The 113,159-nt window shown below is 63.2% G+C and carries 108 protein-coding genes, 1 tRNA gene and 3 pseudogenes (1 of these 112 only partly in view); 55 read left to right on the top strand and 57 right to left on the bottom strand.

What is annotated here, in order from left to right; genetic code table 11:
• Positions 1–2: 2 nt before the first annotated feature.
• Both MSIL_RS21305 and MSIL_RS10700 read right to left on the bottom strand, forming a co-directional pair.
• A complete protein-coding gene (locus tag MSIL_RS21305; RefSeq protein ID WP_148213071.1) occupies positions 3–527 on the bottom strand; it encodes a hypothetical protein in 525 nt (174 codons plus the stop codon).
• 961 nt (positions 528–1,488) lie between these two features.
• On the bottom strand, positions 1,489–2,691 hold the full coding sequence (locus MSIL_RS10700; protein WP_012591102.1) for a tyrosine-type recombinase/integrase: 1,203 nt from the start codon (positions 2,689–2,691) through the stop codon (positions 1,489–1,491).
• 355 nt (positions 2,692–3,046) lie between these two features.
• On the opposite strand from MSIL_RS10700, the gene MSIL_RS10695 reads away from it, so the two are divergent.
• On the top strand, positions 3,047–3,535 hold the full coding sequence (locus MSIL_RS10695; RefSeq protein ID WP_012591101.1) for an acyl-CoA thioesterase: 489 nt from the start codon (positions 3,047–3,049) through the stop codon (positions 3,533–3,535).
• Positions 3,536–3,707: 172 nt separating this feature from the next.
• Here the strand turns inward: MSIL_RS10695 and MSIL_RS10690 are convergent, their stop codons facing one another.
• Together MSIL_RS10690 and MSIL_RS21685 are read right to left on the bottom strand one after the other, a co-directional pair.
• Positions 3,708–4,706 (bottom strand): catalase family peroxidase, encoded by a 999-nt coding sequence (locus tag MSIL_RS10690; protein ID WP_012591100.1) that lies wholly within the window; start codon positions 4,704–4,706, stop codon positions 3,708–3,710.
• Positions 4,707–4,952: 246 nt separating this feature from the next.
• Positions 4,953–5,108: a hypothetical protein gene (locus tag MSIL_RS21685; protein ID WP_012591099.1), complete on the bottom strand. Its 156-nt coding sequence runs from the start codon at positions 5,106–5,108 to the stop codon at positions 4,953–4,955.
• Positions 5,109–5,402: 294 nt separating this feature from the next.
• Here MSIL_RS21685 and MSIL_RS10680 point away from each other — a divergent pair, with 294 nt between their 5' ends.
• Positions 5,403–6,323 (top strand): 50S ribosomal protein L11 methyltransferase, encoded by a 921-nt coding sequence (locus MSIL_RS10680; RefSeq protein ID WP_012591098.1) that lies wholly within the window; start codon positions 5,403–5,405, stop codon positions 6,321–6,323.
• Between the two features lie 2 nt (positions 6,324–6,325).
• Here MSIL_RS10680 and MSIL_RS10675 read toward each other — a convergent pair whose 3' ends face one another.
• Positions 6,326–7,765, bottom strand: a complete 1,440-nt coding sequence (locus MSIL_RS10675) for a lipopolysaccharide biosynthesis protein (RefSeq protein ID WP_012591097.1) — start codon at positions 7,763–7,765, stop codon at positions 6,326–6,328.
• 314 nt (positions 7,766–8,079) lie between these two features.
• On the opposite strand from MSIL_RS10675, the gene MSIL_RS10665 reads away from it, so the two are divergent.
• Positions 8,080–8,808 carry a cytochrome c biogenesis CcdA family protein gene (locus tag MSIL_RS10665; RefSeq protein ID WP_012591096.1) on the top strand — a complete coding sequence of 243 codons (729 nt, stop codon included), beginning with the start codon at positions 8,080–8,082 and terminating at the stop codon, positions 8,806–8,808.
• Positions 8,809–8,813: 5 nt separating this feature from the next.
• On the opposite strand, the gene MSIL_RS10660 is transcribed toward MSIL_RS10665, so the two are convergent.
• From MSIL_RS10660 to MSIL_RS10635, 6 genes are read right to left on the bottom strand one after another with little or no spacing between them, the layout of a single operon-like run.
• Positions 8,814–9,932, bottom strand: a complete 1,119-nt coding sequence (locus MSIL_RS10660; protein WP_012591095.1) for a branched-chain amino acid ABC transporter substrate-binding protein — start codon at positions 9,930–9,932, stop codon at positions 8,814–8,816.
• Positions 9,933–9,951: 19 nt separating this feature from the next.
• On the bottom strand, positions 9,952–10,275 hold the full coding sequence (locus MSIL_RS10655; RefSeq protein WP_012591094.1) for a DUF6867 family protein: 324 nt from the start codon (positions 10,273–10,275) through the stop codon (positions 9,952–9,954).
• The gene (locus MSIL_RS10650) at positions 10,275–11,024 is read right to left on the bottom strand and encodes an ABC transporter ATP-binding protein (RefSeq protein WP_049768148.1); all 750 of its coding nucleotides are present in this window, start codon (positions 11,022–11,024) and stop codon (positions 10,275–10,277) included. Before MSIL_RS10650 ends, MSIL_RS10655 begins: the two co-directional genes overlap by 1 nt.
• A complete protein-coding gene (locus MSIL_RS10645) occupies positions 11,021–11,941 on the bottom strand; it encodes an ABC transporter ATP-binding protein (protein ID WP_012591092.1) in 921 nt (306 codons plus the stop codon). Before MSIL_RS10645 ends, MSIL_RS10650 begins: the two co-directional genes overlap by 4 nt.
• On the bottom strand, positions 11,941–13,311 hold the full coding sequence (gene livM / locus MSIL_RS10640; RefSeq protein WP_012591091.1) for a high-affinity branched-chain amino acid ABC transporter permease LivM: 1,371 nt from the start codon (positions 13,309–13,311) through the stop codon (positions 11,941–11,943). The genes MSIL_RS10645 and livM overlap by 1 nt, the downstream gene beginning before the upstream one ends.
• 6 nt (positions 13,312–13,317) lie before the next feature.
• Positions 13,318–14,235: a branched-chain amino acid ABC transporter permease gene (locus MSIL_RS10635; RefSeq protein WP_012591090.1), complete on the bottom strand. Its 918-nt coding sequence runs from the start codon at positions 14,233–14,235 to the stop codon at positions 13,318–13,320.
• Between the two features lie 252 nt (positions 14,236–14,487).
• Here MSIL_RS10635 and MSIL_RS10630 point away from each other — a divergent pair, with 252 nt between their 5' ends.
• A complete protein-coding gene (locus MSIL_RS10630; protein WP_012591089.1) occupies positions 14,488–15,015 on the top strand; it encodes a flavin reductase family protein in 528 nt (175 codons plus the stop codon).
• Between the two features lie 44 nt (positions 15,016–15,059).
• Here the strand turns inward: MSIL_RS10630 and MSIL_RS10620 are convergent, their stop codons facing one another.
• Positions 15,060–16,142: an alpha/beta fold hydrolase gene (locus MSIL_RS10620; RefSeq protein WP_012591088.1), complete on the bottom strand. Its 1,083-nt coding sequence runs from the start codon at positions 16,140–16,142 to the stop codon at positions 15,060–15,062.
• Positions 16,143–16,516: 374 nt separating this feature from the next.
• Here MSIL_RS10620 and MSIL_RS10615 point away from each other — a divergent pair, with 374 nt between their 5' ends.
• The gene (locus MSIL_RS10615) at positions 16,517–16,813 is read left to right on the top strand and encodes an usg protein (RefSeq protein WP_012591087.1); all 297 of its coding nucleotides are present in this window, start codon (positions 16,517–16,519) and stop codon (positions 16,811–16,813) included.
• A gap of 30 nt (positions 16,814–16,843) precedes the next feature.
• Here the strand turns inward: MSIL_RS10615 and radC are convergent, their stop codons facing one another.
• The 3 genes from radC to MSIL_RS10600 are packed head-to-tail and all read right to left on the bottom strand — an operon-like array spanning position 16,844 to position 18,682.
• Positions 16,844–17,560, bottom strand: coding sequence for a RadC family protein (gene radC, locus MSIL_RS10610; RefSeq protein WP_012591086.1), 717 nt, complete (start codon positions 17,558–17,560; stop codon positions 16,844–16,846).
• On the bottom strand, positions 17,557–18,390 hold the full coding sequence (gene map, locus MSIL_RS10605; protein WP_012591085.1) for a type I methionyl aminopeptidase: 834 nt from the start codon (positions 18,388–18,390) through the stop codon (positions 17,557–17,559). The genes radC and map overlap by 4 nt, the downstream gene beginning before the upstream one ends.
• Before the next feature lie 55 nt (positions 18,391–18,445).
• The gene (locus MSIL_RS10600) at positions 18,446–18,682 is read right to left on the bottom strand and encodes a hypothetical protein (protein WP_148213069.1); all 237 of its coding nucleotides are present in this window, start codon (positions 18,680–18,682) and stop codon (positions 18,446–18,448) included.
• 287 nt (positions 18,683–18,969) lie between these two features.
• Here MSIL_RS10600 and MSIL_RS10595 point away from each other — a divergent pair, with 287 nt between their 5' ends.
• The 3 genes from MSIL_RS10595 to MSIL_RS10585 all read left to right on the top strand — a co-directional run bounded on the left by MSIL_RS10595 (position 18,970) and on the right by MSIL_RS10585 (position 20,986).
• Positions 18,970–20,277: a homoserine dehydrogenase gene (locus MSIL_RS10595; protein ID WP_012591083.1), complete on the top strand. Its 1,308-nt coding sequence runs from the start codon at positions 18,970–18,972 to the stop codon at positions 20,275–20,277.
• Positions 20,278–20,319: 42 nt separating this feature from the next.
• Positions 20,320–20,817: a hypothetical protein gene (locus MSIL_RS10590; protein ID WP_012591082.1), complete on the top strand. Its 498-nt coding sequence runs from the start codon at positions 20,320–20,322 to the stop codon at positions 20,815–20,817.
• Positions 20,818–20,911: 94 nt separating this feature from the next.
• A tRNA-Gln gene (locus MSIL_RS10585) sits at positions 20,912–20,986 on the top strand.
• 494 nt (positions 20,987–21,480) lie between these two features.
• Here the strand turns inward: MSIL_RS10585 and MSIL_RS20750 are convergent.
• The 7 genes and pseudogenes from MSIL_RS20750 to MSIL_RS10560 form a co-directional block, all read right to left on the bottom strand.
• The gene (locus tag MSIL_RS20750; protein WP_041367890.1) at positions 21,481–21,927 is read right to left on the bottom strand and encodes a hypothetical protein; all 447 of its coding nucleotides are present in this window, start codon (positions 21,925–21,927) and stop codon (positions 21,481–21,483) included.
• 137 nt (positions 21,928–22,064) lie between these two features.
• A complete protein-coding gene (locus MSIL_RS21960) occupies positions 22,065–22,352 on the bottom strand; it encodes a hypothetical protein (protein WP_244406110.1) in 288 nt (95 codons plus the stop codon).
• 78 nt (positions 22,353–22,430) lie between these two features.
• Positions 22,431–22,565, bottom strand: a pseudogene (locus MSIL_RS21955) (hypothetical protein); the annotation flags it as partial.
• Between the two features lie 11 nt (positions 22,566–22,576).
• The gene (locus MSIL_RS21950) at positions 22,577–23,218 is read right to left on the bottom strand and encodes a recombinase family protein (protein WP_244406109.1); all 642 of its coding nucleotides are present in this window, start codon (positions 23,216–23,218) and stop codon (positions 22,577–22,579) included.
• Positions 23,211–23,681, bottom strand: coding sequence for a DUF2924 domain-containing protein (locus MSIL_RS10570; protein WP_083772304.1), 471 nt, complete (start codon positions 23,679–23,681; stop codon positions 23,211–23,213). The genes MSIL_RS21950 and MSIL_RS10570 overlap by 8 nt, the downstream gene beginning before the upstream one ends.
• A gap of 5 nt (positions 23,682–23,686) precedes the next feature.
• A complete protein-coding gene (locus MSIL_RS20745) occupies positions 23,687–24,070 on the bottom strand; it encodes a DUF3489 domain-containing protein (protein WP_012591080.1) in 384 nt (127 codons plus the stop codon).
• A gap of 273 nt (positions 24,071–24,343) precedes the next feature.
• A complete protein-coding gene (locus MSIL_RS10560) occupies positions 24,344–25,411 on the bottom strand; it encodes a phytoene/squalene synthase family protein (protein WP_012591079.1) in 1,068 nt (355 codons plus the stop codon).
• Positions 25,412–25,540: 129 nt separating this feature from the next.
• On the opposite strand from MSIL_RS10560, the gene bchI reads away from it, so the two are divergent.
• Positions 25,541–26,566: a magnesium chelatase ATPase subunit I gene (bchI, locus tag MSIL_RS10555; protein WP_012591078.1), complete on the top strand. Its 1,026-nt coding sequence runs from the start codon at positions 25,541–25,543 to the stop codon at positions 26,564–26,566.
• Entirely contained in the window at positions 26,563–28,326 is a 1,764-nt protein-coding gene (locus MSIL_RS10550) for a magnesium chelatase subunit D (protein WP_012591077.1), read from the top strand. The genes bchI and MSIL_RS10550 overlap by 4 nt, the downstream gene beginning before the upstream one ends.
• Here the strand turns inward: MSIL_RS10550 and MSIL_RS10545 are convergent.
• Positions 28,316–29,836 carry an alpha/beta hydrolase gene (locus MSIL_RS10545; RefSeq protein ID WP_012591076.1) on the bottom strand — a complete coding sequence of 507 codons (1,521 nt, stop codon included), beginning with the start codon at positions 29,834–29,836 and terminating at the stop codon, positions 28,316–28,318. The two genes, MSIL_RS10550 and MSIL_RS10545, sit on opposite strands and share 11 nt — an antisense overlap.
• 83 nt (positions 29,837–29,919) lie before the next feature.
• On the opposite strand from MSIL_RS10545, the gene bchO reads away from it, so the two are divergent.
• Complete coding sequence (gene bchO / locus MSIL_RS10540) at positions 29,920–31,074, top strand: alpha/beta fold hydrolase BchO (RefSeq protein ID WP_012591075.1); 1,155 nt, start codon at positions 29,920–29,922, stop codon at positions 31,072–31,074.
• Between the two features lie 17 nt (positions 31,075–31,091).
• On the opposite strand, the gene MSIL_RS10535 is transcribed toward bchO, so the two are convergent.
• The 16 genes from MSIL_RS10535 to MSIL_RS10460 form a co-directional block, all read right to left on the bottom strand.
• Complete coding sequence (locus tag MSIL_RS10535) at positions 31,092–31,613, bottom strand: TspO/MBR family protein (protein WP_012591074.1); 522 nt, start codon at positions 31,611–31,613, stop codon at positions 31,092–31,094.
• A 32-nt stretch (positions 31,614–31,645) separates the two neighbouring features.
• Positions 31,646–32,848: a geranylgeranyl diphosphate reductase gene (locus tag MSIL_RS10530; protein ID WP_244406108.1), complete on the bottom strand. Its 1,203-nt coding sequence runs from the start codon at positions 32,846–32,848 to the stop codon at positions 31,646–31,648.
• A 2-nt stretch (positions 32,849–32,850) separates the two neighbouring features.
• Positions 32,851–34,218, bottom strand: a complete 1,368-nt coding sequence (locus tag MSIL_RS10525) for a BCD family MFS transporter (protein WP_012591072.1) — start codon at positions 34,216–34,218, stop codon at positions 32,851–32,853.
• On the bottom strand, positions 34,218–35,147 hold the full coding sequence (gene chlG, locus MSIL_RS10520; RefSeq protein WP_012591071.1) for a chlorophyll synthase ChlG: 930 nt from the start codon (positions 35,145–35,147) through the stop codon (positions 34,218–34,220). The genes MSIL_RS10525 and chlG overlap by 1 nt, the downstream gene beginning before the upstream one ends.
• Before the next feature lie 99 nt (positions 35,148–35,246).
• Positions 35,247–36,263, bottom strand: coding sequence for a photosynthetic reaction center cytochrome PufC (pufC, locus tag MSIL_RS10515; RefSeq protein WP_012591070.1), 1,017 nt, complete (start codon positions 36,261–36,263; stop codon positions 35,247–35,249).
• Between the two features lie 8 nt (positions 36,264–36,271).
• Positions 36,272–37,237: a photosynthetic reaction center subunit M gene (gene pufM / locus MSIL_RS10510; RefSeq protein ID WP_012591069.1), complete on the bottom strand. Its 966-nt coding sequence runs from the start codon at positions 37,235–37,237 to the stop codon at positions 36,272–36,274.
• 126 nt (positions 37,238–37,363) lie between these two features.
• On the bottom strand, positions 37,364–38,188 hold the full coding sequence (gene pufL / locus MSIL_RS10505; protein WP_012591068.1) for a photosynthetic reaction center subunit L: 825 nt from the start codon (positions 38,186–38,188) through the stop codon (positions 37,364–37,366).
• Positions 38,189–38,303: 115 nt separating this feature from the next.
• Positions 38,304–38,510 (bottom strand): light-harvesting antenna LH1, alpha subunit, encoded by a 207-nt coding sequence (pufA, locus tag MSIL_RS10500; protein WP_041368944.1) that lies wholly within the window; start codon positions 38,508–38,510, stop codon positions 38,304–38,306.
• 15 nt (positions 38,511–38,525) lie between these two features.
• Positions 38,526–38,756: a light-harvesting antenna LH1, beta subunit gene (pufB, locus tag MSIL_RS10495; RefSeq protein WP_012591066.1), complete on the bottom strand. Its 231-nt coding sequence runs from the start codon at positions 38,754–38,756 to the stop codon at positions 38,526–38,528.
• Between the two features lie 99 nt (positions 38,757–38,855).
• Positions 38,856–39,089 carry a hypothetical protein gene (locus tag MSIL_RS10490; protein ID WP_012591065.1) on the bottom strand — a complete coding sequence of 78 codons (234 nt, stop codon included), beginning with the start codon at positions 39,087–39,089 and terminating at the stop codon, positions 38,856–38,858.
• A gap of 72 nt (positions 39,090–39,161) precedes the next feature.
• Positions 39,162–40,619, bottom strand: coding sequence for a chlorophyllide a reductase subunit Z (gene bchZ / locus MSIL_RS10485; protein ID WP_012591064.1), 1,458 nt, complete (start codon positions 40,617–40,619; stop codon positions 39,162–39,164).
• Positions 40,619–42,160, bottom strand: coding sequence for a chlorophyllide a reductase subunit Y (gene bchY, locus MSIL_RS10480; RefSeq protein ID WP_012591063.1), 1,542 nt, complete (start codon positions 42,158–42,160; stop codon positions 40,619–40,621). The genes bchZ and bchY overlap by 1 nt, the downstream gene beginning before the upstream one ends.
• 45 nt (positions 42,161–42,205) lie before the next feature.
• Positions 42,206–43,195: a chlorophyllide a reductase iron protein subunit X gene (locus MSIL_RS10475; RefSeq protein ID WP_012591062.1), complete on the bottom strand. Its 990-nt coding sequence runs from the start codon at positions 43,193–43,195 to the stop codon at positions 42,206–42,208.
• Positions 43,196–43,254: 59 nt separating this feature from the next.
• Positions 43,255–44,202 (bottom strand): chlorophyll synthesis pathway protein BchC, encoded by a 948-nt coding sequence (gene bchC / locus MSIL_RS10470; RefSeq protein WP_012591061.1) that lies wholly within the window; start codon positions 44,200–44,202, stop codon positions 43,255–43,257.
• Positions 44,203–44,291: 89 nt separating this feature from the next.
• Positions 44,292–45,425 (bottom strand): methyltransferase, encoded by a 1,134-nt coding sequence (locus MSIL_RS10465; protein ID WP_012591060.1) that lies wholly within the window; start codon positions 45,423–45,425, stop codon positions 44,292–44,294.
• Between the two features lie 92 nt (positions 45,426–45,517).
• Complete coding sequence (locus tag MSIL_RS10460) at positions 45,518–46,387, bottom strand: polyprenyl synthetase family protein (protein WP_012591059.1); 870 nt, start codon at positions 46,385–46,387, stop codon at positions 45,518–45,520.
• A gap of 116 nt (positions 46,388–46,503) precedes the next feature.
• On the opposite strand from MSIL_RS10460, the gene crtD reads away from it, so the two are divergent.
• On the top strand, positions 46,504–48,051 hold the full coding sequence (gene crtD / locus MSIL_RS10455) for a 1-hydroxycarotenoid 3,4-desaturase CrtD (protein ID WP_012591058.1): 1,548 nt from the start codon (positions 46,504–46,506) through the stop codon (positions 48,049–48,051).
• 35 nt (positions 48,052–48,086) lie between these two features.
• Positions 48,087–48,938, top strand: coding sequence for a carotenoid 1,2-hydratase (locus MSIL_RS10450; protein WP_012591057.1), 852 nt, complete (start codon positions 48,087–48,089; stop codon positions 48,936–48,938).
• Between the two features lie 185 nt (positions 48,939–49,123).
• On the opposite strand, the gene ppsR is transcribed toward MSIL_RS10450, so the two are convergent.
• Both ppsR and MSIL_RS10440 read right to left on the bottom strand, forming a co-directional pair.
• Positions 49,124–50,500, bottom strand: a complete 1,377-nt coding sequence (gene ppsR / locus MSIL_RS10445) for a transcriptional regulator PpsR (RefSeq protein ID WP_244406106.1) — start codon at positions 50,498–50,500, stop codon at positions 49,124–49,126.
• A gap of 96 nt (positions 50,501–50,596) precedes the next feature.
• A complete protein-coding gene (locus tag MSIL_RS10440; RefSeq protein WP_187148647.1) occupies positions 50,597–51,271 on the bottom strand; it encodes a cobalamin B12-binding domain-containing protein in 675 nt (224 codons plus the stop codon).
• Between the two features lie 611 nt (positions 51,272–51,882).
• Here MSIL_RS10440 and bchF point away from each other — a divergent pair.
• The 14 genes from bchF to hemA all read left to right on the top strand — a co-directional run bounded on the left by bchF (position 51,883) and on the right by hemA (position 67,670).
• A complete protein-coding gene (bchF, locus tag MSIL_RS10435; protein WP_012591053.1) occupies positions 51,883–52,416 on the top strand; it encodes a 2-vinyl bacteriochlorophyllide hydratase in 534 nt (177 codons plus the stop codon).
• Positions 52,413–53,693 carry a ferredoxin:protochlorophyllide reductase (ATP-dependent) subunit N gene (locus tag MSIL_RS10430; protein ID WP_012591052.1) on the top strand — a complete coding sequence of 427 codons (1,281 nt, stop codon included), beginning with the start codon at positions 52,413–52,415 and terminating at the stop codon, positions 53,691–53,693. Before bchF ends, MSIL_RS10430 begins: the two co-directional genes overlap by 4 nt.
• Positions 53,694–53,696: 3 nt before the next feature.
• Positions 53,697–55,223, top strand: a complete 1,527-nt coding sequence (gene bchB, locus MSIL_RS10425) for a ferredoxin:protochlorophyllide reductase (ATP-dependent) subunit B (RefSeq protein ID WP_012591051.1) — start codon at positions 53,697–53,699, stop codon at positions 55,221–55,223.
• Entirely contained in the window at positions 55,198–58,944 is a 3,747-nt protein-coding gene (locus tag MSIL_RS10420; protein ID WP_041368937.1) for a magnesium chelatase subunit H, read from the top strand. Before bchB ends, MSIL_RS10420 begins: the two co-directional genes overlap by 26 nt.
• Positions 58,941–59,849: a ferredoxin:protochlorophyllide reductase (ATP-dependent) iron-sulfur ATP-binding protein gene (gene bchL, locus MSIL_RS10415; RefSeq protein WP_012591049.1), complete on the top strand. Its 909-nt coding sequence runs from the start codon at positions 58,941–58,943 to the stop codon at positions 59,847–59,849. The genes MSIL_RS10420 and bchL overlap by 4 nt, the downstream gene beginning before the upstream one ends.
• On the top strand, positions 59,849–60,550 hold the full coding sequence (gene bchM, locus MSIL_RS10410; RefSeq protein ID WP_012591048.1) for a magnesium protoporphyrin IX methyltransferase: 702 nt from the start codon (positions 59,849–59,851) through the stop codon (positions 60,548–60,550). The genes bchL and bchM overlap by 1 nt, the downstream gene beginning before the upstream one ends.
• A complete protein-coding gene (locus tag MSIL_RS10405) occupies positions 60,547–61,977 on the top strand; it encodes an MFS transporter (RefSeq protein ID WP_012591047.1) in 1,431 nt (476 codons plus the stop codon). The genes bchM and MSIL_RS10405 overlap by 4 nt, the downstream gene beginning before the upstream one ends.
• Positions 61,978–62,001: 24 nt before the next feature.
• Positions 62,002–62,763, top strand: a complete 762-nt coding sequence (puhA, locus tag MSIL_RS10400) for a photosynthetic reaction center subunit H (protein WP_012591046.1) — start codon at positions 62,002–62,004, stop codon at positions 62,761–62,763.
• Positions 62,760–63,458, top strand: a complete 699-nt coding sequence (puhB, locus tag MSIL_RS10395; RefSeq protein WP_012591045.1) for a photosynthetic complex putative assembly protein PuhB — start codon at positions 62,760–62,762, stop codon at positions 63,456–63,458. The genes puhA and puhB overlap by 4 nt, the downstream gene beginning before the upstream one ends.
• Positions 63,455–63,928: a photosynthetic complex assembly protein PuhC gene (puhC, locus tag MSIL_RS10390; RefSeq protein WP_012591044.1), complete on the top strand. Its 474-nt coding sequence runs from the start codon at positions 63,455–63,457 to the stop codon at positions 63,926–63,928. Before puhB ends, puhC begins: the two co-directional genes overlap by 4 nt.
• Positions 63,925–64,230 (top strand): hypothetical protein, encoded by a 306-nt coding sequence (locus MSIL_RS10385; RefSeq protein WP_012591043.1) that lies wholly within the window; start codon positions 63,925–63,927, stop codon positions 64,228–64,230. The genes puhC and MSIL_RS10385 overlap by 4 nt, the downstream gene beginning before the upstream one ends.
• Complete coding sequence (acsF, locus tag MSIL_RS10380; RefSeq protein WP_012591042.1) at positions 64,227–65,288, top strand: magnesium-protoporphyrin IX monomethyl ester (oxidative) cyclase; 1,062 nt, start codon at positions 64,227–64,229, stop codon at positions 65,286–65,288. The genes MSIL_RS10385 and acsF overlap by 4 nt, the downstream gene beginning before the upstream one ends.
• Before the next feature lie 13 nt (positions 65,289–65,301).
• Positions 65,302–66,147 carry a putative photosynthetic complex assembly protein PuhE gene (gene puhE, locus MSIL_RS10375; protein WP_012591041.1) on the top strand — a complete coding sequence of 282 codons (846 nt, stop codon included), beginning with the start codon at positions 65,302–65,304 and terminating at the stop codon, positions 66,145–66,147.
• A gap of 296 nt (positions 66,148–66,443) precedes the next feature.
• Positions 66,444–67,670: a 5-aminolevulinate synthase gene (hemA, locus tag MSIL_RS10370; protein ID WP_012591040.1), complete on the top strand. Its 1,227-nt coding sequence runs from the start codon at positions 66,444–66,446 to the stop codon at positions 67,668–67,670.
• 12 nt (positions 67,671–67,682) lie between these two features.
• Here the strand turns inward: hemA and crtI are convergent, their stop codons facing one another.
• On the bottom strand, positions 67,683–69,173 hold the full coding sequence (gene crtI / locus MSIL_RS10365) for a phytoene desaturase family protein (protein WP_012591039.1): 1,491 nt from the start codon (positions 69,171–69,173) through the stop codon (positions 67,683–67,685).
• A gap of 131 nt (positions 69,174–69,304) precedes the next feature.
• Between crtI and MSIL_RS10360 the strand changes: the two genes are divergently transcribed.
• Complete coding sequence (locus MSIL_RS10360) at positions 69,305–69,706, top strand: DUF2177 family protein (protein WP_012591038.1); 402 nt, start codon at positions 69,305–69,307, stop codon at positions 69,704–69,706.
• On the opposite strand, the gene MSIL_RS10355 is transcribed toward MSIL_RS10360, so the two are convergent.
• A complete protein-coding gene (locus tag MSIL_RS10355) occupies positions 69,703–70,512 on the bottom strand; it encodes a DUF1295 domain-containing protein (RefSeq protein ID WP_012591037.1) in 810 nt (269 codons plus the stop codon). The two genes, MSIL_RS10360 and MSIL_RS10355, sit on opposite strands and share 4 nt — an antisense overlap.
• Positions 70,509–71,345, bottom strand: coding sequence for an alpha/beta hydrolase (locus MSIL_RS10350; RefSeq protein WP_012591036.1), 837 nt, complete (start codon positions 71,343–71,345; stop codon positions 70,509–70,511). The genes MSIL_RS10355 and MSIL_RS10350 overlap by 4 nt, the downstream gene beginning before the upstream one ends.
• A 147-nt stretch (positions 71,346–71,492) precedes the next feature.
• Between MSIL_RS10350 and MSIL_RS10345 the strand changes: the two genes are divergently transcribed.
• The 23 genes and pseudogenes from MSIL_RS10345 to urtE all read left to right on the top strand — a co-directional run bounded on the left by MSIL_RS10345 (position 71,493) and on the right by urtE (position 93,242).
• Positions 71,493–72,836: an NAD(P)/FAD-dependent oxidoreductase gene (locus MSIL_RS10345; protein ID WP_012591035.1), complete on the top strand. Its 1,344-nt coding sequence runs from the start codon at positions 71,493–71,495 to the stop codon at positions 72,834–72,836.
• Positions 72,833–73,630, top strand: coding sequence for a DUF1365 domain-containing protein (locus MSIL_RS10340; protein ID WP_012591034.1), 798 nt, complete (start codon positions 72,833–72,835; stop codon positions 73,628–73,630). Before MSIL_RS10345 ends, MSIL_RS10340 begins: the two co-directional genes overlap by 4 nt.
• Positions 73,627–74,880: an SAM-dependent methyltransferase gene (locus tag MSIL_RS10335; protein WP_012591033.1), complete on the top strand. Its 1,254-nt coding sequence runs from the start codon at positions 73,627–73,629 to the stop codon at positions 74,878–74,880. The genes MSIL_RS10340 and MSIL_RS10335 overlap by 4 nt, the downstream gene beginning before the upstream one ends.
• A 241-nt stretch (positions 74,881–75,121) precedes the next feature.
• Positions 75,122–75,619 carry a hypothetical protein gene (locus tag MSIL_RS10325; RefSeq protein ID WP_148213068.1) on the top strand — a complete coding sequence of 166 codons (498 nt, stop codon included), beginning with the start codon at positions 75,122–75,124 and terminating at the stop codon, positions 75,617–75,619.
• 168 nt (positions 75,620–75,787) lie between these two features.
• Positions 75,788–76,417 carry a biliverdin-producing heme oxygenase gene (locus MSIL_RS10320; RefSeq protein WP_187148646.1) on the top strand — a complete coding sequence of 210 codons (630 nt, stop codon included), beginning with the start codon at positions 75,788–75,790 and terminating at the stop codon, positions 76,415–76,417.
• Positions 76,410–78,725, top strand: coding sequence for a GAF domain-containing protein (locus MSIL_RS10315; protein ID WP_012591030.1), 2,316 nt, complete (start codon positions 76,410–76,412; stop codon positions 78,723–78,725). Before MSIL_RS10320 ends, MSIL_RS10315 begins: the two co-directional genes overlap by 8 nt.
• Entirely contained in the window at positions 78,725–79,396 is a 672-nt protein-coding gene (locus tag MSIL_RS10310; RefSeq protein ID WP_012591029.1) for a response regulator transcription factor, read from the top strand. The genes MSIL_RS10315 and MSIL_RS10310 overlap by 1 nt, the downstream gene beginning before the upstream one ends.
• A 238-nt stretch (positions 79,397–79,634) precedes the next feature.
• Positions 79,635–79,925, top strand: coding sequence for a hypothetical protein (locus MSIL_RS10305; RefSeq protein WP_012591028.1), 291 nt, complete (start codon positions 79,635–79,637; stop codon positions 79,923–79,925).
• A gap of 487 nt (positions 79,926–80,412) precedes the next feature.
• Positions 80,413–81,218, top strand: a pseudogene (locus MSIL_RS21290) (IS3 family transposase); the annotation flags it as partial.
• Positions 81,219–81,284: 66 nt separating this feature from the next.
• A pseudogene (locus tag MSIL_RS20725) lies at positions 81,285–82,515 on the top strand (IS3-like element ISMsi4 family transposase).
• Positions 82,440–82,793: a hypothetical protein gene (locus MSIL_RS21680; RefSeq protein ID WP_187148731.1), complete on the top strand. Its 354-nt coding sequence runs from the start codon at positions 82,440–82,442 to the stop codon at positions 82,791–82,793. Before MSIL_RS20725 ends, MSIL_RS21680 begins: the two are co-directional and overlap by 76 nt.
• 549 nt (positions 82,794–83,342) lie before the next feature.
• Positions 83,343–84,191 carry an urease accessory protein UreD gene (locus tag MSIL_RS10280; protein WP_012591026.1) on the top strand — a complete coding sequence of 283 codons (849 nt, stop codon included), beginning with the start codon at positions 83,343–83,345 and terminating at the stop codon, positions 84,189–84,191.
• On the top strand, positions 84,188–84,490 hold the full coding sequence (locus MSIL_RS10275) for an urease subunit gamma (protein WP_012591025.1): 303 nt from the start codon (positions 84,188–84,190) through the stop codon (positions 84,488–84,490). Before MSIL_RS10280 ends, MSIL_RS10275 begins: the two co-directional genes overlap by 4 nt.
• Complete coding sequence (locus tag MSIL_RS10270; protein ID WP_012591024.1) at positions 84,487–84,801, top strand: urease subunit beta; 315 nt, start codon at positions 84,487–84,489, stop codon at positions 84,799–84,801. The genes MSIL_RS10275 and MSIL_RS10270 overlap by 4 nt, the downstream gene beginning before the upstream one ends.
• 3 nt (positions 84,802–84,804) lie before the next feature.
• Entirely contained in the window at positions 84,805–86,517 is a 1,713-nt protein-coding gene (gene ureC, locus MSIL_RS10265; protein WP_012591023.1) for an urease subunit alpha, read from the top strand.
• Positions 86,468–87,037: an urease accessory protein UreE gene (locus MSIL_RS10260; protein ID WP_244406104.1), complete on the top strand. Its 570-nt coding sequence runs from the start codon at positions 86,468–86,470 to the stop codon at positions 87,035–87,037. Before ureC ends, MSIL_RS10260 begins: the two co-directional genes overlap by 50 nt.
• Positions 86,949–87,710, top strand: a complete 762-nt coding sequence (locus tag MSIL_RS10255) for an urease accessory protein UreF (RefSeq protein ID WP_244406103.1) — start codon at positions 86,949–86,951, stop codon at positions 87,708–87,710. Before MSIL_RS10260 ends, MSIL_RS10255 begins: the two co-directional genes overlap by 89 nt.
• Complete coding sequence (ureG, locus tag MSIL_RS10250) at positions 87,707–88,327, top strand: urease accessory protein UreG (RefSeq protein WP_012591020.1); 621 nt, start codon at positions 87,707–87,709, stop codon at positions 88,325–88,327. Before MSIL_RS10255 ends, ureG begins: the two co-directional genes overlap by 4 nt.
• A gap of 161 nt (positions 88,328–88,488) precedes the next feature.
• Positions 88,489–89,673, top strand: coding sequence for an urea ABC transporter substrate-binding protein (urtA, locus tag MSIL_RS10245; RefSeq protein ID WP_041367877.1), 1,185 nt, complete (start codon positions 88,489–88,491; stop codon positions 89,671–89,673).
• 58 nt (positions 89,674–89,731) lie between these two features.
• Positions 89,732–90,637 (top strand): urea ABC transporter permease subunit UrtB, encoded by a 906-nt coding sequence (gene urtB / locus MSIL_RS10240; RefSeq protein WP_012591018.1) that lies wholly within the window; start codon positions 89,732–89,734, stop codon positions 90,635–90,637.
• Positions 90,638–90,666: 29 nt separating this feature from the next.
• A complete protein-coding gene (gene urtC, locus MSIL_RS10235; RefSeq protein ID WP_012591017.1) occupies positions 90,667–91,752 on the top strand; it encodes an urea ABC transporter permease subunit UrtC in 1,086 nt (361 codons plus the stop codon).
• 3 nt (positions 91,753–91,755) lie between these two features.
• The gene (gene urtD / locus MSIL_RS10230) at positions 91,756–92,532 is read left to right on the top strand and encodes an urea ABC transporter ATP-binding protein UrtD (protein WP_012591016.1); all 777 of its coding nucleotides are present in this window, start codon (positions 91,756–91,758) and stop codon (positions 92,530–92,532) included.
• Entirely contained in the window at positions 92,529–93,242 is a 714-nt protein-coding gene (urtE, locus tag MSIL_RS10225; RefSeq protein ID WP_012591015.1) for an urea ABC transporter ATP-binding subunit UrtE, read from the top strand. The genes urtD and urtE overlap by 4 nt, the downstream gene beginning before the upstream one ends.
• 15 nt (positions 93,243–93,257) lie before the next feature.
• Here the strand turns inward: urtE and MSIL_RS10220 are convergent, their stop codons facing one another.
• Positions 93,258–94,178: a response regulator gene (locus tag MSIL_RS10220; protein WP_012591014.1), complete on the bottom strand. Its 921-nt coding sequence runs from the start codon at positions 94,176–94,178 to the stop codon at positions 93,258–93,260.
• Entirely contained in the window at positions 94,171–97,536 is a 3,366-nt protein-coding gene (locus tag MSIL_RS10215; protein WP_012591013.1) for a hybrid sensor histidine kinase/response regulator, read from the bottom strand. The genes MSIL_RS10220 and MSIL_RS10215 overlap by 8 nt, the downstream gene beginning before the upstream one ends.
• 369 nt (positions 97,537–97,905) lie before the next feature.
• On the opposite strand from MSIL_RS10215, the gene MSIL_RS10210 reads away from it, so the two are divergent.
• The gene (locus MSIL_RS10210) at positions 97,906–99,162 is read left to right on the top strand and encodes a porin family protein (protein ID WP_012591012.1); all 1,257 of its coding nucleotides are present in this window, start codon (positions 97,906–97,908) and stop codon (positions 99,160–99,162) included.
• 151 nt (positions 99,163–99,313) lie between these two features.
• Here the strand turns inward: MSIL_RS10210 and MSIL_RS10205 are convergent, their stop codons facing one another.
• The 9 genes from MSIL_RS10205 to MSIL_RS10165 are packed head-to-tail and all read right to left on the bottom strand — an operon-like array spanning position 99,314 to position 107,037.
• On the bottom strand, positions 99,314–100,177 hold the full coding sequence (locus MSIL_RS10205) for a Pnap_2097 family protein (protein WP_049768145.1): 864 nt from the start codon (positions 100,175–100,177) through the stop codon (positions 99,314–99,316).
• Between the two features lie 2 nt (positions 100,178–100,179).
• Positions 100,180–101,463 carry an MSMEG_0569 family flavin-dependent oxidoreductase gene (locus tag MSIL_RS10200; RefSeq protein ID WP_041368916.1) on the bottom strand — a complete coding sequence of 428 codons (1,284 nt, stop codon included), beginning with the start codon at positions 101,461–101,463 and terminating at the stop codon, positions 100,180–100,182.
• Between the two features lie 17 nt (positions 101,464–101,480).
• On the bottom strand, positions 101,481–101,768 hold the full coding sequence (locus MSIL_RS10195; RefSeq protein WP_012591009.1) for an MSMEG_0570 family nitrogen starvation response protein: 288 nt from the start codon (positions 101,766–101,768) through the stop codon (positions 101,481–101,483).
• The gene (locus MSIL_RS10190) at positions 101,761–102,906 is read right to left on the bottom strand and encodes an MSMEG_0565 family glycosyltransferase (protein WP_012591008.1); all 1,146 of its coding nucleotides are present in this window, start codon (positions 102,904–102,906) and stop codon (positions 101,761–101,763) included. Before MSIL_RS10190 ends, MSIL_RS10195 begins: the two co-directional genes overlap by 8 nt.
• A complete protein-coding gene (locus MSIL_RS10185; protein WP_012591007.1) occupies positions 102,903–103,874 on the bottom strand; it encodes a sll0787 family AIR synthase-like protein in 972 nt (323 codons plus the stop codon). The genes MSIL_RS10190 and MSIL_RS10185 overlap by 4 nt, the downstream gene beginning before the upstream one ends.
• Positions 103,871–104,410 (bottom strand): MSMEG_0567/Sll0786 family nitrogen starvation N-acetyltransferase, encoded by a 540-nt coding sequence (locus tag MSIL_RS10180; RefSeq protein ID WP_012591006.1) that lies wholly within the window; start codon positions 104,408–104,410, stop codon positions 103,871–103,873. Before MSIL_RS10180 ends, MSIL_RS10185 begins: the two co-directional genes overlap by 4 nt.
• On the bottom strand, positions 104,407–105,555 hold the full coding sequence (locus tag MSIL_RS10175; protein ID WP_049768144.1) for an MSMEG_0568 family radical SAM protein: 1,149 nt from the start codon (positions 105,553–105,555) through the stop codon (positions 104,407–104,409). Before MSIL_RS10175 ends, MSIL_RS10180 begins: the two co-directional genes overlap by 4 nt.
• A complete protein-coding gene (locus MSIL_RS10170; protein WP_012591004.1) occupies positions 105,494–106,522 on the bottom strand; it encodes a Nit6803 family nitrilase in 1,029 nt (342 codons plus the stop codon). Before MSIL_RS10170 ends, MSIL_RS10175 begins: the two co-directional genes overlap by 62 nt.
• Positions 106,523–106,554: 32 nt before the next feature.
• Positions 106,555–107,037, bottom strand: coding sequence for an MSMEG_0572/Sll0783 family nitrogen starvation response protein (locus MSIL_RS10165; protein WP_012591003.1), 483 nt, complete (start codon positions 107,035–107,037; stop codon positions 106,555–106,557).
• Positions 107,038–107,414: 377 nt separating this feature from the next.
• Here MSIL_RS10165 and MSIL_RS10160 point away from each other — a divergent pair, with 377 nt between their 5' ends.
• The 3 genes from MSIL_RS10160 to MSIL_RS10145 all read left to right on the top strand — a co-directional run bounded on the left by MSIL_RS10160 (position 107,415) and on the right by MSIL_RS10145 (position 111,301).
• Entirely contained in the window at positions 107,415–108,800 is a 1,386-nt protein-coding gene (locus tag MSIL_RS10160; RefSeq protein WP_012591002.1) for an aminotransferase-like domain-containing protein, read from the top strand.
• A 239-nt stretch (positions 108,801–109,039) separates the two neighbouring features.
• A complete protein-coding gene (locus MSIL_RS10155) occupies positions 109,040–109,546 on the top strand; it encodes a DUF1543 domain-containing protein (protein WP_012591001.1) in 507 nt (168 codons plus the stop codon).
• Between the two features lie 444 nt (positions 109,547–109,990).
• Positions 109,991–111,301 carry an alpha/beta hydrolase gene (locus tag MSIL_RS10145; protein WP_244406102.1) on the top strand — a complete coding sequence of 437 codons (1,311 nt, stop codon included), beginning with the start codon at positions 109,991–109,993 and terminating at the stop codon, positions 111,299–111,301.
• Positions 111,302–111,393: 92 nt separating this feature from the next.
• Here MSIL_RS10145 and MSIL_RS10140 read toward each other — a convergent pair whose 3' ends face one another.
• Positions 111,394–112,038 (bottom strand): zinc-binding dehydrogenase, encoded by a 645-nt coding sequence (locus MSIL_RS10140; protein WP_012590999.1) that lies wholly within the window; start codon positions 112,036–112,038, stop codon positions 111,394–111,396.
• Positions 112,039–112,679: 641 nt separating this feature from the next.
• Positions 112,680–113,159, bottom strand: partial view of a TetR/AcrR family transcriptional regulator gene (locus tag MSIL_RS10135; protein WP_012590998.1) — the 3' portion only. Its footprint extends 141 nt past the window's final position; only the last 480 of its 621 coding nucleotides appear in the window; its start codon lies beyond the right edge, outside the window; its stop codon occupies positions 112,680–112,682.

The raw sequence follows: 113,159 nt of genomic DNA, 5'->3' as shown, positions 1-113,159 counted from the left end.
GCTCAAAAGCGGTCGAAACGATTCTTTCCGCTAGGAGGAAGAATCGTAAAAAGATCGCAATCAGGACGGTCAAATCGCGTTTGAAGCTTGCCCGAATAACCAATCCATCCTTTTAGTTTCGACTCGATTTCATCTTCATTGCCTGCGTAGTTCTCAATAAGTCGATTATAGTACAACATTTCCGATACGCTTATCTTAATGGTGCCATGTCGGGGATTCATATCCTGCCATAACTCCTCCAACTCGCGGTATCGCTCCAAAAATTTTCTTTTAATTGAAGGATGGATAATCATAACTGAATGAACATGTGGAGCAACGGAGGGATGAGTTCCAAACAATTTTGGCTTGTCACTTTTGTATCTCGTTGAAGGATTATCGACGAAAGCAATTGCTAATGGATATAGATGTTGCTTGTTCCGCCTGTCTATATTGTTTACAAGTTTACGACACATTAAATGATAGAAGTGTTCAAATTGTCCAAGGCACTGCGATGTCTGAATTGATCCGACCTTGAATGTTACGGTCAATGGAACTATCAAAGGAACATCATTGTGTTTACGAATTCTCTTAACATCAGTAAGTAACCATCGCGTTATGTCTGAAATTGACCGATCATATAATGTTGAGTTAAACTTATTGTGACTAGTGTGCACGATAACGTGTCCTTTATCTATATTATGTAAGTATATATAATTTAATTATAGTATGTAGTAGGCATGGCTTAACATTATTGATACACGTAAGTGTCCAATAAATTATCTTTGCATAGCATCTTTATCACTCGCTGAATATCATCGAGTACAGTGAAATACTAAATATTTGATACGAGCGTACTTATGTAAATGGCGTTTGAGATATTACGTCATGTACGCTGTCGGCTTACTAAATCGTCGGCAGAATGTGGTATACCAAGTGATTATCGTGGAATATCATTATTACTCTTGGCAATGGGGCGTGCATACACCCATTGCTCAATTTCCGAACTAATATAGTATAATCTATTGTTTATCTTCCTTGCCTGCGGGAAGTTCTCTGCTTTATTCTCGGAAAGGCGTGATATCGTTCTCGTGCAGACTCCGAGCTTAGTTGCAACAATGCGTTTTGTAATTAAATAAACCTCGTTCAAGACCTAAATCCCTTTTCTATTTAGAGTAATGTAGCGACGTTGCCACGTTAATATTCTTATTTTCCATTTTCAGCTCAATAACAAGCCACAAAACCTGTAAAAAAACGAAATGTGTCAAATAAATAAAAGATATTATAAAATATAGTGTGATTGTTTTCCATTGTCTTGGGCGCTGCATTGGACATTGGGACCAATTAAATTTTTTAAAAATAGGGCGAAACTGGCAGTCAAATCGAATGCTGTTGTTTAAGCGACGCCATGTAAAAACAAATATAATGTAATGTAATGTAAGTAAGAAGTATAATGTAAATTATTGTATGTATATACTGTAATTAGACTAAGATTAAAAATACACAATAAGGTTATTTAATTGTATCTAACTTGTTGGTTATTTTATTAACATACGATGCCCAAAGATTCATTGCCTCCCTTTTTTCTGATTGAAAGTCATATTGCTGATAAACGCCCTGAACTCCGCCAAAAGTGCCGCTTGAATGATTAAGCAGTTTTTCGACGACGGGAAGCTCTACCTTTAATCGGGCCATGCCCGTCGCGAAGGTGCGTCGTAGGTCATGAAGCGTCCAGTTATTCTCGGATTGACAACTCATCATCAACGCTTTCTTGCGTCTCGCAAAATTCCTTATCGGGGAAAATCCGTTAGTGGTGAAGACAAAGCCACTTTCGCTTCCTATCCGTGGAAGGGTCAGTAAGACATCAATAATCGTTGGGCTTAACGGAATGATGTGTCCCTTGCCGTTTTTCGTCCGAACCGCTGGCAGGGTCCAAGAACGTTCTTCGAAATCGATCTCCGACCAGGTCATGTCCGAGACCTCCGAGCGCCTTTGACCGGACAAGATCAGCACTTTGATCATGGAGCCGTACGGCCACCCCGCTCGCTCACTCGCTTGCCAAACATCCGTCAATTCCTTCTCTGACAAAATTCGATCTCGTCGTTTGGCGGGAGACGGTTTTCTAAGTCCCGCGATTGGGGAGGCGGAAAGCATCTCCATACTGATGGACCAGTTGATCAGGCTGGAAATCACTTCGAAAACTCGATTAGCCATAATTGGAGCTCGGTCAGCAATCGCTTCAAGCAAATCGCGGATGTCACTGCGGGTGATTTCCGTAAGGCGCCTCCCGCTCCAGCGCGATAAAATTTCACGCTTAAGGATGCGCTTCATCTCTTTAGCGGATTGAGGGCGAGTTTTCGGTTCGACGTGTTTGACGACAAACTGAGCAACTACAACGTCGACCAAATCGAGGTCGCTGGGCTTTCGCGCCTTCTCTCTCTCCACTTTCTTTTCGGCTGCAGGGTTACGTCCATTCGCCACCTTCGTGGCAGAGGCCAAGGCAATGGAGCGGGCCCGCGAGAGATCGATTGCAGGATAAGAACCAATCGTAAGCTTTTTTGGCTTTCCCTCGAAGCTGAAGCGATATGCCCACGATTTCGCGCCACTTGGCTGAACAACGAAATAAAGGCCACGCGTATGGCCATCCGGCACCTCGCATCTCTTCGCCTGGGGCTTTAGCGCTGCAATTCCCTTTATGGTCAAATTCTTCGCCATACGCGACCTCACTAGGCGATCAGGGTATATTTGGGGTAATGAAAAGTATGTGTCTAAAGCAGTAAATGAACGTCATTGACCGTCGTGGACAAAACTCAAATTAGCGATATAATTCAATTGAATGAACGTAAAGTCCGTCCAGGTGTTTCTTAGATTGTCTCGCTAAAACGCCTGGCTGTCGACCAGGGTGCCGTCAATGTCGAAGATGATGAGTTTCAAGGCGCCATCCCGCAAAACAAAACTAAGCAGCCGCTAAATTTTTCCATTGTTTTGAAGGCCTTGAGCGGGATGACGCGCGCGCCCGGTCTGTGTCATCCTCCGCCGGCGCTTTTCGCGCGGACGGCGGCCACAGATCATGAGCAAGCAAGAAAAGTCCCTTTACATGACGGTTCTGATGACGCCCGACATGGCCAATTTTTCCGGCCATGTCCATGGCGGCGCCATTTTAAAGCTGCTCGATCAGGTCGCCTACGCCTGCGCCGCCCGATACAGCAAGTCCTATGTCGTGACCGTTTCGCTCGACCAGGTGATTTTCAAAGTGCCGATCAAGGTCGGCGAGCTGGTGACCTTCAGCGCCAATGTTAATTACGTCGGTAGGACCTCGATGGAGGTCGGCATCAAGGTGACCGCCGAGAGCCTCACGACAAAGGACAAGCGTCATAACATCTCTTGCTATTTTACGATGGTCGCCCTCGGCGCGGACGGAAAACCCGGGATCGCCCCGCCGCTGGAGCTCGAATCCGAGACCGAGCGCCGCCTGTTCGAAGCCGGCAAGATGCGCAAGGAAATGCGCCAGGAAATCGCCGCCCGCAACCGCGCGCTGCATGTCGGTATGCCGGATTAGTTGAGCGGTCTGCGGCCAGCGCAAAAGCCCTCATGGCGAGGAGGGCTCGAAGAGCCCGTCCCGAACCACGAGCGTCGTTGTCGCCTCCTGTTGCGCCCGAACCGATCCTTCGCGATAGGCGCCGTACGCCTCGCTCAGGCTGAGGCGCGCAGCGTTTTCAAACGGTCGCCTCCTATGGATTGCGGCGCGAGAAGGAGACCGCATAGGCGCCGTCGCGGGTGTCGACCAGGGGGTCGCTCGACTGTTCGATGCCGTCGATCAGGGCGCCGGGCAGGAAGAGAAGCTGCTTTTGCGCTTCGAGCGAATTTGCGCTGGCCTTGTCGATCGTCAGCACGCCGAGTTCGACCAGTTTGCGGTCATCTGGCCACGGCTTCGACCCGTCTTTCACGTCATCGCCGGCGGCGGCGATCTGCGCCTTCAGATGAAAAGTCACGGGGGCCGCCTTTAGGCGCGCGGCAATATCGTCGACAAGAAAATCCGCTGGCTTGCCGGCCGCGTCTTCCGGGCTGAGATGCACCGTTTTGTCCGGGATGAACTGATACCGCACCGCCTGCTTGGCGCCGCTTTTGTTCACCAACAGGAATGCGTTGATTCCATAATATTCTTCATGAGCGAAACTGTCCGGCGTGTGGATCGTCGCAAAGGCCGCCGGCACGGTCGGATGGGCCGCGACGAATTTTTCGAACGGCGACGGATGCGGCCCATCCTTCGGGCTCTGCGAGATCGCCGTCAGAAGCTGTAGAAACTCCTCTCCGGTCGCCACAGGGAAAAAATGCAGCGAATTCGTCACCATGTCGGTTTCGCCGCCATCCGGCAGATGGAATTTGACGGAGAGGCCGTGTGGATTGGCGTTCGGATCGCCATCCGGGATCGTGGGAACGCCCGTGGCGTCGGAAAAGCGCACGACGACGGGGATCTTCTCGCCTGAAAAAATCGCCGCCCGGCTCAACTGGGCGGCTTCCGGAGAGGCGGTGAAGCTTCCCTCTGCGACGGCGCCCTTGGCGTGATTGGCGCGAAATCCCGGATGAACGCCGAATAATTTGTTCATCACATCGACGATGGCGGTCGGGACGTCCGCATCATCCGCCCGCGCCGGAGCCGAGGCTGCGATCGCAGACGCGGCGAGAAGGAGCTTGGCGGCGAAAAGGATCTTGTGCTTTGAATCTGGCATGTTTTCTTCCCGGAACTGTCGAGGCGCCGGCCCCCGCGAGGCGGCTGGCAAGCATGATGATATCGACGCGTCCGGATCAAGCCTGTTTTATAACTCGTCCAGGATGTCCGGGCGCGCGGCGCGATCGTATGACGCCGAAAGGCGCAGACCATTCCCACCGTCATCACCTCTAGAGGATTGAAATCGATCACTTTTATGTTTCTGATCAATTTGGCCCAAAATCATCTGCGGCGGGGTTCCAAAGGCTCATCCGCCCGCTTGCGCGAGCAGGTCGTCGCGCCCGGCAGACAGGCGATTCCCGGCGTCGAACACGCGAGTTTGAAGCCCGCGCGGCGCGACCAGGGACGATCCGGCCTGGGCGCGCGCGACGTCCTGCTGCAAATGGCGCAGCCGTCCGTCCATTCGAGGCAGGCCTCGTGCGTGCGCCCGAACTGATAGAGAGACGGTTCGATCGCCGGCGCCGGCGCGGGTTCGGCGCGCGCAAGACAGCAGACGGCGCAAAGCATAAGCGCCGCGTAACTCGTGATATGGCGTGACCAGCGGAACATGGCGGGCGCAAGAGAGGGCTGTTCGATGGGAAAGTGCAAATGGTGCAACGGAAAGTGCAAGAAGATTTGCAAGGAGAAGGGCAAAAAGAAGGGAAAGTGACCGTCGTCCCGGCGTTGCCGTTTCCGGCCTCCCATGTTAGGCGCGGCCATGCTCGAAGGTCTGCCCCCGAATAACGCCGCCTATGTTATGCGCCTGTCCTGTGACGAGGCGACGTCGCGCATCGTCTCCGACATTATTTTCGAGACCTTCGATCCGGCGGACGCGGCCGTCGCCGCCTTCGAGGAGGCGCCTTCGACCGAGGATTGGACCGGCGGCCCGTGGATTGTGGAAGCCTATTTCGGCCTTCCGCCCGACGAAGACAATTTGCGCGCGCTCGTTTCCGCTGTGGCCGGCGATGACGCCGCTCGCGGCATGAGCTTTGGCCGCGTTGAGGCGCGCGACTGGGTCGCCTCCTCCCTCGAAGGCCTGAAGCCGGTGCGGGCGGGGCGCTTCGTCGTGCATGGATCGCATAGCCGGGGCGAGGTGCGGGGCCATGAGATCGGCATCGAGGTCGAGGCGGCGCTCGCCTTCGGCACCGGTCATCACGGCACCACCCGCGGCTGCCTCCTGATGCTCGACCGCGTCGCGCGCCGGCGCCGGCCGCGCTCCATTCTTGATGTCGGCACGGGGACGGGCGTGCTCGCCATCGCGGCGGCCAAACTTTGGAAGCGCGCGATCTGCGCCGGCGACGTCGACAAAGTTTCGGTCGCGACCGCCGCCGAGAACGCAAGACGCAATGGCGTCGGCGGCCTCGTCGAGCCGGTCGAGGCGAGCGGCGTCGCCCATCCGGCGTTGCGCAAGGGAGCGCCCTTCGATCTGGTCTTCGCCAATATATTGGCGAAGCCGTTGCGCGCCTTGGCGCCGCAGATCGCCGAGGTCACGGAGTTTGGCGCGGACATCATCCTCTCCGGCCTGCTCGGCCGCGACGTGCCCGGCGTGCTCGCCGCCTATCGGGCGCAGCGCATCGTGTTGCAAAGCCGCCTCGACCTCGACGGCTGGGCGACGCTGCTGTTGCAGAAGCGCGGCTGAATTCAGGAAATCGCCTTCCTGCGGGCGAAGGCGAGCCGGATCTGGGCGAGCGCCAGCGCGCGCATCCCGGCGATGTCGGAGCTCATGACGATTAGCGCATAAACCGCGGCGCCGAGGCTGATCTGCGCCGCGAGCGTGGCGAGGCCGGGCTGGCTCTCGCGCAAGGGAAGCAGCGCGGCGGCCATGGCCGCATTGCCAAAAATGATCGCGACGATATCGCGCAGGCGCGGCCATCTTGGCCGAGCCGCGCCTGCGAAGGCGACCAATGTGACGAGCGAAGCCAGCAAAGCGCCGGCCTGCGCGATGGCGAGGCCCGAGGCGCCGGCCTCGCGCGGCAGAATGACGATCAGCAGCGGGTCGACGACGCAGGCGACCAGCGCCGCGACGATCAGCGGCCCGGTCTTCTTCTCGATCTGAAAGATCGGATTGATCGCATATTGGATCATCGCCATGCAGAACAGCCCGGTCATCATCAGCGTCAACAGCGGGCCGAAATGGCCGCGGAACTGCTCCGGCACGATCAGGCTTTCGACCGAGGGCAGCGTCAGCCAGATGCCGGTGCAGGCCGGCAGCACCATCGCAAAGACGATCGTCATATTACGCCCGACCTGGCGGCGCGCCTGTGTCGGCCCGCGCAGCTCATGCGTCGCCACGGCGATCTGGAACAAGACGACGTCAAGCGCCGAGCCCACCGCCTGAATCGCCTTCGCGCCGAAATCATAGGCGAGTGAAAATTGCCCGGTTTCGGAGAAGCCGTAAAGCGAGGCGAGGATCGCCCGGTTGGCGAGCGGGATCGACAGATACAGCACATTGGCCGCGACGATCGGCAGGCTGTAGGCCATCAGCGCCCGCGCGGCCGGAAGGCTCGCAAGTTTCGGGTCCGACATCGGATCGTGCAGCGCCGCCCGCGCCGTAATCACCGAGCCGGCGAGGCTTACGATGCCGCCGATCAGCGTCATCTTCGCCGAGGCGAACCAGAAGGCGCCGCCGCCCATGAGCGCGAAGGTCATGATGTTCTTGACGAGCAGTAGCCGCGCGAACAGGCGGTCGTGAAACCGCGCCCGCACCAGCGCTGTGTAATAGTCGAACAGGCCATTGGCGATGGCGACGCCAATCGCGAGCACGATCAGCCCGTTCGACAGCGTAAAGGTGACGCCCGACATGACCAGCAGGGCCGCGCCGGCGGAGATGGCGAGCGCGATGAAGGCGAAGCCGAAATCGAGCGTCGCGCGCAGCGCCGGTTGCTCGCTGCGGGCGCGCTCGGAATAAAATCGGGTCGCGCCGAGCCGGACCCAGTCGAAGAAGGCGGTCTGCACGGCGATCGCCGTCGCATGGGCGAGGGCGAACCGGCCATATTCCGCGGGGCCGAGATATTTCGCGACGAGAAGGCCGACGGCGAAGCTGAACAGGATGTTGCAAAAGAAGGCGATGAAGACCGTCATCCTGGCGCCAATCCGGATCCTGCCTTTTTCCGCGGCGCCCGCTCTGAAGCCAGCGCCGGGCGCCTATCCAAAGCGCATCGATCAGCCGCCAAATGACGCTCCAAGGCCTCGTAAGCCCATGCGCAAAGAGCCAAAAATCATCCTTTCCATCTTGGCGGGGTTCAAGCAAGCGCCGAGCCTGAGGCGGAAGGCGCAACACGCTACCCCTGAGGCTTTTTCATCACGGTGAGTTTATCCCTTGGATCCAACGCCTTCGGCGTTTGAGCGGCCGGCGCGGCTTTCTCCCTGCCGACCAACGGGCTACAAGCGAAGCCATGCATGACGTCACCCTCTCCGCCGCCCTGCTCGCCGGGCTTCTCTCGTTCCTCAGTCCCTGCGTGCTGCCGCTCGTTCCGCCCTATCTCACTTTTATCGCCGGCACGACGATCGAGGAGATTGCGACGGAGCGCGAATCCAAGGCGCGGCGGGACATTCTGATCGCCGCGGCGCTGTTCGTCGCGGGCTTCTCGACCGTATTTGTGGCGCTCGGCGCGACCGCCTCTTTCGTCGGGCAGATCATGCGCGAGCATCTGCAGATGCTGTCGGTCCTCGCGGGGGCGGCCATCATCCTGATGGGCCTCCATTTTCTTGGCGTGTTCCAGTTCGCGCTGATGTATCGCGAGGCGCGGGTTGCGGTGCAAAAGCCGGTTGGCGCGTGGGGCGCCTATGTGATGGGGCTTGCCTTCGCCTTTGGCTGGACGCCTTGCATCGGGCCGATTCTGGCGGCGATTCTCGCCGTCGCCGCCTCGGAGGAGACGGCTTTTAAAGGCGCGGCGCTGCTTGCCTTCTATTCGCTCGGGCTTGGCATGCCGTTTTTCCTGGCGGCCCTCGCCATCGAGCCTTTCATCCGCGCCATCAAGCGGTTCAAGCGTTATTTCGGCGTGCTGGAGCGCGTCGTCGGCGTGCTGCTGGTGCTGACGGGCATCGCATTTTTGACGGGCTCCGTGCAGAACGCCTCGTTCTGGCTGTTGCAGACCTTTCCGGGGCTGGCCTCTGTCGGCTAGGCCTTTCACATCTGGTAATAGCTGATCTTGCCGTCGGGCCCCTTTTTCCAGAGGAAGACGACATAATCGGCGCGCGTCACGTCGCCTTTCTTGTCGAAGCTGATCGGGCCGATCACCGTATTGAAGACCATGCCGGAATGGATCGTCTTGGCGATCTCGGCGGCGTCGAGCGATTTGGCCGCCTCCGCCGCCTGCTTCACCACCTCCACCGCCGCGTAGGAATAGAGCGTGTAGGTTTCGGGATTAAAATTCTTCGCCTTGAATTCCGCCACTACTTTCGCCGCTTCCGGCCGCTCGCGCGGGTCGGGCGGGAAGGTCATGAAGGTTCCCTCGACGCCGGGGCCGGCGATCGCGGCGAATTCGTCGGAGGCGATGCCGTCGCCGCCCATCATCGGCGTTTCGACGCCTTGATCGCGCATCTGGCGCAGCAGCAGGCCGCCCTCGGTGTGGACGCCGCCCCAATAGATGACGTCAGCCCCGGATTGCTTGATCTTGGAGACGATCGCCGAATAATCCTTCTCGCCCTTGTTGATCCCCTCATAGAGCACGTCCTTGACGCCGAGCGCCTCGAGGCTCTTGCGCGTCTCGTCGGCGAGTCCTTTGCCATAGGTCGTCTTGTCGTGGATGATGGCGATCTTCTTAAAGCCCCGCCCGGCGAGGAATTTGGCGGCGACCGCCCCCTGCTGGTCGTCGCGGCCGCAGGTGCGAAAAAGCGTCTCGATGCCGCGATCGGTGATTTTGGGATTGGTCGATCCCGGCGTGATCTGCAAAATATTGGCTTCGGCGTAGACGTCCGAGGCGGGCAGGCTCACGCCGGAGTTGAAATGGCCGATCACGACAGACACCTGATCGCCGACGAATTTATTGGCGACGGAGACGCCCTGCTTTGGGTCCGCGCCATCGTCGCCGACGCGCAGCGTGACTTTCTCGCCGAGAATGCCGCCGGCCGCATTGATGTCGGCGACGGCCTGCTCGGCGCCGTTGCGCAATTGTGCGCCGAAAGACGCGTCGGGGCCGGTGATCGGCGCGCCGACGCCAAAGCGCACTTCAGCGATCGCGGGGGGCGCGACGGCGGCGAGGAAAAAAGCCGTCATCAGGCTGAGGCGAGCGAAGCTGGGTTTCATCTGCTGTATCCCTGAATTCTCAATCGCCGCGGGAAAGGATGGAGCCATATTGCAGTTTCATCCGCCGCCGCCGGGTCCAAAAAAAGCCCGCCAGCATGAAGATCAGCGCCGTGGCGCTGTCGAGGCCAAAGCGCGCCGGCGAAAGCAGCGGTTCGGCAAAGAGCGCATAATGAAGGAAGCGCACCGCCGCGGCGACGCCGAGCGCGTAAAAGACGCCTTGCCAGAGCGGACGCCAGCCGATGGCAAGGGCGCGGCCGGCGCTGAAGGCCGCAGCCCCGCCGAGCGCGACGCTGAGCGCCAAAAAAATCATCAGGCTGCGGCTGTCGGAAAAGGCTCCCTCCATCAGGCTCCGCCCTCGAGATAGGCGGCGCGCACCTCCGGCCGCGCCAAAAGCTCGCGGCCGGCGCCCGAGAGCGTGATGGCGCCATTCACCATGACATGAGCGCGGTCGGCAAGCGAAAGCGCGTGAAAGGCGTTCTGCTCGACGAGAAAGACCGTCAGACCCTCGCGGCGGTTGAGGTCGCGCACCACTTCGAAAATCTGCTTGACGACGAGCGGCGCGAGGCCGAGCGAGGGTTCGTCCAGCAGTAGAAGCCGCGGACGGCTCATCAGCGCCCGGGCGATCGCCAGCATCTGCTGCTCGCCGCCCGACAGGGTGCCGCCGCGCTGGCCCGCCCGCTCCTTGAGGCGCGGGAAAATGGCGAAGATTCGCTCGAGATCCTCGGAAAAATGACCGCCGCCGTCGACGCCGGCCCCCATCTGCAGATTTTCATAGACGCTCATCCGCGGAAAAATCCGGCGCCCTTCCGGCGACTGGGCGAGCCCGAGACGCGCGATTTTATGGGTGTCGAGCCGCGTGATGTCCTCGCCCGCAAAGCGGATCTCGCCGTCCCGCGCGCGCGGATTGCCGAAGATCGTCATCATCAAGGTGGTCTTGCCGGCGCCGTTTGCGCCGATCAGGGTGACGATCTCGCCCTCGCGAATGTCGAGGTCGACGCCCCTTAAGGCGATGATCGCGCCATAATAGGCGGTGACGCCGCGCAGCGACAGCAGAGGTTTTGCGGCCGGCCCGCTGTTCATCATGCCGCTCATGCGCCCATCGCAGCTATGTCCGCCTCGTCGGCGACGCCGAGATAGGCCTTGATCACAGCCTCGTCCTCGCGGATGTCCCGCGCCGTCCCGTCGGCGATCTTGACCCCGTGATCGAGCACGACGACATGGTCCGAAATCGCCATGACCACCGACATGTCGTGCTCGATGATAAGGATCGAGACGTCGTGATCGTCGCGCAGGCTGAGGAGCAGCGTGGTCAGCTCATGCGATTCGCGCGGGTTCAGTCCGGCGGCAGGCTCGTCGAGACAGAGCAGCGTCGGCGCGGTCGCCATGGCGCGGGCGATCTCGAGCCGCCGCTGCGCGCCATAGGGCAAATCGCCCGCCGCCTCGTCGGCGCGCGCAATGAGGCCGACGCGGTCGAGCCAGAAGCGCGCCGTCTCCAGCGCGGCGCGTTCGCGGCCGCGATAGGCGCCGAAGCCAAACCGCCCGGCAATGTCGAACGCCGGTCCGATCAGGCGGTTATGCTGGGCGACGATCAGATTTTCGAGAACGGTCATGCCGCGAAAGAGGCGGATGTTCTGGAAGGTGCGCGCGACGCCCGCGCGTTTGACGATCTCGAAATCGGCCATGCGTTCGAGCAGAAAGATTTCGCCTCCTTTGATCCGCGCCGAGCGGCGCGTCGAGCGCGTCAGCTCCGCCAGCTCCTCGCGCCAGTCGGCGCGAAAGGCGCCGGGCGAATCGGGGTCGGGCCGCGCCAGCGCGATGCGGCCGGCGCAGCTCCTGTAAAAGCCGGTGACGCAGTTGAAGAGCGTCGTTTTGCCGGCGCCGTTCGGACCGATCAAGGCGGTGATCTCGCCGCCCCTCGCGCTAAAATCGAGCGCGTCGACGGCGCAAAGGCCGCCAAAGCGCATGGTCAACTGATCGACAATGAGCAGGGGCGCGTTGTCGCGAGCCATCAGCCGCGGCCCTCTCCCGCCAGCGCGCCGACGACAAGCTTCGGTTTTTTCAGGAAAATCGAAGGCGTGCGCAAGGCGATCAGGCCGCGCGGGCGCCAGTTCATCATGCCGACCATGGCGATGCCGACGATCAGCATGCGATATTGCGTCGGATCGAATGCCGGGCCGAAGATCTGCTTCAGTCCGTCGAGCTCGCGCAAAATTTCCGAGCCGCCGATGATGACGATCGCGGCCAGCGCGACGCCGAGCTGCGAGCCCGCGCCGCCGAGCACGACAAGCGCCAGGATCGTCGCAGATTCCATGAAGGTGAAGCTCGTCGGCGAGACGAAATTCTGCCGCGCCGCGAACAGCGCCCCGGCCATGCCGGCGATCGAGGCGCCGAGCGCGAAGGCCGTGAGCTTCGTCGCCACCGTGTCGACCCCGAGCGAGCGGCAGGCGATCTCGTCTTCGCGCAGGGCCTCAAAGGCGCGCCCGAGCGGCGCCTTGCGCAGGCGCCGCGTCAGATAGTTGACGCAAAGAGCCAGCGCCAGAATGAGATAAAAGAGGAAGATCAGGCGGTGCACGGGGGCGAATTTCAGGCCAAACAGCGCGGCGAAGCCGTTTGGCCCGGCGATAAAAGGCCAGCCGAAAAAGGTGATGCGCGGGATCGAGCTGATGCCTGCGTCGCCATTGGTCAGCGCCGTCCAGTTGGTGAGGACGAGGCGGATGATTTCGCCAAAGGCCATTGTGACGATGGCGAGATAATCGCCGCGCAGGCGCAGCACGGGAAGTCCAAGCGCGACGCCAAAGCCCGCGGCCAGAAGTCCCGCGACGGGAAGGCAAAGCCAGAACGACCAGCCGAAATGGGTGGCGAGCAGCGCATAGGCGTAGGCGCCGACCGCGTAAAAGGCGACATAGCCGAGGTCGAGCAGCCCGGCGAGGCCGACGACGATATTGAGTCCCCAGCCGAGCAGCACATAGAGCAGGATCTGGACGCCGAAATTATCGATCCATTTCTGCGCTCCGGCGGGGCCGAGCAGGGCCACCATGACCAGCGGAAAGGCGATCAGCGCAAGGATTCCCACGGCGCCGGCATAGCGCGCCAGTCTTTGCAAGGCGCCTGCCCGCGCCGGCGAGGGCGGAGCTTGCGGGCGCGGCTCGCGCGGCGGCAGCATCAGCATGGCAAAGCGCAGGACGAAGACTGCGCCGACCGCGAAGGCGACCGCCGGCCAGCGGCTCAGAAGATAGAGTTCGTTGGAGAAATTCTGATCGGTCCGGAAGGCGAGGATGGGAAAGCATAGCCCGAACATGATTGCGCCCGCGATCGCCGCGCCGGTCAGGGCGTCTTTGAGGCGGGAGCGGGAGCGGGCCGGCGTCAGCGAGCTTTGCATGCGCGCCTATACTTTTTCGACGTCGGGGCGGCCGAACAGGCCCGAGGGCATGAAAATCAAGGTGACGACCAGAATCGAGAAGGCGGCGACATCCTTGTAGTCGCTGGAGAAATAGGCGGCCCAGAAGGTTTCGACGAGGCCGATCAGGAGGCCGCCGAGAACGGCGCCGGGCAGGGAGCCGACGCCGCCAAGCACCGCGGCGGTGAAGGCCTTGACGCCCGGAACGAAGCCGTCGCCCGAATTGATCACGCCATAATAGACAATGTAGAGCACCCCCGCGACGGCGGCGAGCGCAGCGCCGATCACGAAGGTCAGCGAGATGGTCCGGTCGACGTCGACGCCGAGCAGGGCGGCCATGCGTCCGTCCTGTTCGCAGGCGCGCTGCGCCCGGCCGAAAGATGTCTTCTGGACGATGAACCAGAATCCGGCGAGCAGCACGGCGGTCACCGAGACGATCATGATCTGTTTGACCGAGAGCGTGACGTCATAGGCGCCGCCCTCGCTCAGCCGGATCACATCGTTGAACATGGGCGGGAGCGCCTTGTTGCGCGGCCCTTGCAGCACATAGACGAGATTTGAGAGAAAAATCGACATGCCAATCGCCGAGATGAGCGGCGCGAGGCGAAAGGATCCGCGCAGACGGCGATAGGCGATCCGCTCGATCACAAAGGCCCATAGCGAGGTGAGCGCCATGCCGGCGAACAGCACGATCACGAAGGCGAAGGCGACGGAGGTGAGGCCCAGCAGCTGGGTCAGCGCCAGAAACAGGATTAGCGCGATGAAGGCCGACAGCATGAAGACGTCGCCATGCGCGAAATTGACCATGCCGATGATGCCGAACACCATGGTGTAGCCGATGGCGATCAGCCCATAGATCGAGCCAAGCGTGACGCCGTTGATGAGTTGCTGCAGGAAGATTTCCATGGGCGGCGTCGGTTGCTCCTTGAGATTGGCGGCAGGCGTGCCGATCTTCTGTTGATCTCTGAAAGGTTCGTGACGCGCGGACTTTGCGTCCTGCCGTCTTCGCTTGCAAGGGCGGCGCCGCCCGGGGGCCTCCCGTGGGAGCCGTCTATTTTGCTTATCACCTTGTTTTTGTTATGGGTGAACCGCGGGGCGGGCTTTCCCGCCGCGGTCCGCCGCAAAAGTCCTTAGGGCAAAAGGAGCGTCTGCAACTCTATGGCCGAAATTTTTGATGGCGCCGCCATCGCCGCCCCGGTTGGCCATGCGCCTGATTCGGCAAGGTTTCGCGAGGCGATGAGCCGCGTCGCGGCCTCGGTCCACATCGTGACGACGGATGGGCCGGCGGGCCTTGGCGGCATTACCGCGACGTCGATGGCCTCGATTTCGGCTGATCCGCCGATGCTTCTGTTTTGCATCAACAAAGTCTCGGCTTCGGCGGGGCGGATGATCGAGAACGGGGTGTTTTGCATCAACACGCTCACCCCCGAGCATCGGGAGCTGGCCGATGTTTTCGCCGGGCGCGGCGATCACACGCTCGAGCAGCGTTTTGCCCGCGGCGATTGGCGTCGGCTTTCGACTGGCGCCCCGGTGCTGAACGCGGCGGTCGCCTCCTTCGATTGCCGGCTGGTCGAGGCCAAAGAGGTCGGGACGCATATCGTCATGATCGGCCTCGTCGAGGCGGTCGCCTATGGCCCGGCGGCCCATTCGCTCGCCTATGTCCACCGCGGCTATCGCACGCTTTAATTCCACGCTGAGACTGAGGAGTCGCAAGCGGTCTGCGCCTCAAATTATTGTTTGAGTTTGCTGGCGCGGACCGTTCGCAGCGATCCGCGGGCGCCTTTGCGGCGCGACCCGCCCGGCTTCTTCGTCCCCTTCTTGACGGAAACGGCTTTTTTGGCCGCGCTTTTTTTCGGCGCAGTTTTTTTCGCGGCGGATTTCTTGGCCGGCGCCTTTTTCGCCGGAGCCTTCTTGGCCGCGGCTTTTTTGGCGGGAGCTTTTTTCGCCGGCGCGCGGCCGGCCAGCACCCGCTGCAGCGATTTGCGCCGTGGCGCCGTCTTGCCCGCGGCCAGCGCCGGCCGGGCGACGGGTTCGGGCGCGGTCAAAAATTCGAGCGTCGCCTCGAGGAAACCCTCTACATCCTCTACCGGAGAAATATGCGAGGTCTCCAGCGTCACGAGCCTCGCGCCCTCGATGACGCTCGCGACATAGGCGCCAAGGGCGGGCGGCGCGGATGGGTCGCGCGCGCCGACGATCACCAAGGTTTCATGGCTGATGGACCGGATAGCTTCGCGCAGATCGACGTCGCGCAGCGCGCCGCAGGCGGACGCATAGCCCTCGACCGGAGTCGCGCGGAAATCATCCATGACGGCTTTGACGGCGGCCGGTTCGGCCTCGCAAAATTCCGGCGTGAACCAGCGCTCCTGCGTCGCCGACGCTATGCCCGCGCCGCCGTCCGCGCGCATCGCGCTGATCCGCGCGTTCCATAAATCGGGCGTCCCGAGTTGCGCCGCCGTATTGGCGAGCACGGCGCGGCCGATGCGGGCTGGGGCCAGCAGCATCGCGGCCTGGCCGACGATCGCGCCCATGGAGAGGCCGATCCAATGGGCTTTTTCGATTTGCAGCGCGTCGAGAAGTCCGATTGCGTCCCGCGCCAGCCCGGCGATCGAGTAGGGCCCAGGGTTGGCGACGCTCGATCCATGGCCGCGCGAATCATAGCGCAGCACGCGGAAGCGCTCGCTCAGGGCGGGCGCGAGGCGATCCCAGACCTGGAGCGCGCCGCCGAGCTGATGGGCCAGGATGAGAACCGGCGCATCCGCGTCGCCGTCAAGACGGATATTGAACGGCTCGCCCGCAACGATGATCTCGCTCATGGCTCTCCTCTCGCCTCGTCGATCGGCCGAGATGGAGCCGCAAAGGGGCTCTGGCCGCTGGCGCGATTGTCGCTAAACTATCAGTCAATTTACAGGCGGCAGATCACGATGATTTTGCATTTTTCCATTCGCGATCCCGAGCGCGATGGCGCTGCTCTCGTTGAGACGAAGGATGCGGGCGCGATCCGCTGCGGTTTCTGTTTGGTAATGGCTACGCTCAAGCGCGGCACAAGGATTGCTGAGTAGGATTTTTGAACGCAACGCTACATTAAGATGACAGGCGTTCAATGAGGGAACGTGAGGAAGCGCCTCGGAGCGTCAAGATGCGTGCAACGGGCTGACCGCCTGCGTTGCAGACTTGGAGGTTCGTCGCAATGATTGAAGCCAGAAAGGTCGAGCTCAAAGTTTCCACGGATTTCCTCAAGCAGATGGCGGGATATGGCCTCGCCACGGCGGAGATCCTGTATCGTCTGCCGGATCATCCGCGCCTGCTGCAGTCCTATATCTGGCAGGACTACGATCTTGCGCCCAACTTCCCGACGCTGAACAAATTCCTGAATTTCTGGACCGAGAAACTGGAGGGACCGCTACACAGCGTCCGGGTCGCCCACGCCAAGCTGATCCGGCCGGCGGAGTTCAGAACCGTCGACGGCGAGTTTCGGCTGAATTGAGGGGCGAGGCATCGCGCTCGTTTCTTCAGCTCAAATCAGCCGCATTTCCTTGAGGCTCGCATGGCCGTGCTTGCCGATGACCAGATGGTCATGCACCGTGATCTTCAGCGGCTTGCCGACCGCGATGATCTGATGCGTCAGATAAATATCTTCCGTCGAAGGCTCGGGATCGCCCGACGGGTGATTGTGGACAAGAATCAGTGCGCAGGCGCTAAGTTCGAGAGCGCGCCGCATGATCTCGCGCGGATAGACCGGCGCGTGATCGACCGTTCCGACGCCCTGCACCTCATCGGCGATAAGAAAATTCTTCTTGTCGAGGAAAAGGATGCGAAATTCTTCGCGATCCAGAAAGGCCATCGCCGTGCGGCAATAATCGATTACGGCGGGCAGGCTCGACATTGACGGCCGCTTTGCGATCGAGGATCGGGCGAGACGACGCGCCGCAGCTTCTATGATCCGCAATTCGACGATCGCCGCATCGCCAAGCCCCTCGATCTCGGCAAGACGCTCGGGCCGCGCCGCGACGACCTCGGCAAAGGAGCCAAAACGGGCGATCAGCGCCTTGGCGAGCGGCTTGACGTCCCGCCGCGGGATCGCCCGGAATAAAATCAGCTCGATCAGCTCATAATCGGCGAGCGCCTCGGCGCCGGCCTTGCGAAACCGCTCCCGCAGCCTGTCCCTGTGGCCGAGATAATGCGGCGGCGGGGCGCCCTCAGCCAGCTGCGCGCCGGCCTTCTTGCCGCTCACGCCGCGGCTGGCGCATAGGGCGGCCGGTTCAGTCCCTTCGGCGACAGGGTGAAGACCTCATAACCGGTCTCGGTGACGCCGATCGAATGTTCGAACTGGGCGGAGAGGGATCGATCGCGGGTGACCGCCGTCCAGCCGTCGGACAGGATTTTCACCTGCGGCCGGCCGAGATTGATCATCGGCTCGATCGTGAAAAACATGCCCGGGCGGAGCATCACGCCCTCGCCGCGCCGGCCGTAGTGGAGGATATTGGGCTCGTCGTGGAACAGCCGGCCGAGCCCATGGCCGCAGAAATCGCGCACCACGGAGCAGCGCTCGGCCTCGGCGTAATCCTGGATCGCCGCGCCGATATCGCCGGTGGTGGCGCCGGGGCGCACGACGGCCATGCCGCGCATTAGCGATTCATAGGTGACTTCGATCAGCCGCTCGGCGCGGCGCGGCGCCTCGCCGATGATATACATGCGGCTCGAATCGCCATGCCAGCCGTCGACGATGAGCGTCACGTCGATATTGACGATGTCGCCGTCTTTCAGCGGCTTGCGGTCCGGCATGCCGTGACAGACAACATGATTGATCGAGGAGCAGATCGATTTGCGGTAGCCGCGATAGTCGAGCGGCGCGGGATAGGCGCCATGCGACATGGCGAAGTCGAACACGAGCTCATCGAGAAACTCGGTGGTGACGCCGGGCTTGACATGCTCGGTCAGCATGTCGAGCGCTTCGGCGGTGAGCCGTCCGGCGCGGCGCATGCCCTCGAAGGCGTCTTCCCCATGCAGCTTTATGTGTCCGGCCTTGCGGCCCGCGACTTCTACGGCGTCCACGAATGTCATAGCAAATTCCCGCCGCCGGGCGTCTTGCCCGTTGGCTCCAAGCTGGATTACTGGATTAATTTAAGCGGTTGCCACGGCGATGCAAGGCGGCCGGCTGCGCCGTCAGCCGCGCGCGGCTGGCCATCGCTCCGATCAGGAGCGAGATGAGGCCAGCCAAACTGGCGAGAAGTGGAAGAGCCGCGGACATCGAGCAATCTCCAGCCAACACAAATTCCGCCAAATCTTGCGGCCGCGCCCGCATAAACGCAAGCGCCGCCGCTTTTTTTGCAATTTCCCCGGTCGGATTGCTCATCGGCGCAGGACTCTTGATCGATTCCAAGAAAACGGGCAAGGTCCGGCCCATCCGCTCCAGCCTCGATCGGGGAACCCGGGGCACAATTGGCCTTAGATCACTAGGTTTTGGACCGTAACGATCCAAAATTATGAAATGTGATCGATTCCAACAGTTGGAGCATAATGCCGGTTTCGAAAAGTCTCCAGCTTTTCGGCGTCATGCTCTGAAACCGTTCCCGGGCGAGGCGCATCGGATCGCCAGCGCCTGTCGCGTTCCCACCCATTCCTTTTACGGCTCTTCCTTTCATGCCTTCTGCTCTTCGTATTGGACTTGCCGGCCTTGGCACCGTAGGCGCGGCCGTCGTTCGCCTTCTTGACCGCCAGGCCGAGGCTCTCACCAGCCGCACCGCGCGCGAGATCGTCGTGACCGGCGTCTCCGCGCGCGACCCGGCTCGCGATCGCGGGGTTGATCTTTCTGCGGCCAAATGGTTCGACGACCCGGTCGTTTTGGCGCGCTCCGGGGACATCGATATTTTCGTCGAGCTGATCGGCGGCGCGGAAAGCGTCGCGCTGGCCTCAGTCGAGGCGGCGCTTTTCGCCGGTAAATCCTGCGTCACCGCGAATAAGGCGCTGCTGGCGACCCATGGCATGCGGCTCGCCGGGATCGCCGAGGAAAAGGGCGTCGCGCTGTCGTTCGAGGCCTCCGTGGCCGGCGGCATTCCGATCATCAAGACGCTGCGCGAGGGGCTTGCCGGAAATTCCATCGAACGCGTCTATGGCATTTTGAACGGCACCTGCAATTACATCCTGAGCCGGATGGAGACCGAGAAGCTGAGCTTCGCCGAATGCCTCGAGGAGGCGCAGCGGCTCGGCTATGCCGAGGCCGACCCGACTTTCGACATCGGCGGCTTCGACACGGCGCATAAGCTCGCCATTCTGACATCGCTCGCCTTCGGAACGGCGATCAATACGCAGGCCATCGCGGTCGAAGGAATCCAGTCGATCACCCTCGCCGACCTCGAGGCGGCGGACGAACTCGGCTATCGGGTCAAACTGCTCGGCGTCGCGCGGCGCACCGAGGACGGCATCGAACAGCGGGTGCATCCGACGATGGTCCCGAAAACGTCTTCGATCGCGCAAGTGATGGGGGTTACAAACGCGGTGACGATCGACGCCGACGCCGTGCATGAATTGACCCTGGTCGGGCCGGGCGCCGGCGGCGAGGCGACCGCGTCCGCCATTGTCGCGGATATCGCCGACATCGCCCGCGGCGTCCGCTCGAAACCTTTCGGCCTGCCGGTCGGCGAGCTGGTCAAGGCCGAGATCGCGCCGATGCAGCTCCACCTCGGCGGCTATTATGTGCGGCTGTCGGTGTTCGATCGGCCTGGCGCGGCGGCGGCGATCGCGACCAGATTCGCCGAACGCGACATCTCGCTCGAAAGCATCGTGCAGCGCCGCCGCCCGGGCGTCCATGCCGAGCCGCAGGGGGCCGTGCCGGTCATTCTGATCACCTATGCGACGCATGAAGCGACCATCCGCGCCGCGCTCGAGGCGGTCGTCGCCGACGGCTTCGTGGCGCTGGCGCCGCAATTCATCCGGATCGAACGTGAATAGGCCGATGTCTGGCGGCGACGGCGCTTCTCGAAGGTTTTCGGCATGAACGGGGTGCGCAGGACGCTCATTGTCTGTTTCAGCGCGGTGGTCGCGATCGGCGCGGCGCTGTTTTTTTTGCCCATCGCTGCGGCGCTTGATCCGGCGCTGCGCCGGACCGGCGCCGCCTTTGCCGATTATCTTCTCTATCTGCTGGCGCGCTCAAGCGATGACGACGGCTCCGCGCGGGCGGGGGCGGAGCTCGCGCGCTTCGTCTGGACGGCGGCGGTGGCCGTTTGCGTCGCGCCGCTGGCGCTGGTCGTCGCCGTGGGAGAGGTCGCGCGCGTGCGCTCCGCGCTCTGGTATGTCGGCGCGACAGGGCTGATCGCCGCTGCCGCTCCCTGGATCGCCCGCGCCGCCTTTCAGACCTCCCGCGCGGTCTCGGCGAGCCCGGAAGAACTGCGCTTTGCCCTCGTCTTCTTTCTGACGGGCGCTTTCGCCGGATGGATCTATTGGCTGCTCGCCGGGCGCGGCGGGAGCGATCCGAAAATTATCCCGAACTGACGCCGTGCGGATTTCAAGGGTTCGGCCGGGTTGCGGCGCAAGGCGCCTCGCTCTATGGTCCTGCCGCCGCGGCGGTTCGCCGAGCGGGGCATTTTGGGGCGTCGCCAAGCGGTAAGGCAGCGGATTTTGATTCCGCCATGCGGAGGTTCGAATCCTCCCGCCCCAGCCAGTGTTTAACACATTGATATTGAAAATGTTTATGGTTTTGGCGCAGTGCGAATCCTGCCGCGAAATATGGGCGTTGCGGGCGCGCTTGGAACCACGCTCTCCAACGGAGACGATTCTGGACGTCGTTGTCGCCTGTTGCCGCCTCATTTTCTCTGCACGGCCGTTCTGAGATTCACTGCTCTGTCGCTAACGAGCGGCGTCCCGCGCGCCGTCGCGGAGGGGCTTCCGGCCAGAGGAAAGGGGCAGGCGATCGTCACGGTGTGGTCGGACCAGCATCGCTCCAGAGCTTGTCGGCTTGGCGCGCCCCGCACTTCGATCGATCGTCGGCGGGCCTCGACCCTAAGCGCAGTTCGCGTGTCAGGAGCTCGCGACCATCGTTCGCCGCCGCGCATGCGTTGTCGGGACGCCTTACATTGAGGGTCGATCAAAGGCGCGACGCCGTACTCGAATTGGCGCGGTCTGCGCGATTCAGACCCTTGCGCGCCAGCGCGATCGTCATGCGGTCTCGCGGAAGTCCAGAAGCTTTTTTTGTTCGGCCCAATCAGCCGGCAGTCGCGGCAGAAGCCGCGTCAGCGATTTGGCGGTGAGGTGGGACGGCTGTCTGCCGTTGACGATCGCCGTCGTGATGTCCGGGGCGAGCCATGGCACGCGCAGGATCGAATAGAGGTGTGGCGCCGTCACGCCCTCTTCCAGCGCGATGTCGCGTACGCCCAGATTGGGGTTCTGGTTGAGGCGAGCCTGGACGCGATGCGCCCGAACTAGAATGCGCAGCAGGCTTGGATCGGGATCGGTTTGCTCTGCGACGCCCTCGATCAGCATGCGCATTTCGCGGCCGACCCTCTTGAGCGCTGCGGGCGATGAGAGCGTGAGGAGATCCTCGCGGGCCGGCGCCGGCGCGCGGCGCTGCGCGTCGGGATCAGTCGTTCCCACAAGCAGCGCCACGACTCGGCATCGGGCGAGCATGATGTTGAGACGATCGAGTCCGACTTCGACGCGGCACTGCAGTCCGGCGAGAATCGCTTTGATTGCCTGCGGCGCGGAACCGCCAAGGTCCTCAGTGATCTGACGGGCGGCTTCGATCAGGCCGCAGTCGTCGCGACGTCATCCTGGCAAGCGTAGGCGTCGCGTATCGATCCGCCGTCAGCGAAGAAGTCGCGCAGCTTGCCGATCACGAGCGTTTCCAGATCGCCGGCAGGAATGTGCCGGCCATGCGAGCCTCTTCTTTCCCCTCTCACAAGCGAGGCGGACACATAATAGCGGTAGCGCGCGCCCTTCTTGACGGCGTGGGTCGGGGTCAGCCGTTCGCCCTTTTCGTCGAAGACCATGCCGGCGAGCAGGCTCGGCGACCTGGCGCCAACGCCGGTCACGCGACCCACACGATTGGCGGCGAGCGTCGCCTGAACAGCGCTCCAAAGCTCAGCATCGACGATCGCCGCATGCTCGCCCGCATAGACTTCGCCATTGTGGCTGATCTCGCCGCGGTAGAGGCGGTTCTGCAGCAGCGCGTACAGCGCCCCGCGCGAAAAACTCTGGCCGCCATATTCCGAACCATCGGCCCGGATGCGCCGCTTGCTGCCGATACCGATATCCGTTAGCTCCGCGCGCAGCGCGTGAACCGATTTTGCGCAAGATAACGCTCGAAAATACGCACGAGAAGCTGCGCCTCGGCTTCGTTGATGACCAGCCTGCGGTCCTTGACGTCATAGCCCAGCGGCGGCATGCCGCCCATCCACATACCTTTTTTCTTGGAGGCGGCGATCTTGTCGCGCACCCGCTCGCCGATCACCTCGCGCTCGAACTGGGCGAAGGACAAAAGCACGTTCAAGGTCAGCCGGCCCATGCTGGTCGTGGTGTTGAACTGCTGGGTGATCGACACGAAGGAGACGCCGCGCCGATCGAACACATCGACGAGCTTTGCAAAGTCGGACAGCGCCCGGGTCAGCCGGTCGACCTTGTAAACGACGATGACGTCGATCTCGCCGGCTTCGATATCGCCGATCAGCCGTTTCAGAGCCGGACGCTCCATCGTGCCGCCGGAATAGCCGCCGTCGTCATAAAGCCTCGGCGCGGCGATCCAGCCCTCGTGCTTTTGCGAGAGAATGAAGGCGGCGCAGGCTTCGCGCTGGGCGTCGAGTGAATTGAAGGCCTGATCGAGGCCTTCCTCCGTCGATTTGCGGGTATAGATCGCGCAGCGCTTACCTTTGCTAACTCGTCCCGGGATCCCCTCACGCATGTGGCCCTCCGTCGCCATTCGCCGGCAGCAAGCCGAAGAAGCGCGGGCCGGACCAATGCGCTGAGGTGATCTTCTTGGCGATCTGGGTCAGCGAGGGATAGGTCTCGCCATCGTATTCGAATCCATCTTCCAGCACGGTGACGCTATGGCTGCGGCCATGCCATTCTCGGATCAGGCGGCAGCCGGGCTTCAGATCCGAGCCTGGCGGCGGAACCGCTCGACCTTTCTCACGCAAGGCCTTGCCAAGCGTTTGAAGCCTGCGCCGGGCCGCTTGACCAAGCCCGCCATGCTCGATTTCCTGGATCCTGTAGCCGAGCGCCAGAACGAACAGGTCGCGGCTGATTTGCGGCGGCTCGCTGCGCCAGAGGCGGCGCCATTCCTGTCGCAACGCCTCGAGGCCGAGCGCGCGAAAGCGCTCGACCTCGGCTTTGAACGCGGCGCGATCGAACGAGGTCCGTGACATGCCCATCACGCCGCTTTCCGGCGCGTCTTTTCCTTGCGTGGCGGGGCGCTGTCCTGCGCCACGACGCGATAGGTTCTGGCATCGCCCGTCTTGTCAGATGCGAACCTCAGTCCGAGCTTCTTGCGCACCACGGCCGCGAGGAAGCCGCGAACCGAGTGCTGCTGCCAGCCTGTCGCCGTCATGATGGCGGCAAGGGTCGCGCCTTGCGGCCGCCTGAGCATTGCGACCACCGCATCCTGCTTCGTTCCCGCGCACGCCGTAGGCTTCAGACTGGGCGAGACCAACGCCGCGGCTTCGTCCTTGACGTCAATGGGAGCGATGGCGGAGACCGCAGGGGCCCGAACGGCTTTCGGCGAAGCGGTGTTGGGCTTGGATTTGCTGTGCGACATTTTCGAGGATCCTCTTTGCGTTGGGACGGCGCGCGCCGTCACCACCGCGACCCCGCAATGGCAGCATCGCCAGCGGGGAAGGATCATCCAGGCCAAGGGGCCTGCGTCGTTGTCGACAGTGATGCTCTCTTGCCGTGGGAGTCCACTCCTTTGTGACGTCGGCACTCCTTCCGCAGTTCGGATAGCGGCAAGGCGATCGCCATGAATTCATGTATTCGGAAAGGCGATCGTGGTGGCAAACCTAGAAGCTTAGGAGGGCCTGCCGATTTCGGTTCAACTTGTCCACAGATGAGAAGGCGTCCAGAGGCCGAGCCGCGGCTTTCGCTCGCTGCGGCCGCGAAGGGATACGAGGACCGCGGCCTCCACCGCGCCGAGCGCAATCCCCGAAGCCTGAGTGATTGTTCCGGCGCGCGCGCGACGGTCCCAGGCGGCGGCCCCCCTTGCGCGCGCCGCCTCTCCAATCCCGCGATAGATCCGCCGGGCGGAAGCAATCGCCCAGGCCGAACGAAACGGGAGGCGCCCGATGCCGATCAACGCGGATCTGTAATAGTCGTCGGCGACATCGAGGAGCCGCGCCGAAATACGGAACACCTTCTCGCGATGACCTCTTTCGCCGATTTCGCAAGGAAGAATGCCCTCTTCGTCGAGCCAGTTTTGCGGCAAATAAAAACGGCCCAGCGCAGCGTCGGCGACGACATCGCGGACGATATTGGTGAGCTGAAAGGCGATTCCAAGGTCCGACGCGCGCTCAAGCGTCGCGCGGTCGCGAACGCCCATGATTGTCGCCATCATCACGCCGACGACGCCAGCGACGTAATAGGAATAGCTCAACGTATCCTCGAGGCAGGCGTAGCTTCGTCCGCGCACATCCATCGCCATGCCCTCGATAAGGTCGAGCGGGTAGCGGTGGGGAATTTGATGAGAGACGACGACGCGCTGCAATCCGGCGAAGACCGGCTCGTCGGCCTGTCCAGCGAGCGCGGCGACGGTTTTTTCACGCAAAGTTGCGAGCGTGCGCTCGCGCGCCTCAAGGCTTCGTTGGCAGGGTGGGCGTGTTATGTCTGGCGCGGCTCCAAGGATTTGGCCGTCGATCTCGTCGTCGCAATGGCGGCACCAGGCGTAGAGCAAGAACGCGCTCGCCTTCTGGCTCTTGGGAAATAGGCGGGCGGCTTTGAAAAAGCTGGTGGACCCTTTTTTCAGCCGCTCGCGCGCGAGGAGGACAATTTCATCCGGCGCGGCGGCGCGCTCCCGGCGCGTGGCCTCCGGGTGAAACGCGGACTGGGCGCATGGCAGGGTCGCGATTTCATGCGTGGCGGTCACAGCCTCAAGCCCGAATGCCATCGAAACTCTCCCCCAGATGGTTTACGTCGGTGTACATTTTAATTGACATACGGTAACGTACATTTTTGCTGACAGCAAATGGCATTCCTTTCGGCGCAGCTGCGGCGATCGAGGCCAATGGAGGCGCAAATGCCGACTGCCTTCCCCTTCACGGCGATCGTCGGGCAGGAAGAATTAAAACTTGCCATTATCTGTGCCGCGGTCGACCCGACCATTGGCGGCGTGCTCGTCTTCGGCGATCGTGGCGCCGGCAAATCGACCGCGGTCCGCGCGCTGGCAGCGCTGCTGCCGCCGATCCGCACTGTCGAGGGATGCCGCTACGGCTGCGATCCATCCAGCGCCGAGCTTTGCCCCGCCTGCCGCGCCCGCAAGGCGGCCGGCGGCCTGAAGACCCGGTTTTCGCCGACGCCGGTGGTCGATCTGCCGCTCGGCGCGACGCAGGACCGGCTCGTCGGGGCGCTCGATCTCGAAAAGGCGCTGACGCTCGGACAAAAATCCTTCGAGCCGGGGCTTATCTGTCGCGCCCATCGCGGCTTTCTCTATATCGACGAAGTTAATCTGCTCGAGGACCACCTCGTCGATCTCCTGATCGACGTCGCCGCCTCCGGCGAAAATCTCGTCGAGCGCGAGGGCCTCAGCCTGCGCCATCCAGCGCGTTTCGTGCTGATCGGCAGCGGAAATCCAGAAGAGGGCGAGTTGCGGCCGCAGCTGCTCGACCGCTTCGGCCTCATGGTCGAGGTGAAAACGCCGTCCGACGTCAAATCGCGCGTCGAGGCGGTGCGCCGGCGCGAGGCCTTCGACCGCGACCGCGAAGGTTTCGCGGCGCTCTGGCGCAAGGAAGAACGGCGCCTGCGCGCGAAAATCATCGGCGCGCGCAAGCGGCTCGCCGCCGTTGAGGCGCCCGACGCCGTGATCGAATGGGCGGCGCGGCTGTGCATGCGGCTCGGCGCCGACGGGTTGCGCGGCGAGCTGACGCTGATCCGCGCCGCACGCGCCATCGCCGCGCTCGAAGGCTCGTTGAGCGTCACGGAAAACCATCTGCGCCAGATCGCGCCCGCCGCCCTGCGGCACCGGCTGCGGCGCAATCCGCTGGACGAATCCGGCTCGACGCGGCGCGTCGAGCGGGCGATGAGCGAACTTCCGGCGGCGGCGTGAGCGAGACTGGCGCCTGCGGCGGCGGCGACACATGGCGCGACCCCTTGCTGGCCGCGGCGCTGTTCGCAATCGATCCGGCTGGACTGCGGGGGATCGTGCTTCGCGCCAGGAGCGGGCCCGCGCGGGAGGCGTTTTTGTCCTGGCTGACCCGCCTGCTCCCAGAAGCAACGCCGCTACGCCGCGTTCCGATCGGCGTTCCGGACAGCCGCCTTCTCGGCGGCCTTGATCTCACCGAAACTCTGCGTCTCGGCCGTCCCGTCGCCGAGCGCGGCCTGCTTGCCGAAAGCGACGGCGGAATCATCCTGCTCGCCATGGCCGAGCGCCTTGAACCCGTCGCGGCTGCGCGCATCGCCGCAACGCTCGACACGGCGGAAGTGAGCATCGAGCGCGACGGCCTGGCGCTGAAGGCGCCCGCGCGGTTCGGCGTCGTGGCGCTGGATGAAGGCGCCTCCCACGATGAGCGCGCGCCTGCCGCGCTGACCGACCGCCTCGGCTTTCTCGTGGACCTTTCGGAGCATGCGCTCCGCGACTTCATTGAGCCGCCCTGGACCGCGGCGGACATCGCGGCGGCGCGGGCGCGCTTGGGCGCCGTCGATATCGATGCGGCGACGATCGCGCATCTCAACGCCGCGGCGATGGCCCTCGGCGTTGAATCGCTGCGCGCGCTGCTGCTTGCCGCGCAATCAGCCAGGGCGGCGGCGGCGCTTGCCGGCCGGACACAGGTTTCGACCGCGGACGCGGCCTGTGCCGCCGCCCTGGTGCTTGCGCCGCGCGCGCAAACCTCGCCATCCTCCGACGATCCGCCGCAGGCGCCGGAACAGGATGACGGCGACAGCGATGCGCCGCCCGATAGCGACGGTGAGACTGTCGATCCATCGGCCGAAGAACTCGTCGTCGAGGCGGCCCGCGCCGCCGTTCCGCCCGGCATGATGGAGCGCCTGCAGCGCGCCTCCAGCGGACCGCGCGGCTCTGGCGGCAAATCCGGCGGCGTCAAACGGTCAGGCCTGCGTGGCCGCCCCGCCGGCGCCGTCGAGGGCGCGCCGAAAGACGGACAGCGACTCAACGTCATCGAGACGCTGCGCGCCGCCGCGCCCTGGCGCAAGCTCCGCGGCGGCGCGCGCGCCGGAGGCGAGGGGCGCCTGCCGATCGAGCGTCAGGATTTTCGCGTCACGCGCGTCAAACAGCGCTCGCAGACCGTAACAATTTTTGTGGTCGACGCGTCGGGGTCCTCGGCGCTGAACCGGCTGGCGGAAGCCAAGGGCGCCGTCGAACTGCTTCTCGCCGAATGTTATGTCCGCCGCGATGAAGTGGCATTGCTGGCGTTTCGCGGCGACCGCGTGGAGTTGTTGCTGGCGCCGACGCGTTCGCTGCTTCGCGCCAAACGAAGTCTCTCGGACATGCCGGGCGGCGGCGCGACTCCGCTTGCTGATGGAATTACTGCTGCGGTGCGCCTTGCGGAGGACGAAAAGCGCAAGGGCCGCTCGCCCTTCATCGTCCTGATGACGGACGGCGCCGCAAATATTTCAGCCGGCGGCATGGCGGCCGGACGAAAACGGGCAAAGGAAGACGCGCTCGACGCCGCACGGCTCGCCCGCGCGGCCGGCCTCGAGGCGGCGTTGATCGATATTTCGCCGCGGCCCCAGCCCGACGCCGAGCGGCTCGCGGCGGAAATGAACGCGCGCTATCTGCCGCTACCGTTCGCCGATGCGTCCGCACTGGCGCAGGCGGCGCGCCGCCCGCCGGCGCGGTTCACGGGCTGACGACGGGAAAGACGGCGGCGATGGCCATGGCGAAGGCCGCCGCTAGCGCCAGCGCGCCGGGCAGCGGATGATTGGTCTGCCGGTAAGTCCAGCCGCTGATCAACCCGAAGATGACAAAGAAAATCAAAATCACCGGCGCGATGATGATGAGAAAAAAGAGCCTTGCCGGGTTGAGCGCGATCGCCAGCGCGAGGGAGATGAGAAAGCAGATTTTGGTCAGCGCATAGGCGAAGCGCGGCGCCGCCAGGCCGCGGGTCAAATATTCGTCGGCGATGAAAAACGGCAGCGTGCCGCAGGCGAGCGCGAGCGCCAGAGGGGCGCCGCCAAGCGGAAAAAACGCAGTGACGAAACGATCGAACGCGAGGCCGATCGCGCCACAGGCGTAAGCTGCGACGAGCGCGGCGGCGAGCGCCAGCCGGGCCTTGGAGACGATCACGCCGCCAGAGGGCGTTTTCGCCGGCGCCGGCGCCAGCGCCAGTGCGCCCGCTGTCAGGAGGCCGTAAAGGCCGAAATGCAATAAAAGATAGTCGCCGAGCAGAAGCGGCAGGAATGCTGTCGGCGCTTTCCAGAGAATGAGCGGCGTCAGCGCGGCCGGCGCGATAGCGGCAAGGGCAAAGGCGCGGCCACGCAATCCGCGCCCGACCGGCGATGTCGCGACCTGCGGCAGGAGGCGCGTCAAAGGGCGGGCGAGCAGGACGAGACCGAGAAACAGCAGGCCGAGCCAGGCGCCGCGCGCCTCGATGAAGCCGGAGCCATGGCGCGCGAAGGCCGCGTTCAGCCACGAGAGCGCCTCGGTCATGCTCTCGGCGCTGTAGAGCACGCCGATATGTTCGACCCCGTGCGCGAAGGCGATCCGCCGCGCTGACCCGTCCGCGAAATCGCCATAGGTCACGCGCTCTTTGGCGGCGCCCGGCGCCGCGTCGCGCGCGACGCGCAGGGCTTCCTCTTTCAGCGCCCCCGGCTCAAGCGCCCCGGTAATGGCGAGAAGATTGCGTGAGCGCGCCGAGGCCTCCGGCGAGAACATCGACAGCGCGACTGTCGCCGCCACAGCCGGATTTTCATTGGCGTAGCGCACGACGATATCGGCCGCCATGGAATGGCCGAGCACGGCGAGGCGGCCGTCGCTGGCGGGCAGCCGGCGCGCAAAATCGGCGACCGCGCCAAGCTCGGCGAGCAGCGCGCGCATGCTCGCCTCCTGATCCGTGAGGCCACCGGGCAGGGCGGCGGGGTTGCGGCCGTGTCCGAGAAAATCGAAAGTGACAGTGACATAGCCGTTCTGCGCCAGGGTTTCGGCGAAGGGCTCCATCAGCTGCTGCGAGCCGGAAAATCCATGCGCGATGACAGCGGCCGGGGCCGGGCCGTCGCCCGCCTTGCGAAAGATCGTCACCGGCGTCCCGGCGACGCTGGTTCGTTCGACGTCAAGGTCGGCGCGGAAACCGAACAGATGCGTCAGGGCGACCACAATGGCCGTGAACGCAAGGGCGGCGATGATCCCGTCCGGCTTCATCATGCGGCGGGTCGGGCGCGGGAATTTGGCGAATGATCGCGGATGATGCAGGCTGGCCTCGCGGCGATGCGGGAGGCTGAAGCGCGGTGTCGGACCGACTGGACTGGGACAAGGACGGCGCCGACTGGCCGAACCGTGCGACGAGCCGCTTCGTCACGGCCGGAGAGTTGCGCTGGCACGTGCAAATAATGGGCGATGGCCCTGTTCTGCTGCTGTTGCATGGCGCGGGCTCCTCGACGCATTCGTGGCGCGATCTCGCGCCTTTGCTGGCGCGCCGTTTTACGATCGTCGCGCCCGACCTTCCCGGCCATGGCTTCACGCAGGCGCCTCGCCCGCGCGACATGTCGACGGACGGCATGGCCAAAGCGGTCTCGTCCCTTGTCGCCGCGCTGGACGTGGACCCAACATATGCCGCCGGCCATTCGGCGGGGGCGGCGATCCTGTGCCGCATGCGCCTTGAGCGCGCGATCGAGCCGCGGCTCCTGTTCAGCCTCAATGGCGCGCTGCTGCCGTTCGACGGCTTTGCCGGCCGGGTGTTTTCGCCGCTGGCGAAAATGATGTTCAAAAACACGCTCATTCCAGCGCCAAGACTTTTCGCGTGGCTGGCGTCGGACCGGAGCTCGGTGGAGCGCACGCTCAGAAACGTCGGCGCCCATCTCGACAGGCGCGGCGTCGAGTTCTACGCACGTCTGTTCCGTAATGCCGGCCACGTCGGCGCGACGCTCGGCATGATGGCGCATTGGGATCTCAAAAGCTTGCGGCGCGACCTGCCGCGGCTCGACTCCCACCTCGTGCTTGTCGCGACTGAGGATGATCGCGCGATACCGGTCAGGGACGCCCACGCCGCCGCCGGCCTCGTTCCGGGATCGCGCAAGATCATCCTGCGCCGCGGCGGTCATCTTCTGCATGAGGAGCGTCCGGAAGAAGCGTTCGACCTCATCGTGGCGGCGATCGAACAGTATCAGGCCGGGTCAGCGTCGCTAGCTCCTTCCGTTTTCCCGCCTGCGCCACCAGCGCGCCACGTCGGCGGCGTGGGCAAGTCCGCCCGCGGCCAGAAAAATCCCCATCCAGCCCCACCACAGGCCGGACAGGGAGGCGCGCAGTGCGAGGATCAGGCAAAAGCCGGACAGGAGGTTCAACAGGAAGCCCCCGCCGCCGGCCCGCCGGTACAGAAGAAAAAACGCCGCCTCGCCCGCCATCAGGATCAGGATCAGATCGGCGAGGCGCCCGCTCGAAAATAAATCGGCCATATGGCGTCCTATGAGACATGCGCGGCGCCGGCGCCGTTAAGCATGACGACCGCAAGGTTAAGCGCCGCTGCGAAACTGACCCAAGCCAGATAGGGCGTGAGCAACAGGCTCGCGGCCTGCGTCCGCCGCCAGAAAAACACGATCAGCATCAGGATCGAAAGCCACAGCAACGCTACTTCGAGAAGCGCCCAATCCGGACGTTGAAGCCGGAAAAAGAACACGCTCCACATGATGTTGAGGAAGCCGTTGAGGGCGAAGAGGCCGAGAACCCAGTGGCGGTTTTCGCGCCCGCCCGCGCCCTGCCACGCCTTCGCGGCGGCGAGCGTGACGAGAATGAAAATCACCGTCCAGGCCGGACCGAACAGCCAGTCCGGCGGTTGCCAGGAGGGCTTGCGCAGGCTGTGATACCAGGGCCCGATGTCGGTGATTGTGCCGCCGATAAAAAGAACAAGCGCGCCGGCAAGGCCCGCGACGAGGACCGGCTTCCAGCGCGGGAAACCCGCCGACGATTGGCCAAGAGGCTCGCTCATCTGTTGGTCCGCGTCTCGCCCCACTGTCCAGCTCATGCGCGCGCCAGGCCGAACAAATGGGCGAGATCCTTGAAGAAGATGCGCACATGCGCCATCGGGTCGGCGCGCCTCAGCTGCTTGTTCATATAGGCGTCGAATGTCAGCCTTTGAACGTCGCGATCCTCGCAGATCTTGACGAAGCTTTCGCGCCTCTTATCGCTGCCGTACCAGAAATATTGCATGATTCCCAAAATCCAAAACACTCGTCCGTGCTCTTTCATGAAGCGGCTGCGGGCGCGTTTCAGCGCCCGCGCGTCGCCCGTCGCCAGAAGCGCTTCGACCGCCTCGGCGGCGTAGCGTCCGCCGACCATGGCGTAGTAGATGCCCTCGCCCGAGGCCGGTGCGACGACGCCTGCGGCGTCTCCGGCAAGAACCACGTCGCGGCCATTGTCCCAGCGGCGCAGCGGACGCAGCGGAATGGGGGCGCCTTCCCGGCGCAGCGTCTCGGCGCCTCCAAGCCCTGTCGCCTGCCGCAGCGTTTTCACGGCATCCTTGAGCGAAAGGCCCTTGCGCGCCGTTCCGGTTCCGACGCTGGCGGTGGCGCCATGCGGAAAAATCCAGGAATAGAAATCCGGGGAGATCGCGCCGCGATAGATGACGTCGCAGCGCGCCGCATCGTAATCCTCGCTCCGCTTCTCCGGAGAGCGGATGATCTCGTGATAGGCGAACACATATTTCGGCTGGCCGGCGTGCGGAACCGCCTGCCGCGCGACGAGCGAGAGGGCGCCGTCCGCGCCGATCACGCTTTGCGCCCGCACGCGCTCGAAGGTCTCGGCGCCCTTCGCGTCACGCGTGCGAAATTGAACAATGGCGACGTCGTCCTCGCCGCGCGAAAAGCGCTCGAACGCGCCCGTGCGCCGCAGGGCGCCCGCGGCTTCGGCGCGCGCGCGCAGCCATTCGTCAAAGACTTCGCGATCGATCATGCCGACATAGCCGCCTTCGATCGGCATATCGACGCGCTTGCCGGAAGGCGACACCATGCGCGCGCAATTGATGCGGGCGACGAGAAGGTGAGCTGGAATGTCAAAATCGCGCATGAGGCGCGGCGGGATCGCGCCGCCGCAGGGCTTGATGCGGCCGGCCCGGTCGAGCAGCAGAACCTTGCGCCCGGCGCAGGCGAGATCATGCGCGGCGGTAGCGCCTGAAGGGCCGCCTCCGACCACGACGACGTCAAAGGTTTCAAGCTCTTTCATCATGCTCACCGTTGATTGACGGCCCTCGGCGCCGCGCCAGAAAGAGTCCGAAAGGAATTGAAGCCGGACGCCTTCGTTTTTTGTCCCGGCGCGTTCGCCTGCAAGCTCGCGGCGATTGCGGCGGCGAACAGGAACAAGACGGCCTCCGCTGCGAAAACCAGCGCATAGGCTGATCCCTGCGAGGCGAATATGGCGCGGAAAAAATCGCTCGCGCCCGCGCTGCACAGTCCGCCGAGCCCGAACGCAAGTCCCTGCGCGGCGCCCCAAAGCCCCATGCGGACGCCCTCGCGACCGGGACGTCCGAGTCCGGCGAGACTCATCATCGAACCGATCGCGGCGATCGAAAAAGCGCCGTTGGCCATGCCAAGCGCGAAGGCCGAGGTCCGCAGAGGCCAGTCTCCGCCGGAAAGAGCGGCGAAGACGAGGGAGATCAGCGCGAGCGCCGATCCGATGCAGCCGCCAATCGACCATCCGCGTAGCGATTGCAGCCGCTTTCCGGCAAATCCGCTTCCTGCCAGCGCCACAAGGATCATGCCAGCGAGCACGCCGCCATGCAGCACGCCTGAGAGCTTTGTCGAGGCGCCTGGCGAATAGCCGAATATTGCGCCGGAGAACGGATCGAGGATCAATTCTTCCGCGCTATAGGCGAGCATCGAGACGAAAATGAAGATAGTGAAGCGAGGTGCTTCTGCTTCGGACCACACATCCGCGAGGGCGTGGTGGAACGGCATCGCGGGCGGCTTGCTCTCAACGAACCGTCCTGTAAAGGGCCTCCGGGGCGGCTCGATCCGCCACATGGCGAGCGCGCTGACGATGATCGCCGCCGCAGCGACGCAAGAGGCAGCGGCGAGGAGCCGCTCCGGCGTATAGGGATCGAGCCAATGTCCGACGCTGACGGTCGTGACGACGAAGCCGAAAATCATCATGATCCAGACGATAGTCGCCGCCGCCGCGCGGCGCTCCGGCGCGGTCTCCGCCGCCAGCAGCGCCAGGAGGGAGGTGCCGGCGGCGCCGACGCCGACGCCGATCAAGGCAAAGCAGATGACTGCGAGCGCCGCGCCGAGGACAAGATTGATCGCCATCAGCCAGATGGCGAGCGCGGCGCCGACGCAGCCAAGAGCAAGCAGACCGACGCCTCCGACAATCCACGGCGTGCGCCTGCCGCCAAGGTCCGAGCCATACCCCCAGCGCGGCCGCAGCGCCTGCAATGCATAATGCAAAGCCACAAGCGCGCCGGGCAGCATCGCGGGCAAGGCGAGTTCGACCACCATCACGCGGTTCATGGTCGAGGTCGTCAGTACCACGAGGGCGCCGAGGGAGGCCTGCACGAGGCCAAGCCGCATGATCTTGAGCCAGCCAAGCCCCGCGTTCATTATGCGCCTCCGGCCAGAATGGAGCGCAAGGCGAAGGCGCTGACAAGCATGCCGAGAACATAAAGCGTGACGCCGGTCCCATTGTACCAGGGCGCCCTCGCGCGGGGATTTTCAAGCAGCCGCGGCATCAGCAGGCATTGAGCAATCAGCGCCAGCAGGATGATGATGGCGTGGACCGGGCACCCCCAAAGCGTCAACAGGGCGACGACGAAGATCTGCGGGATCGCCATGAAAATACAGGCGACGCGGGCCGCCCGCTCGACGCCGAGGAGCGCAGGCAGCGAACCGATTCCCATCCGGCGGTCGCCCTCGACGGATTTGAAATCATTCAGCGTCATGATGCCATGCGCGCCGGCGCTGTAGAGAAAGGCGATGATGAAAATCCGCCAGTCCGGCAAGGCGCCGTCGGCCATGACCGCGGCGCCCGTGACCCAGGCGAGGCCCTCATAGCAGAGCGCGCAGGCGCTATTGCCGAACCAGCCATTCTGCTTCAGCCGCAGCGGCGGAGCGCTATAGGCCCAGGCGAGCGCAAGCCCAAGCGCGGCGGCGACGAAAACCCAAACCCCGATCAGCGCGGCGACGAACAGAGAAAGAAGGGTCCAGCCGCAGGCGATGCCGAGGCCCCAACGCCCCGGCACGCGTCCTGACGGGATCGGACGGCCAGGTTCGTTGATGGCGTCGACATGTCTGTCGAACCAATCATTGACAGCCTGGCTGGTCGCGCACACAAGCGGTCCCGCTAGCACGATCCCGGAGAGGATCACGCCAATTCTGGCGCCGACCGGGCCAGGCTGCGAGGCGACCCCGCAACCAAACGCCCACATGGGCGGGAACCAGGTGACGGGCTTCAGCAGTTCAAGCACCGCCCCGGGGCGAGGCAGAGCTGTTGCGGCGCTGGCTTCGTCGCCATGTGGCAGTTCGATGGTCATACGGTCCGCCGTTTAGTTTGCGCTGGAGCGCGACGCCTAAATGTTGCAGACTTCTTGCGACCAACATCATGCGTCAAAATAAAGGTTCGAAGAGTAGGGTTACTTGCCGACGACTGCCAGTTCCGGAAAGTCCTTGATCATGCTCGCCCCGTTGAGCGGTTTGCTCTCGCCCTGATGGCAGGTGGCGCAATTGATTTTAGGAACGTCGCCGCCAGCGCCGAGCCGCTCCGGCGGAAAACTCGCCTTCAGCGGCTCCAGGAAATTGTGGTTGAGATCGCGCACCATCCTGATGCCGTACCAGGCGGTGGCGCGCTGCGGCGTGCTCTGATCCCAGGCGAAGAAAGAGCGGCTGTTGTGACAGAAGGTGCAATTGACCCCGAGCGCCTTCGAGATATGCATCATCAGCCCGTAGGTTAATTCGGTCTGCTTGATTGAGGGGCGCTCCGGCTTCTGCGGAAGCGCGGTATTGCCGATCACGCGGATCTCTTGAGAGTAGTCGAGAAGCTTCGTGAATGGATCATTCTGCAGCGAGGCTAGACCGATGAAGCTTCCCGGATGATTCTTTGCGTCAGGACTGTAGCCGAAAAAGCCATGAGCTTCCGCGACCGAATTGCTGAACCAGAGATTGGCGGGGACGGGATGTCCGCGATGGCAGGTATAACAGGTGACGCCGACGCCATCGACATGCTTGGTCCAGTCAGCGTTGATATGCTGGGTCATCTGGATCATACGCCGCGCGACGACCTTGGTGTAGAGCTCGTCGGAGGCGAGATTTTCCGGATTGTGGCAGTAGTTGCAGCCCTGTTCCGGCGCGACCCATTGCGTGATCGCCGTCATCAGGCGCATCAGCTCATTGGAGTCGAGATCGCCCAGAACCTTGACGTTCTGATATTCCTTGGAGGACGGTGTTCCGCTTTTTTCCACCGGATCGATCGGATCAGGCAGCTGATTCCTCTCTGCGATTGCGTCGAGAGCTGCCGTCTCATTGATCTGGACCATGCCGAGGCCGCGAAAGCCGGTCTGTTTTACTGTCAGCCGATCCTCCTTGCAGCCGCCAAGGCCGAGCGACAGGCAGATCGTCAACGCAGCAATCGAGAGAAGAGCTGTTGTTTTCATTGCCGCGCCTATTGCGTCAGAGCCGGATCTGGCACGATCGGGAAGATATGCGGATAAGATGGAGCGACGCCGTGCTTGATCGCCCAAAGATACCAATTGTCTACGACCGTGCCGGTGAGCAGAATGCCGATGCCGCCGGTGAGCGGGCATAGGACCGCAAACCACCACGCCCAGCGGTGAATGGACTCCATTGTGGCGTTGAAACCCATGGTCCAGCGCCAGAACAGCGCCGCCCGTTCAGCGGCGGTTCCACGATCGACCGCCTGCTCGATTTCGCGCTCGCCGCCGAAGCGGCTGACCGCGAGGATGGTCGCCGCGTGCATGGCGAACAGCAGCGTCGAACCATAGAGGAATACGATCGAAAGCATGTGGAACGGATTATAGAACAAATTGCCGTAGCGGATGGAAAAGGCTGCGGTCCAGTCTAGGTGCGGGAAGATGCCGAACGGGACGGCTTCCGACCAGCTGCCCATCATCAGCGGACGGATAAAGCCGAGGACGAGGTACAGCCAGATCGCCGCCGCGAAGGCCCAGGCGACATGCGTTCCCATCTTCATTTCGCGCGCCCGCAAATAAATGCGCGCCCACCAGATGAGAATGGAAAGCGTGAGGAAGAATCCGGCGAGAAGCCACCATCCGCCTTCGCTCATCGGCGGAATGTGAATGCCGTATTTGGGCGACGGCGGCTCCAGCGCGAGCCAGGGCAATTGCCGAATGAACTGTATGGGACTCCAGTTCACGGAAGCCCACATGTTGAGGCCGATGATTTCAAAGGCGATGAAGCCGAACAGCAGCGAAATGACGCCGCTGTAGCCAAGATAGATCGGGCCGACCTGCGCGTCGCCGATCTTACCGAGCCAGTAGGACAGGAATGGCTTGCCTTCGCGCGGCAACGCGCCGACCGGAAGGGCCGGTTCGAACTCATGCGCCGTGCGGACCTGAACCTGCGTGAAGATGTTTTGATATTCTGCCATGGCGGCGTTCCTCGCCTGGATCACGATGGTTCTGGCTTACCAGTCAAAAACCATAAATGTGATCGACTCCAAGTATTTAGAGGATGATGTCTGTCCGAAGAATTTGCGACGTCTTGGCGTCATGCTCTATCGCCAAATCGGAAGATTGAGCCACCAGCCCCACCACTCGGGCCAGCCGTGGGTCCAAAGGGGCCCGCTGATTATGATGCAGACGGCGCTCCAGAATCCTGCAGAAAGGGACAGGAAGAGGCCGAGCCGATGAATGCCGATGGTGCCGATCGAATAGCCCATCACGTCGCGAAAAAAGGCATTCTCGATCTCGGGCGTCTTCACCGTCTCGCCGCGACCCGGGTTGATGGCGGACAGGATCACGCCGCCATGCAGCGCGAGCGCGAAAGTCGTCGTGAAGAAAAAGCTGACGGCGATCATATGGGCCGGATTGTAGTGGAAGTGCAGATATTGATAGCCGACGTTCGACACCCAATCGAGATGGCTGATGATTCCGTATGGGAAGCCATGACCCCACGCGCCGAGGGCGAGCGGCCGGAACACCACGAGCGTGGCGTAGGCGAAAATCGCCACCGAGAATGCGAAGGGAACGTGAAGACCGATGCCGAGCTTGCGGCATATCTCGACCTCTCGCAGTCCCCATGAGATGAAGGCGCCGAGCGCACACATCGTTATGATTTGCCAGAGGCCGCCTTCCTTGAGCGGCGCCAAGGCCAGCCCGTAGGAAAGGTCCGGCGGCGCGATGCTGATCTGCCAGATGTTCCATGTCGGTCCGAGCGACGCGCCATAAATGATGAGCGCGGTCCCGATCGTCGCAAAGAAGATCGTCGTTACGCCGAAAAAGCCGACGAAGAACGGCCCGACCCAAAAGTCGAACAGATCGCCGCCGATCAGCGTGCCGCCACGAACCCGATATTTCTTTTCGAAATTCAACATCGCCATCGGCGGAGCCTCCTCAACGAAAGGCGGGCGCGGCGCGACAAGCCGCGCGTCGGCAGAGAGGGGGTGACGGGCAGGTCTGAACGGCCTGCCCATTGGCGTTTAGCGTGCGGTCCCGTCAGCCGAATCTGACGAAATCGAGAGCCGGCGCGGGCGGCGCGATCAATTCGCTCGCCTTCACCCGCGAGACGCGTGGACCTTCGAGCCAGTTGAAGCGGTCGGTGCTGAGCAAAATGAAGTGAATCAGAATCGCCAGTCCGAACAGGAAGACGAACAGTCCGATCAGCGCCCTGCGCGGATCGAATACGAGCCAGATTTTGTACAGTTCCATGACCCCCTCCTAGACGATATGCGGGATGACGCTCATCGCAACGTCCCTTGCGCTGTCGATGAGCGACGAATAGCCGTTCGGGCCGGGGATCCAGGGGCGCCACATCCATACTAGAATGTGCGCGACGATCGCGATTCCGGTAAAAATCAAGAAGCTCGTTACGAAGAGTTTGTGAAACTCCTTCGCCTCTGAATCGCTGAGCCCCGATAGCGAGCTCCGCCCGTCGATGTCGTTAATCATATTATCTTCTCCATTGCAGCGGCTTTCGCCATTGCCGCGCCTTTCCCGCGCGGCGGGGATTTATGCGCGCCGCGGCGCGGCGTCGAAAAGGTCTCTCCCTTACTCCAGGAAGGCGAACGCTGTCAGCGCCTCCGCCTTGTCAACGACATGATCGAGGAATGGCTTGCGGGCGCCATCCGGCTGCGGCAGAAGCCGCCATTGCCGGGGAAGGATGATGTCGAAGGCGGCGCCGATCAAACAGACGACCAAAATCGGCGTGAACAGGCGGTTGAAGCCGCTGCGCCGCCTTTGCGCGAAAACCGGCCCGTGATGTGAAGGCGCCCCGAGACTCATGTCGTCATCCTCCTGCCAATGGATGCAGCCCGAACGCCTCGTTGAGGGGCGTAAGGCTGTCGTCTGACGCCTTCATGCCGCCCTCCCTTGCGCGATCTGATCGCGCGCGCGGCTAACGCGCTCGGCCGTTACGCTTGCTTCTCCGGCCGAGCGGGCCTCCTGTTCGGCGCGGTCGCGCAGGCGCTTTGCCGCCGAGATGCGCACGAGAACCGGCTCGGCTTCGACATATTGTTCGAGAAGGCGATGCGCCGCCTCGTCCCAGGGCGTCGACGCCGCGAGTCCAAGGCGGGCCGGCGTCGCCTCGACTCGGTCCATGTCGGCGGCGAGCGGGATGATATTGAACAGCGCGTCGAACAGCGCGTTGCATACCTCCTGGACGATGTAGGTCGCCCCGCCATAGCCCATGAAAGGCGTGCCGGTATGGCGACGGATGATCGCGCCGGGGAACGACGCCGGGATGTAGATCGCGCGGGCGCCGGTCTCGGCGAGATACATGCGTTCATTGAAGCTGCCGAATACGATCAGCGGCGCCTTCTTGCCGATGGCCTCGCGCACCGCCGCGTTGTCGGGCTTTACGCCGGCCCTGCGGCACATCGAGAAGGCGCAGGGCAGTCCCATTTCCTCTTCAAGAAAATGACGAACGCCCCGCGCATAGGTTTCATTGGCGACGATTGCGAAGCTCGCGGTCGCGAAGAAATCCTGCGTGACCGAGCGCCACAAATCCCACAGCGGCTTGATCGTCGTGTGCTTCTCGCGGTCAATGAAAGGTTCAGGGTCGAGCTCAAGCAGTCCGCCGAGCGTGCGTAGAAAGCTGGTCGTGGAATGCAGCCCGATCGGAGCCTGCAGATAGGGCCGCTCAAGCCCCTCGCAGAGCAGCCGTCCGAATTCGCGGTAGAGGCATATATTGGCGTCGGCGTCGGCTAGCCTCGCCACATCGGCGAGATGGCTGCCGAGGGGGAAGATCATGTTGATTTCGGCGCCTATGCCGTCGACCAGCCGGCGGATTTCGGCAAGATCGCTCGGGCTGTTGAACACGCCATAGCACGGCCCGATGATGTTGACGCGAGGCTTTTGGTCGGGTTTGCGCGGTTTTAGTTGCGGGACTTTCTTCGGACCATACTCCGTCCACAGCCAGTTCATGGCGCGGTCGGCGCATTGCCACTGATCTTCATCGATCGTGCGCGGCAGAAAGCGTTGGATGTTGGCGCCTTCCGGCGTGACGCCGCCGCCGATCATCTCGGCGATGGAGCCGGTGACGACGACGCTGGGCAGACCCGGATCAAGCGTGCGATGGGCGCGCTTCATGGCGCCTTCCGTCCCGGTCTGACCGAGCTCATCCTCGCTGAGGCCCGTGACGACGATCGGTAATTCATGCGGCGGAAGGGCGTCAGTGTAATGCAAAACCGACGTAACCGGCAGGTTTTCGCAGCCGACGGGACCGTCGATGATGACTTGCAGCCCCTTGATGGCGCTGAACACATAGACGGCGCCCCAATAGCCGCCGGCGCGATCATGATCCAGAACGAGCATTATTTGATATCCTCGCCCTGACGCGCCTTGGCGTTCGCCTCGACGCGGCGCTTGTAGAGCGCGCGAAATTCCGGCCGGTCCGTCGGCTTCTTCTCCCATACGCCCGCGGCAAAGCCTTCGCCGACATCCTCGAAAAATTCGCGCATGGCGTCGAAGCGCGGCTTGGCCGCGAGCGAAGCGTTGACGACCTCGGCGAGCGAGCCCGCCCCTGCCGGCCCCATCAGCGGCCGCGCCGAAATGAGATTGGTGAAATAGAGCGCGGGCGTGCCGCCCTGCTTGGCCTTCTGCACCACCGGCGTCGTGCCGATCGCAAGGTCCGGTTGATATTCGGCGAGCGCGGCGAGGTCGTGCTCCAGCGAGGCGCGGAACTGAACTTTGACGCCCTTGGCCTCAAGCCATTGCCGGTCCTGCTCCGACCAGGGCGTCAGCGGACACGCCGTCCCGACATAGCGGACATCGGCGCCGCTCTCCACGAGCAACCGTCCGACGAGAAGCTCGGAACCCTCATAGCCCGAAAGCGTAATGCGCCCCTTGACCGGCCTTGCGGCGAGCGCGGCCCGGATGATCGGTAGCAGCCGGTTGTTGGCGGCGTCGATCTTTGCGCGCGGGACGCCGCAGGCCTCGCCGATGGCGTTTAGCCAGCTTTCCGTTCCTTCGCTGCCCACTGGGGCAGAGCCTACGATCTTGCGGCTGGCGGCCTCGAATTCGCGGATCGAAGCGCGATAAAAGGGATGAATGGCGGCGACCGCAGCGCAGTCATAGGCGGCGTAGAGCTCGCGCCATTCGCGCGTCGGAACGGCAGGACCGGCGGCAAGGCCGAGCGGCTCCAGCATCATGCCGATCTGTACGGGATCGGCGGGGAACAGTTCACCGAGAAGCGTTATCGTCGGCCGCTCGCTGCGGCCGGCGCGCGGCGCCTGTACGGCGCCCTGTTCCGCCTCCACGCGGGCGTAGCGCAGCATGGCCGCGGCGAGAACGTCCTTGGCTTCGGCGTGGGTCGGAACGCCGAATCCCGGCACGTCAATCCCGATGATGCGAACGCCATTGATTTCCTTCGGCAGGATCTGCAGGGGCACGCCGGAGGCGGTCGGAACGCACAGATTAATGATCACGATGGCGTCGTAGAGTTGGGGATCGGCGAGGCCAAACACAGCGCCGCGAATGTCTTCGAACAGCTTTCCCGTGACAAGCGATTCCGAGTTGAACGGCACGTAGCCGACCGTGCGCCGCGCACCGTAAAAATGCGAGGTGAAGGTCAGTCCGTAGACGCAACAAGCCGAGCCGCTGAGCACGGTGGCGGTGCGGCGCATGCGCAGCCCGACGCGCAGCGAGCCAAACGCCGGGCACATGCTTTGCGGCTGGTCGTGCGGGCCGGCCGGATAGTCGGCCGCGTAGCGATCCAGCGTCTCGCTCTTGCCCGCCGCCGCGGCGGCGCGGCGCATCTCCCCGGCGCCCGCGTGGCAACCGAGGCCATCGCCATGCGCGACGGGCGCCCCGGCTTCGAGCGCGGTCTTGTCGGAGGGAAGGAGCGTCTTGTTCATTGCGGCTCGCTGCGCGGAATTTTGGGGCGGCTTGCGGGTTTATCGTCAAACGGCGTCGTAGATGATTTCGAGCGATTTCTTCTCAAGGCGGGCCGCGCCCATCATGTCGGTCGCGCTCGCCGACTGGAGCACGACGCCCCTGCCGACGGCGTCGCCGGAGAACAATTCGAGCAGCCCGTCCTGCGTCAGTGGCGACGGCCGCACTGGCGGCGCCTCGGCGATGTTGCGGGCGAGCTCTTCGAACACGGACGCCCATTGTCCGCCAGGCCGGCCAATGATCTCGTAGCTGGCGCTCTTCCGCCGGATGTCGTCGTCGGCCGGGATCGAGGCCAGAACCGGAATGCCGACGGATTTTGCGAAAGCCTGCGCCTCTCCGGTATGGTCGTCCTTGTTGATGACGAGGCCGGCGACGCCGACATTGCCTCCGAGCCTGCGGAAATAATCGACGGCGGAACAAACATTATTAGCGACATATAATGACTGCAGATCGTTCGATCCGACGACGATCACTTTCTGACACATGTCGCGCGCGATCGGCAGGCCGAAGCCGCCGCAGACCACGTCGCCGAGGAAATCGAGCAGCACATAGTCGAAATCCCATTCGTGGAAGCCGAGCTTTTCAAGTAGCTCGAAGCCGTGAATGATGCCGCGGCCGCCGCAGCCGCGGCCGACTTCCGGGCCGCCGAGCTCCATCGCGAACACGCCGTCGCGCTTGAAGCAGACATCGCCGATCTCGACCTGCGCGCCCGCAAGTTTCTTGCGGCTCGAGGTTTCAAGGATTGTCGGGCAGGCCTTGCCGCCGAAAAGGAGAGAGGTGGTGTCGCTTTTGGGATCGCAGCCAATGAGCAGCACTTTCTTGCCCTGCTGCGCCATCATGTAGGAGAGATTGGCGAGGGTGAAGCTCTTGCCGATGCCGCCCTTGCCGTAGATGGCGATGATCTGTGTCGCTTTCGTCGGCGCGGCGGCGGGCGCGGCTTCCGCTTCAAGCGCGGCTTCCGCTTCAAGCGCGGCCTCGGCGCGAAGCTTCAGCGCCATATCCTCAATGGGACGCGCCTCGACGCGCCCTGCGGGAGAAGCCTCGGCCGGGCGAGCGTTCATGAATGTTGTCTCCAGTCCAGGACCATTTTGAGGCAGGAGGGATCGCCGAAAGCCGTCCGGTAGGCTTCACCCGCATTGTCGGGGGCACGGCGATGGGTGATGAGGCCGCCAAGATCGAGCGCGCCGGATTCAGCCAGAGAGCGGACCGCGCAAAGATCGGCCGGCAGCCATTGCGCGGCGACCCGGATGCGCGCCTCCCGCATGAAGGCGGGCGGAAAGGCGAATGATAGCGGAGCCTCATAAAAGCCCGCGAGAATGATCTCGCCGCCGGGGGCGAGCCTCGCGATCAGGCTGTCCAGAATCGCGGGATCTCCGCTAACGTCGCAGATGCATTGATAGTCGCGACGATCGTCATCGGCCGGATCGAGCACGCTGTAACCGCACGCTCCGTCGCGCCGGGCAGGGTTGGTTTCGTACACGGTCGGCGGCGGCATGGCGCCCGCGGCGAGCGCAAGACGAGCCATGATACGCCCCAGCGCGCCATGTCCGATGATGAGGTCCGGCTGTTCGGCGCCGTCGCCAGACGCCGTGGCGTGATAGGCGGTCGCCGCCAGAGCGAGCAGCACGCCGCGCTCGCCGAGCGCCTCTCCGATCGGCGTCGCGCGCTTGCCCGGGAGAACCACCCGCGCGGCTGCGCCGCCGAACAGGCCGCGCACAGACCCGAAGCAGCGCGCGCCCGGCACGAAGACGCGGGCTCCGGCCGTGGCGCCCGAGCGAGGGCCCGCCGCGACGACGCGCCCGACGGATTCATATCCGGGCACGAGAGGGTAGCCCATGCCGGGAAATTCAGGCATGCGGCCGGTGTAGAGCAGCCGTTCGGTGCCGGTGCTGATCCCGCTCCATTCAATGTCGACGACGACATCCTCCTCGCCAGGCTCGGCGATATCGAGCCGCCCGAGGACGAGATGTTCCGGCTCTTCGAGAATGACCGCGAGAGTATCCATGCGGAGCCCCACTTGCGCCGGGCTCTGGCCCGGAACAAATGTAAGTTTAAAATGACAATCCAGATTGTCAATCATTCTTTACACATCCTCTAATGCGAGGCAGATATCAGGCTCGTCATCAAAGGCCGGCGCGTTGCGATCCGGCGGATGCGACGAAATCCCGCCGAGCGCAGAAGCCGCGCGATCTCCGCCGGCGTGCGCGGCCTTCCGCCGCCCATCGCGAGGAAAAAGAAACTGAAATAGGCGTCGGCTGCGCGCGCGGCGCCGGGCGTTCCCGACATCGGCTCGGCAATCAGCAGCGTGCCGTCCGGCGGCAACACCGCGGCGATGTTGCGAAGCAGTTTGAGCGTGGCTTCATCCTCATGATCGTGAATGATTCGGACCAGCGTCACCAGGTCGGCGCCTTGCGGCAGTGGGCCTTCCAGAAAATCGCCGCCGATAGTTTCGACGCGGCGCCCGAGGCCGGCCGCCTCCAAACGGTCTTTCGCACGCGCCGACACGGCCGGCAGATCGAACAGGGTAAAGCGCAGATTGGTTTTTACGCGCGCGGCGATCGCGCAGATAAAGGCGCCCTCGCCGCCGCCGATATCGAGCAGACGCCGATGCCGCTCGAACGGCCACGCCGCAGCGATGTCCGGCGCGATGAAGGATTGCGAGGCCGACATCAGCGCGCTATAGGCGCCAACCTCTTCGGCCGGCAGATCGCCCGGCCGCGCCGCCCGCGCATAGGGCCAGAAACGCGCTATCTCGCCGGCCGGACGCTGGTTCCGCAGCAAGGCGACGGGGTCGGCGAGATCGGCATACAGCATGGCGTTATGTTCGATCATCTCGGCGACGCCGGGATTTCCACGCAGCGCTGCGCCGGTGACGCCGAGACCATATCGGCCGCCGCTGCGTTTTGACGCGAGCCCCAATGCGACGGCCGCATTCAGCAGGCGCAGGGTTGCGTCGGGCGACAGAGAAAGCTGCGCCGCCAGGACGCTTGCGGTCTGCGGACCGGCGGCGAGGCGTTCGAGGAGGCCGACGCGCATCGACGCCAGCAGGATCTGGGTGTAGACGAATCCCGAGCACAGATCGAACAGGGCGCCGGCGCGATCGCGCACGATCGGACGGGTCGGTGGAAAGGCACTCATCCAGTCATGGAAGCGGGGATTGCCGAGCAGGCGATCGCGCAGAGCAAAGATGCGGTCAACAAAACTGCTCGCCTGCTCATCAGCGCTCACGCTCCGGTGCGCATATGGCGGCGTCTCAATCCGCGTACCGAGTTTTGGCGCATGCAACTTCATGTGAGCCCCGCAAAGCGCGCGGCGCGGCCTCAGGCGGCGCGCCGCAGCAGCTCTTCCGGCAGCACGCGCAGGGTCTCGATCAACACTTGCGCCTTGAGCCAGTCGGCGCCGGGGCAGGCCGGGATGGAATCCACCGCCTCGCGCGTCAATCGTTTCAACAGCGCCACCGCGCGGTCGACGCCGAGCTCCAGAGCCGCGCTCGGCCGTCCCAGCGCGGCGTCGCGCCCGACGGGCTTGCCGATCGCCTCCGGCGAGGAGGCCACATCGCGGATGTCGTCGGCGATCTGATAGGCCTCGCCCAATCCCTCGCCGAGCATGCGCCAAGGCGCGCCATCGGCGCCCGCGGCGAGAGCGCCGGCGACGGTGGCTGCAACAAAGAGCGAGCCGGTTTTCGCGCGCTGATACTGGCTGCGGGCGAGCTGCGGCTCGCTTTCATACCCTTGACCGGCGGCGATGCCGCTCGGCATTCCGGCGGCCCGCGCGATGGTCTGCACGAGGGGCGGCAGCAGATGCGGCCGGTCCATGAAGGCGCGGGCGATGGCCTCGAACGCCATGACGATCATCGCGTCGCCGGCGAGGACGGCCAGCGCTTCGCCGAAGGCGGCGTGAACGGACGGCTTGCCGCGCCGCGTCGGCGCATCGTCGAAACAGGGCAGATCGTCATGCGCCAGCGAGGCGCAGTGCAACAGCTCGATCGCGCCCGCAGCGGCGGCGCTGGCGCCAAGATTTTGCGCGCCGCAGGCGGCGGAGACAGCAAGGCACAGGCGCGGACGGATCCGGGCGCCGCCGGGGAAAATGGCGTAACGGATCGCGGCGGCGAGGCGAGGCGGCGCGTCGTCGGAAGCGGCGAGAGCGGCCGCTGTCTCCAGCGCCGATTCGATGTGCATGATGGCGTCCATTTTGGAGCTCCTGCGGCGTTTCCCGATCGTAAGTTTATATTGTCATTTTTATGTGTCAATTTATATTGACACCAGAACGGGCCCGGGCAACGCAATCGCCGCTAGGGATCGACGCCATGGGCGAAAAAATCATCGTGATCGGAGCCGGGATCGGCGGCCTTTCCGCCGCCGCCGATCTCGCGGCGCGTGGTTGCGAGGTCATCGTCCTCGAAAAGGCCGACGCGCCGGGCGGAAAAATCCGCACCGTAGAGGTCGATGGCGCACACATCGACGCCGGCCCGACGCTGTTCACGATGCGCTGGGTGTTCGACGAACTGTTCACCAGCGCCGGCGATTGCTTCGCCGAACATGTGACGCTGAAAAATGCCGAGATCATCGCCCGGCACGCCTGGAGCGCGGACGAGCGGCTCGACCTGTTCGCCGACATGACCCGGTCGGTCGAAGCGATCGGCGCCTTCGCCGGCGCGGCGGAAGCGCGCCGCTATGGCGCCTTTTGCGCCGAGTCGCAGCGCATCTATGCGACGCTGGAAAAAGACTTCATCCGGGCGCAGCGGCCGAGCCCCGCGGGCCTTGTCGGACGCGCCGGGCTTTCGGGCCTTGGCGATCTAGCGGGCATCCATCCCTTTGCGACGATGTGGAGCCGGCTCGGCGCCTATTTCCACGATCCTCGCCTCAGGCAATTGTTCGGGCGCTACGCAACCTATTGCGGATCGTCCCCTTTCCTTGCGCCCGCGACCCTAATGCTGATCGCGCATGTCGAGCGCGACGGCGTTTTTCTGGTCGAAGGCGGCATGCATGCGCTGGCCCGCGCCGTGAGCGCGCTTGCCGTTCGGCGCGGCGCGGAATTCCGGTACGGCGCCGAGGCGCGTCGCATTCTGCTCCGGAACGGCTGCGCCGCCGGCGTCGTTCTTTCAACGGGCGAGACGATCGAGGCGAGCGCGGTGATCGTCAACGCCGACGTTGCGGCGCTGGCCTCAGGTCTTTTCGGCGCGGAGGCCGCCGTCGCGGCAACTCCGGCGCCGCGCGCCCAGCGCTCCCTGTCCGCCGTGACATGGATGATGAACGCGCCGGCCGCGGGATTTCCCTTGGTCCGGCACAATGTGTTTTTCTCGATCGATTACGCCGCCGAGTTCGACGCCCTGTTCCGGCGCGGGCGCACGCCGTTCCAGCCGACGGTCTATGTCTGCGCGCAGGACCGCGACGATTGCGGCGCGGGGCCTGGAGGCGAGGGGAATCTTCCCGAGCGGCTGCTCATTCTCATCAATGCGCCGGCGACCGGCGATTCCGATCCATTCGACGCAGCGGAGATTGACCAATGCAGACGCCGCGTTTTTGCGCTCCTCAACCAGTGCGGCCTCGAGATCGGGCATTCCGCGAACTCGACGGCGACAGCGACGCCGCGGGATTTCGACAGGCTGTTTCCGGCAACAGGGGGCGCCCTCTACGGGCGCGCGAGCCATGGATGGATGGCCTCGTTCCAGCGGCCGGGATCACGCTCGAAAATTCCCGGCCTTTATCTGGCGGGCGGCAGCGCGCATCCGGGGCCGGGCGTGCCGATGGCGGCGCTGTCGGGGAGACTGGCCGCGCAAAGCCTGATCGCGGACCGCCTTTCGACGCGCCCGTTCCGCCGGGCGGTTACGCCTGGCGCTACCTTGACGCGATAAGCGACGACGGCCGCTTCTGCCTCGCGATCATCGCCATGATCGGCAGTGTTTTCTCGCCCTATTACGCCTGGTCCGGCCGCAAGGATCCGCTGAATCACTGCGCCTTCAACGTCGCGCTCTATGGCGAGCGCGCCCGCCGCTGGGCGATGACCGAGCGCGGCCGGGAAGACGTCCGCTGCGAGACCTCGCATCTTTCCGTCGGTCCGAGCTCGATGAGTTGGAACGGCGACGCCTTGACCATCGTCATCGATGAAATCGCCGCGCCCTTTCCCAAACGGCTGCGCGGCGTCGTCCGGGTCGCGCCGCGCATGTTCGGCGCCCAATCCTTCATGCTCGACGCCGGCGGGCGTCATCTCTGGCGCCCCATCGCCCCGGCCGCGCGGGTCGAGGTCGAGATGGAGCATCCGCTGCTGCGCTGGAGCGGCGAGGGCTATTTCGACGCCAATTGGGGCGACGCGCCGCTCGAGGACGATTTCTCGCATTGGGACTGGTCGCGCGCAAAGACGGCCGACGGCGCGTTCGTGTTCTATGATGTGCTGCATCGGGACGGCGGGCGGCTCGACCTCGCGCTCGCCATCGACGCCAGCGGGCGGAGTTATCCGATTGGCGCGCTGCCGCGCGTAAAACTTAAGCAAACGCTCTGGCGCATGACGCGCTGGGTACGGAGCGAGGCGCAGGCGGCGGTTTTGCGCACTCTTGAAGATGCTCCGTTTTATGCAAGGTCGCTCGTGTCCGTACGGCTGTCGGGCGAGCCGATGCTCATGGTCCACGAAAGCCTGTCGCTCGATCGCTTCGCCACGAATTGGGTCAAGGCGCTGCTGCCGTTCAAGATGCCGCGCGCGCCATGGGACGTAGGCCCCGGGGCCGATCAGGCGCGGGGATCGTGATCGGATGCAGTCGTTTTCGTTGGCCGCTCCGACGGCACCTCCCGCCCGCCCCGACACAGGCAAGCCAGTTGCCAGAGCCCGAAAGCGACGACGCCGCCAAAGCTCAGCGCCATATCGAGAATGCCGAATATTTTCGGGCTCATTGGGAGGCCTCACGCGGCGCTAGGGCGTAAGAGGCCGCAGCGTCAATATTCGGGATCGAGATCGCCGAGGCTGTGGCGCCGCAGCTTCACATAAAGGCTCTGCCGGCTCATGCCGAGCATGTCGGCGGCCGAGGCGCGGTTGTCGCCGGTCAACTGCAACGCCGCTTTAATCGCGAGTTGTTCGATGATGTCGGTCGATTCGCGCACGATGTCCTTCAGCGACACGCGGCCGACCAGTTGGGTCAATTGCTCGACTGAGCGCGGACCGCTGCCGCCCGCCTGCGGCGGCTGGACGAGGCGGCCGCGCACAGACCGGAAGGTAAAGCCGTAGCAGGCCTGATCCTCATCGGGAGCCGACACGGCGGTGATCTCGATTTCTTCCGAGGTTCCGGAATCGCCGTTGAGCGTCGTTGCAAAATTACGCACGAGCCCGTGCTCGCGCAGATGCGAGGTCAGCACGCTGAAGGCGACGCCCTCGCGTCCCACGAAACGCTCAAGAGATTCAGCGCGCGCCTGGTCCTCGCTCGCCAGGTTCGCCATGTCGAGGAAGGCTGGATTGGCGCTCATGATGCGCCAGTCGGAGCCGGTGACGACAAAGCCGTCCGGCAGTTTTTCGACCATCCGGAGTAGCGTCGATTTGGATTTCGGCAAGGCCTCGGCCGCGTTGTCCGGCCGGGTCGGCGTCAGCCGGACGAGGATATGCGAAAGCGCTTCCTGCCGGAACAGCGTCGCGGAGATGGCGGCTTCGCCGGCGCGGTCGGCAAGCAGCGCGATCGCCTCGTCGGCGCGACCCGCGACCCGGACCGCGGCGATCAGCCCGTTGACGACCGGCGCTGAGCCGGCGTCGAAGAGATCGAGAAAGGATCGGCCGATGGTGCGCCGCGTCGTCCTGTTGATAAGCCGCAGCGCCGCCGGATTGGCCTCGACGATCTTCAGCGTTCCAGCGTCGACGATCAGGACGGCATCGGAAATGACTTCGAACATCAGCCTGTAGCGCGTGTCCGAAAGACGAAGCCTCGAATATTCGCGCTCAAGGGAGAGCTGCGCGTCGTAAAGGCGCTGCTGCAATTTGGCTATCGCGCGCAGATCGCGGCCAAGCGCAACGATTCGGCCTTTCTGGCCAACCTGAAGGGCGCAATAGCGGATCGGCAGATCCTCGGCGGCTCCGGCGGCGACATGATTGACGTGCCGCCACCGCAGGTCTGTCTTCGCGGCGGCGTCGCGCAGAAGCTCTTCGACCTTTGTCTTGCTGTCGCTCGAAACAACATCCGACCAGCGGCGGCCGACCCAATCACGGGTCTGCGGCTCCCCGACAAGGTCGGCGGCGAACGCGGCGTCGCGAATAAGGCCGTCGTTGTCCAGGATGAGCGTGACGTCCGATGCGGCGGTGATCAATTTCGCCGTGTCGAACGCGTTCAATGCTCCGAGAGAGGATTTTGGATCCTTCAACTGACGATGTTGCGTGCGCGCGGCGGCCATGTCCATGTCAGCTATGAGAGCCCCATTTCTGAGGGCCTAAAAGATCCCGGTGCGGCCGGCGCCCGGGACGGACCCGACGAGCCTGTTTGCGATCTGCACAGCCTGCAGCCCATCCGATGAAGCCGCGTCAGCGCCGAGTTCGGCGGCGGTTTCTGGATGATCGCAGAACGGAAGGCCGCCCACCATGATCTTTACGGCCCTGTTGCGGGAGGCTTTTCTGGCCATACTAATAGCCCGCCGCACACGATCCAAATGATCGGTGCAACTTACCGAAATCCCGACAAGATGGAAAGACTCATTGCAGACGATGGCGGCGAGCTCCTGAGGCGCCATCAAGGGCCAGCCGAAGACGTCCCAGCCGGCCCTGCGAAAAAAGTTCGCCGCCATGAAGAGTCCGAAATTGTGCTTCTCCTCGCACAAGGAAACAAGTAGCGCGCGTCGGGCGCCGGCGGGCGGAAAGCTCCGCGATCGCATGAACTCGGCGACGTTCATCATGATCTGGTGGAGCCGGGCGAGGCCGATAGAGACGTCCGTGAAATAGCAGAGGTCTTCGTCAAAAAGATCCCCGAGCCGCCTCGCCGCCGGAGCCAGCAGATCCATATAGATCGTCTCCACGGAGACGCCCTGATCCAGCACGGCCGCGACGCAGGAATAGCCGACAGCGGCGTCCTGCGTCACGACCAGCTCGGCGAAGCGTTCGACGTCAGGCATTTTGATTCGAGAGGGGGGCTCAACCGGCCAAGCACGCGGCGCCTCCTCGCTATGGGCGATCATCAGACGGGGGATGATTTCCGACTCGATGGTGCGCGCGAGCCGCGTTGTCCGAGACCCCTTTCCCGATGACTTCGCCGGCGCAAGCTGGGCCCCACCCGACGCGGCGCTGTTAGGCGCGGAGCTATGCGTTCTGCTTTCGAACAGATCGCCCCATGGGAACAGACCGCGGGGATCGGCGCACTCCCCGGGCGCTGAACAGTCGTCGTGAAGCCTCCGATTGACAGTCGGCATTGCCCCGCTCCCTGACCGTTGGCCGGGAATGAGCCCGACCCGGTTTCCCCCCGGACGGCGGACGCTTATGCGCCCTTATGATCGTGCAATGAGAGAGGGCCGATTGCGGCCTTGTCGTGGTCGTTGATCTCGCATTGCGGGTCTTCGAATGCGCCCAATCCTAAAAAAACATGTTTCGAATGGCTAGGCAATCCCGTGTTCTCGCCATCCAACTCCTGAGGCGGCCTATTGTCAATAAATAATGACGTAATCTTTTGTTGACACTTTTTGAGGCGACGCATAGCCTGTCGAAGTCCAGAATCCGACGAGGATCTCCCTTGCAAGCGCCCAGCGAACGGCCCCGCAACACGGCGTTGATCTACACGGAAGAAGAGCGCGCGCGCCGCGACGCGACCCCCTGGACCCTTGTGCAGGGCGCGCTCGCGCCCATCCAGTTCTTCATATTTCTCGTCAGCGTCGTTCTCGTCCTGCGCTTCATCGCGACGGGGCGGGGCTTTGAGGCCGCCGCCGCCTCGGTCGTGGTCAAGACCCTCGCGCTCTACGCCATCATGATCACCGGCTCGATCTGGGAGAAGGTCGTGTTCGGCCGCTACCTCTTCGCGCCGAGCTTCTTCTGGGAGGACGCGTTCAGCATGATCGTCCTCGCGCTTCACACCGCTTATCTCGCGGCGCTCCTTTTCGGTCTGCTGTCCGATCGCGGAAAAATGTTCCTCGCGCTCGCCGCCTACGCCTCCTATTTCATTAACGCCGGGCAATTTATCCTAAAGCTGCGCGCCGCCCGCAAGGAGCTCGAGCGCGCCGGCGGCCAGCCGGGCGCCGGCGCCTGCGTCGCCATGGACGGCGTGCGATGAACGCCCTGGCGCAGGCCTTTCCGGCCGGCTGCGGAACGGCCCCCGTGCTGCGCGAGCGCGGCCAGCGCGAAGTATTTTGCGGCCTAACCGGCATCGTCTGGCTGCACCGCAAGATCAGCGACGCCTTTTTCCTGGTCGTCGGCTCGCGCACCTGCGCGCATCTCATCCAGTCCGCCGCCGGCGTGATGATTTTCGCCGAGCCGCGTTTTGCGACCGCGATCATCGACGAGCGCGATCTCGCCGGCCTCGCCGACATGCATGAAGAGCTCGACCGCGTCGTTGCGGAGCTGATGCGGCGGCGTCCCGACATCAAGCTGCTGTTCCTCGTCGGCTCATGCCCGTCGGAAGTGATCAAGCTCGACCTTGCCCGCGCGGCGCAGACGCTCAGCCGGAAATTCGCCCCTGGCCTCAGGGTGCTCAACTATTCTGGCAGCGGCATCGAGACGACCTTTACGCAGGGTGAGGACGCCTGCCTTGCGGCGCTGGTCCCCGAGCTGCCGCAGGCCAGCGCCGATGCGCCGCCGTCTCTTCTCATAGCCGGCGCGCTCGCTGATATTGTCGAAGACCAGCTGCGCCGCATTTTTGGCGAGCTTGGCGTCGGCGAAGTTTCTTTCCTGCCGCCGCGCGGCAGCGGCGAACTTCCTGCGGTCGGCCCGAAGACCAGGCTTCTGCTGGCGCAGCCCTTCCTCGCGGCCACAGCCAAGGCGCTCGAAGAGCGCGGCGCGCGGCGCCTGCCCGCGCCTTTTCCGCTCGGCGCGGAGGGAACGGCGGCCTGGATCGCAGAGGCGGCGCAGGCCTTCGGCGTCGATCCCGCGCGCGTCGCGGCGGTAACGGCGCCGCGCCGCAAACGCGCGCAAGAGGCGATGGAGCCATTTCGCCGCGCTCTTGCTGGCAAGAGCGTCTTTTTCTTCCCGGATTCCCAGCTTGAGCCGCCGCTTGCTCGCTTCCTCTCGCGCGAATGCGGCATGCGCCTCATCGAGGTCGGAACGCCCTTCCTGCATCGGCAGCACCTCCAGCCCGAACTGGATCTGCTGCCGGAGGGAACGCTAATCAGCGAAGGCCAGGACGTCGACCGTCAGCTTGACCGCTGCCGGGCGGAGAAACCCGATCTCGTCGTCTGCGGCCTTGGCCTCGCCAATCCACTGGAAGCCGAGGGCATGACCACCAAATGGTCGATCGAGCTTCTCTTCTCGCCAATCCAGGGCTTCGAACAGGCGGCCGATCTCGCCGCGTTGTTCGCCCGCCCGATCGACCGCAGACTTCGGCTGAGGATCTAGGAGATGCAGCTGACGCTCTGGACCTATGAAGGTCCTCCTCATGTCGGCGCCATGCGCGTCGCCGCCGCGATGAAGGATGTGCATTACGTGCTGCACGCGCCGCAGGGCGACACCTATGCCGATCTGCTGTTCACCATGATCGAGCGGCGCGAGAGCCGCCCGCCGGTGACCTACACCACATTCGAGGCGCGCGACCTTGGCGGCGATACCGCCGCGCTGTTCCAGAGAACGGCGCAAGAGGCCTATGAGCGTTTCAAGCCGAAGGCGCTGCTTGTCGGCTCCTCATGCACGGCCGAACTCATCCAGGATGATCCGGGCGGGCTCGCCCGCGGGCTCGGCCTGCCGGTTCCGGTCATCCCGCTTGAGTTTTCCGCCTATCAGCGCAAGGAAAACTTCGGCGCTTCGCTCACCTTCTACAATCTCGTGCGCGCCTTCGCCAAGGCGCTCGCCACGCCGCGCGCGACGCGCTCGGCAGCAAGGCCAAGCTGCAATCTGCTCGGCGCAACCGCGCTCGGATTCAGGCATCGCGACGATATCCGTGAAGTGACCTTGCTGCTCGACCGGCTCGGCGTCGGGGTCAATATCTGCGCGCCGCTTGGCGCTTCGCCCGACGATCTCGCGCGCCTGCCGGAGGCCGATTTCAACATCGTGCTTTATCCCGAGGTTGCGCTCGAGGCGGCTGAATGGCTGAAGCGGACGCATCGCCAGCCTCTTGTCAAGACGCAGCCGATCGGAGTTGGCGCGACCCACGCCTTTATCGAGGAGGTGGCGCGCCTTGCTGGTCTCGATCCGCGCCCGCTTCTGGGACCAGCCGAGTCGCGCCTCGAATGGTATTCGCGCTCTGTCGATTCGACTTATCTGACCGGCAAGCGCGTGTTTATTTTCGGAGACGCCACCCATGCTATCGCGGCGGCGCGCGTCGCCTCGCGGGAGCTTGGATTTACGGTCGCAGGGCTGGGTTCCTACAGCCGCGAATTTGCCCGCGAGATGCGCGCGGCGGCGGCGCTCTATTCGCTCAACGCGCTGATCACCGACGACTATCTCGAAGTCGAGGCAGAGATCGAGAGACTGCAGCCGGAGCTGGTGCTCGGCACGCAGATGGAGCGCCATATCGCCAAGCGTCTTGGCATCCCCTGCGCGGTGATCTCCGCGCCGGTGCATGTGCAGGATTTTCCCGCGCGCCATTCGCCGCAAATGGTCTTTGAGGGCGCCAATGTGATCTTCGACAGCTGGGTCCATCCTTTGATGATGGGCCTTGAGGAACATCTGTTGACGATGTTTCGCGGAGACGAGGAATTTCACGATGAGGCTGCGCCATCCCATCTCGGCGTTGCGGTTGCGACTGCCCAGGCGACTCACACGCCCGCAATTTTGGCGTGGGACGCGGGCGCCGAACGCGAGCTGAAATCCATTCCCTTTTTTGTGCGCGGAAAGGCCCGGCGCAACACCGAGCGCTACGCGCAGGAGCGCGGTCTCCCGCTCATCACCATCGAGACGCTTTATGATGCAAAAGCGCACTACAGCCGCTGAGGTGGCCCCGATCAGGGTCGTCATCATCACGATGGACGCGCATATCGCGAGCGCGATCGATCGCGCTCGCCAAAGCCTGAAGCGCGATCTTCCAGGCCTTTCCCTCGTCGTTCACGCCGCCTGCGAGTGGTCGACCAACGAAAACGCGCTGGAGCGCGCCCGCGCCGCAATCGCCACGGGCGACGTGATCATCGCGACAATGCTGTTCATGGAGGAGCATTTCAAACCGATCCTGCCGGCCCTTCAGGCGCGGCGCGCCGAATGCGACGCCATGGTCTGCGCCATGTCGGCTGGCGAAGTCACGCGGCTGACGCGCATGGGCGGCTTCAGCATGGACGGTTCGCGCAAGGGGCCGCTTGCAATGCTGAAGCGGCTGCGCGGCAAGAGCGACGGGGCGACCGCCGGCGTACGGCAGATGCGAATGCTCCGCCGCCTCCCGAAAATCCTGCGCTTCATACCAGGCGCAGCCCAGGATGTGCGCGCCTATTTCCTGACCCTGCAATATTGGCTCGCGGGGTCGGAAGACAACATGGCCAATATGGTTCGCTTTCTCGTCTCCCGCTACGCCGACGGTCCGCGGAAATCCTTGCGCGGGGCGCTACAGATCGAGAATCCGAAAGATTATCCCGAAGTCGGCGTCTACCACCCCCGCATGAAGAACCGCGTCAGCGAGACTATCGAAGATCTGCCGCGCGGATTGGACGGACAGCCGACGATCGGCCTGTTGGTGATGCGCTCTTATGTGCTGGCCGGCAATACCGGCCATTATGACGGCGTGATTGCGGCCTGCGAGGCGAGGGGTCTTCGCGTCATCCCGGCCTTCGCAACGGGCCTCGACGCGCGGCCGGCCATCGAGCGCTATTTTCTTGGACCCGGCGCTCCACGCATCGACGTGCTGGTTTCGCTGATGGGCTTTTCCCTGGTCGGCGGCCCCGCCTATAACGACTCCCGCGCCGCCGAAGAAATTCTCGCTCGGCTTGATGTTCCCTATATCGCCGCGCATCCGCTGGAATTCCAGACAATCGAGCAATGGCGGGCGTCCGATCGCGGCCTGTCGCCGGTCGAAGCCACCGTCATGGTGGCGATCCCCGAACTCGACGGCGCCATTTGTCCGACGGTTTTCGGCGGCCGTTCCGAAGGCGCTGGGCATGCCTGCGAGGGCTGCGCCCGCCGCTGCGTATTTCCTCGATCGGAGGGCGCCCGCGACATGCATGTCTGCGCCGAGCGGGCCGAAATTCTCGCCGCCCGCGCCCTTCGGCTGGCACAGTTGCGGCGGACCACGCAGGCCCAGCGCAAGGTTGCCGTCGTCCTGTTCAATTTTCCGCCCAACGCCGGCAACATCGGGACTGCGGCCTTTCTCGCCGTCTTCGAATCGCTGAACAACACGCTTCTCGCCATGCAGCGCGCTGGCTACAGCGTCGAGCCGCCGCCAACCGTCGACGCCTTGCGCGAGGCGATCGTAAATGGCAATGCATCGCGCTTCGGCGCCGTCGCCAATGTGCACCGGCTGATCTCTGTCGATGACCATATCGACAATGAGCCCTGGCTCGCCGAGATCGAAGCGCAATGGGGCAGGGCGCCCGGACGCCAGCAAAGCGATGGGCGATCAATTTTCGTCCTCGGCGCCCAATTCGGCAATGTCTTCGTCGGCATCCAGCCGGCCTTCGGTTATGAGGGCGATCCGATGCGCCTTCTGTTCGAGAAGGGCTTTGCGCCGACACATGCTTTCAGCGCCTTCTACCGCTGGGTTCGGGAGGATTTCGGCGCCAACGCCATCGTGCATTTCGGCACCCACGGCGCGCTCGAATTTATGCCCGGCAAACAGACCGGACTGACCGACGCCTGTTGGCCGGAGCGGCTGCTCGGCGACGCGCCCAATCTCTATGTCTATGCGTCCAACAACCCGTCCGAGGGAACGCTGGCGCGGCGTCGCTCGGGCGCGACGCTGCTCAGCTACCTTACGCCGGCCATCGCCTATGCCGGGCTCTACCGCAACCTCATTGATCTCAAGGCGTCGATCGAGCGCTGGCGGCAAACGCCGGCGGCCGCAGCCGACGAGCGGGCGGAGCTTGCAAAACTGATCGAGCTTCAAGCCGCCGAGGTCGATCTGGCGCCCGCCGCCGGCGGGCCCGAACAGCGGATCATGAAGCTCGCGGAGGCGGTGCTCGAAATCGAATATGCGCTGATCCCGCATGGGCTGCATGTGATCGGCAAGGCGCCCTCGCGCGAGGAGCGCGCCGGGACGCTCGCGGCGATGGGCGAGGCCGCGCTTGGCGTCCGCCTTGTGCCCGCGGCGATCGAAGCGCTGATCGACGGCGCATCCGCGCGACAGGCTGCAGCTGCAGCAGGGCTTGCGCCGGACGAGGCGACGCTCGCCATGCTCGGCGGGCTTGCGACGGCCGATGCGCTGATGACCGAAGACCATGAGACGGCAGCGATCCTCGCCGCGCTCGACGGAAAATTCATACGGCCCGCGCCGGGCGGCGATCTGTTGCGCACGCCGGCCATTCTGCCGACCGGGCGCAATCTGCACGGCTTTGATCCGTTCCGCATCCCGAGCCGTTTTGCCATGCAGGACGGCGCGCGTCAGGCCGCCCGCCTGCTGGAGCGCCATGCAGCGGAAGGCAAACCCGCGCCGGAACTCGTCGCCCTGGTGCTCTGGGGCGCCGACAATTTGAAGACCGAGGGCAGCCCGATCGGCCACGCGCTGTGGCTGATGGGCGCGGCGCCCCGTTTCGACAGCTACGGCCGCCTCGTCGGCGCGAGCCTCACGCCCCTCGCAGAACTCGATCACCCGCGCATCGATGTGATGATTTCCATGTCGGGCATTTTCCGCGATCTGATGCCGCTGCAGATCAAGCTTCTCGCCGAGGCCGCCTACCTTGCGGCCGCCGCCGACGAACCGATTGAGCGCAATTTCGTGCGCAAGCATGCGCTCGCCTATATCGCGGCGAACGGCGGCGACCTTGAGACCGCCTCGCTGCGCGTGTTCGGCAACGCCGACGGCGCCTATGGCTCCAACGTCAATCTTCTCGTCGAAAGCGGGCGCTGGAGCGACGAAGACGAAATCGCCGAAACCTACACAAGGCGCAAGGGCTTCGCCTACGGCCGCAGCGGCGCGCCGCGTCAGCAGCTCGACCTTCTGAAGACCGTGCTCTCCGGCGTCGATCTCGCCTACCAGAACCTCGAATCCGTCGAGCTCGGCGTCACTACCATCGACACCTATTTCGATACGCTCGGGGGCGTCAGTCGCGCCATCAAGCGCGCCAAGGGCCCCGCAGCGGAGAGCGCGCCGGTCTATATCGGCGACGCGACGCGCGGCGAGGCCGTGGTGCGGACGCTCGAAGAGCAGGTGGCGCTCGAAACACGCACGCGCATCCTTAACCCGAAATGGCGCGAGGGCATGCTGAAGCATGGCTTTGAGGGCGTCCGCAACATCGAGGCGCATGTCGCCAACACCATAGGCTGGTCGGCGACGACGGGGCAGGTCGCGCCCTGGGTCTACCATCGGATGACCGAGACCTATCTGCTCGATCCGGAAATGCGCGAGCGGATGGCAAGGCTCAATCCCGCCGCCTCACTGAAAATCGCCCATCGCCTCATCGAGGCGCAGGAACGCAACTACTGGACGCCCGACGAGGAGACTCTCGCAGCGCTTCGCCGCTCTGGCGAGGAGCTTGAGGACAGGCTCGAAGGCATTGGATTGGACAAGGTCGCATGAATATACCTTTGAGAATTGGCGGATGCGCCTCGGGTCCGGGTTGTGGCGATGGCGAAGGCAGCGTCCAGGTCGCCACCGACCCCCTGCTGGCCATCGAAACAGCCAAGGTATTTGCCGTCTACGGCAAGGGCGGCATCGGCAAGAGCACGACCTCTTCCAACCTCTCGGCTGCCTTTTCAAAGCTGGGCAAGCGCGTGCTGCAGATCGGCTGCGATCCCAAGCATGATTCGACTTTCACGCTGACGAAGCGCTTCGTGCCGACCGTCATCGATGTTCTGGAATCGGTCAATTTCCACGCCGAGGAGCTGCGCGCCGAAGACTTCATCTTTGAAGGCTATAATGGCGTCATGTGCGTCGAGGCGGGAGGCCCGCCGGCCGGCGCCGGCTGCGGCGGCTATGTCGTCGGCCAGACAGTCAAGCTGCTCAAGGCGCATCACCTTCTCGAAGACACCGATGTGGTGATTTTCGATGTGCTCGGCGATGTCGTCTGCGGCGGTTTCGCCGCGCCGCTGCAATTTGCCGATCGAACGCTGATTGTCTGCGCCAATGATTTCGATTCGATCTTCGCGATGAACCGCATTGTCGCGGCGATCGCGTCAAAGGCGAAAAACTATAAGGTGCGGCTTGGCGGCGTTATCGCCAACCGCAGCGCCGAGCTTGACCAGATCGATAACTACAACAACCGCGTCGGCCTGAAAACCATGGCGCATTTTCGCGATCTCGACGCGATCCGCCGCAGCCGGCTGAAGAAATCCGTGATTTTTGAAATGGATCCGAGCCCCGAAATCCTCGCGGTGCAGGCCGAATACATGCATCTGGCCGAAACGCTTTGGGCAGGAACCGAGCCTCTCGACGCGATGCCTTTGAAGGATCGCGAGATTTTCGACCTGTTGGGATATGACTGATGGCTGGCCTTTCTTATCTCGAACGCCGCTCGGCGATTGAAACCTATTTCGACCGAACCGCCGTCGAGGCCTGGGCGCGCCTGACATCGGACGCCCCGCTCGGGCGCATTCGGGCGAGCGTACGCGCCGGGCGCGATTCGATGCGCCAGACGCTGTTGTCCTGGCTGCCCGACGATCTCTCCGGCCTGCGGCTGCTTGACGCCGGCTGTGGCTCTGGCGCGTTCGCCGTCGAGGCGGCGCGGCGCGGCGCCACAGTCGTCGCGATTGATCTGTCGCCGACGCTGATCGAGCTGGCGCGCGAGCGCACGCCGCAGGGTCTTGGCCGCGGCAAGGTGGAATTCATCGCCGGCGATATGCTCGATCCACACCTGGGCGCATTTGATCATGTGGTCGGCATGGATTGCCTCATCCATTATCCTCAGGCGCAAATGGTGCAGGCGCTGGGAGAGCTCGGCGCCCGGACCCGCGCGTCAATGCTTTTTACCTTTGCGCCGAGGACGCCGGCGCTGGCGATCATGCACGCGGTCGGGCGGCTGTTCCCGCGCAAAGATCGCGCGCCCGCAATATCGCCCCTCGCGGAGACCGCCCTGCGGCGCGTGATCGCGGCCGACCCAGGACTCGCCGATTGGCGCGCGGGGCGCACCCAAAGAGTGACCAACGGTTTCTATGTCTCGCAAGCCCAGGAGCTTCGCCGGACATGACGAAGCTGAACGAAAAGCTCGCGCGCAACTGGAAGCGGCTCAGCCCGAGCCTTCTCCCCTTCGCCGACGCAGCCACTGTGGAGTTGCCGCTTGGCCAGCTGTTGCGGCTTTCGCTGTTTCAAGTCAGCGTCGGCGTTTCCATTGTTCTGCTGGTCGGCACGTTGAACCGCGTCATGATCGTCGAGCTTGGCGTTCCGGCCTGGCTCGTCGCGCTGATGGTTTCGCTGCCTCTGGTTTTCGCTCCGTTTCGCGCCCTCGTCGGCTTCCGCTCCGACGCCCATCGTTCCGCGCTCGGATGGCGCAGGGTGCCTTATCTCTGGCTCGGGACGCTCATCCAGTTCGGCGGGCTGGCGATCATGCCCTTCGCCTTGATTGTTCTTTCCGGCGATTCCAATGGACCCGTCTGGGTCGGCCACGTCGCGGCGGCGCTCGCCTTTCTTCTGGTTGGCGCGGGCCTGCATACAACGCAGACGGTGGGGCTCGCGCTTGCGACAGATCTGGCTCCGGCCCACGCGCGTCCGCGCGTCGTCGCCCTGCTTTGCATGATGCTTCTCGTTGGCATGCTTGCGAGCGCCCTCGCGTTCGGAGCGCTTCTCGCCAACTTCAGCGAACTTCGCCTGATCAGGGTGGTTCAGGGCGCCGCCGTCTTGACCATGGGCCTCAACATGATCGCCTTGTGGAAGCAGGAGCCGCGCCGGGCGCTTCAGCCGCTCATCATGCCGCGCCCGTCCTTCGCCGCCTCCTGGAACGCCTACCTGCGCCAGAGCGAGCGCGCCAAACGCCGGCTCCTTGTGATCGCGCTTGGCACGGCGGCGTTCAGCATGGAGGACATTCTGCTTGAACCGTATGGCGGGCAGGTGCTGCACTTGCCGGTTGGCGCGACGACCGCGCTGACCGCGATGCTGGCGATCGGAAGCATTTGCGGCCTTTGGCTCGCCGCGCGGCTTCTTGGCGGGGGCGCCGATCCGCACCGCGTGTCGGCCTATGGGCTGCTCGCGGGGCTCGCCGCCTTCAGCGCTGTGATCTTCGCCGCCCCGCTCGACTCCGCCCGCCTGTTCGGCGTGGGAACAGTGCTGATCGGCTTCGGCGCCGGACTGTTCGCCCATGGCACGCTGACCGCGACAATGAACCAGGCCAGGCGCGACGCCGCCGGAATGGCGCTCGGCGCCTGGGGGGCGGCGCAGGCGAGCGCCGCCGGGCTCGCGATCGCGCTCGGAGGCGCCATCGCCGACGGGGTATCGACGTTCGCCGCGCAAGGAGCGTTCGGGCCGACTGTCGCCGGTCCGGCCACGGGTTACATAGCCGTTTATATGATCGAGCTCATGCTGATGTTCGTGACCCTTGTCGCAATCGGCCCTCTCGTGCGCCACGACGCACGAGAGGGCGGTGCGGCAGGCGCATTCGAGCTCGGCAAGAGTGCTGGTTGACCTCACGGATTTGGAGGATCGTCCATGAATGCCGGATCCATCACAAGCAACATCGACGTCGCTCAGGTCGTGCTTTACACGTTCTGGATCTTTTTCGCGCTTTTAATCCTGTATTTGCGGGGCGAGGACAAGCGCGAGGGATATCCGCTCGTCGAGGGCCCCCGTAACGCCACGAGCGACGGCGTGACTCCGCTGCCGCGGCCGAAAATCTTCCGCCTCGCGGACGGCAACAGCATGTCGGCGCCGAGCAGCGCGGCGAACCAGCCCGAGTTCTCGGCGCGGCCCGCCGCGGTCTGGCCGGGAGCGCCTCTGCTGCCCAACGGCGATCCGATGGGCGGCGGCGTCGGGCCGGGATCCTACGCGCTGAGGCGCGACATTCCCGATGTGACCATCAATGGCGAGCCCCGGATCGTTCCGCTCCGCGTGGATCCGTCCTTCGGACTTGACAGCCGCGATCCTGATCCTCGCGGCATGACCGTGATCGGCGCCGACCGCGCCGCCGCTGGAACCGTGGGCGACATATGGGTCGATCGCTCCGAGGTGGTCATTCGCTACCTTGAAGTTGATGTCGGCGCCGGGAGCGTTCTGCTGCCGATGGGCCTCGCGCGCATCGACCGCCGGGCGCGAAAAGTCCGGGTCGACGCCATCCTGGCGTCCCAGTTCGCCAATGTTCCGGGTCATCGCAACCCGGATCAGGTGACCTTGCTCGAAGAAGACAAGATCTATGGCTATTACGGCGGCGGCAAGCTCTACGCCACGCCCCAGCGCGCGGAGCCGTTCGCATGATCCAGGATGATTTCGAGTTCGAACCCATCCGCGGCCTGCCGCAGCCCCTGCCGGACGGCGAGAAGTTGCTCTGGCAGGGCGCTCCCGACTGGGGACGATTGACGCGCAGCGTATTCCATGTGCGCGCTGTCGCTGTTTATTTCGCGCTTCTTCTTGCGTGGGGCGTCGGCTCCGCGGCGGCGGACGGCCTTGGACTGCGGGGCGCCGCGCAATCCTTCCTTTGGCTCGTCTCACTCGCAATGTTGTCCTGCGGGATGCTGACGCTGATCGCCTGGCTTACGGCGAAAACAACGGTCTATTCGATCACCAGCAAACGGATCGTCATGCGCATCGGCGTCGCGTTGCCGATCACCATCAACTTCCCCTTCACAATCGTCGACTCCGCCGCGCTCAAGGCGGATGCGGAGGGTTTTGGCGACATTGCGCTGGCCCTGTCCGGAACAGACAAATTCGCCTATCTCATTCTTTGGCCGCATGCGCGGCCGTGGCGCTGGGCGAAGCCCGAGCCGATGCTGCGCGCCGTGCCGCAGGCCGCCCGCGTTTCCGCCATTCTCGCCGGAGCGCTCACTAGCTTCTCCTCAGCAACCAAGCGTTCGGCGCCTGGCCTCAAGGTCTATGAGGGCTCTCGTCCCAACAGGGACGCCTGCGGCTGCGCCGATCAGGATAGCGCGGCGATGCAGGAAAAAGCGTCATGAACCAGTTTGTCGGCTATCGCCCGTTTCCCCGTCTGCCGCTTTTTGCAGCCGGCGGCCTGGTTGTTTTCGCGCTTCTCCTGGTCTCGATCGGTCGGCTGACAGGCGCTGGCGTCTATCACGCGCCGGCGCCCGCTGCAGGCATTTCGCGCGATTTGCGCTTCGAAGATCGCGCCGACGGATCAGTCGCCGTGTTCGACGCCAGCAACAACACTGAGGTTACCGTGCTTTCGGCAGGCGCCAACGGCTTCATCCGGGGGGTGCTTCGCTCCTTCGCGAGAGAGCGCCGCGCCGACGATGCGGCGATCACCACGGCGACCGCCGGGCCGCCCTTCCGCCTACAACTTGGCGAAGATAGCGCACTGTCGATCGAGGATCGCGCGACGGGACGCGTGGTCGAGCTCAACGCATTCGGCGAGACCAATTCGGGAGCTTTCGCGAAGCTTCTGACGGAGAAAGGAAGCGCGCCATGAACGCGGATTGGCTGCTTGGCCGCAGGCGCTTTGAAGCGCCCTGCGCGATCGAAATAGAGCATAGTTTCGACAGTCTGCACGCCCATGTGACCCTCGATGGCGACGCGATCATCGGACCCGGCGCCGAGGTCATCGTGCATGGCGAGGCGATCGAGGCGCCGTTCGGCTCGCGTCTCGTCCTGCGTCGGCGCGCGACAATCGTTCAGCCCGGCTGGTTCGACAGGATCGCGACGCGCATCAAGTCGCAATTCGAACTCACCCAACTCTTCGACGTCAGCTTTTCCTCATGGAGGGCGCTATGACCGCAGACCGCAAGAGCGCGCCGAACGAAACGACCGCCATGGCGACGGCCGACACCGTGCTCAGCCCACGATTCTACACAACCGACTTCGCCGAAATCGATCGCATCGACGTCGGCCCGGTGCGCACCGAATGGGACGCCCTGATTGACGAAATGGCGCGCGATCCCAACCAGGGCCATTTCGTCCGCACCGACGAATTCGATACCGATCTGTCGCATCTGCCGGAAGCGCTGCGCAAGGAGTTTGTGGATTTTCTCGTGAGCTCCGTGACGGCGGAATTTTCTGGCTGTGTGCTCTACGCTGAATTGCGCAAGCGCGCGAGCAATCCCGACATTCGCGCGCTGTTCGGATATATGAGCCGGGATGAGGCGCGCCACGCCGGCTTCATCAACGCCACTTTGAAGGACCTCAAGATCGGGGTCGATCTCGGCTTTCTGACGAAAGCCAAGAAATACACCTTCTTCAAGCCCAAGTTCATCTTCTACGCGACTTATCTTTCGGAGAAGATCGGCTACGCGCGCTATATCACCATCTTTCGGCAGCTGGAGCGCTACCCCGAGCGGCGCATTCATCCGATTTTCAAATGGTTCGATAAATGGTGCAATGACGAATTCCGGCACGGCGAGGCTTTTGCGCTGCTGATGCGCGCGAATCCGAAGCTGCTGAGCGGCATGAACGTCTACTGGGTGAAATTCTTCCTGATCGCTGTCTTCGCAACAATGTATGTGCGCGACCATGCAAGGCCGGAATTTCACAAGGCTCTCGGGCTGACCCCGGACGAGTATGATTTTGCCGTCTTCAGGATCACGTCCGAAATTTCCCGCCAGACCTTTCCGCTCGCGCTCGATCTCGACAATCCCGCCTTCCACGCCGGGCTGGATCGCCTGCGGCGCATCGGCGAGGCGATGACGCGCGCCGAGAAGCGCGGCGGCGTTCTGGGCCGGATGCAAAAACTGTCCCTGACCGGCGCGGCCGGCCTGGCGTTCGTGCGGCTCTATCTCGTGCCGGCGATACGCAACGACATGCCGGCGAACATCCGCCTGTCCCCCGTGTGGTAGCCGGAGCGGCGCAATGAGCGATTACGGCCTGCCCATTCTGTATTGCCTGTTCGTCTGGTGGTTCAGCACAGGCCTTGTGATCTATGTCAATGGCCTGCCATCGCATACATTTCGCTGGAGCCTGCTGGCTGCAACGGCGCTCATGGGCCTGTCCTTCTACGGACTGGCGAGAAGCAGCGCTGATACGACGATCGGCGGCGCCTATCTCGCCTTCAGCTGCGCCCTGATGATCTGGGCATGGCATGAGATGAGCTTTCTCATGGGGGTCGTGACCGGCCCCCGCCGCACCCCCTGCCCGGAAGGCGCCGCAGGTTTTCAGCGCTTCCGCTTTTCGTTTGAGGCCGTCCTCTATCATGAGCTGGCGATTCTCGTCACCGCACTATGTGTGGTCGCGGCAACCGCCGGCGGGCCCAATCAAATCGGCGCCGCGACCTTTATGATCCTGTGGGTGATGCGGCTCAGCGCCAAACTCAACATATTTTTTGGCGTGCTCAATTTGACGGAAAACTTCCTGCCAGCGCCGATTCAATATCTGAAAAGCTACTTCAAGAAGTCGCCGATGAATCTGCTGTTCCCGGTTTCGGTCACGGCGTCTACAGTAGCAGCTGTTCTCCTTGCGCAGCATGCGATTGCGCCGGGCGCGCCCGATTTCCAGCGGGCGGGCTATGCTTTTCTTGCCAGCCTGATGATTCTTGCGATCGTGGAGCATTGGTTCCTGGTTTTGCCGCTTCCCGCCGAAAAGCTATGGAGCTGGAGCCTCAAAGCGCGCCGGACCGAGAGAAAATCTGCGCCGGGCCCGGCGCAAGACGCGCGGATTCAAGCCCTGGTCCTCGAACCACTCGCCGGCGCAGGCGAATAAGGCTTCGCAGATCCAGCGCCTGGCGCAGGCCCGCCGACCCTTTTCAATCTTTGCGCCGCCCTCTTCTCGCGCGAATTTTTCGCTCTGTCCGATCGCTCTCATTTTTCGCTTCGCCTCGCGAAGAAATGTGAGGCCGCACGCTCTTGGTCGGGCAGCGCCGCCGGCGCATGAGGACCCTTTTGGTGTCAATATAAGTTGACACAAAGAAATGACAAGATAGACTTACAACTGAGAAACGGGGGCGGCATTCGCGCTTGCCGTGCTGCCATGAGACCAGCTCCTAAGGGTAGCCGATCATGAACTACGAACAAGGCTTCCAGGTCCGGATCGACGCCCTGCATGCGGAGGGGCGATACCGCGTCTTCGCCGACATCATCCGCCAGCGCGGAGCCTTTCCCAAAGCCGAGCATTTACGGGGCGGCGCGCATCGCAGCGTGACGGTCTGGTGCTCCAATGATTACCTCGGCATGGGGCAGCATCCCGTCGTGCTCGCGGCGATGCATGAGGCCCTCGATACGGCCGGCGCAGGATCGGGCGGAACGCGGAATATTTCCGGCACCACCCATTATCACGTCGAACTCGAGGCCGAGCTGGCTGACCTGCATGGCAAGGAATCCGCCTTGTTGTTTACGTCCGCCTATGTCGCCAATGATGCCGCGATCGCGACGTTGGTCAAATTGCTCCCGGGCTGCGTCATTTTTTCCGACGAGAAAAATCACGCGTCTCTGATTGCGGGGATTCGTCACGGCGGCGGCCAGAAGGAAATCTGGCGCCACAACAACATCAAGGATCTTGAGGCCAAACTCAGCAAATATCCAAGGCACGCGCCGAAATTGATTGTCTTTGAAAGCGTCTATTCGATGGACGGCCATATTGCGCCGATTGCGGAGGTCTGCGCGCTGGCGAAGAAATATAACGCGCTGACCTACCTCGACGAGGTTCATGGCGTCGGCCTCTATGGCGCGCGTGGCGCCGGCGTCGCCGAGCGCGACGGCGCGATGGATCAGGTCGACATCATAAATGGCACGCTCGCCAAGGGCTTCGGCGTGATGGGCGGCTACATCGCGGGCAGCCGCGCCTGCTGCGACGCAATCCGCTCCTATGCGGCGGGCTTCATCTTCACGACCTCGCTCGCGCCCGTCATCGCCGCCGGCGCGAGGGCCAGCATCCGCCACCTGAAAGCCAGCAGCGCCGAGCGCGTACTTCACCAGCAGCGCGCGATCACATTGAAGCAGCGCCTCACCGACGCCGGCTTGCCGGTCATGAGAAGCCAAAGCCACATCGTGCCGGTGATCGTCGGCGATCCGGTGCACTGCAAGGCGATCACCGATCTGTTGCTCGACGATTATGCGATCTATGTGCAGCCGATCAACTACCCGACCGTCGCGCGCGGTTCGGAGCGCATAAGGCTGACGCCGTCGCCGGTGCATACGGACGCCCAGATGGACTATCTCGTCGACACGCTGTCACATCTCTGGTCGCGGTGTCCGATGTCGCAGGCGATGGCGATTGCCGCGCAATAAGCGGCGCGCGCATTATCGCACGAAAGCCGCGGCTGGCGGAATCAGGCGGTCGAGCACTTTCGCCGAACAGAGCACTCCGGGAATTCCGGCGCCTGGATGCGTTCCCGCGCCGACAAGATAAAGATTTGCGACCCCCTCGGCTCGATTGTGAAAGCGAAACCAGGCGGACTGCGAAAACAGCGGCGCGATCGAGAACCCTGTCCCGGCGAAGCTCAGATAGCGCGAAGCGAAGTCCTCCGGCGTCATGAAGAAATCAGCTGTCATAACCTCCCCGAGGCCGGGCAGCAGAGTCGCGCCGAGCGCCTTGACGATGCGCGCCTGAAGCCGCGGCCCTTCAACCGCCCAGTCAATCTTGCCCAGAAGATTGGGAACCGGACACAGAACGTAAAAGCTGTCGCATCCGGGCGGCGCAAAGCTTTCATCCGTCGCCGTCGGCCGATGCACATAGAGCGAAAAATCCTCCGGCAGGATGCGTCGTTGAAAAATGTCGGCGAGCAGCTCCCTGTAGCGTGCCCCGAGCCAGATTGTATGGTGCGCCACATCCTTGTATTGTCGCCGCGTCCCGAAATAGAGAACGAACAGGCCCATCGAAAGCTTCGCGTGCTTCTTCAGGCGAACCGACAGCGGCTGCGCTGATTCGTCGATCATTTTACGATAAAGATACATAGGGTCGGCATTGGAGACGACGATGTCGGACGCGATGATTTCGCCGCTCGAAAGCCTCACCCCGCGGGCTGCGCCGTTTTCGATCAGCACGCGCTCGACGGTGGAATTGAGGCGGATGTCGACGCCCTGATCCGCCATCAGCTTCGCTAGGGCTGCGATGATCGCGCCGGCGCCGCCTTTTGCGAACAGGACGCCCCACTGGCGTTCGAGATAATGAATAAGGCTGTAAATGCTTGTCGTCTCGAACGGGTCGCCGCCAAGAAGCAGAGGCTGAATGGAAAATGCCTGTCGCAGCTTGGGGTTCGTCAGATAATGCGAGACCATGCCCCATACCGTCTTGTAGGCCCGCAGCTGGGCAAGAGCTGCGCCCTGCCGCAACATGGTCGGGAGTTCGTGAAACGGCTGGTCGGAAAGAGCGGTAAACGCCGTGTCGAACATCCGCCGGGAATGCTCGAGCAAATTCATATAGCCTGCCACATCCGAAGGTTCTATGCGCTGGATCTCGGCAAGCGTGTCTTCGACGCTGCCGCCATAATCGAAGACGTCGCCATCGGCGAATCGGAATCTGTACCAGGGCGAGAGCGGGATGAATTCGACAAAGTCTTCGCGGCGCTTGCCGAAAAGCGCGAACAATTCATCGATCAGGAAGGGGGCGGTGATGACGGTCGGTCCGGCGTCGTGGCGAAAGCCCTCACGTTCAAACACCTGCGCGCGGCCGCCGAGCATCGGGGCGCGATCGAACAGGACAACCCGCCAGCCCCTGGCGCGCAGCCGCAGCGCGGCGGCGATCCCGCCAAATCCGCCGCCAATAACGATGGCCGAGGGACAGTCGTTCATGTCATCGTCTTCGCCTGCATCGCGTTCTAGTCATTGCAGCTAGCATGCTAGCAAAGGAACGAAGCGGATGCGACAAGGTTGAAGCAAAATAATGAGGCCGGCGCAACGCGTTCCGGCGAAGGATCTTCGACATGCGCTATGTGATCGCTTATGCGTCGACCGCCGTTGTATTTCTCGGGATTGATTTCGTCTGGCTAAGCTTTATGGGCGACAGGCTCTACAGGGCTACGCTTCAGGACGTTTTGCGGGCTGGCTTCGACCTGCCGCCGGCGCTCACCTTCTACGCTCTTTTCGTCGTCGGCGTTGTGATCTTCGCTGTGCTGCCGGCGCTGGCCAGCGGGCGCGTCTCCACCGCGATCCTCTACGGCGCCTTGTTCGGCTTTTTTTGTTATGCAACCTATGATCTGACCAGCCAGGCGACGATCCGCAACTGGACATGGACGCTTAGCCTCGTTGATATGTCATGGGGCGCGGTTTTGACGGCGGCCGCCGCCTCCGCCGGATTTCACGTCACGCGCGCGCTGCATGGCTAGACGGATTTCGGCGGCCACGGGAAAAATGCGCTCGTGCGGTCGCGGTAGGCTCGAAACGCCGCGCCGCGGCTCTCCAGCATGTGTTTTTCCAGAGGCGGCAGTCCCGATACGTGAACAAGCAGCCAATACATCGCCGCGGGCGCCGTCAAGGCGAACCAGCCCCACAGATAGGAGCCAGAAAAATCGATGGCGATGATTGGATAGGCGAGCCAACCGAGCCATTCGAAAAAATAATTCGGATGCCGCGACCAGCGCCAGAGTCCGATATCGCAGATGCGACCTTGATTGGCCGGATCGCGCCCGAAATTCCGCACGGCGCGATCGGCCGCGCCCTCTCCGATGACGGCGATGACAAGCAGCAGCGCGCCGGCGTAATCCCTCGGATCAAGGCCGGGCCGTGGATTGGCGGCGGCGGCCCAGACGCTCAACGCGAGGAAGACGGCGAAAAAGGCCTGTGTTTGCAGAAACCAGAACATCTTGCGCGCCGCCGCCTCGCCCCATTCGCGCCGCAAGGCGGCATAACGCGGATCGTCCGGCCCCTTTATGGCGCGCCGCGCGATATGGACGCAAAGCCGCGCCGCCCAGAAAAACACCATGACCGCGACGAGAAGCCCCCGCGCCGGCGGGCCCTCGCCGGAGGCCAACGCCGCAAGGGCGAATATGGCGCCCGAAACGCCGACGCCAAACGTCCAGAACGCGTCGGCCCATCCTGACTTGCCTGTGACGCGCTGCGCCGCCGCGGCAAATCCCATGATAGCGCAATTGAGAAGAGCGACGCATAATAGGATGAACACGATGCGAGTCACGGCTGATCCGATGTTGGGGGGCAGCGCCGTGCGACGAAGCCGGCGATATCGTCAAGCACAGGCGCCAGAAAACGCAGAGGCCAGGCGAGCGCCGCCAGTATGCCGCGATGCGACAAGCCAGGATAAACGATCGTTTGTACGCCGCCGCCGGATTGGCGAATTTTATTTACGAGCCGGCTTGTGTTGGCGGGATCGACAGCGTCGTCATTATCGCCGGTCGCCAGCAGCATGAATGGCCGCTTGCCTGTCACATAGGCCATCGGCTGCGTCTGCGGCCAGCTTTCAGGCGGTCCGAAAATGGCTTTGAGCGATGGGCTTCGCAAAGGAAGAAAATCATAAGGGCCGGCAAGCCCGATGGCCGCCGCTATATCGCTCGCAGGATCGAGTCCGACGCCGCCGAGCCAACGCACATCGAGGCTAAGCATGGCCGCAATGTAGGCGCCCGCGGAATGGCCGAGAAGCACGACACGCGCCGGATCTCCGCCAAACCCCCGCGCATGGTCCTTCGCCCATGCGACAGCCATCGCGGCGTCCTCGAGAAAGACCGGATAACGCACAGCCGGGTAGAGCCCATAGTTCAGCGTGATCGCGACAAAGCCTCGCCCGACAAGCCCGCCCATGACGAACCGGTCGTCCTCCTTCGCGCCGGTCTCCCAGCCGCCGCCGTGCAGAAAGATCACCACCGGCGCCGATGACGCTGCAGCTGGAGCGTAGACGTCGAGACGGTGGCGCGGCTCCACGCCGTAGGCGACGTCGAGCGCGACCGCTTTCGCGCCCGACACGAATGGTAAATTGAGGAAATTAAGGCCAAGGCGCTCGTCCAGACGAAACATTCAAAAGCTCGGACGCTAGAGCGCGCGGTGTCGCCGGAATACGCCGGATACGGGCGATAAGTTCCCTCGATGCGTCCTGAAAATCATTTCTTTTCGGGCTTGAAACCTTTGCCTTCGCGGGCCGTATATAAAATGGGAGGGAAATCTATGACTCAAGGGGACCGCGAGAGCGGCTGCAATATCGCCGTGATAGGGACCGGAATTTCCGGGATGGCTGCGGCGTGGCTCTTGAGCAGCGCTCATCGCGTCACGATGTTCGAGCGGGCGGTGCGCCCGGGCGGGCATAGCAACACCGTAGACGTAAAAACTGCTTCGGGCGTTGTGCCGGTCGACACCGGCTTCATCGTTTACAATACGCTGACCTATCCCAATCTGACGGCGCTGTTTGACCATATTGGGGTAAGGACGCAACCGTCGGAAATGTCGTTTGCGGCGTCCCTTGACGGCGGCCGTCTCGAATATAGCGGCGGCGTCAATCTCACCGGACTTTTCGCGCAGCCCCGCAACATCTTGAGCCCTCGCTTCTGGTCGATGCTGCGGGATCTGCGGCGCTTCTACGCCAACGCCCCGAGTCATCTCGGCGCGTTGCAGGACGTCAGTCTTGGCTCCTATCTCACACGGGAGAAGTTTGGCGAGGCCTTCCGCGACGATCACATTCTGCCGATGGCCGCCGCGATCTGGTCGGCTCCGGCCAAAACCATGCTCGATTTTCCGGCGGAAGCCTTCATAAAATTCTTCGACAATCACAGACTCCTGAAGCTGATCGGAAGGCCCGTCTGGCGCACAGTCGCCGGCGGCAGCCGCGCCTATGTCGAACGGATTTTACGCGATATCGAGGTCAGATATGAAAGTCCCGCGCTGACCGTCCGGCATGAGGCCGGAGGCGTGGAAGTCCGGTCGTCGGACGGGGGTGTCGAGCATTTCGATCGCGTCGTCATCGCCGCACACGCCGACGACGCCCTTGCAATGCTGGCGGACCCCAGCGCCGAGGAGCGGCGGCTGCTCGGCGCGTTCAGGTACAGCGCCAATGCGGCCGTGCTCCATACCGACGACACGCTGATGCCGAAGCGGCGCAAGGCTTGGGCCAGCTGGAACTATCTGACTAAGCGCGAGGGCGGTGCGGATAGCTTCTGCGTCACCTACTGGATGAACAGGCTGCAGGATCTGCCTCCGCTTGAGAATATTTTCGTGACGCTCAACCCGCCGAATCCGCCGCGCCCCAACTTCATCCTGCACAGTGAAATCTTTCATCATCCCGTTTTCGACGCCGCGGCGCTGGACGCGCAAAGGCTGCTCTGGAGCCTGCAGGGCAAGCGCAACATCTGGTTTTGCGGCTCCTATTTCGGCGCCGGATTTCACGAGGATGGATTGCAGGCCGGACTGGCCGTCGCCGAACAAATTGGCGGCGTCCGGCGCCCCTGGAGCGTGCCGGATGAATCCGGGCGTATCCCCTCGCTCAGGCTTCACGATGCGGAGACGGCGCTGCAATGAAGGCGCGGGCTTCCTGTTTTTATCCTGGCATAGTCATGCATCGGCGCCTGAGGCCGCGGCGCCACAGGTTCCGCTACGGGATTTTTCTTGCTCTTTTCGACATCGACGAGCTCGCCGCCCTCGACGATGAGCTTCGGCTGTTCGGCTATAACCGCGCCAATGTGATCAGCTTCTATGACAATGATCATTTATTGGCAGGCGCCGAATCCTTGCGCGCAAAAGTCGAGGGTACGTTGCGGCTCGCCGGGCTTTCAGCCGATGGCGGCTCCATACGGCTCTTATGCATGCCGCGTGTTTTCGGCTACGTGTTCAATCCGATAAGCGTGTATTTCTGCTACGGCGCGGGCACCGATCTGGTCGCGATCCTCTATGAGGTCAACAATACGTTCGGCGAGAAACATGTCTATCTGTTCGACGCGCGCGGTCAACAGGGGCGTATCTTGCAACATTGCCCGAAGCGGCTGCATGTGTCTCCCTTCATGGATATGGAGCTAACCTATAAATTCACCATTCGGCTTCCCGGCGCCCGGATGGCCTTCAACGTGAACGCGGTCGATTCGGAAGGCGTGATGCTCGCCACGAGCTTTTCCGGGCGGCGCGTCGAATTTACCGGCGGCAAGCTGCTTGGACTCATCGTCGCCTATCCGTTGATGACCGTGAAAGTGATCGCCGGCATTCACTTCGAGGCTCTGCGCCTGTGGCTGAAAGGCATTCGTCTTCGGCCTTCTCCAGGTCCGCCGGAGACATCGCCAAGTGTTGTCCCGCTGCCCGAAAGAGATGAGGTCCGTCCTTGACGAATGAGATTAACGAAGGAGAGCGCCTCCTTGCGCCGCGGGATGTCCGCGCCAACGTCCGCCATCTCATATTGCACACGCTTTTGCGCAATATGACGATCGGCAGCCTGACGATCATCACGCCAGGCGGCGAAATGATTCGACATCGCGGCGCGCAGCCTGGTCCTGGCGCGGAGATTCATGTGCGCCACTGGAGGGCGATCCGCCGCCTTATCCTCGAAGGCAACACCGGATTTGGCGCCGCCTATCTTGAGGGCGATTGGACAACCCCGAATCTGGCGGCGCTGATCGAACTCGCCGCGCGCAATGATTCGGGCTTGCAAAACGCCATGAGCGGTTTTTTTCCAGTCCGCGTGTTCAACCGTTTGCGTCACGCGCTGCGGGCCAACACGCGGCGCGGCAGCCGGCGTAACATCATGGATCACTATGATCTCGGCAATGAGTTTTTCGGGCTCTGGCTCGATGAGGACATGAATTATTCGTCCGCTCTTTTTCACGAGCCGAATCTGACGCTTGAATCGGCGCAGGAAGCGAAGCAGAATTTCATCCTCGACCAGCTGGCTCTCTCCGGCGGCGAACGCGTGCTCGAAATCGGCTGCGGCTGGGGCAGCCTGGCGCAGAAGCTGATCGAACGCGGCTGCGAGGTCACCGGGCTTACCCTCTCGCCGGCGCAGCGCGATTATACCATGGCGCGTCTCTCACGCGGGGGGCTCGCTGACCGCGCCGACATACGCCTGCAGGACTATCGCGATGTGACTGGCACATTCGACAGGGTGGTGTCGATCGAGATGCTCGAGGCCGTCGGGAAACGTTTCTGGCCGGCCTATTTCGACGTTGTGCGCGCGCGCCTAGACGGTCAGGGGCTCGCCGCGATCCAGGTCATCACGATCGAGGACGCGCGCTTCAGCTCCTATGAAAGCGCCTCGGATTTCATCCAGCATTATATCTTCCCGGGCGGCATGCTGCCATCGCCGGGCCTCCTTCGCAAACACATCGCGGACGGCGGCCTCGATCTCGTTGCGATCCGGGCGTTCGGCGAGAGCTATGCGGCGACTCTCGCCGAATGGGCGAGGCGTTTTCAGAAAAACTGGCCGACGATCGAGACGCTCGGCTTCGATCACCGGTTCAGGAAACTTTGGGAATATTATCTTGGCTATTGCGAGGGCGGCTTCCGGAGCGGCGCGACGGATGTTGGGCTTTATGTGCTCTCTCGGTCGGTCGCCGCGCCGGCGAAATCGCGGCTATTGTAGAGCCTTCGCTGGTTTGTGAGCGGCGATTTGCGGCGCGCGCTGCTTGAGGAGCGGCACAGAGAAGCTACGCCGCTGCGGATTGTGCTTCGGGAAATTCCAATTTTCGCGCGATCGAGGTTTGCCAAGCGCGCGAAACATGGCAGTTTGCGACGGCTTTCGGCTCGCGGGACTGTTCTCGGGAAAAGGGGCCGGACAAGAAGAATATCATCGTATCGATCCGGGGAGGCGGCGCGTGCGGGATATGAAATTTGAGGCGCACCTGAAAATTCGCGCTCCGGCGCAACGTGGCGACCGGTCGGCTGCGGCGCACGGTTACGCCCTATCTTCGAACGGCGCGGGGACCGGTGAAGACGGCGATCGAAACGCCCGACTGAGGCGGATGATCGAAACGCAGATCATTCCTCGCCTGATGATCCAGGGAAAAAGCGATCCCGCCGTTTCAGCCCTGCTCAGCGCGGCGCGCGTTGCCGCTTCGCTGATGATGGAAGACGGAGAGACCTCGCTCGCCCGGATCGCCGAGATGCGGGAGCTGGGATCGGAGGAGGAGACAATCTGGGTCAGGATGCTGGACCCCGCCGTCGATCGATTGATCAAGCTTTTGCGAGAGCATTTCGCCGAGGGTGTCCATATCTGTGATGGGGAAGTGGAGGAGCCGGTCAAGGACACTCCGGCGTCTCCGAACGAATGGTCGGCCAGGGCCGCGAAAAACAAGGCCCGCCGGGGCGCCCGGGACGAGTAGGGGTCGAATTGACCCCCCGCATCACAGTGCGGCGCCGTCTCGGCGCGGTTCTCCGAATCGGCGCCGCGGCGTCCGGCGTGTTACAAAGAGCGGCCGCGGAGCGGCTTGGCGTGTTACGCGAATATGCTCCGGCGTCTGAAAATCGATTTGCCAGACATGATGGATGCGGTGACTGAGCTTTCCGGCATTGGCGTGAGGGGCCGCTTGCGGCTTGCGACTGAGGCTTTGCACCAGCGTGTGGAGCAGCACCTCGACCTCGATCGGGACATGGGGCGCGACGATTATATTGCGCTGCTGATCCGATTCTTCGGACTCTATGCTCCGCTGGAACAGACATTGTCGGAGCTCCACTGGACGCCGACGGGCCTCGATTTCGAGGCGCGCCGCAAACTTCCCTGGATCGCCGCCGACCTTGCCGATTTCGGCCTCGACGCCGGCGCACGCGCGGCGCTGCCGCAGCGCAAAAGTCTGCCCCGGCCGGGATCGATCGCCGCGGGTCTTGGCGTTCTTTATGTCGTGGAAGGCTCGACTTTGGGCGGTCAGTTGATCCTGCGCCGGCTTGGCCCGAAACTCGGGCTCAGTCCGACTTTTGGCGGACGCTTCTTTGCCAGCTATGGAGCTGACGTCGGACGGATGTGGCGGGCTTATGTCGCGGCGGTCGAAAATCTCGGCGGCGACGAGGGCGCCGTCGCCGAGATCGAACGTGCGGCGATCGACGCGTTTCACCTGTTCGGCGCCTGGTTCGCCGGCCTGGAGCGCGGCGGCGCGACGATTTCACCGGGCGGCGCAGATGGATGACGAGACGCCCGCTTTCGGCGCCGCAGACCTGTCAAACTGCGACCGCGAGCCAATCCATATTCCAGGGTCGATTCAGCCCCATGGCGCCTTGCTGGCGCTCGACGCCGACAGTCTGACGGTGGCGCAGGCAGGCGGCAATACAAGACAGCTCCTCGGCTTTGCGCCGCGCGATCTGATCGGCAAACCGATCGAAGACTGGCTCTCGGCCGGGCGGATCGGCCGGCTGCGGGACTTGTTGGATAATGAGGGGGCGATGATCCGCCCCTTGCATGCTTTCCGCATGAACGCCGTGGGTGGCAACCGTGGCGTCGACGTCACCGCGCATTTCAGCGACGGATCGCTCATTCTCGAATTCGAGCCGGTCTATGAGGACATTGTCGATGATTCGCTGGCGCTCGTTCAGACCATGATCCGCAGCGTGCAGGAGGCCGATTCTGTCGCGGCTTTCTGCCAATCCGTCGCCGACGTCGTGCGTCAGGCGACGAATTTCGACCGCGTCATGGTCTACCGCTTTCTGCCCGACGGCAGCGGCGCGGTCGACGCGGAAGCCAAAGACCCGGCGCTGGCGCCTTTCCTCGGATTGCACTACCCGGCGTCCGACATTCCAAAGCAGGCCCGCGATCTCTATCTGCGCAACTGGATCAGGCTGATCGCCGACGCGCGCTATGAACCGGCCCCGCTCGAACCGGTATTCGACGCGCAGGAACGGCGCCCGCTCGATCTGAGCCAGAGCGCATTGCGCAGCGTCTCGCCAATTCATCTTGAATATCTGGGAAATATGGGCGTCGCCGCGACCATGTCGCTGTCGATCATTCTCGACGGCAAATTGTGGGGCCTGGTGGCCTGCCATTCACGGACGCCGCGTTTTGTCGCGCATCGCCTGCGCGTCGCGCTCGAACTTTTCAGCCAGATGGCTTCGTTCCTTCTCGAGACCAAAATCACTGCCGCCGAGCTCGAGCTTAGATCCCGGTCCAAAGTCCTGCACGACAGACTTTTGACGCATCTTGCGGGGGTTGGGGAACTTGCGGACGCTCTGGAAAAGCTGCGTCCGAGCTTGCTCGACATTATATCCGCTGATGGACTGGGGCTCTGGATCGAGGGCCGCTATACACATCTCGGACGGGCGCCGGACGCGGATCAGGCGGCCGGGCTCGTGGGCTGGCTAAACGAGACCGCGGAGGACGGCGTTTTCCATACTTCGGCGCTGCCTAAGCTCTATGCGCCCGCCGTCGACTTTGCAGATGTGGCTAGCGGAATCATCGCGCTTTCGGTGTCGAAGACTCCGCGTGATTATGTCATCTGGTTCCGGCCGGAAATCATCGAGACTGTGACCTGGGCTGGCAACCCCGATAAGTCGGTGAGCGCCGAGCCCGATGGGCAACGCCTGTCGCCGCGAAAGAGCTTCGCCGCGTGGAAGCAGGAGGTCCGACTGCAGTCGCGCCCGTGGAGCAGCGTCGCAATTCAGACCGCGCAGGCGCTCAGGGTTTCGCTGCTCGAGGTTGTGCTGCGACGCGTCGACCAAATTGCGCGCGAGCGTGAGACTGCGCGCCAGCGTCAGGACGCCCTGCTTGTGGCGCTTGACCATCGGATCCGTCAATGGGAGACGACGGCGCAGCAACTGAAGATCGAATCGGATCGCCGCGCCGTTGTAGAGGCCGAGCTGTCCGAAGTCTTGCGCAGCACGGTCATCAATCAGGAAGCGGAACGACAGCGGATTGCGCGCGAATTACACGACAGTCTCGGGCAATATCTGACTGTAATGCAACTCGATCTCGACGGGATCGGCCGTGACGTCGATTCATCTCCAGCAGTGAAGCGACGCGTGGCGGATCTCAAGAACCTGACGGCGAATCTTGGCAAAGAGGTCAATCGCCTCGCCTGGGAAATCCGGCCGACGGCCCTGGACGATCTTGGCCTTCAGACGGCAATTCAGCAATTTTTAGAGGAATGGGGCCAGAAATCGGGGCTGCAGTTTGATTTGCACCTCGCCTTGAGCGATCGGCGACTACCGCCTATTGTCGAGACGACGCTCTATCGCATTCTTCAGGAAGCGATCACGAATGTCGTCAAGCATTCACAGGCAAAAAAAGCGGGCGTCATTCTGAAGGCGACGTCGAGCGAGGCGATCATGATTGTGGAGGACGACGGCAGGGGCTTTCTCTGGGATGACGTCGACTCGGCGACAAAGCCCTCCTCCCGCCTTGGGCTTCTTGGCGTGCGTGAGCGCTTGTCCCTTGTAGGAGGCAAACTGGAGATTGAAACCAGCCCGGGGCATGGCGCGACCCTCTTCATTCATGTTCCGCTCTAATGAGCCTTGCGGCGGCGCCCATCTCCCTTCGCGTTTTTCTCGCCGACGACCACCCTGTCGTTCTTGCTGGCGTCAAGGCGCTGATCGGCGCGGATCCAGAAATGACCATCGTCGGAGACGCTTGCGACGGGCGCAGCGCGCTCAGCTTGGCGACGGAGCTTAAGCCGGATATCGTAATCTTGGACATCTCGATGCCCGGCCTGAATGGAACGAAAGTCGCCGAGCTTTTGCGTGCGGCCTGTCCTCAAAGCAAGATTCTCGCGCTGACGGTTCACGAAGATCGGGGATATTTGCGCCAGCTCCTTGAACTTGGCGTTGCGGGCTATGTTCTGAAGCGTTCAGCCGCGGAGGAACTCATTAGGGCGATACGAGCCGTCGCCGCGGGCGGGATCTATCTCGATCCGGCGATCGCTGGAAAAGTGCTCGGCGGCATACCACAAAAGGCAACCGTCGTCGCGCTCAGCGCCATTGCTGACCTCAGCGAGAGGGAAACAGAGGTTTTGCGATTGACGGCTGGAGGACACAGCCACAAAGCGGTCGCCGCCGAACTCCGCATCAGCGTCAAATCGGTGGAGACGTATAAGGCGCGGGCGATGGAAAAGCTTGGCTTCGACAGCCGGGTGCAGCTGGTGCGCTACGCGGCTGGCAAAGGCTGGCTCGGCGAATCTTAGCCGAAGCTTCGCCTTGTCAGCAATTTCACTGACATGTAGGTATTTTATCGACACGGAGCGGGGATTTTCCTCCTTTGCCGGGCCATGAGCGAATTCTACTGTGATTTCAGCCCTTAACCCGGTGGACGATCTTCTCGGGCAATGACGGTTCCGGAGAACCCGCGCCTTGACGTCTGTCTCAAGACTTTTTTCGCGAAAGTAATGTGGCGCAAATACTGTTTATTAGACTGGAGTATTGATGTCCGACATTCTTCCGCGAGTTGAAGCGGCGCCCATTAACCGAATTGAGGATAATGGTGCGAGTGTGCGTCAGAAGGCGTTTGACCAGGCTTGGGCCATGCTGGAGGGCGAACTAAAAGAGTTCGGATCAGCCGAGATCCTGTCCTTTCGCAATTATCTCGCGCAGGCAATCTTCAATGAGGCGGAGCGCGGTGAGCGTGATCCCGTGATCTTGAGCGTGAAGGCGCTTCACGCACTCGCAGTCCATTTGCGCAATGGTAAGTCGCCACCTCAGTTTGCTAGCTGTTAGGTTCCAGCTAACTAGAAGGGAAGGTATCGCATCTGAGCAACGCGCTAACGCTCTCTTAGCCGTGCTGGCTGCCGAATCAGATTAAACTCGGCAGCCCAAAATGCGTCAGGAGCGCGGGTAAGTCAGTGCAATAGCCGCAACTGGCGCGCATAAAATCCAAACCCAGATCACAAGTCCCATGATCGTCTCCGAATTTGCAGAAGCCCCCGCATAAGAGTGTATGACGCAAGGACGTCGGTTTCAACTCCTGCGGCGCGCGCCGACGATGGCAAAGGATGATCTTACCCGATGACCAAATCAGCAATCGCTTCTTGAGCTATTTACAACTCGCACGCAAAAATTGAGTGCCGGCCTTCACGTTGTAATCTAGCCGAAGCCAGAACTTGTCGCCGCAAGCGGCGACGCCATAGCTGAAAGATTGGCCGACGTGAGCTGCTGCCGATTTTGAGGACACCGAGGTAAGGTGTTTTGGAATTGGAGAGTGTTGATGGAGAGACGGAAGCTCAGCCGTGAGTCAGGCTCGAGGCAGTGAAGCTGGTGGCGGGGTGTTTCTGCTGCGCAGGCGGCCCTTGATCTCGACCTGCATGTCAATGTGCTGCGCAAACGGGTGCGAGCGCATTCCTCCGATCCGCAACAGGCGTTTCCCGGCCATGGTCAGATGACGCCAGGAGCAGCTCGAGATCGAGAAGCTGCGGCGTGAAGTCGCCAAGCGCAAGGCGGAGCGCGACGTCTAAAAAAAGCCGCGGCCTGCTTTGGCAGCGTCTCGATACGAAGTTCGGGTTCGTCGCGAAGCACCGAGGGATCTGGCCGGTTGCGTGGATTTGCGAGGCGCTCGGTGTCTCTAGCTCGGGCTCTCATGCTTGGCTCGATCGCTCGCCCGGCCAACGGGCCAGGTATGACGAAGTGCTTGTTGCCGGGATCCGGTCGAGCTTTGCTGGCAGCGACCGGACCTACGGAGCTCGTCGGGTCTGGCATGACATTCTCGCCGACAGGCTCGACGCCGGTCTGCATCGCATCGAGCGGCTGATGCGCTAGCAGGGCCTACGGGCACGGCCATGGCGCAGAGCCCTGCCAAAGGATGGCGGCCAGCGTCATGCGGCATTGTCCAATATCCTCGATCGAGCGTTCGAAGCGTTAGCACCGAACCAGAAGTGGACCGCCGACTTCACCTACACCTGGACAGCTCAGGGCTGGCTATATATAGCGGCGGTCGTCGATCTGTTCTTGCGCCGCGTTGTTGGATGGTCGATGAGCGCGGGCATGACGGCCCAGCTCGTCACGGATGCCCTCATTGGTCTGCGCCCCTTGAAGTGATCCATCCCGTATGTTGGTCCGCGGACCCTTTGGAGGGATGGAGCGATGGGAATAAAGCGGCACAAGCCGGAGGAGATCGTCGCCAAGCTGCGTCAGGTTGATGTCCTGACGGCGCAAGGCAAGTCGATTGCCGATGCGGTGAAAACGATCGCTGTGACGGAGGCGACGTACTTCCGCTGGCGCGCGGAGTATGGCGGCCTGAAGAGCGGCCAGGTCAAGCGGCTGAAGGATCTGGAGCTGGAGAACGCCCGGCTGCGGCGGGCGGCGTCGGACCTGACCCTGGACAAGCTGATTTTGACCGAAGCCACGCGGGGACACTTCTAAGCCCCGCCCGTCGCCGCGCCTGCGTGGACAAGGTCAAAGCCGAGCTGAGAGTGTCGGAGCGTCGCGCCTGCGCGGCGCTCCGGCAGCCCCGCTCCACACAGCGCAAGCCAGCCCGCGGCCGCGATGACGAGGCGGCTCTGACCGCCGACATCGTCGAGCTGGCCAAGGCTTATGGCCGCTACGGCTATCGGCGGATCACGGCTTTGCTGCGCCATGCTGGCTGGGTCGTGAACGCCAAGCGGGTGCAGCGGATCTGGCGCGCAGACAAGTTCACGCAGTCTGCGCAACAGCGCGACTGCGAGGGGCTGAAAGTCCCACAGAAACACCCAAAACGCGGCAGGCTCTGGCTGAACGACGGCTCTTGCGTGCGCCCGCGCGCCGAGCGGCCCAACCATGTCTGGTCCTATGACTTCGTCGCGGATCGGACCCAAGATGGACGGAAGTTCTGTATGCTCTGTGTGATCGACGAGTTCACCCGCGAGGCCCTGGACATCCGGGTCAAACGCCGGCTCGACTCCACCGACGTGCTGGAGACCTTGGCCGATCTGATGATCCGGCGCGGAACGCCGGCCTATGTTCGGTCGGACAATGGCCCGAGTTCATCGCCCTGGCCCGGCGCGAATGGATCGCCGCCGTCGGGTCCCAGACGGCCTATATCGAGCCCAGCAGCCCGTGGGAGAATGGCGCCTGCGAGAGCTTCAATTCGAAGCTCCGCGACGAGCTGCTCAATGGTGAGATGTTCTTCAGTCTGGCCGAGGCTCAGGCGATGATCGAGGCCTGGCGGCGGCATTTCAACGCCGTGCGCCCACACAGCTCGCTCGGTTACCGATCGCCAGCGCCTGAGACAATTATTCCCTGCGGCGGAAACATCGCGCCATGGGCGAGCGCGCCAGCTGTGGGAGCCGCGCGCTCGCCCACACCAACCATGGCGTCAGAGCCCGCCATGCACTAACATTGAAACTGGATCACCCCTCGGGGACAGGCCAGAGCGATCAAAGCGGGCGGACGCGGCGTTCGGCGAGGTTTTTGGTGGCGGCGACGTCGTCGAATTACGCCGCCGCGCCGGTCACGATCGTATCAACCCAGCGGCGCGAACGGGCGATGGCGTGGAGCAAAGCCTCGCGGGTCTTTGCATCGATGATCTCGTGCGGAAAGTACTTCAAGTCGGGTCCAAAGTTCCTATCCGTTCATGATCAAACCGCGAACCTGTTCGGACATCACTTATCCTGAACACACTACTGCCAATGCCTAGCCCGCACTGCGCAAGCGGACCTTTGTCATGGGGCGGGGATTTCCAAAACCCATCTCGCGGCGTCAGGAACAGATAGTCGGATCGATCCAAATCGAACACCGAACCGACAAGTTTACGGTGTCCCGTAACCGGATAGCGGGAGACAGTCATGTCAATCCGGCGGGACCTGACAGCTCGCGCCACGCGTGCGCGCATTGCCGATGCTGCGCTCGCTATTAACGCGAACCGCGTGAGTCGAAAACGCGATAGGCGTCCCCCTTAAAAGACGGCGCGTTGTGGCGCCGCATTTTTTGCCAACGCGCCAAAAGAACCTTTGAGAGGATTGGTTTTTTCAAATTGCCCATGGTTCATGCGAAAACGAGGTTGCTGCGCACGAGCGGCCCCTTTTCCAGTGATGGGGCGGGTCAATGCTCAAAAATGCGTATTGTCGAAATGATGCAGCCCCTCGATGATTGTGCGCCTTCGATCCGTCACAGGCCGCCAGGAGGGATTGGTTTGGACCTCGATCATATTGCGGACGCGGGCGGATGAACTTTGTCGAGCCCGGGCGCCGCGCCATCGGGACCTCGGCGCCGCTGCAGCGCTCGGAGGGGGGCGCGAGGCTTTCGGCGCGTTGGATTTCGGGGGGCACGCGTCTCCATGCGCTGCGACAAACCTCCCCGTGCCGGATTTTTTTCCCGCGCCGGAACGATCCGGCTGTCCTGGAGGCGATCCTCGTCAATTCGAGCGGCGGTCTTGTTGAAGGCGACCGCATCTCGATTTCGGTCGAGGTCGGCTGCGGCGCCACGGTGATCATGAGGACGCAGGCGGCCGAAAAAATCTACCGCTCCCTGACGCGCGAAACAGTGATCGCGACCGAGCTTGTCATCGGGCGCGGCGGCTTTCTGGACTGGCGTCCGCAGGAGGCGATTCTCTTCGACGGCGCGCGGCTCTCGCGCAGCCAGAGTTTCGTCGTCGAGGCGGATTCGCGCTTTCTCTCCGGAGAGGTCGTGATTTTCGGCCGTATCGCCCGCGGCGAAACCTTTGCCCATGGCGAATTGCGCGACGCCGTCACCGTGCGCTGCGGCGGCCGGCTGCTCTTCGCCGATCGTTTGCGCCTGGGCGGCGAGGTCGCCGCGCTGCGCCACGCCCGCTTTGGCCTTGGCGGCTCGGCAGGGCTTGCCAGCATCCTCTATTTCGGTCCCGGGGCGGCCCGGCTTTTGCCCTTTGCGCGCGCGCGGGCGGAGCAGCGCTGCGGCGGCGCGACCCTCGTCAACGGAATTCTCCTTGCACGTTTCCTGCATCCCGATGAAACGCGGCTGCGCGGCGCCGCGGCCGAATTCCTCGATGAACTGAGCCTCGAAATCGCAACGACGCATAGCCGGGACGCCGCATGAATCTCAGTCCGCGAGAAAAAGACAAGCTTCTCGTCGCCATGGCCGCCGTGGTCGCGCGGCGCCGTCTCGAACGCGGCGTCAAGCTCAACTATCCGGAGGCGGTCGCCCTGATCACCGATTTCGTCGTCGAAGGCGCCCGCGACGGCCATAGCGTCGCCGATCTGATGGAGCGAGGCGGCGCCGTGATCGGCCGCGAGCAGGTGATGGAAGGCGTCGCCGAGATGATTGACGAAATCCAGGTCGAGGCGACCTTTACCGACGGAACGAAGCTCGTCACCGTTCACGAGCCGATCCGATGATCCCCGGCGAGATCATCGTCGCAGAGGGCGACATCACCCTCAATGCGGATCGTGACGCCATCACGCTCAACGTCGCAAACCTTGGCGACCGTCCGATCCAGGTCGGATCGCATTATCATTTTGCCGAGACCAACGCCGCTCTCTCGTTCGATCGCGCCGCGACCCTTGGCCGGCGGCTCGATATTGCGGCCGGAACGGCGGTGCGTTTCGAGCCCGGCCAGACGCGCGAGGTGGCGCTTGTTCCTTTTGCCGGCGCGCGCGAGGTTTTTGGATTTTCCGGCGCCGTCATGGGCAAGCTCGACAAGGACTGAGCCATGCCTGTCACGATGAGCCGCCGCGCTTATGCCGGCATGTTCGGCCCGACGACCGGCGATAAGATCAGACTCGCCGACACCGAACTCCTGATCGAGGTCGAGCGCGATTTTACGATCTATGGCGAGGAGGTGAAATTCGGCGGTGGCAAGGTGATCCGCGACGGCATGGGGCAGAGCCAGCGCTCGCGCGCCGAGGGCGCGGTCGACACATTGATCACCAATGTCGTCATTCTCGATCATACGGGCGTCGTAAAAGCCGATGTCGGCCTGAAGGACGGACGCATCGCCGCGATTGGCAAGGGCGGCAATCCGGATATTCAGCCGGGCGTCACCATCACCATCGGGCCGGGCACCGAGATCATTGCCGGCGAGGGCAAGATCCTGACCGCCGGCGGCGTCGACACGCATATTCATTTCATTGCGCCGCAACAGATCGAGGAAGCGCTGTGCAGCGGCGTCACCACAATGCTTGGCGGCGGCTCCGGCCCGGCGGAGGGAACCAAGGCGACCACCTGCACCTCCGGGCCCTGGCATATGATGCGCATGATGCAGGCGGCCGAAAGCCTGCCGATGAACATTGGCTTCTTCGGCAAGGGCAACGCCTCAAAACCCGCGGCGCTGATTGAAATGGTCGAGGCCGGCGCCTGCGGGCTGAAGCTGCATGAAGATTGGGGAACGACGCCGGCGGCGATCGATTGTTGCCTTTCGGTCTGCGACGCCCTCGACGTGCAGGCGACTCTGCACTCCGACACGCTGAATGAAAGCGGCTTCGTCGAGACGACGATCGCGGCCTTCAAGGGCCGCACGATCCATGCCTTCCACACCGAAGGCGCCGGCGGGGGCCATGCGCCGGACATTATCAAGGTGGTCGGAGAACAGAATGTATTGCCCTCCTCGACCAATCCGACGCGGCCCTTCACCCGCAACACGCTTGACGAACATCTCGATATGCTGATGGTCTGCCATCATCTCGATCCGCACATCGCGGAGGACATAGCTTTCGCCGAGAGCCGCATCCGCAAGGAGACCATCGCGGCGGAAGACATCCTCCATGACCTTGGCGCTCTGTCGATGTTTTCGAGCGACAGTCAGGCGATGGGACGAGTCGGCGAAGTCGTCATCCGCTGCTGGCAGACCGCCGACAAGATGAAGCGACAGCGCGGCGCGCTGCCGGAGGACATATCAGGCAACGACAATTTTCGCGCCAGGCGCTACATCGCAAAATATACCATCAACCCGGCGATCGCGCATGGAATCTCCCATGTGGTCGGCTCCGTGGAGCCGGGCAAGCTCGCCGATCTCGTCTTGTGGTCGCCGGCCTTCTTCGGCGTCAAACCCGACCTTGTGCTGAAGGGCGGTTCGATCGCTTACGCCTTGATGGGGGACGCCAACGCCAGCATTCCGACGCCGCAGCCGGTGCATTATCGGCCAATGTTCGCGAGCTTCGGCCGGAGCCTCATTGAGTCGAGTCTTATCTTTGTCAGCGCGGTTTCGATCGAGCGCGGCGTCGGCGCGCGCTATGGCCTTTCGCGACCGCTCGAAGCGGTGCGGGGAACGCGCGGCTCGATCTCGAAAAAGAGCATGATTCTCAATGACGCGACGCCTGTGATGGAGGTTGATCCGGAGACTTATGAGGTGCGCGCCGACGGCGAACTTTTGACCTGTGAACCCGCCGATGTGCTGCCAATGGCGCAGCGTTATTTCCTGTTCTGAGATGAAAACGCCGCGCGCCATAGCCGTGCTTGCAAAGGGCGCCTATCTGGCGGCTGAGGAGATCGGCACGGTCACGCTGTCTTTCGACGACCGCTACCGTCGACGCATCCTTCTTGCCATGGATGGCGGGCGCGGCGAGTTTCTGCTCGATCTGCCGCAGGCTGTCCGCCTCGCCGAAGGAGACGGCCTGAGGCTTGAGTCGGGCGGCGTCGTCTGCGTCCGGGCGGCGCAAGAACCGATACTGGAGGTGCGCGCAGGCGCCTCGAGCCTGGCGCAGCTCGCCTACCACATCGGCAACCGTCACCTGCCGGCGCAGATTATGGGAGAGATGATCCTGATCCGACAGGATCAGGTGATTGAGGACATGCTGAACGGCCTCGGCGCCGACTGCCGCAAGACCCTGCGTCCGTTTTCGCCGGAGCAGGGCGCCTATGGCCGAGTTCCACGGCACGGTCACGCGCACGGAGGTGACGATCATCATAGTCACGGTGACCGCCATGCGCATGCCCATGACGGATGAGGGCGAGTGGCTGCCGCTCCTTTTGGCCTGGTTGTCGCCATCCTATCCCGTCGGCGCCTACAGCTATAGCCATGGCCTTGAATGGGCGGTCGAACAGGGCGAGGTTTTATCGCGCGACGATCTTGGCGATTATGTCGGCGCCGTACTCGAGATCGGCGGCGGATGGTCCGATCTTGTGCTCGCGGCGGCGGCCTGGCGCGCCGTGGTTGCCGGGCGTCGCGACGAACTTGCGGCCGCCGCCGAGCTTGCTCTTGCTCTGCGTCCAACCAGCGAATTCGCCCTTGAATCGCTCCAGCAGGGCATGGCTTTCGCCGCAACCACCTCGGCCGCTTGGCCTGACGGGGCTTACGCCGCAGTCCGGGGCGATCATCCTGAGGGCTTGGCCTATGCGATCGCGGTCGGCGCAGCCTGCGCCACGCGGACGCCGCTGCGCGCAATGCTCGTGGCGCTGGCGCATAGCATCGCGGCAAATCTCGTCTCGGCTGGCGTGAGGCTAATTCCGCTCGGCCAGACCGACGGTCAGCGCGCCCTCGCCGCGCTGCATCCAAAAATTGCCGTCGTCGTCGCGCGCGCAATCTCCTCGACGATTGAGGACGCAGGTTCGAGTGCGGTCGCGATCGATCTTTTCTCCATGCGTCATGAAACGCAATACACAAGGCTTTTCCGGTCATGAGCGAGACCAACGGCCCATTCCGCATCGGCATCGGCGGCCCCGTCGGATCGGGCAAGACCGCGCTGACCGACCGGCTGTGCAAGGCTATGCGCGAACGCTGGAATATCGCTGCGATTACCAATGACATCTACACCAAGGAGGACGCCGAATTTCTCACCCGCTCGGCGGCGCTTGCGCCCGAACGGATCATGGGCGTGGAGACCGGCGGCTGTCCGCACACGGCGATCCGCGAGGACGCCTCGATTAATCTCGCCGCGGTCGACGCGATGAACGCGCGCTTTCCCGGCCTCGACCTCGTCTTCATCGAAAGCGGGGGCGACAATCTCGCGGCGACGTTCAGCCCCGAACTCGCCGACCTCACCATTTATGTCATCGATGTTTCGGCCGGCGACAAGATCCCGCGAAAGGGCGGCCCGGGCATCACCCGCAGCGACCTGCTCGTCATCAACAAGATCGATCTTGCCCCCCTCGTCGAAGCTTCGCTCGAAGTGATGGACCGCGACTCGCGCAAAATGCGCGGCGAGAAGCCCTTCCTTTTCACCAATCTGAAGACGAATCTGGGCGTAGCCGAGATCGTCGCCTTCATCGAAAGGCAGGGCGGCCTATCAGGCGTCTGACTGCCGCTGATGTGGCATCGCAGATACGTCGAATGCCCCATACCGGAGCGGTCCGGATCCGCCTAGTGTTGTGCCGCTCGAGCCTTGGTCCGTGTTCCTTCGCCTGGCCTCGGGCTTGGGTCCAGGCTTTGGCCTTTGTCGCACAACCTATGAGGATCTTGATGAAGCCGACGCAGCGGCCTGCCGCACAATTGTCTATCGCCCTGCTCGCCGCGACCGTGCTGAGCTCGCCCGCCTTCGCCGAAACGGTCAAGGTCGGCGTGCTCCAATCCCTCAGCGGCACAATGGCCATCAGCGAAGTCACGGTGAAGAACGCCGAGATGATGGCTATCGACGAAATCAACGCGGCCGGCGGCGTGCTCGGCAAGCAGATCGAGCCGATCGTCGAGGACGGGGCCTCCGATCCCGCGATCTTCGCCCAGAAAGCCACCAAGCTCGTGCAGGACAATGGCGTCGTCACCGTGTTCGGCGGCTGGACCTCGGCGAGCCGCAAGGCGATGCTGCCTGTGTTCCAGAAGCTGAAGAGCCTGCTTTGGTATCCGGTACAGTTCGAGGGCAACGAATGCTCGCCGGCCATCATGTATTCCGGCGCGCAGCCGAACCAGCAGATTGTGCCGGCCTATGACTGGGGCAAGACGAAGGGCTATAAATCCTTCTTCCTCGTCGGCTCCGACTACGTCTTTCCACGCACCGCCAATCTCATCTTGAAAAAACATATCGCGCTCGACAAGCTGACGACGGCTGGCGAGGAATATGTCCCGCTCGGCGGCTCCGATTTCAGCGCGGTCATCGCCAAGATTCAGGCGGCCAAGCCGGACGTCATCTACAGCACCCTGAACGGGGATTCCAACGTCTCCTTCTTCAAACAGATGTCGGCCGCCGGCATCAAGCTGCCGGTGATGTCCTTCTCGATCGGCGAGCAGGAAGCGCAGGCGATGGGCGCCTCGCTCGTCGAGGGCAGCTACGCGGGCTGGAATTACTTCCAGAGCATCGACACCCCGGCGAACAAGAAATTCGTCGCCGATTATCAGACTAAGTTCGGCGCTGGCGCAGCGGTCACCGACCCGATGGTGCATGGCTATGTCGACGTCTACGCCTGGAAGGCCGCCGTCGAGAAGGCCGGCGCCTTCGATGTTGACAAAGTGCGCAAGGCGGCGGTCGGCCTCGAGCTGGCGACGCCGATGGGCGCCGTCAAATTCGCGCCGAACCAAAGTCTCTACCAGAAGGCCTATGTGGGCGAGCTCGACTCGAAGGGACAGTTCAAGATCCTCTGGGAGTCGAAGGACGTTATTCCGCCGGACCCTTACGATCCCGTCGCCTTCCCCGGAAAGAAGTGCGAGCTCTGACTGAAGTGCGTCGCACCGCGCGAGACCCGCGCGGCGCTTTCGTTTGAAGGCGGACCCCATGGGAACCTACACGCTTTTCGTCGGCCAGATTTTCAACGGCTTCAGCGTTGCCTCGCTTTTCGTGCTGGCGGCCCTCGGCCTAGCGCTGAGCTTTGGTCTGATGCGCGTGATCAACATGGCGCATGGCGAGATGTTGATGCTCGGCGGCTATCTCGCCTATTTGACGCTGCTGGTCGTTCCCGGCCCGTTCGGCATTCTCGTGGCGATGCCTGTTGCTTTTATTGGGGCGGCGCTGGTCGGCGCGGTGATCGAATCGACGGTGATCCGCCGCCTCTCGTCGCGCCCGCTCGACACGCTGCTCGCGACCTGGGGCGTCAGCCTCATTCTGCAACAGGCGGCGCGCAATATCTTCGGGGCGATTGGCGTCGGCGTCACCGCGCCTGAATGGCTGAACCATTCCTTCCGCGTCGAGAGCGGGCTGCTCGCCGGGCTCAATCTTCCAGCGACGCGCATCTTCATTCTCGCCGTCGCGATTGTCGTGCTCGCGGGGCTCGGCCTCCTGATGGCGAAGACGCGGATCGGCCTGCTCGTGCGCGCCGTCAACCAGGACCGCTTCATGGCGGGGGCTTCGGGCATTAATGTGCGCCAGGTCGATCTCGCCGTGTTTTGTCTGGGCGCTGGCATCGCGGGCCTGGCCGGCGTCGTGCTTGCTCTGCTCGGACCAGTGACGCCGAATGTCGGCCAGACCTACATCATCCCGGCCTTCCTCGTCGTCATCCTCGGCGGTCTCGGCAGCCTTGTCGGCACCACCATCGCCTCGGTCATGGTCGGTCTGTTCTCGGCGCTCGTCCAGATCTTCGTCGACGTTAGCATGTCGCAGGTGCTCCTCCTTCTGTTCGTCATCGCCTTTATCCAGTTCCGACCGCAGGGCGTTATCGCCGTTCGCTCGCGGGCGCTGGACTGACGCCGCCGCGCAAACGGGGACAACCGATCATGAACGCTCGATTCCTGCGCTCCAGATGGACCATCGCGATCGTTGTGGTGATTATCGCCGCGCTCGCTCCCTGGCTCGTTTCCGCCTATACGCTGACTCTGCTCGGACGTTTTCTCGCAATGTCCATTCTGGCCATCGGCCTCGTGCTGCTGTGGGGCGAGGCGGGTATTCTGAGCCTCGGCCAGGGCGTCTTTTTCGGCCTTGGCGGCTATGTCATCGCAATGAATCTGAAGCAAGCCACCCTCGGCGAGGGCGAGATCCCCGATTTCATGACCTGGAGCGGTCTCGACGCGCTGCCGTGGTGGTGGACGATCTTCAGCCACCCTTTGCTGGCGACGCTCGGCGTTATTCTCGTCCCGGCCGCGGTCGGCGCGGTGTTTTCATGGCTCGTGTTTCGCCGCCGCGTCGGCGGCGTTTATTTCGCGTTGATCACCCAAGCCCTGGCGCTGTGTTTCGCGACGCTGCTCGTCAGCCAGCAGCAGTACACCGGCGGCTTCAATGGCCTCACCGATTTCAAGACCCTGTTTGGCTTCGATCTCGGCGCCATCGGCACGATCTACACGCTCTACTGGGTCACGGTCGCGCTTGTCGTCGCGGCCTTCGCGATCACCTATTGGCTGCTCGCGACGCGCTACGGTAAATTGCTGCGCGCGACGCGCGACGGCGAGAATCGCGTGCGCTTCCTTGGCTATGATCCCGCGCCCTATAAGGTCATCGCTTTCACCATCGCGGCGGCGTTCGCCGGCGTCGCCGGCGCGCTGTTTACGCTGCATGCCGGCGTCGTTTCGCCGGCCCTCGTCGGCGTCGTGCCCTCGATTGAAATGGTGATCTGGGTCGCCATCGGCGGCCGCAAGAGCCTATGGGGCGCCATCGCAGGAACGCTGATCGTCAATTTCGCGCGCGACCAGATCAGCTCGGCGCTCCCGAGCCTGTGGCTCTATGCTCTCGGCCTCGCTTTCGTTCTCGTCGTCACCTTCCTGCCGGAGGGGCTCGCCGGCCTTGGCGTGAATCTTGTGTCTCGCCTGACGAAGCGGTCAGGCCCCGCGCCGGCGGGCGCGGCGCCGATCGTGCGAGCGGAGGGATAAGTCATGCCGCAAGCGCTCCACGAACAACTGACCGAGCCCAATCTGCTGCTTGCCGTCGACGGCGTCACCGTCGATTTCGATGGCTTCAAGGCCCTGAACGGCTTCAGCCTGACGATCGACAAGGGATCGCTGCGCGTCGTCATCGGCCCCAACGGAGCCGGCAAATCGACCCTCTGCGACACCATCATCGGCCGTGTTCGGGCGACCAACGGGCGCGTCGTCTTCAAAGGTGAGGAGATCACCTACCTGCCGGAATTCGAGATCGTGCGGCGCGGCGTATGCCGCAAATTTCAGACGCCGGGCGTGCTGCCGACTCTGACCGTTCTCGACAATCTAATGATTGCCGGACAAAAGGACCGCAGTTGGCGGCGCTCCTTCGGCCTGCGCCAGGCGCCCGAAGAAAAGGAAAAGATCGAAAAAATTCTCGAGACGGTCGGCCTCACGGATCGAAGCCATATTTTGGCGGGGGAACTCGCCCATGGCGAAAAGCAATGGCTCGAAATCGGCATGGTGGTCGCCACCGACGCCGAGCTTCTGCTCCTCGACGAGCCTACGGCAGGCATGGGGCCGAAGGAAACCAGCAAGACGGCGGACCTCATCCGCGGCCTTGGCGGCCAGCATGCAGTGCTGGTGATCGACCATGACATGAGCTTTATCGAGCAACTGAACGGGAGGGTGACTGTGATGCACCAGGGCCAGTTCCTCAAGGAAGGCAGCGTCGCCGAGATCCGCAAGGATCCGGATGTCGCCGCCGTCTATCTCGGGAGGGCGGCCGATTGAGCGCCCTTCTCAAACTCGACAAGGTCTCGGTCGCCTATGGCCAGAGCCAGGTGCTTTGGGACATCGATCTTGAAATCGAAGAGGGCGGCGCCGTCGCTCTCATCGGCCGCAACGGCGTCGGCAAGACCACGCTCTTGAAGACCATCATCGGCGCGATGCGCCTCAAGAGCGGCTCCATCTGGTTCAAGGGCAAGGACGTCTCGAGCTTCCAATCATTCGAACGGTCGCGGGCGGGGATCGGCTTCGTGCCCCAGGGCCGCCATGTCTTTCCGCATCTGACCGTCGAGGAAAATCTCGAGACGGGGCTCTCGGCGCTGGCGGGACGCGGCCACGCCATCGGCGGCATCCCGGAGCATATCTACGAACTGTTTCCCAAGCTGAAACAGATCAAGGCGCGCAAGGCGGGCGTCTTGAGCGGCGGCGAGCAGCAGCAGCTCGCCATGGGCCGCGCGCTCTGCGGCCAGCCGAGCCTTCTCTTGCTCGACGAACCGACAGAGGGCATTCAGCCGAATGTGGTGCAGCAGATCGAGGACGCGCTGCGGCGCGTGCGAACCGAGCTTAAGGTGACAATCGTCATCGTCGAGCAATATCTTGATTTCGCCTGGTCCTTCGCCGACAGCTACACCGTGATGCAGCGCGGTCGCTTGATCCGGCAAGGCAGCACGCGCGCCGAAAGCGCGGCGGACGTCGCCCATCTCGTCAATATCTGACGGGCGTCATTGCATCTAAAGCCGCGCGGAAAGAGTCTGCACGGCCATGACCGCAGCGGCGGCCCGGTTCTCGACGCCGAGCTTTCGGAAAATCTGTTCGAGATGCTTGTTCACGGTTCGCGGGCTGATGCTCAGAATAGCGCTGATGTCACGGTTGGATTTTCCCGCCGCGAGCCACACCAGCACTTCGGCTTCGCGCGAGGTGAGCGTCATCGCCTCCTTGAGGCGCTGCGCGCCATCGCCAGCCTCGCTATCGGCTTCCTTCAGCCGGTAGAGGAATTCGTCGGGCCCGGTGCGGCTCAAAAACTGGCATTCGATGCGGCGCGAGCCGAATTGCAGCACCGCGCATTTGGGCCCAAGGCCGATGTCTTGACGCAACAGGCTGAGGCGGCGCAAATTGCCGGCGTCGATCCAGCCGGCCTCGCCTATTTCGGCCGATAAGAGCCGCTCGGCTTGCGGCGTGCACCACAATAATTCGCCGCTTTCGTTCGTCGCCATCAGGCAGCGGCCGGTGGCGTCGAGCGCGCTCCTCGCCCCATAAGCGATACGAGCGTTGGCGAGATGAACCTTGATGCGCGCGACGAGCTCGCCGATGACGATCGGTTTTGTCACATAATCGACGCCGCCCGCGGCAAGTCCCTCGATCACATGCTCGGTCTCGGTGAGGCCGGTCATGAAGATGATCGGCACATGCGAGAAATGCGGCTCCTGCTTGATCCGCCGGCAAAGCTGAAATCCGTCCATGCTCGGCATGCGGGCGTCGAGCAGGATAAGATCCGGCGTGATTTCGGCCAGCGAATTGAGCGCGCTCTGCCCGTCGATGGCGGCAAAGACCGTGAGACCCTCGCGCTCCAGCGCCTCGGTCAGAAAGGCGAGCGTTTCTGGCGTATCGTCAATGGTAAGAATTTTGTCGCGACGTTTTAACGTTTCACCCATCGCGCCGCTCCGCTTTCAGGACGTCCATATATTTGTTGAAATCAAATCGTTTCACCATAGCGCGCAGAACCGCGATGTAGCTCGCGGCGTCCGGCTCCTCTGTCTCCCATTCCGACAGCTTGGTTTCAATGCCGCGCACATAGCCGATACGGCCGAGCTGCAGCAATTCCTCGCGGCGCGGCGTGAGGCCTGCAGGCGGCGCGGGCGGGGCTGAGGGCGCCGCGCTGGATTTTTCCGCGCCGCAAATCCATTCAAGCGCGAATTTCCTCTGCAGAAGATCGAGCAGCTGCTGCACGTCGAGCGGCTTGACGAGAAAGGCGTCATGCGCGCCGCCGGCCCGGCCCGCGCTTCGCATGTCGTGGACGTCGGCTGAGATAATGACAATCATCATATCCGGAAAAGCGCGGCGCAGCGCTTCGGCCGCGCTCCAGCCGTCGAGAGCCGGCATGGAGATGTCGAGAATGGCGACGTCGGGGCGGGCGCTCGCGGCAAGTTCGAGCGCCGCTGCGCCGTCCTTGGCGGCGGTAAGGTTGAATCCGAACGGGCGCAGAATTCGGGTCAAGAAATCGATATGGCCGCCGTCATCGTCGGCGATCAGGATTTGGAGGCGCGGTCCGGCATAGCCGCGGATCTGCGCCGCGCGTGGCGACCGCTCGTCCGGCTGGGCGACTTCAGAGAGGAGAATGCGCAGCAGGAATTTGCTGCCCGAGTCTGGTGTGCTTTGGACCGTAATCTCGGCGCCCATCACCTGCGTCAGCAGCCGCACGATCGTGAGGCCAAGGCCGGTGCCCGGCAGCGCGCGCGCCTGAGGCATGCGACCGCGCTCGAACGGCTCGAAGATGGTTTCAAGGTCGTCGGCGCGAATGCCAAGGCCTGTATCGCTGACTTCGATTTCGGCGACCTGACCGCGGTAGCGGATCTTGAGCGCAGCGTTTCCCGAGGGCGTATATTTGATGGCGTTCGACAGCAGATTGATCAGGATCTGCCGCAGCCGCTTCGGGTCGGTATTGACGACGGAAGGCAGAGTTTCCGGCCGCTCATAAATAAAAGTCAGCCCTTGCGCTTCCGCCTGCGGCCGGAACATCTCGACGATCTGATCGAGAAATTCAGGCAGGCGCACTTTTTCCCACGAAAGACGCGTGACGCCTGTCTCGATGCGTGAGATGTCGAGCAGACCATCGAGAAGGCTCGCAAGATGCTCGGCGTTGCGGCGGATGATGCGCACGCCGTCGGCGTTGCTTTCGATCGGCGCGCCCTCCATCAGCTGAGCGTAGCCAAAGATCGAGTTCAGCGGCGTGCGGATCTCATGGCTGAGCCCGACGATGTAGCGGCTCTTGGCGAGATTGGCGGCCTCGGCCGATTCCTTGGCCTTTTGCATGGCGTGCTGAGTCGCCTTATGCGCCTCGATTTCCTGCGTCAAGATGAGGGCCTGGCGTTCCGCCTCCTTTTCCGCGGTGCGCCGGCTGTCATGCGCAAGGACGATAAACCATGAAGCGAGACCAAGCAGGATGATGAGCGCCCAAAATACAATCCAGAGCGTCGTGCCGACGATCGGCCGCGCTGTGGGGGCGAGCGAGCCATAAGCAACATAGATCTGCGCGAGGAGATAAGCGACGACAAGGGCGAAGACGACGAGGACGCCCAAAAAACGGCCGAGCCGCGTTCTGAAGAATGCGGCAATGCGGCGGGGCAGGGCGACATTGATCGCCGCGGAGATTTGATCTTCGAGCCGCTTGCCAGGCTTGCACATGTCATGGCATCGCGCCTCGAGCGTGCAGCAGAGCGAACAGATCGGGGCGCCATAGGCCGGGCAGAAGGCCATGTCGGCGCGCTCGAAATCATTCTCGCATATCGAGCAGAGGAAGGCGCCGCGATGCGCGGGCAGATCGGCGTCCGTCCGCGCGATGGCGTATCTGCCGCGCGTCGCGACGGCGATCAGCGGAGCTGCGGCGAAAGCGACGACGAGGCCGATGATTGCGCTGACCGGCCGCAGCTCCTCGCCGAAGGCGCCGAGAAAGACCAGGGTCGAGAGGAAGATCGACAGCGCCATGGCGCCCACGCCGACCGGGTTGACGTCATAAAGATGGGCGCGCTTGAATTCGACATGGGGCGGGCTGAGCCCGAGCGGCTTGTTGACGACAAGATCGGCCGTCAACGCGCCGATCCATCCGACCGCGAAATTGGCGTAGATCCCCAAAATGCTGTGAATGGCGCGGAAGACGCCGATCTCCATCAACAGGAGGGCGAGCAACACGTTGAAAACGAGCCAGACGACGCGGCCCGGATGGCTGTGCGTTATCCTTGCAAAGAAATTTGACCAGGCGATCGAGCCGGCATAGGCGTTGGTGACGTTGATCTTGGTCTGGCACACGGCGACGAAGACGCCCATCGCGATCAGCGCCACGGCTGGGGAGTGGAAGACGTCGACGAAGACGAGGCGGTAGAGCTCGGCCGGCTCGGCGGCGCGCTCCGCCGGCACGCCATGGGCGAGCGCGGCATAGGCCAGGAAGGAGCCCGCGAGGAGTTTGAACGCGCCGATGACGACCCAGCCCGGGCCGGCGCCAAGCATGGCGCTCCACCAGCGCAGGGCGCCGATTTCCTTGCGCGCGGGCAGAAAGCGGAGATAGTCGACCTGTTCGCCGATCTGGGGCAGTAGAGAGAGCAGCGTTGCGACGGCGCCGGCGAACAGCAAGGGGCTGATCGAGCCGTCCGGCGAGCCGCTTTCGCCGGAAAAAGCGCTCCACTGCTGTAGCTTGTCCGACTGACTGAGGGCGAAATAAAGCAACGGAACGAATTGAAGAATGAGCCAGATCGGCTGCGTCGCGAGCTGCATGCGGCTGATGCGGCGTATGCCATAAGCGGCGATGGGGATGACGATCAGCGCGCTGACAAGATGGGCGATCGGCAAGGGAATGCCGAACGCCATATTGAGGGCGAACGACATGATGCTCGCCTCGATGGCGAACAGGATGAAGGTGAAAGAGGCGTAGATCAGCGAGGTCAGCGTCGAGCCGAGATAGCCAAAGCCCGCGCCGCGCGTCAGCAGGTCGATGTCGACGCCATAGCGGACGGCATAGTAGGCGATTGGGGCGCCACAAAGAAACATCAATATGCCGGCGGCGACGATGGCGGCGACCGCGTTGGAAAACCCATAAGCCAGAGTGATCGATCCGCCGATCGCCTCGCAGGCGAGGAAGGATACGCCGCCGATCGCCGTGTTGGCGACGCTGAATGCGCTGCGACGCGCGCGCGTCGCAGTGAAGCGCAGCGCATAGTCCTCAAGGGTCTCATTGGCGACCCATTGATTGTAACGCCGCTTCTGCGCGCCAATGCTCTGCGTCGCGCTCCCCGGGATCAATTCATGGCCACCTTTCGTATTGCGTGGCGGCGTGCGTCGCGAGCCTGGCCTTACCGGCTCTGGCGCAGCGAGGCGTCCGTGACTGAAGTAAGCAATTTGGGGGCCAAGACGCCGCCCGCCTGTCCATGAAGAGAAAACAAAAAGCGACGCGAAGCGGCGCGCTTGTCTTGGCATTTGTTGTATAAATGTAACTCGTTATTGAAAATGGGAGCCGGAAGAATATTCTTTACGCCTGTTGCGAAATATCTTCATACGCGCTTCCACGTATTCTTGGAAATTTCAGGTTGATCTAGGCTCACAATCAAGAAGAGTTCCCTGCAAAGAAGTGGCTTCGCCCGATCCGAGCTTGGACGAATGGGAGTTTAGACAATGAAAGACCGTTCAGTATCGGGTAAGACGCGGCGCCCGAACGCGTCCACGGCAGGCGCCCTCGCGCTTTGCGTCGCGCTCGGGTTCAGCGCCATAGATCTTACGAAGGCGGAGGCGGGAGAGACCATCGATCTCGGCGACGGCAGATCGTTCACGATCGGCGCCGGCCTCAGGACGAGCTTCGGCTCGGTTTCATCCTTTGCGCCTGGCGGCTACGGCAACGGAACGACGGCGCAATATAATCTCGACAGCTTCCGAATTTACACCGGCGCGACGCTGAATGAATATATCAAGGCGACGTTCAATACGGAACGCTCCTATGGCAACGGGCCGATCGGAGTGCTCGACGCCTATGTGCAGTTCGAGCCGATGAACGAAGTCAACGTCTGGGTCGGCCAGATGCTGCCGCCAAGCGATCGAGCCAATCTCGACGGCCCCTATTATCTAAGCGAGTGGTATTACCCGGGCGTCGTATCGCAATATCCCTCGCGCTTCTATGGGCGCGATCTCGGCGGAACCGTGTGGGGCAAACTGTTCGACAAAAAGCTGGTCTATTCCGTTGGCGTCTTCGCGGGCCATAATCTTGCAACCTACAATGGCGTGCCAGGCCCCGGCGTCGATCCCACGACCTTCGGCTTCTTTGGTCCATCGAATCAGGCGCATAATCCGCTTTTCGCCGGCCGCGTCGTGTATAATTTCTGGGACCCGGAACCCGACCCCGCCTATTACGAAGCCAGCACCTACTATGGCAAGGTCGACGTCCTCTCGATCGGCGTCGCCGGCATGTTCCAGCAGGATGGGGTCGGGACCAGCTTCAACTCCGCAAATTATGGAGCCTGGAACGTCGACGGCCTGATGGAGAAGAAGCTTGGCGACTATGGCGTGATCACGCTGGAAGGCGCCTATTATAATTACAACACTGGCGGCATCGTTGACGTTCCGCCTAACTACAATAACGCCGGCCTCACCGCGAATATCGGCGGTGTCACGCAGGGCAACGGCTATCTCGCGAGCGCCGCCTACCTTATTCCCTATACGTTCGGCTATGGGATCGTTCAGGGACAGTTTCAGCCCTACGCCCGTTACCAGCACTTTGACGCCACCGTTCTCGAGACATGGCAGTCGCAGATCGATTTCGGCGTAAACTATGTGATCAAGCCGCATGATCTGGTCGTTACGCTGGATTGCGCGCTGAATTCGGCGAGCAACACGCATAGCGGCACGCGGGTGACGCTCGGCCTGCAGGTGCAGCTCTAAGCTGGAGCGCGTGGCCGAACCCCGGCAACGCCCCGGCCGAATTTCTGGGCAGGGCGCCGTCTAATCGGCTGCGAGAGGACGCGCAAAGTTCGGGCGCGCATCGCACGTCAAATGCGAGGATTCGGTCGGAAGCGCCGGGAGAGCGGATCGTTCATCGCCTGCCGGCTCGCTTCAAGGTGAAGATGTCGGCGAGATGCGCGCCATCGGAGTCTCGTGTGATCTGGCTCCAATGGGCCAACGTCCCCTCGCCTTGCCGGATGGCGGACAGCATGACGACAATTTTATCGCCCGGCTCGATATTGCCGCGATAGACAATGTCGCGCGCCTGCGTTGAGAGGCCGCGTTCGGGCGCCAGCAGCTCCCATTCCGTTCTGTCGACGAAGGACTGGAACGAGGTGAAGTAGAGGAAATCGGCGCCGTTGAAATCCTGCGACGGGCAGGGGTTGATGAGCAGGCGGCCGATCTCCCGCGAGTCCGAGCGGGAGAAGCCGAAATGTTGTTCGAACGCGCCGGCGCGAATGCGCGCGGCCGTCGCAGCCGCCGTGAACGATGGCCCCGCAGCCTCCGGCGGCGGAAAGCAATCGAGCGCGGTGCGCATGATCGAGCGATTGCGCCCAGCGACGCGGCGCTTCACGAAGACCGACACGAGTTCGATGACGCCCGCGGGTCGTCCGCGTCGGCTGAGGCGATGCAAGCTGGCGAATTGCGCGCCGGAGATCCGAGTGATCTCTGACTCGATGACGAGTTCGTCGTGCTCCACGAAGGAAGCGAGCGAGGCTTCGCGGATCGATACGGCGGCGAAGGCGGCATAGACGCGCGCGCCGCTCTCGTCCCGGAAATCGGGGATTTCGCGCCCCGCCAGTTTGGCGAGCAGCATCCAGTGCCGGTCGCCAAGCTCCTTCAGGAGCCAGGTCTCGGACAGGCCGCCGAGGCTGAGATGAGGCATGCCGAGGCGAACCACGTCGCGCGATACGAACGCCTGCCGCGAAGGAAGGGTGAGGGACGAAAAAGCCATATTCACGAGAGACTCTCCGCGGTTTCGGTCGCGTCCGCCGCGCCAGCCAACTGTTCTTCGATACGGTCGGCAAGGAAAGAGGCGTCGCGCGCGACGCTGCTGAACCGTCCGGATCCCCAGGTGTGGAGCCAGGGCAGGCCAAGGAAATAGACCCCCGCCTGGCGCGTGACGCCGCGGCGATGTTGCGGATGGCCCCCGCCGTTGAAAACGGGCGCGTCGAGCCAGCGAAAATCCGGCTGGAAGCCGATGCACCAGATGATCGTCGTAACGCCGGTCTCGTCGAGGCTCAGCGACAGTGGGTCTTCCTGCGGCGCCCACGGCGGAACATAGACGGAGGGCGGCGGCGCTTCTATGCCGTTCTCGTCGATATATTTGTCGATCGATGCGTTGATGCCGTTGTAGATTTTGTCGGCGTCGTCCAGCGCCGTCGTCAGAGTGGGTCTGAAGGTCAGCACGTCGCCGTCGATGTCGTCCAGCGCGCCATAAAGCTGCATGCCTTCCAGGGCGAACCGGCGCAGATCAATGTCGCGCCCACCGTCGCGTCCGGTGACATAATGGTTGGTGTTGTCGCGGACGCCTTCGCGCAGCGGATGACGGTCGACTGGCATGTCATAGTAGCCCATATCGGCGAGCCAGGTCACGACGTCGCGGCCGCGATAGAAACGGGCGCAGCGCGGCGCGGCGCCCACGGCGAGATGAACCTTGCGGCCGGCCAGATGCAAATCCTCGGCGATCTGGGCGCCCGACTGGCCGGAACCGACCACGAGCACTGCGCCCTCCGGCAGCGAAGCCGCGTTGCGGTACTGTTCGGAATGAATTTGATGAATCTCCTTCGGCAGCCGCTCGGCCATACGCGGCACGATCGGCAAATGATAGCCGCCCGAAGCGACGACGATCTGTCCGGCGGTGTAGCTTCCTGCGTTGGTCTCGACAGAAAACCCGCCTTCTGGCCGAACGGCGACGCGGCGCACCGCAACGCCCTCGCGCAGCGGCGGATCAACCGCTTTCAGGAATCCTTCAAGGTAGGCGATGATCTCGTCCTTCTTCATGAAGCCGTCTGGGTCCGATCCGCTGTAAGGATAGCCCGGCAACTGACATTGCCAGTTCGGCGTGACCAGGCAGAAATTGTCCCAGCGCCGCGTGCTCCAGACGTGCATCGCCGTGTTCTTCTCGAACACAAGATGCTCGACGCAGCGGCGCTTGAGCTCATAGCTGATTGAGAGGCCGGCTTGTCCGCCGCCGACGACGGCGACGGGAATATGGGGAATTGTGGCTGAATTTGTCATGGCGTTCATCTCTTCGTTCATTCTTCAAAGGCGTCGACCGTGACGCGCGGGTCGGAGATTTCGGCAAAGCGCCGGGCTTTAGCCTCGATGCTGGCGAGCTGCCCCTGCGCCAATGAGCAGGGGCGCCCGTAGCGCGCCTCGACGCGCGCGCTGGCTGTAGTCAGCGCCGCGCGGCTGAGGGCGACGAACTGGTCGAGCGTGTAGCTGGCGCCCGGCGTCAGATAGTCCTTGACGACGAGCGATGGCGAATAACAGCTCTCCGGCGAGCCGTCGGGCCAGCGGATCAGAAAGCGCATCTCAGGCATCGGCGGTTTCCTTCAGGCTTTCATAGCTGGCAAGATGCGCTTGCGCCGTCGCGTCCCAATCATGCCGCGCGGCCGCAGCGAATCCATTCTCTATGAGTTGAGCGCGAAGCTGAGGGCGCAATGCCGCCGTCATAGCGCGCGCGATGGAGTCAACATCGAGCGGATCGCACCAGGCGGCGTCGTCAGGCCCAAGATATTCGGTGAAGGGCGCGATCTCGGAGACGATGACCGGAACGCCACACGCCATGGCTTCCAGCACTGCCAGACCGAAGCCCTCTTTGAGCGAGGCAAACACCAACCCATCCGCCAGCCTGTAGAGCGCCGGCATGACGGCCTGCGCCAGCGGCCCGGTGCGGATCACGGCGCCGGGCGGCAGGCGAAGCTCCGTCAGCGCGTCAGAAAATTGCCGCTGATAGGCGTCATGGTCGAGCAGCGAGGCGCCGCCGGCGATGACGAGCTGCGCCGAAGGCAGCCGCCTCTGGAGGCGGGCAAAGGCCCTGAGCATGCATAGCGAATTCTTGCGCGCCTCGACGCCGCCGATGGAGAGAAAAACCGGCCCCGCGCCAAGGCCGAGGTTTTCGCGCAGCGCGGATTCGCTCCCGTCTCGAGCTGGCGAAAAGCAGCGCCTGTCGACGCCATTGCCGACGATCGCCGCCTCAACCCCGAAGTCATGGGCAAGCGCGTTGCGCCAGGCGTGGCTGACGACGAGATGGCGCCCTGCCTGTGTGATGGAGCGCTTCTGTAGGGCGCGCAATCTCGGGTCGGCGAAATCATCAATGTGGTGAACAGTCCGGATGAAATCGCGGATCAGCCCGCGCTGCTTCAGCGTCGCGAGCGCATTGCCGGAAATTCCGTCCTGCGCATGGTAGACGTCGAAGCGGCGATGCGCCGGCGCCTCGAAATGGCGGACATAATCGGCGACGCGGCGTTCGACCAATCCGGTCACTCCGGGGCCGGAAGGCGTCGCCGGAACCAGAATCGTGTCGCACAGCGTCTTGCGGAAGAAGCCCGCGCCCGCCGCGTCCGGCGCGTGGACGACCGCCCCATGGCCAAGCCGCGTCAGCGCATCGCCGAGCGCCAGCGCATGGACGACGCCGCCGCGCGGATTGGTGGAATGGGCGAGAATGGCGATCCTCATGCAACTCTCCGTGGCCCGCAGCCGAGGAGCGGCCGGCTCGAATGGTCGAAGATCGTCTCGCATGAAACGCCGTCGGTAATGGCGACGCGCCCGCCTGCCGCCACTTCCCCGATCTCGGCGGCGGCGATGCCGCGCGCGGAAAAGCGCGCAATGATTGCGGGCGCGGCTGCGGGGGCCGCAGCGATGAGATAGCCAAAGCTCGGAAAGCTCGTCAGCCAGCGCTCGAGCGGAACGCCGCTGGGCCGTGGCGCGGCGTCGACGTCGATCGTGATGGAGACGCCGGAGCATTCCGCCAGCATGGCGGCCGTGCCGACGAGCCCGGCCTGGCTAATGTCCTTGGCGGCGCGCGACAGGCCGGCCTCAGCGATCTGAGGCAACAGCTCAAGATCGCCGCGCAGCCGCTCGGCGGGCGCGCTGGTCGCCGCGTCCCAATTGGGGAAGGGGTCACGGTAGCGCCCGCGCAAGTCGATCGCGGCGATGAGACGATCCCCGGGCTGCGCGTCGAAACTGGTCAAGAGGCGCCTGGCGCGGCCGAGGGCTGCGACGGACAACTGGCCATGGCCGGCGCGAAGGTTGGTGTGACCGCCGACCAGCGGCGAGCCGAACCGCTCGGAGGCGGCGCGAAGGCCGGCGAGAAGGGGATCGGCGCCGGCCTCGCCGTCGGCCCAGAGCGCGTCGACCAGCGCGATCGGGCGCCCGCCCATCGCCGCAATGTCGGAGAGATTGACCATGACGCCGCACCAGCCGGCGAACCAGGGGTCGGCGGCGACGAATTCATTGATAAAACCTTCGATGGCGAAGAGCAGCCATCCATCGCCGTCGGGAATTGCCGCGCAATCATCGCCGGTCGGGATGGGTAAGGCGCCGGAGAGACCGAGCCGCGCTGTCGCATGCCCGATGTCGGTCTTGGCCGCGAGACCCGGCGCGGCGCGAAGCGCGCATGCGAGAGCGAAAAGATCGATGCTCATGCCGCCCTCCGCAGCGCGATAAAACCCTGTTCGGGCGCGCCGAAGGGCGGATAGAAGGAAAGATCGGCCTCCATCAGATGATGCGCCCGGCCGTGCAACTCGATTTCATCGAGAGTCCGCCAATGCATTCTGCGGAACAGGAGCGCGTTCTGGCTTTGCACCTGGGCGATAAAGCGGGTCGCGCCGCGTCCGTGCGCCGAAGCGACGGCGAGCTTGATCAGCGCGGCGCCGAGCGCGCCGACTTTGCGATAGTCGGCGGCCACCGCAAGGCGCGAGCCCTGCCAGAGGCCGGGCGCGGTCTCATGGATGCGCACGACGCCGACCACGGCGTCGGCGGCGACGCCAAGCATCGAAAGCGCGACGATCGGGGTTGCGACATCGTCGATGGCGTCGCGGTCGTCGCCCGAAAAGATCTGCTGCTCGTCGCAGAACACGGCGCGCCGTAGCGCGCCTGCGCCGCGGCGCTCCCACGGCTCCGTGGCGTATTTGATCTGGAATGCGGTCGCCGCGAAGTTTTTGAAAGGCTCGAAGATCATGCCCGGCCTCCCGTATTGGCGCGGCGCTCGAAAGCGGAGAGCGCGGAGCAGGCGCCGCATTTGGCGCAGCCCGCCTTGACGTCGGAGGAGGCAAGGCCGCCCTCGCTCAACATCAAAGCAAGCGGCGCTAGAAGGTCGTCCATAAAGGCGGGGGAAGGCGTCGGGTGATTTTCGAGCGGCGTGCCGGAAATGGGCGTGAAGGGCACGACGAAGGGATAGACGCCGATATCGATCAGGCGCCGGCAGATATCGAGGATGTCGTCGCGCGCGTCGCCAAGGCCGGCGAGAATATAGGTCGAGACCTGTCCGCGGCCGAACACAGGGACGGCGGCCCGGAAGGCGGAAAAATAGCGCTCCACGGGAACCTGTGCTTTTCCTGGCATGATGCGCGCGCGCACCTCGTCGGTGACCGCCTCAAGATGCATGCCGAGCGCATCGGCGCCGGCCTCGCGCAGGCGGCCAAACCAGGCGTCGTCGTCCGGCGGCTCGCACTGAACCTGGATCGGCAAATCAACGGCGGCCTTCACGGCGGCGGCGCTCTCGGCGAGGATGGCGGCGCCGCGATCCTTGCCGGGAGGCGTGCCGGTGGTCATCACCATATGCCTGACGCCGTCGAGTTCGACCGCCGCTTTCGCCACTTCGGCGAGCTGCGCCGGGGTCTTGCGCTCGATCGTCCGGCCGGCCGCGAGCGACTCGCCGATGGCGCAGAACTGGCACGTCTTGGCGCGGCTTTTGTAGCGCACGCAGCTCTGCAGCACCGTCGTCGCCAGCACGTCGCGCCCGTGCAGCGTCGCGATCTTCGAATAGGGGACGCCGTCCGCCGTCGTGAGCCCGTAGAATTTGGGCTGCGCCGGGAAGGAGACAACGCCCAGCGGAAGGCCGTCGCGCAGGATGCGGCTACGGCCAGAGGCGTCGGGCTTTTCGACGAGATAGGGGCTGCCCGAGGCGGGCGCGGTGTGCACCGGCGCCATGATCGTCAGGCCGTCGATGGTCAGCGCCTTGTGATCGGACGGGCCAGCGCCGCCGCGCCGCCCGCTCGCGCCGGCGTCCGGATCGATGAGCCGCACCCCCAAGGACTGTAGCTCATTGATCAAGCGTTCCGTCTTCAAGGGCTCTAATTCGATGGGATGCTGCAAGGGTTTCATCGGAAAAACTCTCCGCCGGAAATGAGGCAAAGGGAGAAGCGGCGCGCAACGGCGGCGCCTCGCGGTTGTCGAGATTAAGGCTGAGCAATTCGGGCCGCGCGTAATGGCCGACGCTGTCCATCATCCGCTTGCGTTTGGTGATAAGGCTCATGTCGAGATCGGCGATCAGAATGCCCTCGCCGGAGGTCAGCGGCGGGACGATATGCTTGCCTTCCGGCGAGATGATCGCCGTCATGCAGCCGCCCCGCAGCGCCTTGCGCAAAGGCTCCTCGGGGCAGATGCGCGCGATCTGCTCCTCGGTCAGCCAGCCTGTGGAATTGACGACGAAACAGCCGGATTCCAGCGCGTGATGGCGGATCGTCACCTCGATCTGATCGGCGAAGATCGGGCCGACCAGCGAGCCCGGAAACTGGGCAATGTGGATCTCCTCATGCTGCGCCATCAGGGCGTAGCGGGCGAGGGGGTTGTAATGTTCCCAGCAGGCCAGCGCCCCGACGCGGCCAACGCGCGTCTCGACCACCTTGAGGCCCGAGCCATCGCCCTGCCCCCAGATCATCCGCTCATGATAGGTCGGCGTGATCTTGCGGCGTTTGAGTTTGAGCGCGCCATCAGCGTCGAAGACGAGCTGCGTATTGTAGAGCGTTCCATGGTCGCGCTCGTTAACGCCGAGGACGACGACGACGCCGAATTTTCGAGCCGCGGCGGCGACCGCCTCCGTCGCCGGGCCGGGCGCGACAACCGCGTTCTCATAGAGCCGAATATGCTCCGCTCCGGTCAGGACCGGCGGGTGCACGAAGGAGAAATAAGGATACCAGGGCGCGAAAGTCTCGGGGAAAACCACGAGCTCCGCGCCTTTTCCCGCAGCCTCGGCGATGGCGGCGAGAACGCGCTCCATCGTCCCGGCGAGGCTGTCGAGATCGGGAGCGATCTGCACCGCCGCGGCGCGAACGCGTCTTGTTTCAGCCATCACGGCTCCCTTCGAAAGCGGCGCGGCCAAGGTCAGAGCGTCCAGGTTTCGAGAATGAAGGCGTTGTCCCGGCGATGCAGGAGAACGAGGTCGAGCACGTCGAGCGGGCTGATCGGGATGACGCCGGGGATCAGGGCCCCCTCGCCGTGGCCGTAAAGCGCCTGTAGCGCGAAGCGGCAGGCATAGACCTTGCCACCGTCGGCGATGATCTTCTCGATGCGGTTGTTGAAGTTGAGATGGCCCGGAAACGCCTCGTCGCCGAGTTTTGGAAAGCCGCGCTGGAGGGCGAGCGTCACGCCCGGCCCATACAGCAGCACGGAGGTCTCAAAACCTTTCTGGATGAGCCGCGAGGTCTGGAGCAGATTGACGAAGCCGATCGAGCCTTCGAAGGCGACGGTATGAAAGGTGACGAGGGCCTTCTCGCCGGGCTGGGCTTTCACGTCTTCGAATTTCTTTTCCTCATAGTCGACGAGAAAGTCGCCCTTTTGATTGGCTGGCTTGACGACGGCAGGCATAATGTTCTCCTTGGCTTGAATGGCCGCTGAAGCGGGCGGACGCCAAGAGAGTTGCAATCAATATGCCAATTGATTGTTTTTTACGTGTGCGTATAAAGGCATTCAAAATACATTCAATTATACATTCAATATAGCTTTGCTCCTGCCAGTCATTTGAGCGCGGTCAATCCGATTCAGGGCATTGCGCTCAAATCGGCGGCGCCCCATCCGCCTATCTCGCCCGCATCAAGCCTCGCCAGGGCCCGCGCCAATGCGGTCGCCAAAAACTACTCGCCAAGCCTGCTCGTAAAATTAATCCTTGCCGACACGCCCAAGCGGATGCAACAATATGCAGTCAATTTACGCGCCCCAATCCGTCGCGCCCCGAGGCTTAACCCATGCCTGACTGGACCCCCGACCTCACCGGCAGCGACAAGCCGCGTTATCTCGCCATCGCCGATCTCATCGCCGAGGACCTCCGCAGCGGCCGGCTCTCGATTGGCGATCGTCTGCCGCCGCAGCGCCAGCTCGCCGCCCGGCTCGGGGTTGACTTCACCACAGTCGCGCGCGGCTATGTCGAGGCGAAAAAGCGCGGTCTTGTTGAATCGCGCGTCGGCCGCGGCACCTTCGTCTGCGCGCCGCCGCGTCAGGCGCCGCCGCCTCCAAGGCCTGCGCGCAGCGACTTCGTCGATCTGTCGATGAATTTGCCTCCCGAACCGGACGATCCGGCCCTGATTGCGCGGATGCAGGATGGCGTGGCGGAGGTCAGCCGCGATCTCGTTTCGCTGCTACGTTATCAGGCCTTCGGCGGCTCTCCGGCGGACAAGGACGCCGCCTCCGCCTGGCTCGGCCGGCGCTCGCTCGTTCCCTCGCAGGATCGTCTGTTCGTGACGCCGGGCGCGCATCCGGCCCTGCTTGGAATCTTCAGCATTCTGGCGGCCCCCGGCGACGTCGTCCTGTGCGAGGAATTGACCTATCCCGGCATGCGCGCCATCGCCGCGCAGCTGCGCCTCAAACTGGTCGGCCTGCCGATGGACGCGGACGGCGTCGACCCTGACGCCTTCAAATCCTCCTGCGAGACGCTGAAGCCGAAGGCGATCTATCTCAATCCGACGCTGCACAATCCGACGACGCTCACCATCCCCGCGACGCGGCGCGTCGCGATCGCCGCGGTTGCGCGGCGCTACAATGTCCCGATTGTCGAGGACGACGCCTATGGCTTCATTCCCACGCAAGGCCAGCCGCCGTTTGCGGCCATTGCGCCCGACCTCACCTGGCATGTGGCGGGCCTTGCCAAATGCATAGGCGCGGGCCTGCGCGCCGCCTATGTTGTCGCGCCCGACGCGCGCTCCGGCTGGCCTTTCGCCGCCGCCATGCGGGCGGCCAATGTCATGGCCTCGCCGCTGACGGCGGCCATCGCCACGCGTTGGATCGAGGACGGCGCCGCCGACACCATTTTGCGGTTCATCCGCGCCGAGACCGCGGCGCGTCAGCAACTCGCCGCCGACATTCTGCCAAAGGGCAGCTTCCGCTCCGATCGCCTCAGCTTCAATCTCTGGATGGAGCTGCCAAAACCCTGGACCCGTTCGGCCTTCATCGGCCACATGGGATCGACCCGGATCGGCGTCGTCGCCAGCGACGCCTTCACCGTCGGCGGCGATCCGATCGAGGCGATCCGCATCTGCATCGGCGGTCCGACCGGACGCGAAGAGATCCGCTCAGCGCTGGAATATATCGCGCATGCGCTGGCGCAATCGCCGGCGCATGCGCTGCAATTTCTGTGAGGCGGCTGGTCGCGCCATCGCATCTGTGGCGCGCCTTACGCTGGAGAAGCTCGGCGTCTGTCGCGCCGCGTCTCATCGATGGCGCGATCTTTACCAGGCGGGACCTCGAAGCCAAGATCGGCAAAATCGAGCGCTCCAACCGTCAGCGCTGTCACGAGAGCCCGACCGATTCCGCTGTGGCTCGGCGCAGGCCCAAATCGGCGCGTCAGGACCATGCTCATAAAATCCTCGGAGATGTCATGAAGCTGTTCATGTTTTATATCGGCGGCGACTGTGGAAACTCGAATGTGGAGTTGCACGACATCCGGTTCTCGATTGGAGAGGCGCCAGAGGATTGCCGTGACGACCTACGCAAGCAGTGGTGGGGCGATCCGAAGAGCTTGCATCTGGACTGCTGGGGTGAAGTCGAGCAGGCTGATGGATACGACGTGGCTGTCACAACCGAAGGGCCGCCTGACGATGCAACGAAATTGTTTTTCGTCAATATGGGCGGATATGACCCGAAGGAATTTACCGAACTGCATAAGAACATGCTGCTTGTCGCGTCTGATGCGAAGGCCGCGGCCAACAAAGCCCTGAGCCGGATACAAGGTTGGGCCTCGCCTCACAAGGATAATGCTTTCGAAGTCGAGAAGGCGGTCGACGTCACGGCAATGATGAGCCGATGTGGATATTTCTTGAATCTGGCGAAGGCGAGCAGTTACAAGCCTTTCAATTTCACTTGCAACTACACGCCGATCGGATGACCCGACCTGCAGCGGACCGCACCGCCTCCAAATCGGCAGGCAGGGAAGCGGAGGCGCGTGGGAATGCAGGCAAACGGATTCCGTCCCATATCTGTAACAATGTAGCAGCGCCGTCCGCAATTGAGAATACGGGCTGCCACACATTGCCCTCGCCCGGAAAGTCGCGGGGCCATTCAAGACGTCGCGCGTGCTGAAATCGCCCTGCGCAGACTCGTAATCTCCGTCTCGAGATTTTCCCTCGCCACTTTCGTCCGCATCGCCTCGATGAAGGCGGCATTTTCCTCTTTCGGGATCCGCGCGCGCGGATTGATTCCGGCGACTGTGCTTCGCGGCCGGCCAGCGTCGGCTCGGAGCAATTTTATTGTATGAGCGGAATTTCATGGAAGACCTGCAAGCAAGTTTAGCGGTCCGATGCCGGGCGAGCGGGGTGAAAAAGGCAGCTTGATGCCCGGCGAAACAGCAGCGATCAATCCAGGGTTGGTACCATCTTTCGAAGCAGCGATTCAACCAGGCAGGACCTACACAATGAAAATCAAAGAAGCATTCGAGTCCGTCGTGTCGCAAATGGGAGGGGCCGGCGGAGGTAGCATAAACGACACCCGGCGCAGATTTTTCGCCAAAGCTGGCGCCGCTCTCGCCTCGCTGCCTGTTTTGAGCATGGAAAGCAAGCAAGCGCAGGCGCAAGATTTCGATAATTCCTCGGCCAATCATCCCGCAGGCAACGGTCCCCTCGTCATCGCTCGGCAGGGCAGCTTCATGGCAGGCGGTTCTGTGCTCCAGACGCCAGGCGTGTTCGATCCGACGGTGACGGGCGGCCCCGGCCAGACTCTTCACGGCGATCATGCTTACGCGCAGTTTCAAATCCCGCAAAATCCGCGTTCTCTTCCACTGGTGTTTTGGCCGGGCGGCGGTCAGAGCGGCAAGAGCTTTGAGACGACGCCCGATGGGCGCGAGGGATATCAATCGATTTTTCTACGCCGCAATTTTGGCGTCTACATCATCGATCAGCCGCGACGCGCTCGCGCAGGCAACACCACGGTAGGAACCACTCTGACGCCAACGCCCGGAGAACAAGATCTTTTTGTTGCGTGGCGACTCGGCGTCTGGCCGAAGTTTTTTCCGAACAGTCAATTCCCGCAGGCAAAACAGGGAATCAACTCGCCCGCGCTCAACCAATTCTTCCGTTGGGCGACGCCGGACACAGGGCCGCAAGACAGAAACGTCATCACCGATGGAGTGGCGGCGCTTCTCGAAGAGATAGGACCGTGCATCCTGATCATCCACTCCGCCAGCGGCGTCCTTGGCTGGCTTACGGCGATGAAGAGCCCGAACGTCAAGGCGATCTATGCCTACGAGCCCGGTGGCGGAAACCCGGACTACGCTTTTCCATCCAATGAGCTTCCGCCCGCGCTCGGCAGCGGGCCGACCTTGCTGAGCCCGAACCCCGTGCCGTTGTCGGATTTTCTCAAGCTCACGAAAATCCCGATCCGGATGCAGTTCGGCGACGGGCTTTCCGCGCAGTCAAGCCCCTATCCGCGCGTGCAGCTCTGGCTGAACCGCTTCAAGATGGCGCAGCAAATGGTGGCGGCGATCAACAAACACGGCGGCAACGCCTCGATACTCCACCTGCCGGATATCGGGATTCGCGGCAACACGCATTTCTCGTTTTCCGATGCGAACAATCTGCAGATCGCCGACATCTTTTCACAATGGCTCGCCAAGAATCGCCTCGATGGTTATGGCGGCCATCGATAGAACTGTTGCAATGTGCTTCAAAATCCGGGACCTGCATCTGCGAGCCCCTCAAGTCGCCGCGGCCGTCGTCGCGGCGACCTAGTTTCTAACGGCTATGTGACATCGAGCACGATCCTGTAGCGCGCCTTGCCGTCCAGCAGACGCTGGATCGCGTCGTTCACCTTCGACATCGGGAAGTGCTCCATCTGCGGCGCGATCTTGTGGCGCGCGGCAAACTTCAGCATGTCGGCGGTCGTTGTTGGCGAGCCGTTTGGAGAACCCGAAAAGCTGTTCTGTCCCATGATGATTGGAAACGCCGCGACAGGTATCGGCTCCAGCACCGCGCCGACGACGTGGAGACGTCCCTTCGGTCGCAGCGTCGCCATCATTGCGGGCCAGTCCAGCGGTACATTAACCGTGACGAGTAACAGATCCAATGTGCCTGCGATCTTTCTCAGATCGTCGCCGTTGCGGGAGTTGACCACGTCATGCGCCCCAAATGCCCGCGCCTCGGCGGCTTTCGAGTCCGTCGAGGTGAATGCGGTCACCTCCCAGCCCCAGGCTTTTGCGAATTTCAGCGCCATATGGCCAAGGCCGCCGATGCCCACGACGCCAACCCGATTTGTCGGCCGGATGTCAAAAACCTTAAGCGGCGTGAAGACGGTAACGCCGCCGCACAACAAAGGTCCCGCTTCCTTCGCATCGAGATCGTCGGGAATCGGCACAACCCAAGGCGGCCGGCAGGCGGAAAACGCCATGGCGTACGAGGCAGCGGCGCCGGCTCGATCGCGTCAGCTTCGGGATGCTGTCGCGAAGGCACCCGTGACGTCGTCGAGCGGCAGGAGCGTCGCTGACAAAAGGCGACGATCATGGCTTCCTCGTTCGGAGTCAGACCGATGCTGCGACAGTCCCACGGTCCATTGGCCCGTCGGCTGTCCCAGATCCCGAGCGCCATTTGTTCACCCGTCGTCCGGCTCAGCCATGCCGCTTGGCGAGGACGCTCGCCGCAGCTTTCGACGCTTGGAGTTCGGCTCGAACTCGCGGCGTTGTTCGGGCGGAGCAGCCCAAGGTTCCAGCGATGCGAAGCGTCGTTGGAAAGGCTGCAGAGGGGCTGCCATGAAGAATGCCTGCCATAACGCCTCCTCCGCCATCTGGCTTAGCTTAGCGTCATGACCCCCCCCCCCGGACCAAACAATTAGGTCATAGAGCTATGGGATTACCGAATCGCTTGGGGCGTGATTCAACCTTCAGGTCATGGAGGTTTTGGCGGCCCCCTTTGATCTGACGGATTTTGAATGGTCTGTGATCGCGCCGCTGATGCCGAACGAGCCACGCATTTCCCGAATTTGCTCCCGGACCCGGTCTCCTCAGATGATCCCGTCATTTCGTAGCCGCTCTGTTACCGGCCGCCGCCAACAGCCGCGTTAACGAGCGCGAAGGCGGCGTCGCCGGCAGCTTCCATGTAGGATGGATCGCGATGCAGCAGCACGACGGCGAACGATCCATCGAGCAGCAGGACCATCTGTCGGGCCAGAGCCGGGGCGCCCGCGATGCTTTCCGCCTCGAAAGTTAGGCGCAGCCAATTCTCGAAGCCCTTCTTGTGCGCGGCGCCGACTTTGATCGCCGGATGGCCCGGCATATTGGCGAGTTCCGCGGCGGTGCGGAGGAACCCGCATCCCTTCCATTTTGGATGACGGGCGGATTTCGCGAGGTTGCGGAAGACGCCTCGAATCTTGTCCGCCAGCCCTCCCTCCGTTTCGGCGAACCAGCGCTTGAACAGGGCGAGATTGGGCTGGTCTCGCGCTTCGAGATAGGCGGCGATGAGTTCGTCCTTGCTGCTGAAATGATAGTAGAGCGTGCGCTTGGTGACGGCGGCCTT

Origin of the sequence: Methylocella silvestris BL2 (assembly GCF_000021745.1) — a bacterium.
Lineage (GTDB): Bacteria > Pseudomonadota > Alphaproteobacteria > Rhizobiales > Beijerinckiaceae > Methylocapsa > Methylocapsa silvestris.
This window is presented reverse-complemented; position numbering and strand designations above follow the sequence as displayed.

Excerpts from the sequence above, each read along its gene's own strand:
- map (WP_012591085.1), bottom strand. The coding sequence starts at position 18,390 with ATGACATTCGTGGACGCCGTAGAAGTCGCGGGCCGCAAGGCCGGACAC.
- MSIL_RS10305 (WP_012591028.1), top strand. The coding sequence starts at position 79,635 with ATGTCCGACATTCTTCCGCGAGTTGAAGCGGCGCCCATTAACCGAATT.
- MSIL_RS10475 (WP_012591062.1), bottom strand. The coding sequence starts at position 43,195 with ATGGCGCTGAAGCTTCGCGCCGAGGCCGCGCTTGAAGCGGAAGCCGCG.
- urtD (WP_012591016.1), top strand. The coding sequence starts at position 91,756 with ATGCCGCAAGCGCTCCACGAACAACTGACCGAGCCCAATCTGCTGCTT.
- MSIL_RS10315 (WP_012591030.1), top strand. The coding sequence starts at position 76,410 with ATGGATGACGAGACGCCCGCTTTCGGCGCCGCAGACCTGTCAAACTGC.
- MSIL_RS10615 (WP_012591087.1), top strand. The coding sequence starts at position 16,517 with ATGATTGAAGCCAGAAAGGTCGAGCTCAAAGTTTCCACGGATTTCCTC.
- MSIL_RS10535 (WP_012591074.1), bottom strand. The coding sequence starts at position 31,613 with ATGAGCGAGCCTCTTGGCCAATCGTCGGCGGGTTTCCCGCGCTGGAAG.
- MSIL_RS10560 (WP_012591079.1), bottom strand. The coding sequence starts at position 25,411 with ATGGCATTCGGGCTTGAGGCTGTGACCGCCACGCATGAAATCGCGACC.
- MSIL_RS10165 (WP_012591003.1), bottom strand. The coding sequence starts at position 107,037 with ATGCCTGCCGTCGTCAAGCCAGCCAATCAAAAGGGCGACTTTCTCGTC.
- puhB (WP_012591045.1), top strand. The coding sequence starts at position 62,760 with ATGATCCAGGATGATTTCGAGTTCGAACCCATCCGCGGCCTGCCGCAG.
- pufB (WP_012591066.1), bottom strand. The coding sequence starts at position 38,756 with ATGATTAACGACATCGACGGGCGGAGCTCGCTATCGGGGCTCAGCGAT.
- MSIL_RS10595 (WP_012591083.1), top strand. The coding sequence starts at position 18,970 with ATGCCTTCTGCTCTTCGTATTGGACTTGCCGGCCTTGGCACCGTAGGC.
- urtC (WP_012591017.1), top strand. The coding sequence starts at position 90,667 with ATGAACGCTCGATTCCTGCGCTCCAGATGGACCATCGCGATCGTTGTG.
- pufM (WP_012591069.1), bottom strand. The coding sequence starts at position 37,237 with ATGGCAGAATATCAAAACATCTTCACGCAGGTTCAGGTCCGCACGGCG.
- MSIL_RS10620 (WP_012591088.1), bottom strand. The coding sequence starts at position 16,142 with ATGAGCGAGATCATCGTTGCGGGCGAGCCGTTCAATATCCGTCTTGAC.
- MSIL_RS10680 (WP_012591098.1), top strand. The coding sequence starts at position 5,403 with ATGCTCGAAGGTCTGCCCCCGAATAACGCCGCCTATGTTATGCGCCTG.
- MSIL_RS10180 (WP_012591006.1), bottom strand. The coding sequence starts at position 104,410 with ATGATCTTCGAGCCTTTCAAAAACTTCGCGGCGACCGCATTCCAGATC.
- MSIL_RS21685 (WP_012591099.1), bottom strand. The coding sequence starts at position 5,108 with ATGGACGGACGGCTGCGCCATTTGCAGCAGGACGTCGCGCGCGCCCAG.
- bchC (WP_012591061.1), bottom strand. The coding sequence starts at position 44,202 with ATGGATACTCTCGCGGTCATTCTCGAAGAGCCGGAACATCTCGTCCTC.
- MSIL_RS20745 (WP_012591080.1), bottom strand. The coding sequence starts at position 24,070 with ATGTCGCACAGCAAATCCAAGCCCAACACCGCTTCGCCGAAAGCCGTT.
- MSIL_RS10450 (WP_012591057.1), top strand. The coding sequence starts at position 48,087 with ATGATCGGCAGTGTTTTCTCGCCCTATTACGCCTGGTCCGGCCGCAAG.
- MSIL_RS10700 (WP_012591102.1), bottom strand. The coding sequence starts at position 2,691 with ATGGCGAAGAATTTGACCATAAAGGGAATTGCAGCGCTAAAGCCCCAG.
- MSIL_RS10630 (WP_012591089.1), top strand. The coding sequence starts at position 14,488 with ATGGCCGAAATTTTTGATGGCGCCGCCATCGCCGCCCCGGTTGGCCAT.
- MSIL_RS10570 (WP_083772304.1), bottom strand. The coding sequence starts at position 23,681 with ATGTCACGGACCTCGTTCGATCGCGCCGCGTTCAAAGCCGAGGTCGAG.
- bchB (WP_012591051.1), top strand. The coding sequence starts at position 53,697 with ATGCAGCTGACGCTCTGGACCTATGAAGGTCCTCCTCATGTCGGCGCC.
- crtD (WP_012591058.1), top strand. The coding sequence starts at position 46,504 with ATGGGCGAAAAAATCATCGTGATCGGAGCCGGGATCGGCGGCCTTTCC.
- pufC (WP_012591070.1), bottom strand. The coding sequence starts at position 36,263 with ATGAAAACAACAGCTCTTCTCTCGATTGCTGCGTTGACGATCTGCCTG.
- puhC (WP_012591044.1), top strand. The coding sequence starts at position 63,455 with ATGAACCAGTTTGTCGGCTATCGCCCGTTTCCCCGTCTGCCGCTTTTT.
- MSIL_RS10270 (WP_012591024.1), top strand. The coding sequence starts at position 84,487 with ATGATCCCCGGCGAGATCATCGTCGCAGAGGGCGACATCACCCTCAAT.
- MSIL_RS10490 (WP_012591065.1), bottom strand. The coding sequence starts at position 39,089 with ATGAGTCTCGGGGCGCCTTCACATCACGGGCCGGTTTTCGCGCAAAGG.
- MSIL_RS10385 (WP_012591043.1), top strand. The coding sequence starts at position 63,925 with ATGAACGCGGATTGGCTGCTTGGCCGCAGGCGCTTTGAAGCGCCCTGC.
- bchY (WP_012591063.1), bottom strand. The coding sequence starts at position 42,160 with ATGAACAAGACGCTCCTTCCCTCCGACAAGACCGCGCTCGAAGCCGGG.
- MSIL_RS10170 (WP_012591004.1), bottom strand. The coding sequence starts at position 106,522 with ATGGCTGAAACAAGACGCGTTCGCGCCGCGGCGGTGCAGATCGCTCCC.
- MSIL_RS10645 (WP_012591092.1), bottom strand. The coding sequence starts at position 11,941 with ATGGCTCGCGACAACGCGCCCCTGCTCATTGTCGATCAGTTGACCATG.
- MSIL_RS10205 (WP_049768145.1), bottom strand. The coding sequence starts at position 100,177 with ATGGCTTTTTCGTCCCTCACCCTTCCTTCGCGGCAGGCGTTCGTATCG.
- acsF (WP_012591042.1), top strand. The coding sequence starts at position 64,227 with ATGACCGCAGACCGCAAGAGCGCGCCGAACGAAACGACCGCCATGGCG.
- hemA (WP_012591040.1), top strand. The coding sequence starts at position 66,444 with ATGAACTACGAACAAGGCTTCCAGGTCCGGATCGACGCCCTGCATGCG.
- MSIL_RS10185 (WP_012591007.1), bottom strand. The coding sequence starts at position 103,874 with ATGAGCATCGATCTTTTCGCTCTCGCATGCGCGCTTCGCGCCGCGCCG.
- MSIL_RS10275 (WP_012591025.1), top strand. The coding sequence starts at position 84,188 with ATGAATCTCAGTCCGCGAGAAAAAGACAAGCTTCTCGTCGCCATGGCC.
- bchL (WP_012591049.1), top strand. The coding sequence starts at position 58,941 with ATGAATATACCTTTGAGAATTGGCGGATGCGCCTCGGGTCCGGGTTGT.
- MSIL_RS10530 (WP_244406108.1), bottom strand. The coding sequence starts at position 32,848 with ATGATGAAAGAGCTTGAAACCTTTGACGTCGTCGTGGTCGGAGGCGGC.
- MSIL_RS10430 (WP_012591052.1), top strand. The coding sequence starts at position 52,413 with ATGAACGCCCTGGCGCAGGCCTTTCCGGCCGGCTGCGGAACGGCCCCC.
- urtA (WP_041367877.1), top strand. The coding sequence starts at position 88,489 with ATGAAGCCGACGCAGCGGCCTGCCGCACAATTGTCTATCGCCCTGCTC.
- MSIL_RS10160 (WP_012591002.1), top strand. The coding sequence starts at position 107,415 with ATGCCTGACTGGACCCCCGACCTCACCGGCAGCGACAAGCCGCGTTAT.
- MSIL_RS10350 (WP_012591036.1), bottom strand. The coding sequence starts at position 71,345 with ATGTTTCGTCTGGACGAGCGCCTTGGCCTTAATTTCCTCAATTTACCA.
- puhA (WP_012591046.1), top strand. The coding sequence starts at position 62,002 with ATGAATGCCGGATCCATCACAAGCAACATCGACGTCGCTCAGGTCGTG.
- MSIL_RS10635 (WP_012591090.1), bottom strand. The coding sequence starts at position 14,235 with ATGGAAATCTTCCTGCAGCAACTCATCAACGGCGTCACGCTTGGCTCG.
- MSIL_RS10210 (WP_012591012.1), top strand. The coding sequence starts at position 97,906 with ATGAAAGACCGTTCAGTATCGGGTAAGACGCGGCGCCCGAACGCGTCC.
- MSIL_RS10200 (WP_041368916.1), bottom strand. The coding sequence starts at position 101,463 with ATGACAAATTCAGCCACAATTCCCCATATTCCCGTCGCCGTCGTCGGC.
- ureC (WP_012591023.1), top strand. The coding sequence starts at position 84,805 with ATGCCTGTCACGATGAGCCGCCGCGCTTATGCCGGCATGTTCGGCCCG.
- chlG (WP_012591071.1), bottom strand. The coding sequence starts at position 35,147 with ATGACCATCGAACTGCCACATGGCGACGAAGCCAGCGCCGCAACAGCT.
- MSIL_RS10255 (WP_244406103.1), top strand. The coding sequence starts at position 86,949 with ATGGCCGAGTTCCACGGCACGGTCACGCGCACGGAGGTGACGATCATC.
- MSIL_RS10460 (WP_012591059.1), bottom strand. The coding sequence starts at position 46,387 with ATGGACGCCATCATGCACATCGAATCGGCGCTGGAGACAGCGGCCGCT.
- MSIL_RS10695 (WP_012591101.1), top strand. The coding sequence starts at position 3,047 with ATGAGCAAGCAAGAAAAGTCCCTTTACATGACGGTTCTGATGACGCCC.
- MSIL_RS10195 (WP_012591009.1), bottom strand. The coding sequence starts at position 101,768 with ATGCCTGAGATGCGCTTTCTGATCCGCTGGCCCGACGGCTCGCCGGAG.
- MSIL_RS10675 (WP_012591097.1), bottom strand. The coding sequence starts at position 7,765 with ATGACGGTCTTCATCGCCTTCTTTTGCAACATCCTGTTCAGCTTCGCC.
- MSIL_RS10325 (WP_148213068.1), top strand. The coding sequence starts at position 75,122 with ATGAAATTTGAGGCGCACCTGAAAATTCGCGCTCCGGCGCAACGTGGC.
- MSIL_RS10545 (WP_012591076.1), bottom strand. The coding sequence starts at position 29,836 with ATGATGAAGCCGGACGGGATCATCGCCGCCCTTGCGTTCACGGCCATT.
- urtB (WP_012591018.1), top strand. The coding sequence starts at position 89,732 with ATGGGAACCTACACGCTTTTCGTCGGCCAGATTTTCAACGGCTTCAGC.
- crtI (WP_012591039.1), bottom strand. The coding sequence starts at position 69,173 with ATGAACGACTGTCCCTCGGCCATCGTTATTGGCGGCGGATTTGGCGGG.
- MSIL_RS10220 (WP_012591014.1), bottom strand. The coding sequence starts at position 94,178 with ATGGGTGAAACGTTAAAACGTCGCGACAAAATTCTTACCATTGACGAT.
- ureG (WP_012591020.1), top strand. The coding sequence starts at position 87,707 with ATGAGCGAGACCAACGGCCCATTCCGCATCGGCATCGGCGGCCCCGTC.
- MSIL_RS10690 (WP_012591100.1), bottom strand. The coding sequence starts at position 4,706 with ATGCCAGATTCAAAGCACAAGATCCTTTTCGCCGCCAAGCTCCTTCTC.
- MSIL_RS10340 (WP_012591034.1), top strand. The coding sequence starts at position 72,833 with ATGAAGGCGCGGGCTTCCTGTTTTTATCCTGGCATAGTCATGCATCGG.
- puhE (WP_012591041.1), top strand. The coding sequence starts at position 65,302 with ATGAGCGATTACGGCCTGCCCATTCTGTATTGCCTGTTCGTCTGGTGG.
- MSIL_RS10280 (WP_012591026.1), top strand. The coding sequence starts at position 83,343 with ATGAACTTTGTCGAGCCCGGGCGCCGCGCCATCGGGACCTCGGCGCCG.
- MSIL_RS10145 (WP_244406102.1), top strand. The coding sequence starts at position 109,991 with ATGCCCGGCGAAACAGCAGCGATCAATCCAGGGTTGGTACCATCTTTC.
- MSIL_RS21680 (WP_187148731.1), top strand. The coding sequence starts at position 82,440 with ATGGGCGAGCGCGCCAGCTGTGGGAGCCGCGCGCTCGCCCACACCAAC.
- MSIL_RS10665 (WP_012591096.1), top strand. The coding sequence starts at position 8,080 with ATGCATGACGTCACCCTCTCCGCCGCCCTGCTCGCCGGGCTTCTCTCG.
- pufL (WP_012591068.1), bottom strand. The coding sequence starts at position 38,188 with ATGGCGATGTTGAATTTCGAAAAGAAATATCGGGTTCGTGGCGGCACG.
- MSIL_RS10405 (WP_012591047.1), top strand. The coding sequence starts at position 60,547 with ATGACGAAGCTGAACGAAAAGCTCGCGCGCAACTGGAAGCGGCTCAGC.
- livM (WP_012591091.1), bottom strand. The coding sequence starts at position 13,311 with ATGCAAAGCTCGCTGACGCCGGCCCGCTCCCGCTCCCGCCTCAAAGAC.
- MSIL_RS10440 (WP_187148647.1), bottom strand. The coding sequence starts at position 51,271 with ATGCCTGACGTCGAACGCTTCGCCGAGCTGGTCGTGACGCAGGACGCC.
- bchZ (WP_012591064.1), bottom strand. The coding sequence starts at position 40,619 with ATGCTCGTTCTGGATCATGATCGCGCCGGCGGCTATTGGGGCGCCGTC.
- MSIL_RS10175 (WP_049768144.1), bottom strand. The coding sequence starts at position 105,555 with ATGAAACCCTTGCAGCATCCCATCGAATTAGAGCCCTTGAAGACGGAA.
- MSIL_RS10345 (WP_012591035.1), top strand. The coding sequence starts at position 71,493 with ATGACTCAAGGGGACCGCGAGAGCGGCTGCAATATCGCCGTGATAGGG.
- MSIL_RS10590 (WP_012591082.1), top strand. The coding sequence starts at position 20,320 with ATGAACGGGGTGCGCAGGACGCTCATTGTCTGTTTCAGCGCGGTGGTC.
- MSIL_RS10155 (WP_012591001.1), top strand. The coding sequence starts at position 109,040 with ATGAAGCTGTTCATGTTTTATATCGGCGGCGACTGTGGAAACTCGAAT.
- MSIL_RS10140 (WP_012590999.1), bottom strand. The coding sequence starts at position 112,038 with ATGGCGTTTTCCGCCTGCCGGCCGCCTTGGGTTGTGCCGATTCCCGAC.
- MSIL_RS10660 (WP_012591095.1), bottom strand. The coding sequence starts at position 9,932 with ATGAAACCCAGCTTCGCTCGCCTCAGCCTGATGACGGCTTTTTTCCTC.
- MSIL_RS10420 (WP_041368937.1), top strand. The coding sequence starts at position 55,198 with ATGCAAAAGCGCACTACAGCCGCTGAGGTGGCCCCGATCAGGGTCGTC.
- MSIL_RS10525 (WP_012591072.1), bottom strand. The coding sequence starts at position 34,218 with ATGAACGCGGGGCTTGGCTGGCTCAAGATCATGCGGCTTGGCCTCGTG.
- MSIL_RS10310 (WP_012591029.1), top strand. The coding sequence starts at position 78,725 with ATGAGCCTTGCGGCGGCGCCCATCTCCCTTCGCGTTTTTCTCGCCGAC.
- bchM (WP_012591048.1), top strand. The coding sequence starts at position 59,849 with ATGGCTGGCCTTTCTTATCTCGAACGCCGCTCGGCGATTGAAACCTAT.
- MSIL_RS21950 (WP_244406109.1), bottom strand. The coding sequence starts at position 23,218 with ATGCGTGAGGGGATCCCGGGACGAGTTAGCAAAGGTAAGCGCTGCGCG.
- MSIL_RS10360 (WP_012591038.1), top strand. The coding sequence starts at position 69,305 with ATGCGCTATGTGATCGCTTATGCGTCGACCGCCGTTGTATTTCTCGGG.
- MSIL_RS10655 (WP_012591094.1), bottom strand. The coding sequence starts at position 10,275 with ATGGAGGGAGCCTTTTCCGACAGCCGCAGCCTGATGATTTTTTTGGCG.
- bchI (WP_012591078.1), top strand. The coding sequence starts at position 25,541 with ATGCCGACTGCCTTCCCCTTCACGGCGATCGTCGGGCAGGAAGAATTA.
- MSIL_RS10190 (WP_012591008.1), bottom strand. The coding sequence starts at position 102,906 with ATGAGGATCGCCATTCTCGCCCATTCCACCAATCCGCGCGGCGGCGTC.
- MSIL_RS10600 (WP_148213069.1), bottom strand. The coding sequence starts at position 18,682 with ATGAGCAATCCGACCGGGGAAATTGCAAAAAAAGCGGCGGCGCTTGCG.
- MSIL_RS10650 (WP_049768148.1), bottom strand. The coding sequence starts at position 11,024 with ATGAGCGGCATGATGAACAGCGGGCCGGCCGCAAAACCTCTGCTGTCG.